At 60.4% G+C, this 113,882-nt stretch carries 106 protein-coding genes, 3 tRNA genes and 1 pseudogene (1 of these 110 running past the window's edge); 39 read left to right on the top strand and 71 right to left on the bottom strand.

Translation table 11 applies throughout. From position 1 onward, the window contains the following. Window position 1: 1 nt before the first annotated feature. From BBI10_RS15225 to BBI10_RS15305, 17 genes are all read right to left on the bottom strand, one after another. Window positions 2–77 (bottom strand) — tRNA-Lys (locus BBI10_RS15225). A gap of 63 nt (window positions 78–140) precedes the next feature. Further along, on the bottom strand, window positions 141–815 hold the full coding sequence (gene queC / locus BBI10_RS15230) for a 7-cyano-7-deazaguanine synthase QueC (RefSeq protein WP_167355802.1): 675 nt from the start codon (window positions 813–815) through the stop codon (window positions 141–143). A gap of 15 nt (window positions 816–830) precedes the next feature. Continuing rightward, a complete protein-coding gene (gene queE, locus BBI10_RS15235) occupies window positions 831–1,478 on the bottom strand; it encodes a 7-carboxy-7-deazaguanine synthase QueE (protein ID WP_065989715.1) in 648 nt (215 codons plus the stop codon). Between the two features lie 179 nt (window positions 1,479–1,657). Next, on the bottom strand, window positions 1,658–2,476 hold the full coding sequence (gene ybgF / locus BBI10_RS15240; RefSeq protein WP_065989717.1) for a tol-pal system protein YbgF: 819 nt from the start codon (window positions 2,474–2,476) through the stop codon (window positions 1,658–1,660). Between the two features lie 6 nt (window positions 2,477–2,482). After that, window positions 2,483–2,986: a peptidoglycan-associated lipoprotein Pal gene (gene pal, locus BBI10_RS15245; RefSeq protein WP_065989719.1), complete on the bottom strand. Its 504-nt coding sequence runs from the start codon at window positions 2,984–2,986 to the stop codon at window positions 2,483–2,485. Between the two features lie 53 nt (window positions 2,987–3,039). Next, window positions 3,040–4,320: a Tol-Pal system beta propeller repeat protein TolB gene (gene tolB / locus BBI10_RS15250; RefSeq protein ID WP_175514218.1), complete on the bottom strand. Its 1,281-nt coding sequence runs from the start codon at window positions 4,318–4,320 to the stop codon at window positions 3,040–3,042. Between the two features lie 17 nt (window positions 4,321–4,337). After that, complete coding sequence (tolA, locus tag BBI10_RS15255; RefSeq protein ID WP_065989723.1) at window positions 4,338–5,429, bottom strand: cell envelope integrity protein TolA; 1,092 nt, start codon at window positions 5,427–5,429, stop codon at window positions 4,338–4,340. Then, a complete protein-coding gene (gene tolR, locus BBI10_RS15260; RefSeq protein WP_037014073.1) occupies window positions 5,429–5,893 on the bottom strand; it encodes a protein TolR in 465 nt (154 codons plus the stop codon). The genes tolA and tolR overlap by 1 nt, the downstream gene beginning before the upstream one ends. Before the next feature lie 14 nt (window positions 5,894–5,907). Further along, entirely contained in the window at window positions 5,908–6,603 is a 696-nt protein-coding gene (tolQ, locus tag BBI10_RS15265; protein WP_037014076.1) for a protein TolQ, read from the bottom strand. Then, window positions 6,593–7,063 carry a tol-pal system-associated acyl-CoA thioesterase gene (gene ybgC / locus BBI10_RS15270; protein ID WP_065989730.1) on the bottom strand — a complete coding sequence of 157 codons (471 nt, stop codon included), beginning with the start codon at window positions 7,061–7,063 and terminating at the stop codon, window positions 6,593–6,595. The genes tolQ and ybgC overlap by 11 nt, the downstream gene beginning before the upstream one ends. A gap of 137 nt (window positions 7,064–7,200) precedes the next feature. Further along, window positions 7,201–8,256 carry a Holliday junction branch migration DNA helicase RuvB gene (gene ruvB / locus BBI10_RS15275; protein ID WP_065989736.1) on the bottom strand — a complete coding sequence of 352 codons (1,056 nt, stop codon included), beginning with the start codon at window positions 8,254–8,256 and terminating at the stop codon, window positions 7,201–7,203. Further along, window positions 8,257–8,865: a Holliday junction branch migration protein RuvA gene (gene ruvA / locus BBI10_RS15280; RefSeq protein WP_065989737.1), complete on the bottom strand. Its 609-nt coding sequence runs from the start codon at window positions 8,863–8,865 to the stop codon at window positions 8,257–8,259. Window positions 8,866–8,926: 61 nt separating this feature from the next. After that, entirely contained in the window at window positions 8,927–9,451 is a 525-nt protein-coding gene (ruvC, locus tag BBI10_RS15285) for a crossover junction endodeoxyribonuclease RuvC (RefSeq protein WP_065989739.1), read from the bottom strand. A gap of 124 nt (window positions 9,452–9,575) precedes the next feature. Then, window positions 9,576–10,322: a YebC/PmpR family DNA-binding transcriptional regulator gene (locus tag BBI10_RS15290; RefSeq protein ID WP_065989740.1), complete on the bottom strand. Its 747-nt coding sequence runs from the start codon at window positions 10,320–10,322 to the stop codon at window positions 9,576–9,578. A gap of 138 nt (window positions 10,323–10,460) precedes the next feature. Continuing rightward, window positions 10,461–12,236 carry an aspartate--tRNA ligase gene (gene aspS / locus BBI10_RS15295; RefSeq protein WP_065989742.1) on the bottom strand — a complete coding sequence of 592 codons (1,776 nt, stop codon included), beginning with the start codon at window positions 12,234–12,236 and terminating at the stop codon, window positions 10,461–10,463. A gap of 262 nt (window positions 12,237–12,498) precedes the next feature. Continuing rightward, window positions 12,499–12,846 carry a ribbon-helix-helix domain-containing protein gene (locus BBI10_RS15300; RefSeq protein WP_065989744.1) on the bottom strand — a complete coding sequence of 116 codons (348 nt, stop codon included), beginning with the start codon at window positions 12,844–12,846 and terminating at the stop codon, window positions 12,499–12,501. A gap of 436 nt (window positions 12,847–13,282) precedes the next feature. Beyond that, entirely contained in the window at window positions 13,283–13,756 is a 474-nt protein-coding gene (locus BBI10_RS15305) for a Dps family protein (RefSeq protein WP_037014103.1), read from the bottom strand. A gap of 424 nt (window positions 13,757–14,180) precedes the next feature. On the opposite strand from BBI10_RS15305, the pseudogene BBI10_RS28630 reads away from it, so the two are divergent. Further along, window positions 14,181–14,456, top strand: a pseudogene (locus BBI10_RS28630) (cold shock domain-containing protein membrane protein); the annotation flags it as partial. Between the two features lie 108 nt (window positions 14,457–14,564). Further along, complete coding sequence (locus tag BBI10_RS28635) at window positions 14,565–14,786, top strand: cold shock domain-containing protein (protein WP_004667445.1); 222 nt, start codon at window positions 14,565–14,567, stop codon at window positions 14,784–14,786. Window positions 14,787–14,862: 76 nt separating this feature from the next. On the opposite strand, the gene BBI10_RS15315 is transcribed toward BBI10_RS28635, so the two are convergent. Both BBI10_RS15315 and BBI10_RS15320 read right to left on the bottom strand, forming a co-directional pair. Then, a complete protein-coding gene (locus BBI10_RS15315; RefSeq protein WP_065989748.1) occupies window positions 14,863–15,069 on the bottom strand; it encodes a SlyX family protein in 207 nt (68 codons plus the stop codon). Between the two features lie 2 nt (window positions 15,070–15,071). Continuing rightward, window positions 15,072–15,497: an HIT domain-containing protein gene (locus tag BBI10_RS15320; RefSeq protein ID WP_065989749.1), complete on the bottom strand. Its 426-nt coding sequence runs from the start codon at window positions 15,495–15,497 to the stop codon at window positions 15,072–15,074. A gap of 982 nt (window positions 15,498–16,479) precedes the next feature. On the opposite strand from BBI10_RS15320, the gene BBI10_RS15330 reads away from it, so the two are divergent. The 3 genes from BBI10_RS15330 (at window position 16,480) to BBI10_RS15340 (ending at window position 20,755) form a co-directional block, all read left to right on the top strand. Then, window positions 16,480–17,826, top strand: a complete 1,347-nt coding sequence (locus BBI10_RS15330; RefSeq protein WP_065989754.1) for an OprD family porin — start codon at window positions 16,480–16,482, stop codon at window positions 17,824–17,826. Window positions 17,827–17,999: 173 nt separating this feature from the next. Continuing rightward, complete coding sequence (locus BBI10_RS15335; protein WP_065989756.1) at window positions 18,000–19,715, top strand: proline--tRNA ligase; 1,716 nt, start codon at window positions 18,000–18,002, stop codon at window positions 19,713–19,715. An 83-nt stretch (window positions 19,716–19,798) separates the two neighbouring features. Then, window positions 19,799–20,755 (top strand): hypothetical protein, encoded by a 957-nt coding sequence (locus BBI10_RS15340; RefSeq protein ID WP_065989758.1) that lies wholly within the window; start codon window positions 19,799–19,801, stop codon window positions 20,753–20,755. 17 nt (window positions 20,756–20,772) lie between these two features. Here the strand turns inward: BBI10_RS15340 and dinB are convergent, their stop codons facing one another. After that, window positions 20,773–21,831 carry a DNA polymerase IV gene (dinB, locus tag BBI10_RS15345; protein WP_065989760.1) on the bottom strand — a complete coding sequence of 353 codons (1,059 nt, stop codon included), beginning with the start codon at window positions 21,829–21,831 and terminating at the stop codon, window positions 20,773–20,775. A 237-nt stretch (window positions 21,832–22,068) separates the two neighbouring features. On the opposite strand from dinB, the gene BBI10_RS15350 reads away from it, so the two are divergent. The 4 genes from BBI10_RS15350 (at window position 22,069) to BBI10_RS15365 (ending at window position 26,752) form a co-directional block, all read left to right on the top strand. After that, window positions 22,069–22,145, top strand: a tRNA-Met gene (locus BBI10_RS15350). Window positions 22,146–22,414: 269 nt separating this feature from the next. Next, window positions 22,415–22,491, top strand: a tRNA-Met gene (locus BBI10_RS15355). Window positions 22,492–22,820: 329 nt separating this feature from the next. Further along, a complete protein-coding gene (gene mprF / locus BBI10_RS15360; RefSeq protein WP_065989761.1) occupies window positions 22,821–25,463 on the top strand; it encodes a bifunctional lysylphosphatidylglycerol flippase/synthetase MprF in 2,643 nt (880 codons plus the stop codon). Further along, window positions 25,463–26,752 carry a virulence factor family protein gene (locus tag BBI10_RS15365; RefSeq protein ID WP_065989762.1) on the top strand — a complete coding sequence of 430 codons (1,290 nt, stop codon included), beginning with the start codon at window positions 25,463–25,465 and terminating at the stop codon, window positions 26,750–26,752. The genes mprF and BBI10_RS15365 overlap by 1 nt, the downstream gene beginning before the upstream one ends. Before the next feature lie 209 nt (window positions 26,753–26,961). Here the strand turns inward: BBI10_RS15365 and BBI10_RS15370 are convergent, their stop codons facing one another. Continuing rightward, window positions 26,962–28,860, bottom strand: coding sequence for a potassium transporter Kup (locus BBI10_RS15370; RefSeq protein ID WP_065989764.1), 1,899 nt, complete (start codon window positions 28,858–28,860; stop codon window positions 26,962–26,964). A gap of 270 nt (window positions 28,861–29,130) precedes the next feature. On the opposite strand from BBI10_RS15370, the gene rimO reads away from it, so the two are divergent. Both rimO and BBI10_RS15380 read left to right on the top strand, forming a co-directional pair. After that, window positions 29,131–30,468 (top strand): 30S ribosomal protein S12 methylthiotransferase RimO, encoded by a 1,338-nt coding sequence (rimO, locus tag BBI10_RS15375; protein ID WP_065989766.1) that lies wholly within the window; start codon window positions 29,131–29,133, stop codon window positions 30,466–30,468. 121 nt (window positions 30,469–30,589) lie between these two features. After that, window positions 30,590–31,042 carry a GNAT family N-acetyltransferase gene (locus BBI10_RS15380; RefSeq protein WP_065989768.1) on the top strand — a complete coding sequence of 151 codons (453 nt, stop codon included), beginning with the start codon at window positions 30,590–30,592 and terminating at the stop codon, window positions 31,040–31,042. Between the two features lie 12 nt (window positions 31,043–31,054). Here the strand turns inward: BBI10_RS15380 and BBI10_RS15385 are convergent, their stop codons facing one another. Then, entirely contained in the window at window positions 31,055–32,050 is a 996-nt protein-coding gene (locus BBI10_RS15385; RefSeq protein ID WP_065989770.1) for an alpha/beta fold hydrolase, read from the bottom strand. Window positions 32,051–32,212: 162 nt separating this feature from the next. On the opposite strand from BBI10_RS15385, the gene BBI10_RS15390 reads away from it, so the two are divergent. The 3 genes from BBI10_RS15390 (at window position 32,213) to tsaA (ending at window position 34,177) form a co-directional block, all read left to right on the top strand. Beyond that, window positions 32,213–32,923, top strand: a complete 711-nt coding sequence (locus BBI10_RS15390; RefSeq protein WP_065989772.1) for an rRNA pseudouridine synthase — start codon at window positions 32,213–32,215, stop codon at window positions 32,921–32,923. Between the two features lie 70 nt (window positions 32,924–32,993). After that, the gene (locus BBI10_RS15395; RefSeq protein ID WP_065989774.1) at window positions 32,994–33,455 is read left to right on the top strand and encodes a DUF1456 family protein; all 462 of its coding nucleotides are present in this window, start codon (window positions 32,994–32,996) and stop codon (window positions 33,453–33,455) included. Between the two features lie 17 nt (window positions 33,456–33,472). Next, window positions 33,473–34,177 (top strand): tRNA (N6-threonylcarbamoyladenosine(37)-N6)-methyltransferase TrmO, encoded by a 705-nt coding sequence (gene tsaA, locus BBI10_RS15400; protein WP_065989776.1) that lies wholly within the window; start codon window positions 33,473–33,475, stop codon window positions 34,175–34,177. 167 nt (window positions 34,178–34,344) lie between these two features. On the opposite strand, the gene fpr is transcribed toward tsaA, so the two are convergent. Beyond that, window positions 34,345–35,124, bottom strand: a complete 780-nt coding sequence (gene fpr, locus BBI10_RS15405; protein ID WP_065989778.1) for a ferredoxin-NADP reductase — start codon at window positions 35,122–35,124, stop codon at window positions 34,345–34,347. A 122-nt stretch (window positions 35,125–35,246) separates the two neighbouring features. On the opposite strand from fpr, the gene BBI10_RS15410 reads away from it, so the two are divergent. Then, window positions 35,247–36,173, top strand: a complete 927-nt coding sequence (locus BBI10_RS15410; RefSeq protein ID WP_065989779.1) for a LysR family transcriptional regulator — start codon at window positions 35,247–35,249, stop codon at window positions 36,171–36,173. Window positions 36,174–36,200: 27 nt separating this feature from the next. Here BBI10_RS15410 and BBI10_RS15415 read toward each other — a convergent pair whose 3' ends face one another. Together BBI10_RS15415 and erdR are read right to left on the bottom strand one after the other, a co-directional pair. Next, complete coding sequence (locus tag BBI10_RS15415) at window positions 36,201–36,569, bottom strand: diacylglycerol kinase (protein WP_065989780.1); 369 nt, start codon at window positions 36,567–36,569, stop codon at window positions 36,201–36,203. Window positions 36,570–36,674: 105 nt separating this feature from the next. Beyond that, on the bottom strand, window positions 36,675–37,322 hold the full coding sequence (gene erdR, locus BBI10_RS15420; protein WP_065989781.1) for a response regulator transcription factor ErdR: 648 nt from the start codon (window positions 37,320–37,322) through the stop codon (window positions 36,675–36,677). 175 nt (window positions 37,323–37,497) lie between these two features. On the opposite strand from erdR, the gene BBI10_RS15425 reads away from it, so the two are divergent. Further along, window positions 37,498–38,382: a DMT family transporter gene (locus BBI10_RS15425; protein WP_065990259.1), complete on the top strand. Its 885-nt coding sequence runs from the start codon at window positions 37,498–37,500 to the stop codon at window positions 38,380–38,382. 60 nt (window positions 38,383–38,442) lie between these two features. On the opposite strand, the gene BBI10_RS15430 is transcribed toward BBI10_RS15425, so the two are convergent. Then, a complete protein-coding gene (locus BBI10_RS15430) occupies window positions 38,443–39,174 on the bottom strand; it encodes a tRNA-uridine aminocarboxypropyltransferase (RefSeq protein ID WP_065989782.1) in 732 nt (243 codons plus the stop codon). A gap of 222 nt (window positions 39,175–39,396) precedes the next feature. On the opposite strand from BBI10_RS15430, the gene BBI10_RS15435 reads away from it, so the two are divergent. Both BBI10_RS15435 and BBI10_RS15440 read left to right on the top strand, forming a co-directional pair. Then, window positions 39,397–39,822 carry a quorum-sensing-regulated virulence factor family protein gene (locus BBI10_RS15435; RefSeq protein WP_065989783.1) on the top strand — a complete coding sequence of 142 codons (426 nt, stop codon included), beginning with the start codon at window positions 39,397–39,399 and terminating at the stop codon, window positions 39,820–39,822. A 378-nt stretch (window positions 39,823–40,200) separates the two neighbouring features. Continuing rightward, the gene (locus BBI10_RS15440; protein ID WP_065989785.1) at window positions 40,201–41,316 is read left to right on the top strand and encodes an LOG family protein; all 1,116 of its coding nucleotides are present in this window, start codon (window positions 40,201–40,203) and stop codon (window positions 41,314–41,316) included. A gap of 48 nt (window positions 41,317–41,364) precedes the next feature. Here the strand turns inward: BBI10_RS15440 and recX are convergent, their stop codons facing one another. The 4 genes from recX to BBI10_RS28240 all read right to left on the bottom strand — a co-directional run bounded on the left by recX (window position 41,365) and on the right by BBI10_RS28240 (window position 43,727). Beyond that, the gene (gene recX / locus BBI10_RS15445) at window positions 41,365–41,832 is read right to left on the bottom strand and encodes a recombination regulator RecX (RefSeq protein ID WP_065989787.1); all 468 of its coding nucleotides are present in this window, start codon (window positions 41,830–41,832) and stop codon (window positions 41,365–41,367) included. Window positions 41,833–41,840: 8 nt separating this feature from the next. Continuing rightward, window positions 41,841–42,905: a recombinase RecA gene (recA, locus tag BBI10_RS15450; RefSeq protein ID WP_065989790.1), complete on the bottom strand. Its 1,065-nt coding sequence runs from the start codon at window positions 42,903–42,905 to the stop codon at window positions 41,841–41,843. Between the two features lie 85 nt (window positions 42,906–42,990). Continuing rightward, window positions 42,991–43,491, bottom strand: coding sequence for a CinA family protein (locus BBI10_RS15455; protein WP_065989792.1), 501 nt, complete (start codon window positions 43,489–43,491; stop codon window positions 42,991–42,993). Window positions 43,492–43,595: 104 nt separating this feature from the next. Beyond that, window positions 43,596–43,727 (bottom strand): hypothetical protein, encoded by a 132-nt coding sequence (locus BBI10_RS28240; RefSeq protein WP_265386899.1) that lies wholly within the window; start codon window positions 43,725–43,727, stop codon window positions 43,596–43,598. A gap of 260 nt (window positions 43,728–43,987) precedes the next feature. Between BBI10_RS28240 and mutS the strand changes: the two genes are divergently transcribed. After that, a complete protein-coding gene (mutS, locus tag BBI10_RS15460) occupies window positions 43,988–46,555 on the top strand; it encodes a DNA mismatch repair protein MutS (RefSeq protein WP_167355803.1) in 2,568 nt (855 codons plus the stop codon). 239 nt (window positions 46,556–46,794) lie between these two features. Beyond that, the gene (fdxA, locus tag BBI10_RS15465; RefSeq protein ID WP_065989796.1) at window positions 46,795–47,118 is read left to right on the top strand and encodes a ferredoxin FdxA; all 324 of its coding nucleotides are present in this window, start codon (window positions 46,795–46,797) and stop codon (window positions 47,116–47,118) included. A gap of 578 nt (window positions 47,119–47,696) precedes the next feature. Here the strand turns inward: fdxA and rpoS are convergent. The 8 genes from rpoS to BBI10_RS15505 form a co-directional block, all read right to left on the bottom strand. Next, window positions 47,697–48,701: an RNA polymerase sigma factor RpoS gene (rpoS, locus tag BBI10_RS15470; protein ID WP_065989798.1), complete on the bottom strand. Its 1,005-nt coding sequence runs from the start codon at window positions 48,699–48,701 to the stop codon at window positions 47,697–47,699. 103 nt (window positions 48,702–48,804) lie between these two features. Next, window positions 48,805–49,698: a peptidoglycan DD-metalloendopeptidase family protein gene (locus BBI10_RS15475; RefSeq protein WP_065989802.1), complete on the bottom strand. Its 894-nt coding sequence runs from the start codon at window positions 49,696–49,698 to the stop codon at window positions 48,805–48,807. A gap of 178 nt (window positions 49,699–49,876) precedes the next feature. Next, window positions 49,877–50,512 (bottom strand): protein-L-isoaspartate(D-aspartate) O-methyltransferase, encoded by a 636-nt coding sequence (locus tag BBI10_RS15480; RefSeq protein WP_192132497.1) that lies wholly within the window; start codon window positions 50,510–50,512, stop codon window positions 49,877–49,879. 41 nt (window positions 50,513–50,553) lie between these two features. Beyond that, window positions 50,554–51,303, bottom strand: a complete 750-nt coding sequence (surE, locus tag BBI10_RS15485) for a 5'/3'-nucleotidase SurE (protein WP_065989806.1) — start codon at window positions 51,301–51,303, stop codon at window positions 50,554–50,556. After that, window positions 51,291–52,349, bottom strand: a complete 1,059-nt coding sequence (gene truD, locus BBI10_RS15490; protein WP_065989808.1) for a tRNA pseudouridine(13) synthase TruD — start codon at window positions 52,347–52,349, stop codon at window positions 51,291–51,293. The genes surE and truD overlap by 13 nt, the downstream gene beginning before the upstream one ends. Further along, window positions 52,346–52,819, bottom strand: a complete 474-nt coding sequence (ispF, locus tag BBI10_RS15495) for a 2-C-methyl-D-erythritol 2,4-cyclodiphosphate synthase (protein WP_065989810.1) — start codon at window positions 52,817–52,819, stop codon at window positions 52,346–52,348. Before ispF ends, truD begins: the two co-directional genes overlap by 4 nt. Window positions 52,820–52,925: 106 nt before the next feature. Continuing rightward, window positions 52,926–53,771 (bottom strand): S-formylglutathione hydrolase, encoded by an 846-nt coding sequence (gene fghA / locus BBI10_RS15500; RefSeq protein WP_065989812.1) that lies wholly within the window; start codon window positions 53,769–53,771, stop codon window positions 52,926–52,928. Between the two features lie 93 nt (window positions 53,772–53,864). Beyond that, window positions 53,865–54,977, bottom strand: a complete 1,113-nt coding sequence (locus BBI10_RS15505) for an S-(hydroxymethyl)glutathione dehydrogenase/class III alcohol dehydrogenase (protein ID WP_065989814.1) — start codon at window positions 54,975–54,977, stop codon at window positions 53,865–53,867. A 103-nt stretch (window positions 54,978–55,080) separates the two neighbouring features. Here BBI10_RS15505 and BBI10_RS15510 point away from each other — a divergent pair, with 103 nt between their 5' ends. Beyond that, window positions 55,081–55,977 carry a LysR substrate-binding domain-containing protein gene (locus BBI10_RS15510; protein ID WP_065989816.1) on the top strand — a complete coding sequence of 299 codons (897 nt, stop codon included), beginning with the start codon at window positions 55,081–55,083 and terminating at the stop codon, window positions 55,975–55,977. A 5-nt stretch (window positions 55,978–55,982) separates the two neighbouring features. Here the strand turns inward: BBI10_RS15510 and ispD are convergent, their stop codons facing one another. From ispD to rpsB, 23 genes are all read right to left on the bottom strand, one after another. Further along, entirely contained in the window at window positions 55,983–56,693 is a 711-nt protein-coding gene (gene ispD / locus BBI10_RS15515) for a 2-C-methyl-D-erythritol 4-phosphate cytidylyltransferase (protein WP_065989818.1), read from the bottom strand. A gap of 10 nt (window positions 56,694–56,703) precedes the next feature. Then, window positions 56,704–56,982, bottom strand: a complete 279-nt coding sequence (gene ftsB, locus BBI10_RS15520; protein ID WP_037014212.1) for a cell division protein FtsB — start codon at window positions 56,980–56,982, stop codon at window positions 56,704–56,706. 159 nt (window positions 56,983–57,141) lie between these two features. Next, on the bottom strand, window positions 57,142–58,428 hold the full coding sequence (eno, locus tag BBI10_RS15525) for a phosphopyruvate hydratase (protein WP_065989820.1): 1,287 nt from the start codon (window positions 58,426–58,428) through the stop codon (window positions 57,142–57,144). A gap of 170 nt (window positions 58,429–58,598) precedes the next feature. After that, window positions 58,599–59,444: a 3-deoxy-8-phosphooctulonate synthase gene (kdsA, locus tag BBI10_RS15530; RefSeq protein WP_065989822.1), complete on the bottom strand. Its 846-nt coding sequence runs from the start codon at window positions 59,442–59,444 to the stop codon at window positions 58,599–58,601. Window positions 59,445–59,458: 14 nt separating this feature from the next. Further along, a complete protein-coding gene (locus tag BBI10_RS15535; RefSeq protein WP_065989824.1) occupies window positions 59,459–61,090 on the bottom strand; it encodes a CTP synthase in 1,632 nt (543 codons plus the stop codon). A gap of 272 nt (window positions 61,091–61,362) precedes the next feature. After that, window positions 61,363–62,700 (bottom strand): tRNA lysidine(34) synthetase TilS, encoded by a 1,338-nt coding sequence (gene tilS / locus BBI10_RS15540; protein ID WP_065989825.1) that lies wholly within the window; start codon window positions 62,698–62,700, stop codon window positions 61,363–61,365. A 79-nt stretch (window positions 62,701–62,779) separates the two neighbouring features. Next, on the bottom strand, window positions 62,780–63,727 hold the full coding sequence (locus tag BBI10_RS15545) for an acetyl-CoA carboxylase carboxyltransferase subunit alpha (RefSeq protein ID WP_065989826.1): 948 nt from the start codon (window positions 63,725–63,727) through the stop codon (window positions 62,780–62,782). 127 nt (window positions 63,728–63,854) lie between these two features. Beyond that, window positions 63,855–67,376: a DNA polymerase III subunit alpha gene (gene dnaE / locus BBI10_RS15550; protein WP_065989827.1), complete on the bottom strand. Its 3,522-nt coding sequence runs from the start codon at window positions 67,374–67,376 to the stop codon at window positions 63,855–63,857. 71 nt (window positions 67,377–67,447) lie between these two features. After that, entirely contained in the window at window positions 67,448–68,089 is a 642-nt protein-coding gene (gene rnhB, locus BBI10_RS15555; protein WP_065989828.1) for a ribonuclease HII, read from the bottom strand. 11 nt (window positions 68,090–68,100) lie between these two features. Next, on the bottom strand, window positions 68,101–69,237 hold the full coding sequence (gene lpxB, locus BBI10_RS15560; RefSeq protein WP_065989830.1) for a lipid-A-disaccharide synthase: 1,137 nt from the start codon (window positions 69,235–69,237) through the stop codon (window positions 68,101–68,103). Between the two features lie 2 nt (window positions 69,238–69,239). Continuing rightward, a complete protein-coding gene (gene lpxA, locus BBI10_RS15565) occupies window positions 69,240–70,016 on the bottom strand; it encodes an acyl-ACP--UDP-N-acetylglucosamine O-acyltransferase (RefSeq protein ID WP_065989832.1) in 777 nt (258 codons plus the stop codon). Next, window positions 70,013–70,453, bottom strand: coding sequence for a 3-hydroxyacyl-ACP dehydratase FabZ (gene fabZ, locus BBI10_RS15570; RefSeq protein ID WP_037014232.1), 441 nt, complete (start codon window positions 70,451–70,453; stop codon window positions 70,013–70,015). The genes lpxA and fabZ overlap by 4 nt, the downstream gene beginning before the upstream one ends. 112 nt (window positions 70,454–70,565) lie before the next feature. Further along, the gene (gene lpxD / locus BBI10_RS15575; RefSeq protein ID WP_065989834.1) at window positions 70,566–71,621 is read right to left on the bottom strand and encodes a UDP-3-O-(3-hydroxymyristoyl)glucosamine N-acyltransferase; all 1,056 of its coding nucleotides are present in this window, start codon (window positions 71,619–71,621) and stop codon (window positions 70,566–70,568) included. Window positions 71,622–71,625: 4 nt separating this feature from the next. Next, on the bottom strand, window positions 71,626–72,129 hold the full coding sequence (locus tag BBI10_RS15580; protein WP_037014235.1) for an OmpH family outer membrane protein: 504 nt from the start codon (window positions 72,127–72,129) through the stop codon (window positions 71,626–71,628). Between the two features lie 46 nt (window positions 72,130–72,175). Next, a complete protein-coding gene (gene bamA / locus BBI10_RS15585; RefSeq protein WP_065989835.1) occupies window positions 72,176–74,548 on the bottom strand; it encodes an outer membrane protein assembly factor BamA in 2,373 nt (790 codons plus the stop codon). A 75-nt stretch (window positions 74,549–74,623) separates the two neighbouring features. Next, window positions 74,624–75,976, bottom strand: a complete 1,353-nt coding sequence (gene rseP, locus BBI10_RS15590) for an RIP metalloprotease RseP (RefSeq protein WP_065989836.1) — start codon at window positions 75,974–75,976, stop codon at window positions 74,624–74,626. 87 nt (window positions 75,977–76,063) lie between these two features. Then, window positions 76,064–77,254: a 1-deoxy-D-xylulose-5-phosphate reductoisomerase gene (gene ispC / locus BBI10_RS15595; RefSeq protein ID WP_065989838.1), complete on the bottom strand. Its 1,191-nt coding sequence runs from the start codon at window positions 77,252–77,254 to the stop codon at window positions 76,064–76,066. After that, window positions 77,251–78,069 carry a phosphatidate cytidylyltransferase gene (locus tag BBI10_RS15600; RefSeq protein ID WP_065989843.1) on the bottom strand — a complete coding sequence of 273 codons (819 nt, stop codon included), beginning with the start codon at window positions 78,067–78,069 and terminating at the stop codon, window positions 77,251–77,253. The genes ispC and BBI10_RS15600 overlap by 4 nt, the downstream gene beginning before the upstream one ends. After that, complete coding sequence (uppS, locus tag BBI10_RS15605; protein WP_065989844.1) at window positions 78,069–78,824, bottom strand: polyprenyl diphosphate synthase; 756 nt, start codon at window positions 78,822–78,824, stop codon at window positions 78,069–78,071. Before uppS ends, BBI10_RS15600 begins: the two co-directional genes overlap by 1 nt. A 16-nt stretch (window positions 78,825–78,840) precedes the next feature. After that, entirely contained in the window at window positions 78,841–79,398 is a 558-nt protein-coding gene (frr, locus tag BBI10_RS15610) for a ribosome recycling factor (RefSeq protein ID WP_065989845.1), read from the bottom strand. Then, the gene (pyrH, locus tag BBI10_RS15615) at window positions 79,395–80,138 is read right to left on the bottom strand and encodes a UMP kinase (protein ID WP_037014256.1); all 744 of its coding nucleotides are present in this window, start codon (window positions 80,136–80,138) and stop codon (window positions 79,395–79,397) included. Before pyrH ends, frr begins: the two co-directional genes overlap by 4 nt. Before the next feature lie 221 nt (window positions 80,139–80,359). Further along, a complete protein-coding gene (gene tsf / locus BBI10_RS15620; protein ID WP_065989847.1) occupies window positions 80,360–81,223 on the bottom strand; it encodes a translation elongation factor Ts in 864 nt (287 codons plus the stop codon). A gap of 187 nt (window positions 81,224–81,410) precedes the next feature. Beyond that, window positions 81,411–82,151, bottom strand: a complete 741-nt coding sequence (rpsB, locus tag BBI10_RS15625; RefSeq protein WP_065989848.1) for a 30S ribosomal protein S2 — start codon at window positions 82,149–82,151, stop codon at window positions 81,411–81,413. Window positions 82,152–82,489: 338 nt separating this feature from the next. On the opposite strand from rpsB, the gene map reads away from it, so the two are divergent. The 3 genes from map to dapC all read left to right on the top strand — a co-directional run bounded on the left by map (window position 82,490) and on the right by dapC (window position 87,349). After that, window positions 82,490–83,272 (top strand): type I methionyl aminopeptidase, encoded by a 783-nt coding sequence (map, locus tag BBI10_RS15630; RefSeq protein WP_065989849.1) that lies wholly within the window; start codon window positions 82,490–82,492, stop codon window positions 83,270–83,272. Between the two features lie 84 nt (window positions 83,273–83,356). After that, window positions 83,357–86,056 (top strand): [protein-PII] uridylyltransferase, encoded by a 2,700-nt coding sequence (locus tag BBI10_RS15635; protein WP_065989850.1) that lies wholly within the window; start codon window positions 83,357–83,359, stop codon window positions 86,054–86,056. 96 nt (window positions 86,057–86,152) lie between these two features. Further along, window positions 86,153–87,349, top strand: a complete 1,197-nt coding sequence (gene dapC, locus BBI10_RS15640; RefSeq protein WP_065989852.1) for a succinyldiaminopimelate transaminase — start codon at window positions 86,153–86,155, stop codon at window positions 87,347–87,349. 30 nt (window positions 87,350–87,379) lie between these two features. On the opposite strand, the gene BBI10_RS15645 is transcribed toward dapC, so the two are convergent. Further along, a complete protein-coding gene (locus BBI10_RS15645; protein WP_065989854.1) occupies window positions 87,380–89,026 on the bottom strand; it encodes a Na+/H+ antiporter in 1,647 nt (548 codons plus the stop codon). Between the two features lie 255 nt (window positions 89,027–89,281). Between BBI10_RS15645 and BBI10_RS15650 the strand changes: the two genes are divergently transcribed. The 4 genes from BBI10_RS15650 (at window position 89,282) to BBI10_RS15665 (ending at window position 92,381) form a co-directional block, all read left to right on the top strand. Next, window positions 89,282–89,644 carry an ArsC family reductase gene (locus BBI10_RS15650; protein WP_065989856.1) on the top strand — a complete coding sequence of 121 codons (363 nt, stop codon included), beginning with the start codon at window positions 89,282–89,284 and terminating at the stop codon, window positions 89,642–89,644. 31 nt (window positions 89,645–89,675) lie between these two features. Then, on the top strand, window positions 89,676–90,710 hold the full coding sequence (dapD, locus tag BBI10_RS15655; protein WP_065989858.1) for a 2,3,4,5-tetrahydropyridine-2,6-dicarboxylate N-succinyltransferase: 1,035 nt from the start codon (window positions 89,676–89,678) through the stop codon (window positions 90,708–90,710). Window positions 90,711–90,774: 64 nt separating this feature from the next. Continuing rightward, a complete protein-coding gene (locus BBI10_RS15660; protein ID WP_065989860.1) occupies window positions 90,775–91,980 on the top strand; it encodes an aminotransferase class V-fold PLP-dependent enzyme in 1,206 nt (401 codons plus the stop codon). Further along, the gene (locus BBI10_RS15665; RefSeq protein WP_065989862.1) at window positions 91,977–92,381 is read left to right on the top strand and encodes a SufE family protein; all 405 of its coding nucleotides are present in this window, start codon (window positions 91,977–91,979) and stop codon (window positions 92,379–92,381) included. Before BBI10_RS15660 ends, BBI10_RS15665 begins: the two co-directional genes overlap by 4 nt. A 17-nt stretch (window positions 92,382–92,398) precedes the next feature. Here the strand turns inward: BBI10_RS15665 and tcdA are convergent, their stop codons facing one another. Next, complete coding sequence (gene tcdA / locus BBI10_RS15670) at window positions 92,399–93,217, bottom strand: tRNA cyclic N6-threonylcarbamoyladenosine(37) synthase TcdA (protein WP_065989864.1); 819 nt, start codon at window positions 93,215–93,217, stop codon at window positions 92,399–92,401. Window positions 93,218–93,449: 232 nt separating this feature from the next. Between tcdA and BBI10_RS15675 the strand changes: the two genes are divergently transcribed. The 8 genes from BBI10_RS15675 to BBI10_RS15710 all read left to right on the top strand — a co-directional run bounded on the left by BBI10_RS15675 (window position 93,450) and on the right by BBI10_RS15710 (window position 102,937). Then, window positions 93,450–96,038, top strand: coding sequence for a glycosyltransferase family 2 protein (locus BBI10_RS15675; protein ID WP_065989866.1), 2,589 nt, complete (start codon window positions 93,450–93,452; stop codon window positions 96,036–96,038). Window positions 96,039–96,141: 103 nt separating this feature from the next. Continuing rightward, window positions 96,142–97,293 carry a succinyl-diaminopimelate desuccinylase gene (dapE, locus tag BBI10_RS15680; RefSeq protein ID WP_065989868.1) on the top strand — a complete coding sequence of 384 codons (1,152 nt, stop codon included), beginning with the start codon at window positions 96,142–96,144 and terminating at the stop codon, window positions 97,291–97,293. Further along, on the top strand, window positions 97,293–98,102 hold the full coding sequence (locus BBI10_RS15685; protein WP_065989870.1) for a putative RNA methyltransferase: 810 nt from the start codon (window positions 97,293–97,295) through the stop codon (window positions 98,100–98,102). The genes dapE and BBI10_RS15685 overlap by 1 nt, the downstream gene beginning before the upstream one ends. A 65-nt stretch (window positions 98,103–98,167) precedes the next feature. Next, window positions 98,168–98,545 carry a hypothetical protein gene (locus tag BBI10_RS15690; RefSeq protein ID WP_065989871.1) on the top strand — a complete coding sequence of 126 codons (378 nt, stop codon included), beginning with the start codon at window positions 98,168–98,170 and terminating at the stop codon, window positions 98,543–98,545. Window positions 98,546–98,642: 97 nt separating this feature from the next. After that, on the top strand, window positions 98,643–101,135 hold the full coding sequence (gene plsB, locus BBI10_RS15695) for a glycerol-3-phosphate 1-O-acyltransferase PlsB (RefSeq protein ID WP_065989874.1): 2,493 nt from the start codon (window positions 98,643–98,645) through the stop codon (window positions 101,133–101,135). Between the two features lie 48 nt (window positions 101,136–101,183). Further along, a complete protein-coding gene (locus BBI10_RS15700) occupies window positions 101,184–101,582 on the top strand; it encodes a YbaY family lipoprotein (RefSeq protein WP_065989876.1) in 399 nt (132 codons plus the stop codon). Between the two features lie 39 nt (window positions 101,583–101,621). Continuing rightward, window positions 101,622–102,311: a DUF4197 domain-containing protein gene (locus tag BBI10_RS15705; RefSeq protein WP_065989878.1), complete on the top strand. Its 690-nt coding sequence runs from the start codon at window positions 101,622–101,624 to the stop codon at window positions 102,309–102,311. Continuing rightward, window positions 102,308–102,937, top strand: a complete 630-nt coding sequence (locus BBI10_RS15710; protein WP_065989879.1) for a TetR/AcrR family transcriptional regulator — start codon at window positions 102,308–102,310, stop codon at window positions 102,935–102,937. The genes BBI10_RS15705 and BBI10_RS15710 overlap by 4 nt, the downstream gene beginning before the upstream one ends. A gap of 509 nt (window positions 102,938–103,446) precedes the next feature. Here BBI10_RS15710 and BBI10_RS15715 read toward each other — a convergent pair. Then, window positions 103,447–104,535 (bottom strand): catalase family protein, encoded by a 1,089-nt coding sequence (locus tag BBI10_RS15715; RefSeq protein ID WP_065989880.1) that lies wholly within the window; start codon window positions 104,533–104,535, stop codon window positions 103,447–103,449. A gap of 130 nt (window positions 104,536–104,665) precedes the next feature. Continuing rightward, the gene (locus BBI10_RS15720; RefSeq protein WP_065989883.1) at window positions 104,666–105,457 is read right to left on the bottom strand and encodes a class I SAM-dependent methyltransferase; all 792 of its coding nucleotides are present in this window, start codon (window positions 105,455–105,457) and stop codon (window positions 104,666–104,668) included. A gap of 98 nt (window positions 105,458–105,555) precedes the next feature. Here BBI10_RS15720 and BBI10_RS15725 point away from each other — a divergent pair, with 98 nt between their 5' ends. Next, entirely contained in the window at window positions 105,556–106,185 is a 630-nt protein-coding gene (locus BBI10_RS15725) for an energy transducer TonB (RefSeq protein ID WP_065989885.1), read from the top strand. Between the two features lie 45 nt (window positions 106,186–106,230). Here BBI10_RS15725 and BBI10_RS15730 read toward each other — a convergent pair whose 3' ends face one another. The 6 genes from BBI10_RS15730 to ppc all read right to left on the bottom strand — a co-directional run bounded on the left by BBI10_RS15730 (window position 106,231) and on the right by ppc (window position 112,687). Then, the gene (locus BBI10_RS15730) at window positions 106,231–106,929 is read right to left on the bottom strand and encodes an extensin family protein (protein ID WP_065989887.1); all 699 of its coding nucleotides are present in this window, start codon (window positions 106,927–106,929) and stop codon (window positions 106,231–106,233) included. Between the two features lie 49 nt (window positions 106,930–106,978). Beyond that, the gene (locus BBI10_RS15735) at window positions 106,979–107,851 is read right to left on the bottom strand and encodes a DUF72 domain-containing protein (RefSeq protein ID WP_065989889.1); all 873 of its coding nucleotides are present in this window, start codon (window positions 107,849–107,851) and stop codon (window positions 106,979–106,981) included. Then, window positions 107,848–108,138 carry a hypothetical protein gene (locus tag BBI10_RS15740; protein WP_065990261.1) on the bottom strand — a complete coding sequence of 97 codons (291 nt, stop codon included), beginning with the start codon at window positions 108,136–108,138 and terminating at the stop codon, window positions 107,848–107,850. Before BBI10_RS15740 ends, BBI10_RS15735 begins: the two co-directional genes overlap by 4 nt. Window positions 108,139–108,355: 217 nt before the next feature. Further along, window positions 108,356–109,030 carry a tRNA (adenosine(37)-N6)-threonylcarbamoyltransferase complex dimerization subunit type 1 TsaB gene (gene tsaB / locus BBI10_RS15745; protein WP_065989891.1) on the bottom strand — a complete coding sequence of 225 codons (675 nt, stop codon included), beginning with the start codon at window positions 109,028–109,030 and terminating at the stop codon, window positions 108,356–108,358. A gap of 89 nt (window positions 109,031–109,119) precedes the next feature. After that, window positions 109,120–109,767: an adenylate kinase gene (gene adk / locus BBI10_RS15750; protein ID WP_065989893.1), complete on the bottom strand. Its 648-nt coding sequence runs from the start codon at window positions 109,765–109,767 to the stop codon at window positions 109,120–109,122. 283 nt (window positions 109,768–110,050) lie between these two features. Then, on the bottom strand, window positions 110,051–112,687 hold the full coding sequence (gene ppc / locus BBI10_RS15755) for a phosphoenolpyruvate carboxylase (protein ID WP_065989898.1): 2,637 nt from the start codon (window positions 112,685–112,687) through the stop codon (window positions 110,051–110,053). A 241-nt stretch (window positions 112,688–112,928) separates the two neighbouring features. On the opposite strand from ppc, the gene BBI10_RS15760 reads away from it, so the two are divergent. Together BBI10_RS15760 and BBI10_RS15765 are read left to right on the top strand one after the other, a co-directional pair. After that, window positions 112,929–113,264 (top strand): pilin assembly protein, encoded by a 336-nt coding sequence (locus BBI10_RS15760; RefSeq protein ID WP_065989900.1) that lies wholly within the window; start codon window positions 112,929–112,931, stop codon window positions 113,262–113,264. A 288-nt stretch (window positions 113,265–113,552) separates the two neighbouring features. Next, on the top strand, window positions 113,553–113,882 hold the 5' portion of the coding sequence (locus BBI10_RS15765) for a DUF4398 domain-containing protein (protein WP_065989902.1). It continues 96 nt past the right edge of the window; only the first 330 of its 426 coding nucleotides appear in the window; it begins with the start codon at window positions 113,553–113,555; its stop codon lies off the right edge, out of view.

The following is a 113,882-nucleotide window of genomic DNA, read 5'->3' on the forward strand; positions in this document are numbered from 1 at the left end:
ATGGTGGGTCGTGTGGGATTCGAACCTACGACCAATTGGTTAAAAGCCAACTGCTCTACCAACTGAGCTAACGACCCGCTTCGTTGTGGCGCGTATATTACTGATATTTCACAGTAATTCAACACCCAAGCGAAAATAATTTAAAAATAACGCGTCGGGTCCGTCACACCCGCCGCCGCGAAGCCCTCAGCACGCAAGCGGCAGCTGTCGCATTTTCCGCACGCACGCCCCTGCTCGTCGGCTTGATAGCAGGAAACCGTCAACCCGTAATCCACACCCAGACGCGTACCGGTTTTGACGATATCGGCCTTGCTCAGCATCTGCAGCGGCGCCTGTATCCTGAAGCCCTGCCCTTCAACGCCAGCCTTGGTGGCGAGATTGGCCATGCGCTCGAACGACTCGACGAACTCCGGACGGCAATCTGGGTAGCCGGAGTAATCCACGGCGTTGACCCCGATGAAGATATCCCGTGCGCCGAGCACTTCGGCCCAGCCCAACGCGAGAGAGAGGAAAACGGTATTGCGCGCCGGCACGTATGTCACCGGTATGCCTTCGCCCGGCGTCTCCGGCACCGCGATGCTGCTGTCAGTGAGCGCAGACCCGCCGATGCCGTTGAGGTTAAGGCCGATGACCTTGTGCTCAACGACGCCCATATCCGCCGCCACACGCTCCGCCGCCTGCAACTCGGCGCGATGCCGCTGGCCGTAGTCGAAGCTCATGGTGTAGCAGCTGAAGCCATCGGCCTTGGCCATTGCCACCACGGTGGCCGAATCCAGGCCGCCGGACAGCAGGATTACCGCTCTTTTCTCAGTCATCGATTGCTCACTCATTCAGCGCCCCGGCTCGTCGTTCCAGAGGATTTTATGCAACTGCAATTGCAGACGCACCGGGAGGTTGTCGGCAACGATCCAGTCGGCCAGGTCTCTGACGTTCAAATCGCGGTGGACAGGGGAAAACAGCACTTCGCCGGCGCGACGGTCCAGACCGTACTGAATGATCTTCGAGACGGCCCAGTCGTAATCTTCCCGCGAACAAATCACGAATTTGATCTGGTCGTTGGGCGTGAGCAGGTCAATATTTTCGTATCGGTTGCGTGCCACTTCTTTTGAACCTGGGGTCTTCAAGTCGACGACGCGGCTCACGCGGGGATCGACTTTCGAGATGTCCAGCGCGCCACTGGTTTCCAGAGAAACCTCGTAGCCCGCGTCACACAGCCGCTGAAGCAAAGGAATGGCGTTCGGCTGAGCAAGGGGCTCGCCGCCTGTGACGCAGACGTAGCGCGGGCGGTAGCTGGCAACCTGCTCCATCAGTGAATCGAGGGTCTGGATCGTTCCGCCCGTGAAGGCGTATTCGCTGTCGCAATAACCGCAACGCAATGGGCAGCCGGTGAGTCGCACGAAAACGGTAGGCAAGCCTGCCGTGCGCGTTTCACCCTGCAGAGAGTAGAAAACTTCGGTGATGCGTAATGTGTCTTGCATAGGGGCCACGGGCGTAACGGCTAAACAGGCCATCCGCCTCCGTCAGGCACTTCTGTACACCCTGCGCACGCAGAATCCACAGAAGCGTAATCAATACCGGAATTTCGGGGGCGGAATTCTAACGAAGAAAGCCGCGCAATGCGCGGCTTTCTTGAATCAGCGGTTAGATTGGCTGGCAATCAGAGACGCTGCAGGTCTCGCTGAGCCAGCTGAGCGGCTGAGGTGCCCGGATATTGAGCAACCACCTGCTGAAGGATACCCTTCACTTTGTCAGTGTGACCCAGTCGACGTTCAACGTCCGCCAGCTTGTACAGGGAATCAGGCACTTTGGCGTGCTTTGGGTAAAGCTGGCTGACCTTTGCGAAGGCCTGACCGGCACCTTGAAGGTCGCCCTTGGCGAGGTTCACTTCGCCCAACCAGTATTGAGCATTGCCCGCGTACTGACTGTTCGGGTATTTGCGCAGGAACGCCGCGAAAGCCTGACTGGCCTTGTCGAAGTCTTTCGCCTTGATCAGGTCGAAAGCAGCGTCGTAATAAAGCTTTTCTTTCGCAGGGTCACCGGGTTCGCTGCTCGCCTGAGGCGCTTGGGCGGCTGATGACGCGGGTGCTCCGCCGGCATTGCTGCCACCGTCGGATGCGGAATTGTTGGTAGCTGATGGGGCAGATGCGCCTCCAGCTCCGATACGGGAATCGAGATCTTTGTAACGATCCAGCGCTTCTTGCTTCATCTGCTGGATATCGTTCTGCTGGACTTCCACTATTCCGCGCAAGCGCGAAATTTCGTCCTGCATTTGCTGCAATTGCATGAACAGCTGACCTTGCGCCGAAGGCGCGGCCGTAGCCGCACCCCCGGCGTAGGCGCCAGACGTGCCATAACCCGATGGCGGATAACTGCTACCAGCAGAGCCAGAGTTGTCATCGACCACAGGAACCGCACCCATCGCTGCAAGAGGAAGGGTGAGAGCCAAAACGGTTAAAGCACGTCGGCACGTTCGCATGTCAAATTACTTACGCAGTTCGACGCGACGGTTTTGAGCCCACGATTGCTCGTCGTTACCGGTAGCAACTGGACGCTCTTCACCGTAGGAAACGAGTTCCAGCTGAGCTGGCGAAACGCCTTGCAGAACCAGGTAGCGTTGAACGGCTTTCGCACGGCGCTCGCCCAGTGCCAAGTTGTATTCGCGAGTACCGCGTTCGTCGGTATTGCCTTCCAGAACTACGCGAGCGCCGTTGGCTTTCAGGTCTTTGGCGTGAACGTCCAGAGCGCGCATGGCTTCTGGCTTCAGGTCGGAACTGTCGTATTCGAAGTAGAAAGTGGTGATAGCGCGCAGAGCAGCTTCTTCGCTCAGGCTGCCATCAACAGCGCCAGAGTTAGCGCCGTAACCAGCGTTAGGATCAACAGCAGCGCCGCCAGCACCGGCATTGTCGCCGCCTTTGGACGAGCAACCTACAGCTACAGCCATGGCCAGAGCCAGCGCAGCAAATTTACCAAACTTCAGCATTTCCATCGTAAAACTCCTAATGAACCCCAAGTGTGTTAAGTACAACGTAAAGCGCCGCGTCAGTTCAGGTAAGGGGACCAGGAAGGTTCTCTGACTTCGCCTTGAGCGGTAGGAAGCGGGAGCCTTACGCGTCCATTAATGGACACGAGCATCAAGACTCCCCGGCCCTGCTGGCGGGTGGCGTAGATTACCATGGTGCCGTTAGGCGCAACAGTAGGCGACTCATCAAGGTTGCTGTCTGTGAGGATTTTTACGCTACCGCGCTGCAAATCCTGAGCTGCCACCTTGAAGTTAGTGAAGCCATCTTGACGATGGATCATCACCAGAGTCTTTTCATCCGCCGATAACTTAGGGTTGGCATTGTAGTTACCGATGAAAGTAACGCGCTCTGCCCCTCCGCCATTAATATTGGTTTTATAGATTTGTGGCTTGCCGCCGCGGTCAGACGTGAAATAAAGCGTGGAGCCGTCTTTACCGAAGAACGGTTCTGTATCAATGGAAGAATCGTTGGTCACTCGCGACAATTGACGCGACGCCAGATTCATCACATAGATTTCCGGGTTGCCATCTTTCGACAAGACCATGGCCAGCTTAGTGCCATCCGGGGACCACGCAGGGGCGCCGTTCAGGCCTTCGAAGTTGGTGATCTGCTCGCGACGACCGGTGTCGATGTGCTGAACGAAGATCCGTGGGCGCTTCTGTTCGAACGACACATAGGCAATACGCTTGCCGTCGGGCGCAAAGCGAGGCGACAGGATCGGCTCACGTGACTGCAACAGCGTGACAGCACGGGCGCCATCATAATCCGAACGCTGCAGGGTGTAGCGCGTGTTGTCAGTCGAAAAACGTTCCGCAGTCACGTACAGCATGCGGGTCGAAAACGCACCCTTGATGCCGGTCAGCTTCTCGAATGACTGGTCGGCAATGTAGTGCGACATGTCACGCAATTGGTCTGTGGTGCCCGAAACGTTGCCGGTCAGGACCTGCTGCTCGGTGGCCACATTGAACAGCGCGTACTGGACCTGCAAGCGACCGCCCGAAGGAACAATGCTGCCGACCATGACGTACTGGGCACCCAGCGCCTTCCAGTCACGGAAGATGACTTCGCTGGCCTGGCTTGGCTGGCTAATCATGTTTTCCTTTGGAATCGGCGAGTAATAGCCCGAGTTCTGAAGGTCGTTGCCAATGATCTTGGCCATGTCTTCCGGCAGCACACTGCCGCCCTGCAAGCCGAACGGCACCACCGCGATTGGCGTAGCGCGGTCACTGCCGCTTGTTACCAGAATGTTCTTTTCGTCGGCAGCGGCGAAACCCGCTGCGCAACACAGAACGACAAGCATTCCTCGAAGAAGGTTAATCACAAGGCTAGGTCCTCAGGTGTGAATGTCATCTTGAATGAACGGTAAGGTGCGAAGTCCGAAGGCTTCATTCCCTGCATCTCTGTCAAACGACCAATGTTCTTGACCGCCGCTACTGCTGAACTGTCGAAAGGACCATCGCCGCTGGACTTGCTCACGTTGACAGAAGTCACGGTGCCGTCCGGCAACATGTTGATCTGCAAGACGACTGTCATGCCCTTGCGCGCGGAAGGGGGCCGTGCCCAACCTTCAGCCGCCCGAGAGCGAATCAAATCATCGAAGCTGCCAGCCACTTCGTCGCCACGCTCATCGGCCAGCGCCTGTTGGCGTTCCGGCTTGTCGGAAAGCAGGTCGGCCAGTGCTTGCGCCTTCTTGTCTTCCGCTGATTTGCGAGCCGCGTCCTGGGCTTTCTTCTTCGCGTCTTCCGCAGCCTTCTTCTTGGCGTCCTCAGCCGCTTTTTTCTTCGCGTCTTCGGCAGCCTTTTTCTTGGCGTCGTCTGCAGCCTGCTTCTTCGCGTCCTCGGCAGCCTGTTTCTTGGCTTCCTCGGCGGCCGCGCGCTTGGCGTCTTCCTCGGCTTTCTTCTTCGCGTCGTCTTCGGCTTTCTTCTTGGCTATATCAGCCAATTGCTTCTCTTCAGCGGTTTTCTTCGCGTCATCCGCTTTTTTGGCTTCGGCCTTCTTGGCGTCGTCCGCAGCTTTCTTGGCGTCATCGGCTTTCTTGGCGTCGTCAGCTTTTTTCGCTTCTTCGGCCTTTTGTTCTTCGGCTTTTTGAGCGGCATCGGCTTTCTTTTGTTCCGCCGCCTTCACCGCCTCCTGCTCAACTTTTTTCTGCTCCATCTGCTCGACTTCGGTTTGTCGCGCAGCGGACTTCTTCGCCTCACCGGCAAGCTTCTGGTTGGTCTGGGTGGTTGCCTGACTTTTTGATTTCAACTGATAGAGCGTGGCCTGAACAATCGGCCTGGCTTCAGGAAGCTCGGGCGTCATTGCGAAGCTGACGAACAACAAACCAAAAATCAGGACGTGCAGTCCTACCGCCCAGACGGACGGCCAGAAGTAGCTTTCCGAGGCGGACGGCTCTCGAATCGGCTGCATCAGGGGGCCTCGGTAATCAAACCAACGTTCCCGACCCCGGCCTTCTGCAACCCGCCCATCGTGCCCATGACAGCGCCGTAGTCGACCGTCTTGTCGCCACGGATGAACACTTGGGTCTGCTTGCCCGCGTCACGACCGGCTGCAATGATTTTGGTCACGGCGCTGGTCAGTTGGGGCAAGGTCATTGCCTTGTCCATTTGCTTGTCGGTGTCGACTTCGCTGCCAAGGTTCCAGTAATAGGTCTTGTCAGCCTTGATCGAGATCGTCAGAACCTGATTGTTGTTGTCCTGCGGCAAAGCCTCGCTGGAGACCTTGGGCAGATCAACTTTCACGCCCTGATTGATCATCGGAGCCGTCACCATGAAGATAACCAGCAGCACCAGCATCACGTCGATGTACGGCACCACGTTCATTTCGGCGACCGGCTTGCGCTTGTTGCGTCGGCCGCGAGCGATTAAAGCCATTGGGAAATACCTGCTTATTCTTCGCTGGTGTGCACTTTACGGTGCAGGATCGCCTGGAACTCGTCGGCGAATGTGTAGTAACGACCGATCAGGTTCTCGCCACGAGCGGCGAAACGGTTGTAAGCGATGACCGCAGGAATCGCGGCGAACAGGCCGATGGCAGTGGCGATCAGCGCTTCGGCGATACCCGGTGCAACCGTGGCCAGAGTGGCTTGTTGCGCAGTGGCGAGGCCGCGGAAGGAGTTCATGATGCCCCAGACGGTACCGAACAGACCGATGTACGGGCTGGTGGAACCCACGGTTGCCAGGAAGGGCAGGCTCTGCTCGAGTTTCTCTTCTTCACGGGAGATCGCGACGCGCATGGCACGTGCAACACCTTCCATGACGGCATCCGGATCGACGCCAGCCTGCTGACGCAGACGGGAGAATTCCTTGAAGCCCGCGCGGAAGATCTGCTCTACGCCGGAGTCCGGGTCCGGATTGCTGCCGGCCTGACGGTAGAGCTTGGACAGATCGATACCTGACCAGAAGCGCTCCTCGAAGCTGTCCAATGCGCGACGACCGGCGCGCAGCATGGCGCTGCGCTGAAAAATCATGATCCACGAGGTGACCGAGGCGGCCACCAGGATCAGCATCACCAACTGCACAACCACGCTGGCATTGCTGACCAAACTCCACATGGAGGAATGGTCGACGACGTTAGCTTCCACGCTGTATCTCCTGCTCTGAATGTGTACCCGCGCCGCCCTGCCCGGCAAAGGCCGTGCGCAGAGCTTCGGGAATGGCCCGGGGTTTCAAACTGTCGGCGCGCACACACGCCACCAAAAACTGCCCTTCGCAGAGCAGTACATCATCCGCAGCCCGCCTGACCTGTTGCTGAAAGCGCAGGCTGGCGCGGTTCAATTCGATTACTTCGGCGCTGATCAGCAGTTCGTCGTCCAGCCGCGCGGGCTTGTGGTATCGAGCCTCGCTTGAATGCACGACGAACAACAGGTTCTCGACACCCGTCATTGCGGATTGGGCAAAGCCCAGTTCCCGCAGTCGCTCGGTTCGAGCCCGCTCCATGAATTTCAGGTAATTGACGTAGTAAACGATGCCGCCGGCATCGGTGTCCTCGTAATAAACGCGACAACGATGTGCGAACGACTGAGCCCCGTTTTGCGCGCGCATACTCTAGTGCTTACTCCTCAGGTTGCCAATCCGGCCAGGCAACTGTTTTTCATCGTTTTTACTGCCCGCGTCACATCACTTAAAGGTGACTGCCCTTCAGACCCTCAATCACCCGAATAAATCGGTTAATTGTGCATTTATTCGTCAGGGTCTTCGACGGGTTCATCCATCACTGCCCGGTCGCCCATCCGCGAGGGAATGTTCAGACCGAAGTGCAGGTACGCATGCCGCGTGACCATGCGGCCGCGAGGTGTGCGCATCATATAGCCTTGCTGAATCAAATAGGGCTCCAGCACGTCCTCAATTGTGTGTCGTTCTTCGCTGATCGCCGCCGCAAGGTTGTCCACCCCGACCGGCCCGCCATCGAACTTCTCGATCATCGTCAGCAGCAAGCGCCGGTCCTGATGGTCGAAACCGCGTTCGTCGACGTCCAGCAGGTTCAGCGCGAGGTCCGCAATCGCCTTGGTGATCTCGCCCTTGGCGCGCACCTCGGCGAAATCCCGCACCCGACGCAGCAGCCGGTTGGCGATCCGTGGCGTGCCCCGTGCACGGCGGGCAATCTCGAATGCGCCTTCGTCCTCAATGTACAGCCCGAGAATTTTCGCCGAGCGCGACACGATTGTGGCCAGATCCGCGGTGCTATAGAACTCAAGACGCTGCACGATACCGAAGCGGTCACGCAGCGGATTGGTCAGCATGCCCGCACGGGTGGTCGCCCCCACCAGCGTGAACGGCGGCAGGTCGAGCTTGATGGAGCGCGCCGCAGGGCCCTCACCGATCATAATGTCCAGCTGGAAATCTTCCATTGCCGGGTAAAGCACTTCCTCGACAATGGGAGACAGACGGTGGATTTCATCGATGAACAGCACGTCGTGCGGCTCAAGATTGGTGAGAATCGCCGCAAGATCACCCGGCCGCTCGAGCACGGGCCCCGAAGTGCTCTTGATAGAAACGCCCATTTCCTGAGCGATGATGTGTGCCAGCGTGGTTTTACCCAGGCCCGGCGGACCGAAGATCAGCGTGTGGTCCAACGCTTCACTGCGCCCGCGCGCCGCCTGGATGAACAGCTCCATCTGCTCACGCACGGTGGGCTGACCAATGTAGTCGGCCAGGCTCAGCGGCCGGATGGCACGGTCCAGTTGCTCGTCACGGTCACGCCCGGTGGCGGCGATCAGACGGTCGGCATCTATCACTTACAGCATCCCCTTCAATGCGCGGCGAATGAGGTCTTCGCTGCTGAGATTCTTGTCCTTGATCGCGGTCACTGCCTTGCTCGCTTCCTGGGGTTTGTAGCCCAGGGAAATCAAGGCGCTGACTGCATCTGACTCCGCCGTCGCCACTGCCATCGGCGCGCCTGGTCCGTCCGATACCAGGGCGAAGGTGCCCGGCAGCGAATCCCACGCCTTGAAGCGATCTTTCAGTTCAACCAACAGACGCTCGGCGGTCTTCTTGCCAACGCCCGGGACGCGGGTCAGCGCGGAGGTGTCCTGCGCCTGGACACAGCGCACCAACTCATCCACTTCCAGCGTCGACATGAGGGCCAGCGCCAGCTTTGGTCCGACCCCGTTCAGACGAATCAGCTCGCGGAACATCTCGCGGTCACGCTTCTCGTAGAACCCGAACAACAGGTGCGCGTCCTCGCGGACCACCAGATGGATGTGCAGCGTCACGGTTTCGCCCAGATGAGGCAGGCGATAAAGCGTGGTCATGGGCACTTCGACTTCATAACCCACGCCGTTGACATCCAGTACCAGGTGCGGCGGCTGCTTCTCGACCAACGTACCGCGTAGACGTCCAATCACGAATCAAATCCTTTCCAGATGCCCGTCGCTGCGACGGGCCGTGCTAACGCAAATAATGCCATCAGAGCCGCAGACGACCGCCACGACTGCGCGCGGTATTGAGGCCGTGAGGGATGAGGCTGGATCGGGTATGCGCGTGACACATGGCGATTGCCAATGCATCCGAAGCATCCACCTGAGGCTTGGTGGTCAGCTTGAGCAGATGCATCACCATCATCATCACCTGATCCTTGTTGGCGCCGCCTGTTCCGGCAACCGCCTGCTTGACCTGGGTCGCAGTGTACTCGGCGATCTCCAGCCCCTCTTCGGCGCCCGCAACAATAGCGGCACCGCGGGCCTGACCCAGCTTCAAGGCCGAGTCGGGGTTACGCGCCATAAACACCTTTTCGATGCCCATGGTCACCGGGCCGTACGTCTGAATGACCTCGCGCACGCCGCGGTACACAATCTGCAGCCGTTCATGAAGCAAGCCTGTGCCCGTACGAATGCAACCCGAGGCCACGTACTCGCAGCCACGCCCGGTATCACGCACCACGCCAAACCCGGTAATTCGTGAACCGGGGTCGATACCTAAAATAAGAGTCATAACGCCTGCAGCTTGAGAGGTAACGCGAACAATTGGACGCAGCATAAAGGCAGAAGCCGGAGGCCGATAGCGTTGATCATCAACGCTTCGTGCGCTCCGGCCTCAAGTCCGAGCGGGCGAAGGATCAGCCAAGCTGCTCCAGCACCTCGTCCGGGATTTCTGCATTGGAATAGACGTTCTGCACATCGTCCAGGTCTTCCAGCATATCGATCAGCTTGAGGACCTTTTCCGCCATGTCCAGATCGAGCACCGCACTGGTGGTCGGCTGCATCACGATTTCCGCATCGGCGGGCGTGAAACCAGCGGCTTCCAGCGCATTGCGCACAGCGTAGAAACTGGAGAACGAGGTGAACACGTCAATGGAGCCGTCTTCGTGGGTCACCACGTCGTCAGCGTCCGCTTCCATGGCAGCTTCAATCAGCGCGTCTTCATCAACGCCCGGTGCAAAGGATATCTGCCCCTTGCGCTCGAACAGATAGGACACTGAACCGTCAGTCCCCAGGTTGCCACCGCATTTGCTGAACGCATGGCGTACGGCAGCCGCAGTCCGGTTACGGTTATCGGTCATGGTTTCGACCATGACCGCGACGCCACCGGGGCCGTAACCTTCGTAGCCCAGTTCGACCATGTCATCGGCATCGGCCGCACCGGCGCCACGAGCGATGGCGCGGTCGATGATATCGCGGCTCATGTTCGCGCCGAGGGCCTTGTCCTGCGCCAGACGCAGACGCGGGTTCGACGCCGGATCACCACCGCCCTGACGGGCAGCGACGGTCAGCTCGCGGATCCACTTGGTGAAGATCTTGCCTTTCTTGGCATCCTGACGCTCTTTGCGGTGCTTGATGTTCGCCCACTTGGAATGACCAGCCATAACACGCTCCAAACCTTGAAACACGCACGCCCGCGCTTGATCGCTCAGACGCAGACGCTTCACTCGAATCTGTGCCCGGAATGGGCGGGGATCAGGGCGGACCGAATGGTCGGTCCGCCGAGCCCCTGTCTACACGGCTTACTCGGCCTTCGGCGTCTCGCGCAGGCGGATGTGCAGCTCACGCAGTGCCTTGGCATCAACCACGCCCGGCGCCTGGGTCATTACGTCCGCAGCACTCTGGGTTTTCGGGAAGGCAATGACTTCACGAATGGACTGAGCGCCGGTCATCAGCATGACCAGACGATCCAGACCGAACGCCAGACCACCGTGGGGCGGCGCGCCGTACTTCAGCGCATCGAGCAGGAAGCCGAACTTCTCTTGCTGTTCGTCTTCGGAAATACCCAACAGACGGAACACGGCCTGCTGCATTTCCTTGCGGTGGATACGGATCGAACCGCCGCCCAGCTCAGTGCCGTTCAACACCATGTCGTAGGCGCGGGACAGCGCCGTCGCAGGGTTGGCTTCGAGCTCTTCAGGGGAGCATTTCGGCGCGGTGAAAGGGTGGTGCAGCGCGGAGAAGCTGCCGTCGTCGTTCTCTTCGAACATCGGGAAGTCAACGACCCACATCGGTGCCCACTCACAGGTGAGCAGGTTCAGGTCGTGGCCCAGCTTGATGCGCAGGGCGCCCAGTGCTTCGCTGACGATTTTGAACTTGTCAGCGCCGAAGAACACGATGTCGCCGTCCACTGCACCCACGCGATCAAGGATCACGTTGAGGTTGGCTTCCGGGATGTTCTTGACGATCGGGGACTGCAGGCCTTCGACGCCCTTGGCGCGCTCGTTGACCTTGATGTAGGCCAGACCTTTGGCGCCATAGATGCCAACGAACTTGGTGTACTCATCGATCTTGCTGCGCGGCATGCTCGCGCCGCCGGGAACGCGCAGCGCCGTGACACGGCACTTCGGATCGTTCGCAGGGCCGCTGAACACCTTGAAGTCCACAGCCTGAAGCTGATCGGCAACGTCAACCAGCTCCAGCGGGTTGCGCAGGTCCGGCTTGTCGGAGCCGTAGCGGCGCATGGCTTCTTCGAAGGTCATGTGCGGGAAGTCGTCGAACTCCACATCCAGCACTTCCTTGAAGAGCTTGCGGATCATGGTCTCGGTGATGCCCATGATGTCCTCTTCGTTGAGGAAGCTGGTCTCGATGTCGATCTGAGTGAACTCAGGCTGACGATCGGCACGCAGGTCTTCGTCGCGGAAGCACTTGGCGATCTGGTAGTAACGGTCGAAACCGGCAACCATCAGCAGTTGTTTGAACAGCTGAGGCGATTGCGGCAGGGCGAAGAAGCTGCCCGCATGGGTGCGGCTTGGAACCAGATAGTCACGGGCGCCTTCGGGCGTGGCGCGGGTGAGGATCGGCGTCTCGACATCCAGGAAGCCGTTGCCGTCCAGGAAGCCACGGATGCTCGAGGTAATACGCGAGCGAAGACGCAGCTTTTCAGCCATCTCCGGACGACGCAGGTCGATGAAGCGATAACGCAGGCGGGTTTCTTCGCCGACGTCGGAGTATTCGTTGAGCGGGAACGGCGGGGTTTCCGACTCGTTGAGCACTTCGAGCTCGTAGCCCAGCACTTCGATCGCGCCCGACGCCATGTTCGGGTTGACGGCGCCGGCAGGACGCGCGCGCACCTTACCGGTCAGCTTGACCACGTATTCACTGCGAACACGGTCGGCGATGGCGAAGGTGTCAGCACGATCCGGATCGAAAACCACTTGGGCCAGACCTTCACGATCGCGAATGTCGAGGAAAATCACCCCCCCGTGGTCGCGACGGCGATGGACCCATCCGCAAAGGGTAATTTCCTGACCTTCCAGGCTCTCGTTCAGTTGGCCGCAATAATGGCTGCGCATCATGATCGTGTGTTCACTTCTCGTAATTCGGAATTCGATGGAGCTTTCGCCCGTCGCCGGTGCAAGGGTGCGCAAGCTTTGGCATGCAGTCCGACCTGACGGTCAGTTCCTGCCTTCCACAGTAAGGCGGGGGATTATATAGGGATAATCATCGCTGTGCAGCCGCGCAGCCCGATACCGGGCAAGAAGATGTCGGCGCGGCGCGTGGATGGCGCGGTGCCGCCAGCGAATGCAGGCCCGCCGCAACGGGCCCGCTGAAATCAGGTCATGTCGGGGACGGCGTCAACCGCAGGCCCTCGGCACTCAATACGTGCGCTACGCACACGACGCGGATCAGACCGCTGAAGTTCTTGACGCCGCCGTAACGCAGATGAACCTCGCGATCGACGTAGGACAGCACGGCATTGATGGAGCAATCGTTGAATCGGGCCATTTCGGACAGAATATTCCAGTACACCTCCTCAAGTCGCAGGCACGTGGCCAGCCCATTGAGCCTCACCGATCTAGCGTGCGGCTGGGCGAGGCTCATGTTGAAATTTTCGATAAAAGGGTCGCCCCGGGCGTTCAGACACTGGGTCGGCTCCCATCCCTCTCGGGCAGTATTCAGGTTCATGCAGGTCCCCCTTGTTGCGATTACGGATTTGGCATCGGCACCTTCGCAATCAGTTGAAAAGAGGTGTCTATCAAGCCGTATTCCAAAAGGCGCAACCAGCAGAAGGAGCACTCTGAACCTGTAGGAGATCGCCACGCTGCAGGGGTGATTTTCGAGAGGCGGCAAACGGCCCAGACCCTATCTCCCTCGGGGTGTTAGATATGTATTTTTTGCCGATTTATTTCGTCCCGTTCAGCCGACGACTGCAGTCAGCCCGACTCGACAAACTCGGCGAACGCGTTTTACAGATGAGCGCGATGAGCGGAGGGATTTGACACAGAGGATGAATCAGGAGGGGACAGCGGTGCGAGGCGGGTAGCGGCAGTGCGGAGCGGGCACTCGTTACGTTGCCCGCGCCTGTGTTTCGTTGATCAGTTGTCGCTTACTGCGTGTCTGATTACTGGGTTTCCAGCATCGAGCGCAGCATCCAGGCCGTTTTCTCATGCACTTGCATGCGCTGGGTCAGCAAGTCCGCCGTTGGCTCGTCGCTCACTTTGTCCAGCAACGGGAAGATGCCCCGTGCCGTACGGGTGACCGCTTCCTGCCCCTGAACCAGCGAACGAATCATGTCCTCGGCCGCAGGTACGCCCTCTTCTTCCTTGATCGACGACAAACGTGCATAGGTCGAATAGGTACCCGGGGCCGGGAATCCCAGTGCGCGGATACGTTCAGCGATCTGATCCACCGCCAGCGCCAGTTCGTTGTATTGCTCTTCAAACATCAGGTGCAGCGTACGGAAAGCCGGGCCAGTCACGTTCCAGTGAAAGTTATGGGTTTTCAGATACAACACGTAGGTGTCTGCCAGCAGGCGGGAAAGACCGTCCACGATGGACTTGCGGTCTTCTTCGCTGATGCCGATATCGATTGCCATGTTCAGCCCTCTTCTATGATGGTTTTTTTAAACGACTGCCGACCACTCTATCAAGACCATTGACCCTGCGCAGCCATCTGTCGGGATTAGTTCGGCCACGACGGCCGCGGTCAGACCCGCTTCATTTAATAGCAACGATCGGCGTGACGGTTTGTTTATGGCGGCCGCTCTGGAACGAGCTTTTGATCGCAATCAAAAAAAACCGGCATACGGCGGCAATCATCCGCCTGCACGGGCGCTAAGCGCTTGATTTGAGTAGCTCTCGGCTTTGCTGTTAAATACAGACGCGCTGCCACCAAAGTGCCGTCCGGCGGCAGTGCATAGGCAGGACCGACACTCGTGCATCACGCCTCCCTTTTTTCCCGAAGCGTACCGAAGGTCACCCGCTATTTCCTTGTGATCCATCTTAATGTGAGTCATCGAAATGTTGAAAATAGTCCACCTGCTAACGGGCGCAGCTGCCCTGCTGCTGTCTTTCATCCCCAGCCTGCGTAGTGAAGCGCTGTCTTCTTACCTGTCCCAACCGGATGCGCTGTACCTGGCGCTCTTCGGCCTCATCAACCTGGTGCTCGCGCCAGTGATTCCCTACTGGAATAAAGGTCCACGTCATCAATTGCAAAACCTGGTCAGCGGCTTGCTCGTCCTGGCCGTCGTGCTTCAAATCCTCACGCTGGTCGTTCCACTTGAAACCATCGCCGGCCAACCGGCCGTTCTGGTCAGTCTGCTCGCTGTCGTGGTTGCCGTGGCATTGCACCTGGCTGTCAGCTTTTATCGCTCCTCTCCCGCGCCCGCCGCGCAGTCCCAGGACTTGGGCAACCGCGATACCGGCACGGTAAAGTGGTTCAACACCTCCAAAGGCTTCGGATTCATTTCCCGTGATTCGGGCGATGATATCTTCGTGCACTTTCGCGCTATCCGCGGTGAAGGTCACCGCGTTCTGGTCGAAGGCCAGCGTGTCGAGTTTTCGGTGATGAACCGCGACAAAGGCCTGCAAGCGGAAGACGTCATCGCTGCGCTCCCGCGCCGTTAACGTCGCCGCATAAAAAAACCGCGCTCACAGGCGCGGTTTTTTTTGGCTGAAATTCCTGCCCTTAGCGCCCTTTCCCTTAATAGTGAGGGGGACGCGAGTCTTCAGCAAAGCCGTCGCCCTGCCCGCCCATTTCCTCCTGACGCTTGATCAGGGCGGCGATCTGTAATTCCAGACGATCAAGGCTGCGCTGCTGGGCAACCAATACGTCGTTGAGGGCCTGAATCGTATCGTCCTGAAAAGCCAGTCGACTTTCCAGCTCCATGACCCGAGATTCGAGCTCCATGGTCAGTCCTCCTTAAAGGTGAATGCTTCGGTCAATTCCGACTTCAGTAGCGTGGTAATCCGGGCCACCTCCTCCGCCGAGTAAGGCTTGGCGGGGTGCTTGCCCCACACCGGCGCAGGCCAGGCCGCGTCGCCGACCCGGCGAACGATGACGTGCATATGCAGCTGATTGACCACATTTCCCAAGGCTGCAACGTTCATTTTGTCGGCCTTGAAAGTACGATCAAGTACGGCCGAGAGGTAGGTGGTTTCCCTCCACAACTGGGCCTGCTCCGTCTCTGAAAGCTGAAACACTTCACTGATGTCCGGACGCTTTGGCACCAGGATGAACCATGGGTAATTGGAATCATTCGACAGCAGCAGCGTGCACAGCGGGAAATCGCCAATCGGCAGTGTGTCTTGCAGCAAGCGCGGATCCAGAACAAACACGTTGATACTCCTGATCGCCGATTAGATTTAATGAGCCAAGTCACTGGCCCCGATGGAGGCCTTGGGATAGGGAAGGATACTCGTGAATTCCGCGTGATTCATCTGGCACGGCGGTTCAAGGCATTTTGCGGATTTGGTGTTGATCGGCGAGCAGTACGCGCCCGCGTCGCACCAGAAGCGCGCATAAAAAACCGCAGCGCACGCTCATGAAGCAGATCAAGGCCCGCGTTGATCGCTGCAAATCAAGCACCGGATTTCGGACAAACCCTTTGAACTCGGGCCTCACGCTCAATTTTAGACACTGACCCTACCGGCATAACGCTTTGCATCAAGCCGACTCCGATCCGAGAGAACCAAACGCAGGCAACTTCGCCGGACGACGCACCAAAAAGACTCAGATGAGGCGCGAATATGTGACAGCTATCCGCGATTTACCCACTCCGGAGGGGTAACAGGTAACGCCAGTGACATTTGCCCGCGTTATCCTCAAGGCAACTGATGTTACAAAGCAGGCTATCTAAAATATTTTTATCGTTTTAATTCAGTGGGTTAAGGGCTACATCGAATGTTTCCTCACCGCTTTCGACATTTTTTTCATGTTCGTCGAAATTTTGTGCACGGTTGTTGCTTTGTCACACACAAGCTTGAAGACGAGCGCGTCGAAAGACAGGCCGGACCCGAACGGACTCAGCGTCGTTTGACAAGGTAGCTGGAGCGGCTGGATTCGATGAGTGATGAATGAATTCAGCGTCCACAGTGACCCGGTAGCGCACGGTTGAATAAACAGGGGCTGTTCAGTAGCGACATGGACAAAGCTGGCGGCGACAAGGCCGTAAAGAAACTGAAAGGATAGGTTTGTCACTATCGCCAATAATGTCAGCGTGTTGTAGATTTCGCCGACACCAAAAAGAAAGAAGCCGGCCATATAAAAAAACAGGTGGACGGCAGTACTCTTCTTAAAAACCAAAGGAGCAAAGTCACGATGAGAGTGATGAAGTGGAGCGCAATCGCACTGGCAGTTACTGCAGCCAGCACCCAATTGGCATCGGCTGCGGCATTCGTAAGCGATCAGTCCGAAGCAACTGGTTTTGTAGAGGGGAGCAAGCTCGACGTTAAGGCTCGTAACTACTACTTCAACCGCCACATCCTGCACGACGAAGGTCGCAAAGACCAACGTGACTGGACTCAGGGATTCTGGGGCAACTTCACTTCGGGTTACACCCAGGGTCTGATCGGCGTAGGTGTCGACGCCTTTGGTTACGCAGGCTTCAAACTCAGCGGCGACGACAAGCACTCGGGTTCTGGCAACCTGACGCTGGACACCACACCCAATTCCGACGGCTTCCGCGACAACCACGACAGCTTCGGCAAAGCCGGTGCCGCCGCCAAGTTCCGGATTTCCAAAACCGAACTCAAGATCGGGGACATGCAGCCTCAGAACCCAGTGTTCGCGGTGGGTGGCTCTCGCTTGTTGCCACAGACTGCCAGCGGCCTGAGCCTGCAGAGCAGCGAGATCAAAGGTCTCGATGTTGAAGCCGGGCATTTCTATTCGGGCACCAGCCAGAACGATACCAGCCATGATGGCGGCATTTTTGCAACTTACGCAGCGGTGGAAGCGAAAACTGCCGACTTCGGCGGTGGTAAATACTCCATCACCGACAATCTGGGCGTTGGTTTCTACTACGCCAAATTGGAAGACGTTTGGAACCAGTACTACGGCAACATCAACTACGCGCTGCCTTTAACTGACGACCAAGCCCTGGCGTTCGACTTCAACATCTACAACACAAAAGATACCGGCAGTGCCAAAGCTGGCACTATCAGCAACACCGCATGGTCGGGCTCGGCTGCTTACTCCTTCCTGGCTGCGCATACGTTGACACTGGCGTTCCAGAAAGTTAACGGTGATACGCCGTTCGACTACATCGGTATCGGCGACAATAATAAAGGCGGCGACTCGATCTTCCTTGCGAACTCGATTCAATACTCCGACTTCAACGCCCCGGGCGAGAGATCGTGGCAAGGTCGTTACGACCTGAACATGGCGCCCTACGGTGTGGCCGGCCTGAGCTTCATGGCCCGTTACGTCAGCGGTACCAACATTGATGGTACTCATACTCCATCCAACAGCTCTTACACCGGTCTTTATGGTGCTGACGGCAGCCACCACGAAACCAACGTCGAGGCCAAATACGTCGTTCAAGCTGGCCCGGCCAAAGACCTGTCGTTCCGTATTCGTCAAGCGTGGCACCGCGCCAATGCCGACGAAGGCGAAGGTGATATCAACGAGTTCCGTCTGATCGTCGACTACCCGATTTCGGTCCTGTAATCGCACTGTCTGACACTCGTTATCGAAAAGCCCGGCCTTCGCGCCGGGCTTTTTCATGGGCGCACGGTTGACAATCCCTCCCCTTGCGGCGCCCGTCCGGCCTGTACTCAGCGATACCACCACCGTACAATGCCGGGTCATTTCCCAGTCACCGCAACCGACAACGGCCGACCATGCGTACCAGTCAATATTTGCTCGCCACACAGAAAGAAACGCCATCCGATGCGGTCGTGATCAGCCATCAGCTGATGCTTCGTGCCGGCATGATTCGCAAACTTGCCTCCGGTCTCTACACCTGGCTCCCCATGGGCCTGCGGGTATTGCGCAAGGTCGAAGCGGTGGTTCGTGAAGAGATGAACGCAGCGGGCGCGCTGGAAGTATTGATGCCGGGCATTCAACCGGCAGAGCTTTGGCAGGAATCAGGCCGCTGGGAACAGTACGGCCCTGAGCTGTTGCGCCTGAAAGACCGTCATGATCGCGAATTCTGCGCGGGCCCGACCCACGAAGAAGTCATCACCGATCTGGCCCGCAACGAGCTCAACAGCTATAAACAGCTGCCGATTAACATGTACCAGATCCAGACCAAATTCCGTGACGAAATCCGCCCGCGCTTCGGTTTGATGCGCGGCCGCGAATTCATCATGAAGGACGCCTATTCCTTCCATGCGACCCAGGATTCCCTTCAGGAAACCTACGACCGTATGCATCAGGCGTACTGCAACGTGTTTACCCGCCTGGGCCTGAACTTCCGCCCTGTGGTGGCTGACAACGGCTCCATTGGTGGTGCGGGCTCCCATGAGTTCCACGTACTGGCGGAGTCCGGCGAAGACGACATCGTATTCAGCGACACCTCCGACTACGCCGCCAACATCGAAAAAGCCGAAGCCATTCCGCGCGAGGCCAGCCGCCCTGCCCCGACCGAAGAACTGCGCCTTGTCGACACCCCCGACGCCAAGACCATCGCGGCCTTAGTCGAGCAGTTCAATCTGCCGATCGAAAAGACCGTCAAGACCCTCGTTGTGCATGCTGCCGAGGAAGGCAAGCTGATTGCGCTGATCATCCGTGGCGATCACGAGCTCAACGAAATCAAGGCGTCCAATCTGGAGCAAGTCGCCAGCCCGCTGGTCATGGCCTCCGAAGCCGAACTGCGTGACGCCATCGGCGCCGGCGCGGGCTCCCTCGGCCCGCTGAATCTGCCGCTGCCGTGCATCATCGACCGCTCGGTGGAGCTGATGAGCGACTTCGGCATTGGCGCGAACATCGATGACAAGCACTACTTCGGCGTCAACTGGGAGCGGGACCTGCCGGTTCCGGCCGTGGCTGACCTGCGTAACGTCGTCGCCGGCGACCCAAGCCCTGACGGTCAGGGCAATGTGATCATCAAGCGCGGCATCGAAGTCGGGCACATCTTCCAGCTGGGCACCCAGTACAGCGACGCGATGAAGTGCCAGGTGCTGGGCGAGAACGGCAAGCCGGTCACCCTGACCATGGGTTGCTACGGCATTGGTGTGTCCCGCGTTGTGGCGGCTGCGATCGAGCAGAACAACGACGCAAACGGCATTATCTGGAGCGACGCGCTCGCGCCTTTCCAGATCGCCCTCGTGCCGCTGCGCTACGAAACCGATGCAGTCAAAGAGGCAACCGACAAGCTGTACGCCGAACTGACGGCGGCGGGCTTCGAAGTGCTGCTGGACGATCGCGACAAGAAGACCAGCCCTGGGATCAAGTTCGCCGACATGGAACTGATCGGCATTCCGCATCGCATCGTGGTCAGTGACCGTGGCCTTGCCGAGGGCAACCTCGAATACAAGAGCCGCATCGAAGCCGAAGCGCAGGCCCTGCCTGTTGCCGATGTGTTGTCTTTCATCAAGGACCGGATCAAGCGCTGACCGGATGGCGCGCCTGCGATTGTGCAGGCGCGCTTTCATCCGCCACGCCTCTGCGATGCGCCTTACCTGCACCTAGAGATCTCATGTTCAAGCGAAATACCTCACGTCTCGCGGGCACTGTGTTGTGCACCAGCCTGGTTCTCGGCGGCTGTGCCAATCATCTGTCCCAGCGCAGCGAGCATGAAGAACGTATCGAGCGCAAATTGCTCGACCACAGTTTTCAGGTCGACCTTGGCGAGCCCAAGACGCTGGAATTGCCCCAGCGCCGGATACGCATCCACGAGCTGAAAACCTTCGACATCACTGAATTCGAAGTCACCCGCCACTACGACCGGTACACGCCGTATCAGCCTTGGCGGGAAGTCTATGAAATCCCCTTGGGCGCCGTGGCCATCGTCGCGGGCGTCGGCGCCAACGTGGTCAACGTGCTGACGTTCGGCAGCCTGCCGGACAGTGTCACCAAGGACTGGCTCACTTACGGGGTCGCGGGCGTCAACCCGTTCATGAATGCGCCCTCCCATGGACGCGCTCAACAGAACCTGGCCGGTATCGACGAGGTGCAGCGCGATCATCGCGTCGAGCATTCGAGCCTGCCGTGGAGTGAAGCGCCGGTTGAAGTCACTGCGGGCAAAGAGGCCCACGAGCTGAATACGGACCGTAACGGCGTGCTGCGGGTGAATCTGCTGGACAGCCCGTTCGCCGAGCAGAACCTGAGTTATGTCACCCAGCTGAACATCAAGGTTCAGGATGACCAGAGCAACGTCCAGGCAACTGCCACACTGCCGCTGAGCAAATCACTGCGCGGCAAGCTGATTGAAGCCCATGACCTGATTTACGACGATCTGGAAGACGACGAAGTCAGCCAGTGGGTGCATCGCGTCAAGCGTCTGTCCGAGCTGGGCCTGGAAGAAGAAGCCAGTGAGCTGGAACAGTCATTGATCGAACTGACCCGCAACGATCCGCAGTTGCAGCACGAATTCCTTCGGTCACTGGCAAAAGACGCCGGTCGACTGGTCGCAATGCCGCCGGGCAGCGAATAACCTGGCCTGAACCAGCCTCAGCTGAACAACTCCAGCTGTTCATGGGCAGCACGAAGGTCATGCAGACGCACGCCGATTCCCAGCAATCGCACAGGCTTGCCACCGCGTGCGAACGCCTGGGTCAGCAGTTGCTCGTAACTGCTCAAGTCCCGCCCTGCCCCCGCCTGTTCCAGCGTCGTTTGGGTGAAGTCGTGAAACTTGACCTTCACGAACGGCTTGCCGGGGCGGTAGAGGCTGTCGATCCGACCGATGCGGTCGTTCAACGTTTCCAGCAACGCCGGCAGCATCAGCAAACAACTGGCGAGGTCCGGCAGATCGGTGTCGTAGGTGTTTTCGACGCTGACCGACTGCCGCCGATTGTCGTTCTGCACGGGACGCTCATCCACACCATGGGCCAGATTCCACAGCCGCTCGCCGAACGAGCCGAATTCCCGCACCAGCGACAACTTGCTCCAGCCGCGTAGATCGGTGCAGGTGATGATGCCGAGGCGGCCAAGCTTGTCGGCGGTGACTTTGCCGACACCGTGCAATTTGGACACTGGCAACTGGGCGACGAAGTCTTCGATCTGATCAGGCGTGATCACGAACAGCCCGTTGGGCTTTTTCCAGTCACTGGCGATCTTGGCCAGAAACTTGTTCGGGGCAACGCCGGCGGAAACCGTGATGTGCAGCTGATTGGAGACCCGCCGACGAATGTCCCGGGCGATGCGCGTCGCGCTGCCGGCAAAGTGCTCGCATTCCGTGACATCCAGATAAGCCTCATCCAGCGAAAGCGGCTCGATCAGGTCGGTGTAGTCGCGGAAGATCGTCTGGATCTCTTTCGATGCTTCTTTATAGGCGTCCATCCTCGGTTTGACGATGGTGAGGTCCGGGCACAGTGTCAGCGCATGACGGGATGACATCGCGGAGCGAATGCCGTAGGCCCGGGCCTCATAGTTGCAGGTGGCGATCACACCCCGCCGTTCTGCCGACCCACCCACTGCAAGGGGCTTGCCGGCCAGGCGCGGGTCATCGCGCATCTCAATCGCGGCGTAGAAGCAATCACAGTCGATATGGATGATTTTGCGCTGCGGCATCACATGGAGTCGTAGGAAAGCGGTCGCGCAGTATCTCATTCACGCGACTTTCTGACACTTAATAAGCCTCGCTCCCTACGGAATGTGCGCGCCACCCAACCAGCCAAAATACCCCTAAACCGAGGCGCGCCACCGATATCCGTCCCAACCGCCACGCTAACCGCTTGAAGAAAAAGCATTTTTTTCTGCCGATTGCTTGACACCCCGGCGATCCTCTGTAGAATGCCGCTACACAGACGCGGGATGGAGCAGTCTGGTAGCTCGTCGGGCTCATAACCCGAAGGTCGTCGGTTCAAATCCGGCTCCCGCAACCAAACATCAAAAAAGGCTACTCGAAAGAGTGGCCTTTTTTGTGGCCGCTGTTTGAGCAAGCCCACCCCCATCGTTACCCCCCCCTCACCTCTTCATATGAATTAAACCGGGTCCATGGATGACGGCGACCTGCCCTTCGGCGCGGATTGCGATAAAAGCCTTGTCCAACCGCCACTTAGGCGACCCAACGCTCCCGATACGGTTATTTTGTCGATCCTTGGCATTAAAGGTTGACACTTTGTCGTTCGACTGTAGAATGCCGCCACACAGACGCGGGATGGAGCAGTCTGGTAGCTCGTCGGGCTCATAACCCGAAGGTCGTCGGTTCAAATCCGGCTCCCGCAACCAACATCTAAAAAGGCTACTCGAAAGAGTGGCCTTTTTTTTGCCTCGCTGAAAGCTCACGAACAGCGGGTCGGAATCCTTGTCACATCCCATTACCGGGGTGCGTTCATCCGAGAGGTCTTGTTACTGTATGTTGCCGGGGCAATAGTTTTAATCGCCCCTGCCGATACGCTGGCCAGCGACTGAACCTAGACTGAACGGTCACTGATACGTACCCGTGGTATTCGCCCGTTAGACGTTGAAGCGCTAACATCCTGAATTATTTTTTGCGTAGGGATTGGTAACTTGGCTGTATACCTCCATCCTGTCGCGCACGATCCAAGGAGTGATTGATGCGCGCCAACCCGTCCGACACAAATGAAGCAGTGACGGAGCATCCTCCGGCTCCCCCGAAACGATTGCGCCCACGCGAACTGGTGAGCAAGTACCGTCAACCCATCGGGTTGGGCGTCACCATCCTTTTGTTCGCCGTCGCCCTGATCGCCTGCCGGCACATGCTGACCGAGCTGGACATCTACGCCCTGCAGGATTCGCTGCTCAGCGTGCCGCTGCCTTCTCTGGCGGGCGCGGTGCTGGCGACGGCGATCGGCTTTGTGATTCTGCTGGGCTACGAGTGGTCCGCGAGTCGCTACGCCAATGTCGATCTGCCACCGAAGTCGCTGATCATGGGCGGGTTTTGCGCGTTCGCCATCGGCAACGCCGTAGGCCTGTCAATGTTGTCCGGCGGCTCGGTTCGTTACCGTCTTTATTCGCGACTGGGAGTGGGTGCGGGCGAAGTTGCCCACATGACCCTATTCGCCAGCCTGTCACTGGGTTGCGCACTTCCCCCGCTGGCGGCCCTGGCGACCTTGAGCGACCTGCCCGCCGCTTCGCTGGCGCTGCATGTGTCGGTGCCGGTGCTGGCCACCGTGGCGGTGGCGGTGTTGGCCATCAGCGCAATCCTGGGTTATGCCATTTATCGCCGACGTCTGCCGGAACAGACGATCCCGCATAACTTGCTGGTGCGCGCCGGCCGCCGAACGCTGCGTTTGCCTGGCGTGCGCCTGACGCTGATGCAGCTGGTGATCACCGCGCTGGACGTTGCAGCCGCTGCGGCCGTCCTTTATCTGTTGCTGCCCTCCGCCCCACCCTTCGGCGCTTTCCTGCTGGTTTACCTGCTGGCCTTGGCCGCCGGTGTTCTCAGCCACGTGCCCGGTGGAGTCGGCGTCTTTGAAGCCATTCTGCTCGCCGCATTTGCCGACGAACTGGGCGCTGCACCGTTGGCTGCCGCGCTGCTGCTGTACCGCCTGATTTACGTGGTGATGCCACTGCTGATCGCGTGTCTGGTGCTGCTCTACAGTGAGGCCAAGCGACTGCTTTTCGCGCAACAGGCCATGCGTGTTGCATCAGGCCTTGGCGCCCCGATTCTGGCGTTGCTGGTGTTCCTCTCCGGCGTGGTACTGCTGTTTTCCGGCTCCACGCCCGAGATTGATACCCGTCTGGAGAGTCTCGGGTTCCTCATTCCCCATCGACTGATCGACGCTTCTCACTTCGGCGCCAGCCTGATTGGCGTGCTCTGCCTGCTGCTTGCCCAGGGCCTGCGTCGTCGCCTCTCCGCGGCATGGATGCTGACCACGATTCTGCTGTTTGTGGGCTCCATCCTGTCGATTCTCAAAGGTTTCGACTGGGAAGAAGCGAGCCTGCTGCTCCTGACCGCGTGCCTGTTGGCGATCTTCCGGCGCTCGTTCTACCGCCCGAGTCGTTTGCTGGAGCTGCCGTTTTCGCCGCTGTATCTGGTCGCCAGTGTTTGCGTGCTGGGCGCTTCGGTCTGGTTGCTGCTGTTCGCCTACCAGGACGTGCCCTACAGCCATCAGTTGTGGTGGCAATTCACCCTGGACGCCGACGCCCCTCGCGGGCTGCGTTCGGCACTGGGCAGCGCGGTGTTGCTGTTGATCGTCTCGCTGACCTGGTTGCTGCGCACCGCTCGCCCTGTGATCAACCTGCCTGACGAGGCGCAACTGGCCAAAGCGGCAGAGATCATCAAAGCGTCCAGCCAGCCCGATGGTGGTCTGGTCCTCACCGGCGACAAAGCGGTGCTGATGCACCCGGACGGCAACGCCTTTCTGATGTACGCCCATCGTGGCCGCAGCCTGGTTGCGTTGTACGACCCGATTGGCCCGACCCAGCAACGGGCCGAGCTGATCTGGCAGTTCCGCGATCTGTGCGACGTTCACCATGCCCGCCCTGTGTTCTATCAGGTGCGCGCCGAGAACCTGCCGTTCTACATGGACATCGGCCTGACTGCTATCAAGCTGGGCGAAGAAGCCCGGGTGGATCTGCACAAGTTCGATATCGAAGCCAAGGGCAAGGAAATGAAGGACCTGCGCTACACCTGGAACCGGGGTGGGCGCGACGGTCTGTCGCTGGAAATCTATGAAGTGGGTCAAGCGCCCATGGATGAGCTCAAAGTGATTTCCGATGCGTGGCTAATGGGCAAGAACGTGCGCGAGAAAGGCTTCTCGCTGGGCCGCTTCAGCCTGGAGTACCTCAAGCATTTCCGTATCGCCATCGTCCATTTCCAGGGCAAGCCGGTCGCGTTCTCCAATCTGCTGGAGACCTCGCGCAATGATCTGGCGAGCCTGGACCTGATGCGCTCGCACCCGGAAGCGCCAAAGCTGACCATGGAATTCATGATGGTCGGGCTGATCCTGCATTACAAAAAAGAAGGTTACGCCCGCTTCAGCCTCGGCATGGTGCCGTTGTCCGGGCTGCAACCGCGGCGTGGCGCACCTCTGACCCAGCGTCTGGGTTCGATGGTGTTCAGCCGTGGCGAACAGCTCTACAACTTCCAGGGGCTGCGCCGTTTCAAAGACAAATTCCAGCCTGACTGGGAACCTCGTTATATGGCCGTGCCCGCAGGACTTGATCCGCTGGTGGCACTGGCAGATACCGCCGCCCTGATCGCGGGCGGCCTGACTGGATTGGTGAAACGCTGATGATTCAACGCTACTGGCGCTTTTTGCTCGCAGCCCTGGTAATTCTGGTGGTGGCATTGGGTTTCTGGCTGTGGAACCGCCCCGCCGCGCAACCGACCCTTGAACACATCACCCTGGACGACGGCTCTGCGCTGATCCGTGTAGTGCCCTCGACCAAGGTGAAAACCCAAGTCGCCCTGGCCGTCACCGCCGAAGAATCACTGACCGAGAAGCAACTGCTCGCCCTGAGCTACGACGCTTCCGCTCGTGTGATCCAAGTGACACTGCCGAAGGATGACTGTCAGCTTCAGGCCAAGACCTTCAATGCTGCGCTGCAGAAGCTCGACGGTGCCCCTGATCTGGTCGCCGGTGTCGGGCCTGGTGCTTCGGTGGCCTGGCGCTGGCTGGCCGGTCAGAACAACGACAACGCCCGGGCCATCTCGGTCGGCTTCGTGCGCGATCAGCCGGGCTGCACCGATCCTGTGCCGAAAGCCGCCGCCCACGGCAAGTGGACGGTCGCCTGGAACGATGGGCCTGACGACGAAAGCGCCACGCTGGTCCGTGACGCACCCAACACCGAAACCAGCATCAGCGATTACGACATCAAATACCCGCAGGTGCTGAACAACGAAGTGCGCCGTCGCCTGATTGGTGGTGATGACAACGGCGGCCTGAACATTCCTGTGGTTGAGGTGCCGTCTTCACAGCCCTCCGACACGGTGACGCTGTTTCTGTCCGGCGACGGCGGCTGGCGCGACCTGGACAAGGACGTGGCAGGCGACATGGCGAAAATGGGCGGCTACCCGGTCGTCGGCATCGACACGCTGCGTTATTACTGGGAGCACAAATCGCCTGAACAGACCGCCGCTGATCTCAGCGAGCTGATGGCCCACTACCGGCAGAAATGGGGTGCCAAGCACTTCGTCCTTGCCGGCTACTCCTTCGGCGCCGATGTGCTGCCCGCGATCTACAACCGCTTGCCGGAAGAAGACAAGGCGCGGGTCGACGGGATCATCCTGCTCGCCTTCGCCCGCACCGGCAGCTTCGAGATCGCTGTTGAAGGGTGGTTGGGCGCTGCCGGTAAAGAAGCCGCGACAGGGCCTGAAACGGCCAAGCTGCCCGGCGACAAGGTGTTGTGCGTCTACGGCATCGAAGAGAAGGACGAAAGCGGCTGCACCGAAGCCACTGCGCCCGGCGAGAAGATGCAGCTGCCCGGTGGCCATCACTTTGATGAAGACTACCCTGCCCTGGCCAAGCGCTTGAGTGCGGTGATCGACAAGTGGAAGGGCAAAGAGCCCGCCGCCGAGTAATCCAGCACCCATAAAAAATCCCCGCGCTCTTGCGAGTGCGGGGATTTTTTTGTTTTCGGGGTCTGCTCAAGCCGGTTAGCATCTGGGATACGTTTCATCCCCGGGGGATCGACGTCAGCCGGGCAGAGGCCTGTATGTACGCCATCAATCTCGCGTCGTGACACCCGACACATTCCCGGTTAAACCCCATCGCACCGAAACGGAGCTGATTACATCTCCACCTGCGTACCCAGTTCGATCACCCGGTTAAATGGCAGCTTGAAGAACCTCAGATTGCCGTTGGCGTTCTTCAGCATGAACGCGAACAGACCCTCGCGCCAGCGGGCCATGCCCTCCAGTTTCGACGAGACCACGGTTTCGCGACTGAGGAAGTAGGTCGTGCGCATCGGACTGAAGTCCAGCTCCTTCAGGTGACACAGGCTGAGGGCCGCCGGCACGTCCGGCTCATCGATGAAGCCGAAGTGCAGAATCACGCGATAGAAGCCCTCGCCAAACGCCTCGACCTCGAAGCGTTGCGCTGCCGGCACGCGCGGGGCGTCTTCGTACACAACGGTCAGCAATACAACTTGTTCATGCAGCACCTGGTTGTGCAGCAAATTATGCAACAGCGCATGGGGCACGGCGTCCGCACGCGCCGTCAGAAACACTGCCGTACCCTGAACGCGATGGGGCGGCTGCACGCGAATACTGCTGATGAAGATCGGCAGCGGCAGACCCCCTTCGTCGATGCGGTCCACCAGCAGCTGCTTGCCGCGTTTCCAGGTGGTCATCAGGATGAACAGCGCAATGCCCGCCAGGAACGGGAACGCCCCGCCCTGCAAAACTTTTGGCACGTTCGCCGCGAAGAACATGCCGTCCACGAACAGGCATCCGGCCAAAATCGGCACCGCGATCAGCGGTGGCCACTTCCAGGCCAGCAGCATGACCGCCGCCACCAGAATCGTCGTGCAGAGCATCGTGCCGGTCACCGCCACGCCGTAGGCCGAGGCCAGCGCGCCGGAAGACTCAAAGCCCAGCACCAGCAGGATTACCCCGACCATCAGCGCCCAGTTCACCGCGCCGATGTAGATCTGCCCTTGGGCGTCGCTTGAGGTGTGCTGGATGTACATGCGCGGGATATAGCCGAGCTGAATCGCCTGCAGCGTCATCGAGAACGCCCCGGAGATCACCGCCTGCGAAGCAATAATGGTCGCCAGGGTCGAGAGCGCGATCAAAGGCAACAGCGCCCAACTCGGCGCCAAGAGGTAGAACGGGTTGCGCACCGCTTCCGGGTCCTGGATCACCAGGGCGCCCTGACCGAAGTAGTTCAGCACCAGCGCCGGCAATACCAGCGCGAACCACGCGCGCGAGATCGGCTTGCGACCGAAGTGGCCCATGTCCGCGTACAGCGCCTCGGCGCCGGTCAGTGCGAGTACTACGGCGCCCAGGACCGATACGCCAATGCCGGGATGATCGATAAAGAAGCGAACCGCCCACACCGGATTGACCGCGTGCAGCACTTCCGGCTGCTGGAGGATGCCGTGGACACCGAGCACGCCGAGGGTCACGAACCACAGCACCATGATCGGGCCAAACATCACGCCGATCCGCGCGGTGCCGTGACGCTGAATCAGAAACAGCGCCACCAGCACAACCAGAGAAATGGGCACCACCCAGTGCTCAAGCCCGTCAAATGCCAGCTCCATGCCCTCGACCGCCGACAACACGGAGATCGCCGGGGTGATCATGCTGTCGCCGTAAAACAGCGCTGCGCCGAACAGGCCAAAGACGATCATGCTCGCCTGCAGCTTCGGGTATTTGGCTGAAGCCCTTCTCGCCAGCGCCGTGAGCGCCATGATGCCGCCTTCGCCGTCATTGTCGGCACGCAGCACCAAGGCCATGTATTTGAAGGAGACCACCCAGATCAGTGACCAGAAGATCAGCGACAGAATGCCCAGTACGGCGTCGTGACCGGCTTGCACGCCGTAGCCGCCGACGAACACTTCTTTAATGGTGTACAGCGGGCTGGTACCGATGTCGCCATAGGCTACACCCACCGCGCCCACCAGCAGACTCAGCGGTTTTGCCGAAGAATGCCCGACCCCTGCCTGACTCGTTGCGTGACCCATTTACCACTCCTGGAACCATGACTCGATCACCGCGATCCGGCGTTGTCGGATTGACCTGCGCCGCACCGGTAAATTCCGATGCGCCCGGCCCACTTGGGGCGCCGGGCGTAACGCCGCGAAGCATAGCGCAGCACTCGTCGTAATTCTCTGTATAACACTGGTCAATCGTTCGACGCGCCGCTAGAATTGCGCACTTTTTGATCAGAGGCGCCCCAAGCGCCCAGTCAATGCTTCGGCTATTCGCCGGGCATCCTACGCCGAGGTTAGTCAATGTCCACCGTCACCACGTCCGCCGCCCCGAAGGTCGGCTTTGTCAGCCTCGGTTGCCCGAAGGCCCTGGTCGATTCCGAGCGCATCCTGACTCAGCTGCGCATGGAAGGCTATCAGGTCGTTCCGACCTACCAGGACGCTGACGTGGTCGTGGTCAACACCTGCGGTTTCATCGACAGCGCCAAGGCCGAATCCCTCGAGACCATCGGCGAAGCGCTGGCCGAGAACGGCAAAGTGATCGTCACCGGCTGCATGGGCGTGGACGAAAGCGTCATCCGCAATGTGCACCCGAGCGTACTGGCCGTGACCGGTCCGCAGCAGTATGAGCAAGTGGTCAACGCCGTCCATGACGCCGCGCCGCCCAAGCTCGATCACAACCCGCTGATCGATCTGGTACCGCCGCAAGGGGTCAAGCTGACTCCCCGTCATTACGCGTACCTGAAGATATCCGAAGGCTGCAACCACAGCTGCAGTTTCTGCATCATCCCGTCCATGCGCGGCAAGCTGGTCAGCCGCCCGATTGGCGACGTGCTCGACGAAGCCCAGCGGCTGGTCAAAGCCGGCGTGAAAGAGCTGCTGGTGATTTCCCAGGACACCAGCGCCTACGGCGTCGACATCAAGTACCGCACCGGTTTCTGGAACGGCCAGCCGGTGCGCACGCGCATGACCGAGCTGTGCCAGGCGCTGAGTTCGCTGGGTGTGTGGGTGCGCCTGCACTACGTTTACCCGTACCCGCACGTCGACGAGATCATTCCGTTGATGGCGGCCGGCAAGATCCTGCCGTACCTGGACATCCCGTTCCAGCACGCCAGCCCGAAGATCCTCAAGCTGATGAAACGCCCGGCCTTCGAAGACAAGACCCTGGCGCGCATCAAGAACTGGCGCGAGCAGTGCCCGGACCTGATCATCCGTTCGACCTTCATCGTCGGCTTCCCGGGCGAAACCGAAGAAGACTTCCAGTACCTGCTGGACTGGCTGACTGAAGCCCAGCTCGACCGCGTCGGTTGCTTCCAGTACTCCCCTGTCGAGGGTGCACCGGCGAATCTGCTGGATGCGCCGATCGTGCCGGACGACATCAAGCAGGATCGCTGGGACCGCTTCATGGCGCACCAGCAAGCCATCAGCGCCGCGCGCCTGCAGATGAAAATCGGCAAGGAAATCGAAGTGCTGATCGACGAAGTGGATGAACAGGGTTTCGTCGGTCGTTCGTTCTTCGACGCGCCGGAAATCGACGGCAATGTGTTTGTCGAAAGCGACCGTGACTTCAAGCCGGGCGACAAGGTCATGTGCCGCGTCGTGGATGCCGATGAGTACGACCTGTGGGCTGAGCCGATCTAACGCTCAATCCCCGGCTCGCACGCCGCTTCGCCTCCAACAGCCCTGCCCGTAAAACGGCGGGGTTTGTTTTTTCTGGCTATCGTCCCCACATCAGGATCACTACCCAGGGAGCAGCGGCAATATGGCCCGGCACTCGGTCATCTATCTGCCCAGGCAGCACGACTTCGCCGAACTCACCCGGGTGTGGGAAGCCTCCGTGCGCGCGACCCATGACTTTCTGCCGGAGAACTACATCACGCTGCTGCGGCATCTGCTGGAAACCCAATACCTGGGCGCCGTGAACCTGTTCTGCACCCGGGACTCGCACCTGCGCATCACTGGCTTTGCCGGCACCACGCCAGGCAAACTCGAAATGCTGTTTATCGCCCCTGAACACCGTGGCATGGGCCTGGGCAAGCAACTGCTGGACTACGCGATCGAGCATTTCCACATCACCGAGCTGGACGTGAACGAGCAGAACGCCCAGGCGCTGGGCTTTTATGAACGGCAGGGGTTTGAGGTGGTGGGCCGGGCGGAAGTCGATGGACTCGGTCGGCCGCATCCGATGCTGCGGATGCGGCTCAGGATCAGCTGAAGCTCAACCGAATCAACGCTTCAGGTTTTCCAACAGCACCTTGTTGAACTGCTGCGGATCCTGAATCTGCGGCGCATGGCCCAACCCGGCGAACTCCACCAGCGTCGCCTGGGGAATGCGCTTGGCGGCGGCCTTGCCCAGCTCCGGGTAATTGCCCAGCGTCTTGCGCAATGCCTCAGGCGCTGCGTCTTTGGCAATGGCGGTATTGTCCTTCTGGCCGATCAGCAACACGGTCGGCATCTTCAATTTCTCGAAGTCGTAGAACACCGGCTGATTGAAGATCATCCCGTAGGTCTGGGCAGAAGCTCGCGCCACCTCCTCTTTGCCTTTGCCGTTGAACATGCCGGCCTGCATATTGACCCAGTGATCGAACTCGGGCCGCCATTCGTTGGCGTAATAGGTCGACTGCTGATACTTGCGAATGCTGCCGGCGTTGGTCTTCAGCTCCCGGGTATACCAGTCATCGAAGCTGCGATCCGGTACGCCTTTGGCTTTCCAGTCTTCCAGACCGATAGGGTTGACCAGCAGCAACTGGTCCACTTGCTCGGGGTACATCAGCGCAAAGCGCGTCGCCAGCATGCCGCCCATGGAATGCCCGACCACCGTGACGTGATCGATGCCCAGTTGGGTCAGCAGCGCTTGGGTGTTCTGCGCCAGTTGCTGGAAGGTGTATTTATAGTCCGCCGGTTTGCTGGAGCGGCAGAAGCCGATCTGATCCGGCGCGACCACACGATAACCTGCGCCCGTCAGCGCCTTGATAGTGCCTTCCCACGTGGCGCCGCAAAAGTTCTTGCCGTGGAGCAGCACCACGCTGCGACCATTGGCGGTGCCAGTCGGCTTGATGTCCATGTAACCCATCTGCACCGGTGCGCCTTGGGAATCGAAGCTGAAGTTCTGCGCCGGGAACGGGTACTGGAAGCCTTCCAGCTGCGGGCCGTAGGCCGGGGTTTGCGCAGCGAGTAGCGGCAGGCTGACAGTCATCAGCAGTGCGGGTAGCCATTTGGTCATGAATTCGCTCCAGACAATGTAGGAATAGAGAGCAGACCTGCGTCGCTCCCGGAAAAATCCATCGAGTGGAGGCTTATTCACCCGCCAATTTCAATGTGGCCGCGATTAACGGTGCCTGGGCGGGTACAATAGGCGCCTTTCCATTTTGTTACGGCTTTTCTCATGACTGACCCCATTCGCCTTTCCAAACGCCTGATCGAGCTGGTCGGTTGCTCCCGGCGCGAAGCCGAGCTGTTCATTGAAGGCGGCTGGGTCACGGTGGACGGCGTTGTCGTCGACGAGCCCCAGTTCAAGGTCGAAAACCAGACCGTGGTGCTGAATGCGGAAGCAAAAGCCGATACCCCTGAATCCGTCACCCTGCTGTTCAACGCGCCGGCGGGCATGGCCCCTGAAAGCGCCCTGGCGCTGATCACGCCAGGTACGTTGTCCGCCGACCACAGCATCGGCCGGCGTCCGCTCAAAGGGCACTTCCTGCGCCTGGAATCTATTTCCACGCTGCAAGCCAACGCCAGCGGCCTGATGGTGTTCAGCCAGGACTGGAAAATCCTGCGCAAACTCACCGACGACCGCAGCAAGATCGAGCAGGAATACGTCGTCGAGATCTCGGGCGACATGGTTGCCCACGGCCTCAACCGCCTGAACCACGGCATGACCTACAAGGGCAAGGAACTGCCCAAGGTCAAAGCCAGCTGGCAGAACGAAAACCGCCTGCGCTTCGCCATGAAAAACCCGCAGCCCGGGGTCATTGCCCAGCTGTGCGAAGCGGTGGGTCTCAAGGTTGTTTCGGTGCGACGTATTCGTATCGGCGGCGTGTCCATCGGCAAGGTGCCTGAAGGCCAATGGCGCTACATGAACGACAAAGAAAAATTCTGAATCCCCTTTCTGAGCGGCCTATCGACTCTCGCGGGCGCTCATCTGCGAATCCCCAGGAAATACACGCACCATGATGAACAACGATGTACTGCGCAGCATCCGTTACATGCTTGATATCAACGACGCCAAAGTGGTCGATATCATCAAGCTCGGCGGGTTCGACGCGACCAAGGCCGATGTCGCGGCCTACATGAAGAAAGACGAAGACGAAGGCTTCGTGCCGTGCAGCGACGAGGTCATGGCGCATTTCCTCGACGGTCTGGTGTTCTTCAAGCGCGGCAAGGACGAGAGCCGCCCGCCGCTGCCTGTCGAGCTGCCGATCACCAACAACATCGTTCTGAAAAAGCTGCGTGTGGCCTTCGAGCTGAAGGAAGACGACATGCACGCGATCCTCAAGGCGTCCGAGTTCCCGGTGTCCAAGCCTGAACTCAGCGCCCTGTTCCGCAAGGCGGGTCATACCAACTACCGTGTCTGTGGCGACCAGTTGCTGCGCAACTTCCTGCGCGGCCTGACCCTGCGCGTACGCGGCTAAGCGCTGCAGCTCCGTTGATGACCCAGGCCTACAGCGTTTCGCCGATCGGTTTCATGCGCTCGTGCTTCAAAGAGAAGTTTGCGATTCCCCGGCAGCCGCAACTGGCGCCTGCCGCGCGGGGCGTGTTGGAGTTGATCGCGCCCTTTGATCAGGGTGACGCCGTGCAGGGCCTGGAACAAGTCAGCCATGTCTGGCTGCTTTTTCTGTTTCATCAAGCCCTGGAGGACAAGCCGCGACTCAAGGTGCGCCCTCCTCGCCTCGGCGGCAATCAGTCGATGGGCGTGTTCGCCACGCGCGCCACCCATCGGCCGAACGGCATCGGTCAGTCGGTGGTCAAGCTGGACAAGGTCGAGGCCGGGCGCCTGTGGTTGTCAGGCATCGATCTGCTGGACGGCACCCCGGTGCTGGACGTCAAACCCTACGTGCCTTACGCCGATGTGATCGCTGATGCACGCAACAGCATGGCCGCAGCCGCGCCGGAGATGATTCCGGTGCAGTGGTCCGACCCGGCGCTGACCCAGGCCCGCGAACAAGGGTTGCGCCTCGAAGAACCCCTGATCGAGCTGATCGAGCAGTGCCTGGCTCAAGACCCGCGACCGGCCTACCAGACGCCCACGCCAGAGCGCCGCTACGGCGCGCAGTTCTGGGATCTGGACGTTCGCTGGCACTATCCGCAGCCGGGTGTCATTTGCGTGCTGGAGGTGGTTCCCGCCGCCGGTTGATAAACGACTGACGCCTGCCCACAAAAAAACCGCCTGGTCCGTGACCTCCAGGCGGTTTTTTTCAGACCCCAAAAATGCGGGTGCCTGTACTGACCTATTCGCCGATGACGTCACCCTCGCAGGGCTGCGAGGGTGTTCATCGGCGATTGGGTCGTATCTGAACGGCGTTACTTCTCGACGAAGGCGCGCTCGATCAGGTAATCACCCGGCTCGCGCATCCGCGGCGAAACGGTCAGGCCGAAGCTGTTCAGCACTTCGCTGGTTTCGTCGAGCATGCTCGGGCTGCCGCACAGCATGGCGCGGTCGTCCTGCGGGTTGATCGGTGGCAGACCGATGTCGCTGAACAGCTTGCCGCTGCGCATCAGGTCGGTCAGGCGGCCTTCGTTCTCGAACGGCTCGCGGGTCACGGTCGGGTAGTAGATCAGCTTGTCACGCAGCATCTCGCCGAAGAATTCGTTCTGCGGCAGGTGCTCGGTGATGAACTCGCGGTAAGCGACTTCATTCACGTAACGCACGCCGTGGCAGAGGATGACCTTCTCGAAACGCTCGTAGGTTTCGGGGTCCTGAATCACGCTCATGAACGGCGCCAGACCGGTACCGGTGCTGAGCAGGTAAAGGTGCTTGCCCGGCTTGAGGTCGTCCAGCACCAGCGTGCCCGTAGGCTTCTTGCTGATGATGATCTCGTCGCCTTCCTTCAGATGCTGCAGCTGGGAGGTCAGCGGGCCGTCCGGCACCTTGATGCTGAAGAACTCCAGATGCTCTTCCCAGTTCGGGCTGGCAATGGAGTAGGCACGCATGAGCGGGCGCCCGTTTGGCTGCTGCAGACCGATCATGACGAACTGACCGTTCTCGAAGCGCAGGCCAGGATCACGGGTGCACTTGAAACTGAAGAGGGTGTCGTTCCAGTGATGAACGCTGAGGACACGCTCGTGATTCATGTTGCTCATGGTACGTGGGAGCTCCTGATAAATAACGTGCGCCAGTCGATGCGCCATTGCGCGACATTCTAGTGGCAGACACAATATCTGTTAACTGAATTATCAAGATATGGGTTATCGGTTATATAGATATGCGATTTACTCTCCGTCAGCTCCAGGTTTTCGTCGCCGTCGCTCAGCAGGAAAGCGTTTCCCGCGCAGCGGTCCTGCTGTCCTTGTCGCAATCGGCGGCGAGCACGTCCATCACTGAACTGGAACGCCAGTCCAGCTGCCAGCTGTTCGACCGCGCCGGTAAGCGGCTGAGCCTCAATGCCACCGGCCGGCAACTGTTGCCCCAGGCCGTTGCGCTGCTCGATCAGGCGAAGGAGATCGAAGACCTGCTAAACGGCAAGTCCGGCTTCGGCTCGCTGGCGGTCGGTGCAACGCTCACCATCGGCAACTACCTGGCAACCCTCTTGATCGGCAGCTTCATGCAGCGCCACCCCGAGAGCCAGGTGAAGCTGCACGTGCAAAACACGGCGAACATCGTTCAGCAGGTCGCCCATTACGAAATCGATCTGGGCTTGATCGAAGGCGACTGCAGCCACCCCGACATCGAAGTGCAAACCTGGGTCGAGGATGAGCTGGTGGTGTTTTGCGCCCCTCAGCATCCGCTGGCCAAAAAGGGCCGGGCGTCACTGGAGGAATTGACGCGGGAAGCGTGGATTTTGCGGGAGCAGGGTTCGGGGACGCGCCTGACCTTCGATCAGGCCATGCGTCACCACTTGAACAGCCTGAACGTGAGGCTGGAGCTGGAACACACCGAGGCGATCAAACGCGCCGTCGAGTCAGGGCTGGGGATCGGCTGCATTTCGCGTCTGGCCCTGCGTGACGCTTTCCGTCGCGGCAGCCTCGTTGCGGTTGAAACGCCGGAGCTGGATCTGGTGCGGCAGTTCTACTTCATCTGGCACAAGCAGAAATATCAGACATCGGCTATTCGCGAATTCCTCGACCTCTGTCGCTCATTCACCGCCGGTGTTAACCGCAGCGACGAGATTGTGCTGCCGAGCATTGCCTGACGCGCAGCCCGGCTATAAAGGCGATTGTCAGCCCAGCAGGATCAGGCCCCAGACCACGGCAATCATGCTCAGCGCCACGAACTGTGCGGCGCTGCCCATGTCTTTGGCGTTCTTCGACAGCGGGTGGCGGTCCAGGGAAATCCGGTCAATCGCGGCTTCGATGGCCGAGTTCAGCAGTTCCACGATCAGCGCCAACAGGCACACCGCGATCAGGATCGCGCGCTCGCCGCGGCTGACATGAAACACGAAGGACAGCGGGATCAACACGACGTTGAGCAGCACCAGCTGACGGAACGCCGCTTCGCCCTTGAATGCAGCGGTCAGGCCGTCAAAGGAATAGCCAGACGCGTTGAGAATACGTTTGAGGCCGGTCTGGCCTTTGAATGGGGACGTCATAGGAAAACTACTGATGAATGAAAGCGGTGGAGGCTAGTGCGGCGACGGTCAAAAAAGTGTGAAGGTCGGCCGCGTAAAGCCCGGGTTTGGCCTGATTCGCGGGAATCAGCTCTGGGGAATGGATTCCAATTGTTGCAGCAGTAAAGCGGCCTGGGTTCGGGTGCGCACGTTGAGCTTGCGAAAGATCGCCGTGACGTGGGCCTTGATCGTGGCTTCCGACACACTCAGCTCGTAGGCGATCTGCTTGTTCAGCAACCCCTCGCAGACCATCGTCAACACGCGAAACTGCTGGGGCGTCAGGCTGGCAAGGCCTTCGCTGGCGGCCTTGGCCTCCGGTGACACGCTGATGCTTTCGTTGACCTGCGGGGGCCACCAGACATCGCCATCCAGCACCGTTCGCACGGCCTTCTGAATGGTTTCCAGGGAACTGGATTTCGGGATGAAGCCGCTGGCGCCGAACTCGCGGGACTTGACCACCACCGCGGCCTCTTCCTGAGCGGAGACCATCACCACCGGGACTTGCGGGTACTGGCCGCGCAACAGCACCAACCCCGAAAAGCCATAGGCGCCGGGCATGTTCAGGTCCAGCAGAACCAGATCCCAGTCAGACTTCTCGGTCAGTCGCGCTTCCAGATCAGCGATGCTCTCGGCCTCGACCAATCTGGCGTCCGGCCCGAGCCCAAGGCTCAGCGCCTGATGCAAGGCGCTGCGAAACAGGGGATGGTCGTCGGCAATCAGGATTTCGTATGGCATTTCATGATCCTGTAAGTGACTGAGCGCCGACGAATTCAACACCCAATGAGTTCACCCGCGACATCTTGACACAGGGACCGTACGTGAGCGGCGCCAAGGATGCCCAGCGAAGTCGGGGTGGTCAAGCCTGATGCTTTGCGGCAAAGTCTGCGCCCCCGACCTGACGAGTGCCATCATGCCAAACCATGCCCTGCGAGCGGACCTGCTCATGCTCCTGACCGCATTGATCTGGGGCACCGGCTTCGTCGCCCAGACCGCCGGGATGGATCACATCGGTCCCTATCTGTTCTCGGGTCTGCGGTTCGCGCTGGGCTCCCTCTGCCTGATCCCGCTGATTCTGCGCAATGCCAAGACGGCCCGCGTGCCGGAGCCCTTGCTCAATCGCGGCATGTTACGCGCCGGCATCATCATGGGCCTGGCGCTGGCACTGGGCATCAACCTGCAACAGGTCGGCCTGCTGTTTACCAGCGTGACAAACTCCGGCTTCATCACCGGCCTTTACGTGATTGTAGTTCCGTTGCTGGGCTTGCTGCTCGGGCATAAAACCGGGCTGGGCACCTGGCTGGGTTGCCTGTTGGCAGTGGTCGGCATGTGCCTGCTCAGTATCGGCGATAACTTTCACGTCGCTTCGGGGGATTGGCTGCAGTTGATCGGCGCGTTCGTGTGGGGTGCACACGTGGTGTTGGTCAGTTTGTTCGCCAGCCGCCACGACCCGATCCGTCTGGCTTTTTTACAGTTCGCCACCTGTTCGGTAGTGAGCCTGCTCCTGGCAGTCCTCTTCGAACCGATCGCCCTCAATGCGATCATCGATGCGGGCCCTTCCCTGCTTTATGGCGGCATCGTCGCGGTGGGCGTGGGTTACACGCTGCAAGTGGTCGCGCAGAAGCACGCCATTGCCTCCCATGCCGCCATCATCCTCTCTCTGGAAGCCGTGTTCGCCGCCATCGCCGGCGCCTGGATTCTGGGAGAGGCCTTGCAACTGCGTGGTTATATCGGTTGTGGATTAATGCTGGCGGGGATGCTGCTGGCGCAGTTGTGGCCGAAGAAAACTCTCGCCTGAGGTCATACTCGTATTGCGAGCCGTTTTAAGGCGGCTCGCGGGCGGCGACACAACTGATGACTACTCGAGGTAACCCTTCAGCTCTTGATGGGCATCGCTTAGCAAGTCGAGGGGCAACTGATTTTTAGCCCCTAAATAGTGCTGACTGAACACATCGAAATAACAGCTCAACGCAGAGCCTGCCTCAGTATCGCCGGCCAGATCGAAACACAGTGCGGCCACTTCAGCGGTACAGAGATGTTCGCTGCGGGTGGAGCGTCTCAACTTGTATCGTGAAAGCTTCTCGGGAATCAGGCTTAAAATCGGGATCGAATCAAAGTAAGCGCTTTTACGGAAGATCTTCCTCGCTTCAGTCCATGTCGCGTCAATCAGCACAAACAGCGGTCTCTTGTTCGGATTAATCGTCACGGTGTTGGTGACGCGCTCCGCCGCTACGTATTCACCCGGGAACACCAGGTAGGGCTGCCATTGCGGATCATTGAGCAATGCAATCAGCTTTTCGTCGACCTCAGTGCGTGACCACACAAACGCATGGTTATCCTGAATCACGTCTGCTATCAGCCAACCGGTATTGCTGGGTTTGAATACCTCTTTTTTGGTCATGATGAGGCAAACCCCAGATCGTGCCTGGACCTTGGGACGCCACCTGCAAAGGCAGTGACTTTCGATCACTCGACAGCAATGGCACCTTGGCGCACGTGATCCGCGAGCCAGGAAAGGTTTCGTGCTCTCCTCCTCCCGCTCATCTCTCAGACGTGCGACCGAATTACCGTGAAAAACAGTCTGGGTCATTGAGGGGTAAGAAGGCAGTGACACGAGGGGCATCCGGCAGGTCGAAAAGTCGCGGCATTCTATCAGACGCAGGCCAAGGCGCCGTGCTCTCTGGTGTCCGCCAAGGCTCCTCACCTATACTGCCCGGCCTTGAGAGCACTCACGCCTACAGTGAACGCCTCGGGATGTCGCCGGTCCAACGGCCAGCCTCTGCAACACCCGTCCACGCACCAGGAGAATTCAATGCTGCGCCTCATCGCCCCCACTCTCACGCTTTTGCTCGTCGCTCCACTGTGCGCCAACGCGGCGTCCAAGCAGGATTACGAACTGAGCCAGATGCTTGATAAAGTCGCGAAGGAAAGCAGTGTCGGCACCCCACGCGCCATCAACGAAGACATCCTCGACGAAGGCTACACCGTTGAAGGCAAGATGCTGATCAACCACCTGAGCGTGCAGTCTGGCCAGGCGGCTCAGATGCGCGAAAACCCGGACGACGTCCGCGGTCAGCTGGGCGGCAGCGTGTGCCGCAACGCCGGTTACCGCCAACTAATGGCCAAGGGCGCGATCCTGCGGTACCAGTTCACCGAATACAAAACCAACAAGCTCATCACCACCCAGGAAATCAAAGCGGCGGACTGCGCTGCCAAGCCCCCTGCCCACAAGAAGTGATGTAACGAGCTTTACGGACTGCGCGTTTCGAGCCCCCTTCAACGCGCAGTCTTGCCCTCTCCGCCCCGCTACATACGCCATTCAAATTCCCGCCACTCAGCACGTCTTGCACGCTGCTTGATCGCTGATCCTGGTGCCTGCTTTTCGTTTCGCCGTGCCCATCCTGACTCATCACATTTTGCATGCAAGAAAGGGTTGCCTGCGGCACCGGTTGCCATCAATGTTTTCTCTTTTCAACCATGGATTAGTCCAGAATCGGGCGCCGCGCAGCTTTGATGCTCCCCTGTCTTCCGGATGCGCTGCGCACGCCGACGCATGAAGCGTCGCGATCCCGCCCCCTGGTGACGGTCAATGATTCTGCAGAAGGAGAAAGCGTGAATGCCGTACGTACCCAGTGACGCGTTGTCTCAGCACTTTCAGAGCAACGGAAATGACCTCACCCTCAAGGTCGAAGAGCTCCTCGGTTCGGTCGCCCCGGACAGCCCCAATCTTCCGCTGTACCGCGACATGACCCTGACCGTCCTGCGCATGGCCCAGGACGACCTCAATCGCTGGAATGCCAAAATCACCCTGCAAGCGTTACGCGAACTGGAAAATGCTTTCCGGGTGCTCGAACGATTCAAAGGCCGGCGCAAGGTCACCGTGTTCGGCTCCGCCCGCACACCCCTCGAACATCCTGTTTATGCGCTGGCCCGTGAACTGGGCAAGCAGCTGGCCGCTTCGGACCTGATGGTCATCACCGGCGCCGGTGGAGGGATCATGGCCGCGGCCCACGAAGGCGCCGGTCTGGATCACAGCCTGGGCTTCAATATCACCCTGCCCTTCGAGCAGCACGCCAATGCGACCGTGGATGGCACCGGCAATCTGCTGCCGTTCCACTTCTTCTTCACGCGTAAGCTGTTTTTCGTCAAAGAGGCCGATGCGCTGGTGCTCTGCCCAGGCGGGTTTGGCACCCTCGACGAAGCGCTGGAAGTGCTGACGCTGATCCAGACTGGCAAAAGTCCGCTGGTTCCGATCGTGCTGCTGGATGCCCCGGGCGGGACCTTCTGGGAAGGAGCGCTCAGCTTCATCAGAAATGAGCTGGAGACGAACAAGTACATTCTGCCTACGGACATGAACCTGATGAAGCTGGTGTACAGCGCCGATGAGGCCGTCGCCGAGATCAACCGCTTCTACAGCAACTTTCACTCCAGCCGCTGGCTGAAGAACACCTTCGTCATTCGCATGCACCACGCCCTGAGCGAACAGGCGCTGAACGCCCTGCAGGACAGGTTTGTCGATCTGCGGTTAAGCGGCGACTTCCAGCAATTCGGGCATCAGGACGAATATGACGAAGCGCAGTTCAGCCATCTCACCCGTCTGGCATTCGCTTTCAACGGCCGCAATCATGGCCGCTTGCGCGAACTGGTGGACTGCATAAACCTGGAGGAAAACTGGGCAAGACCTGCGCACTCTCAGCAGGCCCGAGGGAGCGAGCCTGTGAAATCGATGTGACGGTGCATGCTTGAGGGCGCGTCTGCGCGCCTTCAGGCAGATCACGCGTCAGTCGTCGTTGCCCTTGCCACTCAGCAAACGACCAATCAGCTCGGGCGGGTATCCGCGATAACTCAGAAAGCGCATCTGCTGGCCACGCTCGCGAGCATCCCTGGGCAGTTGACCGCTGAACTTGCGCTGCCACAGCGCTTCCAGTTTCTCCCACCAGTCCACGCCGCACTCGCGCAGCGCTTGTTCGACGTCTGCACGCGGCAAGCCGCGTTGCCCCAGCTCTTCGCGGATACGCAAAGGGCCGTGGCCAGAGCGGGCACGGTAGGAAACAAAGCTTTCGAGGTATCGGGATTCAGACAGCAGACCCTCTTCCGTCAGACGGTCGAGTGCTGCGTCAATCAATTCGGGGGGAGCGCCGCGCTGACGCAACTTGCGCGTCAGCTCGACACGACCGTGCTCGCGTCGTGCGAGCAGGTCCATTGCAGTACGCCTTACAGCGACGGGCGTATCAAGCACAGCTGGCATGGCGGTGATCAGATGTCCGCGTCAGCTTCGACTTCAGCCACATCGTCTGCCGCTACGCGGGACGACTGGGCCTTCACATCAGGCGCTGCCGTCAGCAGCTTCTCGCGAATCTGCCTTTCGAGGGTGGTACCGATTTCCGGGTTGTCCGCCAGGAACTTCGCGGAGTTGGCCTTACCCTGACCGATCTTGCTGCCCTGGTAGCTGTACCAGGCACCGGATTTCTCCAGCAGACCGTGCAGCACGCCGAGGTCGATGATCTCGCCGTTACGGTAGATGCCCTTGCCGTAGAGAATCTGGAACTCAGCCTGACGGAACGGCGGAGCCACCTTGTTCTTGACGACTTTGACGCGGGTTTCACTACCGACGACTTCGTCGCCTTCCTTGACCGCGCCCGTGCGACGGATGTCCAGACGGACCGATGCGTAGAACTTCAGCGCGTTACCACCGGTAGTGGTCTCCGGGCTGCCGAACATCACGCCGATCTTCATACGGATCTGGTTAATGAAGATAACCAGGCAGTTGGCAGTTTTGATGTTACCGGTGATCTTACGCAGCGCCTGGGACATCAGTCGGGCTTGCAGGCCGACGTGCATGTCGCCCATTTCGCCTTCGATTTCAGCCTTTGGCACCAGAGCGGCAACGGAGTCGACGACGATGACGTCGATCGCGTTCGAACGCACCAGCATGTCGGTGATTTCGAGGGCCTGTTCGCCGGTGTCTGGCTGAGAGACCAGCAGGTCATCGACGTTGACGCCCAGCTTGCCGGCGTACTCTGGATCGAGCGCGTGCTCGGCGTCGACGAATGCGCAGGTGGCGCCCATTTTCTGGGCTTCTGCGATGACGGACAGAGTGAGGGTAGTTTTACCCGAAGATTCCGGGCCGTAGATTTCAACGATCCGGCCTTTTGGCAGGCCACCGATACCGAGTGCGATATCGAGGCCCAGCGAGCCGGTGGAGATAGCAGGAATAGCCTGGCGGTCATGGTCACCCATGCGCATTACGGCACCTTTGCCGAACTGACGCTCGATCTGACCCAAGGCCGCAGCCAAGGCTTTCTTCTTGTTGTCGTCCATTGAATCCTCTCGTAATAGGTTAGGCCTTGACGGCCGATATAACTGTATAAGTAGCCAGTATTATTCCACAGGGTCCGACGCGCGCCTACCCCTGATTTGGTATTTCTCCGCGAGAGAGCCGGACAAGCCCCTCTAGCGCGGCGATCACCGTTTGTCGGCGGACCGCATCGCGGTCACCTGCAAATAGAAACCGCTCGGCGATCAATCGTTCCGCCACACCCCAGCAGACCCACACCGTGCCCACGGGTTTCTCCAGCGAGCCCCCGTCCGGCCCGGCCACGCCGCTGACCGCGACCGAAAACTGCGCGCCGCTGTTGGCCTGCGCGCCCCTTGCCATGGCCTCGACCACTTCGCGACTGACGGCACCGACTTGCGCAAACACCGCTTCCGGCACTGCCAGTTGTCGGGTCTTCTGCCGGTTGGAGTAAGTGACATACCCGGCCTCGAACCAGGCCGAGCTCCCCGGGATTCGGGTGATGGCTTCGGCGATACCGCCTCCGGTGCAGGATTCGGCAGTGCTGACCTGCGCGCCTGTTGCCAACAGTTGCTGGCCCAGGGTTGCTGCCAGATGGGTAATGTCATCCACGGGAGATTCTCCGTATCGGTCGAGGCGAAGCAGACACGCTACACCAGCCGGGTCGATCTGCAACACAGGACGCGACCTGAATCCGGATCACGCCTGCAAGACACTCATTTGCGCTCCGGTTTTTCGGGGCAGGGTTTCTTGACGGTTTCCACGATGGTTTCCCGTGGACGTCGCTTGGCCTCCTCCAGAGGGATGAAACGGCCGTTGGTTGAATCTCGTCCTCGCTTGCGTTGCATGGTGCAATCCTTGTCGATGATGCCGCCTCCAGTCGGGCGGTGCTCGACATCCTAGCCAGCTCGAAGCGCTTCGTGTCGGTTCGGAAACGCGCCGTGACGAATCAGCCGGACCTGCGGCCCGCGAACGTGCGTGGTAACCTTGCCGCCATCGCAAAAGCAATCGGACATGACGTCGAGCCACGTAGGTGGAATCCACGTCGTCGCCCGAAACTTGCCTCAATCTCCTACAGAATTTGCCTAAATAACTGATGAATAAAGCAATTTCCGACCTCTCCTCGCACACCCCCATGATGCAGCAGTACTGGCGGCTGAAAAATCAGCACCCCGACCAGTTGATGTTTTATCGCATGGGTGACTTCTACGAGATCTTCTACGAAGACGCCAAGAAGGCGGCCAAGCTGCTCGACATCACGTTGACCGCCCGGGGCCAGTCAGCAGGGCAAAGCATTCCCATGTGCGGCATCCCCTATCACGCAGCGGAAGGCTATCTGGCCAAGCTGGTGAAATTGGGCGAGTCCGTGGTCATCTGTGAACAGATCGGCGATCCGGCGACCAGCAAAGGCCCGGTTGATCGTCAGGTGGTGCGCATCATCACGCCGGGCACCGTCAGCGACGAAGCGTTGCTGGACGAGCGTCGGGACAACTTGATCGCCGCCGTACTGGGCGACGAGCGCCTGTTCGGCCTTGCCGTGCTCGACATCACCAGCGGCAATTTCACGGTGCTGGAAATCAAGGGCTGGGAAAACCTGCTGGCCGAGCTTGAGCGTATCAACCCGGTGGAACTGCTGATTCCCGATGATTGGCCCCAGGGCCTGCCAGCGGAAAAACGTCGCGGAGCCCGTCGTCGCGCGCCGTGGGATTTCGAACGCGATTCGGCGCATAAAAGCCTGTGCCAGCAATTCTCCACTCAGGACCTGAAAGGCTTCGGCTGCGAGAACCTGACCCTGGCAATCGGCGCGGCCGGCTGTCTGCTGAGTTACGCCAAGGAAACCCAGCGCACGGCATTGCCTCACTTGCGCAGCCTGCGCCATGAACGCCTCGACGATACGGTGATTCTGGACGGCGCCAGCCGTCGCAATCTGGAACTCGACACCAATCTGGTGGGCGGCCGGGACAACACGCTGCAATCGGTCATGGATCGCTGCCAGACCGCCATGGCCACGCGCCTGTTGACCCGCTGGCTGAACCGGCCATTGCGCGATCTGCGCATCCTTCAGGCCCGGCAGGAATCAATCGGTTGCTTCCTTGAACGCTATCGCTTCGAGAACCTGCAGCCGCAACTGAAAGAGATCGGCGACATCGAGCGCATTCTCGCGCGCATCGGCCTGCGTAACGCCCGTCCCCGTGACCTGGCGCGTCTGCGTGATGCCCTGAGCGCGTTGCCCGAACTGCAATTGGCGCTGGCGGAGCTTGAAGCGCCGCACATTCAGCAATTGGCGAAAACCGCGAGCACCTACCCGGAGCTCGCCGACCTGCTGCAACGCGCAATCATCGACAATCCGCCTGCCGTCATTCGCGACGGCGGCGTACTGAAGACCGGTTACGACGCCGAGCTCGACGAGTTGCTGTCCCTGAGCGAGAACGCCGGGCAGTTCCTGATCGATCTGGAAACACGGGAGAAGGCGCGCACCGGGCTGGCCAACCTCAAGGTCGGCTACAACCGGGTGCACGGCTACTTCATCGAGCTGCCGAGCAAGCAGGCGGAACAGGCGCCGGCCGATTACATCCGCCGTCAAACGCTCAAGGGCGCCGAGCGTTTCATCACCCCCGAGCTCAAGGAATTCGAAGACAAGGCGTTGTCGGCCAAGAGCCGCGCGCTGGCTCGGGAAAAAATGCTGTACGAGACGCTGCTGGAAGACCTGATCGGGCACCTTGCGCCGCTGCAGGACACCGCCGCGGCGCTGGCCGAGCTGGATGTGCTGAGCAACCTGGCCGAGCGGGCGTTGAATCTGGACCTGAACCGTCCGCGTTTCACCGATGAGCCGTGCATGCGCATCGAGCAGGGTCGTCATCCGGTGGTTGAGCAGGTTCTGTCGTCGCCTTTCGTGGCCAACGACCTGGACTTGAACGACAGCACGCGCATGCTGGTGATCACCGGTCCTAACATGGGCGGTAAATCCACCTACATGCGCCAGACCGCTCTGATCGTGCTGCTGGCGCATATCGGCAGCTTCGTGCCGGCGGCGAGCTGCGAGCTTTCGCTGGTCGACCGTATCTTCACGCGGATCGGTTCAAGCGATGACCTGGCCGGCGGACGCTCCACCTTCATGGTGGAAATGAGCGAGACGGCGAACATTCTGCACAACGCCACCGACAAAAGCCTGGTACTGATGGATGAAGTCGGACGTGGCACCAGCACCTTCGACGGGCTCTCGCTGGCGTGGGCGGCGGCGGAATGCCTTGCCCAGCTGCGTGCGTACACGCTGTTCGCCACGCACTACTTCGAGCTGACCGTGCTGCCGGAGAGCGAGCCGCTGGTGGCCAACGTGCATCTGAATGCCACCGAGCACAACGAGCGGATTGTCTTCCTGCACCGCGTGCTGCCGGGCCCGGCGAGCCAGAGCTATGGCCTTGCCGTGGCGCAACTGGCCGGCGTGCCGGGGCGAGTCATCACGCGGGCCAAAGAGCATCTGTTGCGCCTGGAGACCACCAGCCTGCCCCACGAACAGCCCAAGGCCAAGCCGGGCAAACCGCCGCTACCGATGCAGAGCGATATGTTCGCAAGTTTGCCGCACCCTGTTCTGGACGAGTTGTCGAACCTGAAGATCGACGACCTGACGCCGCGCCAGGCGCTTGAGTTGTTGTATTCGATGAAAACTCGCATCTAACGTGATTCGTAACAAGCTGTTAGAATCCCGCGCGGTTCGGGACGCTGTGAGCTTTTAGCCTGGCTTTACAGCGCACCTGGCCGCGTTTGAACGCAGCGAACCAAGGTCGGACATCGCCGCGCAGGACACCTTGCATGCCGCGTTGCTCGAGAAGCTGAGTTTTACGGCCGGGGGACGTCCCGTACCTGGCAAGCCGGACTGAACGGCCTTGCTGCCGCCGCCTGAGGAGAGAATTAGAAATGACCTTCGTCGTCACCGACAACTGCATCAAGTGCAAGTACACCGACTGCGTAGAAGTCTGTCCGGTGGACTGCTTTTACGAAGGCCCGAACTTCCTGGTGATTCACCCGGACGAGTGCATCGACTGTGCCCTTTGCGAACCTGAATGCCCTGCGAATGCGATCTTCTCGGAAGACGAGATTCCGGCCGGCATGGAGAATTTCATTCAGCTGAACGCAGAGCTGGCTGACGTCTGGCCCAACATCACGGAACGCAAGGATGCGCTGCCGGATGCTGCGCAGTGGGATGGCAAGACCGGCAAGATCGCCGATCTGGAGCGCTAAGCGTCTGGAGCGCTGCGCATTCTGCTGACACAAAAGGCCCCTCGGGGCCTTTTTGCAGGGTGGACCGGTTGCGGTCGCACTTTTCTGCAGACGAAAAAAGGGGCGGTATGACCCGCCCACATTTTTTCCATAATCCCTTTAATCCTTGTTCATCATCCTGATGAATCGCGTCCTGCGATGTCCTTGAGCAGTCGTCCTTGACCGCTTGTACCAATCCGTCGGTACAGGACTGATCTTAGTGATTTAAACGGTGAGGGCAAGCGCCGAGAGTTTGCAGAAAAATTCAGCCGCTGATCGACGCTCATTTTAAATTGATAATTAAATCAATGGGATAACCATCGGCTCTCAACTGACGGAGACCTGATCCTCCAAAGAAGAGACGATAACTCACATTACGCGTAAGAAACGGCTTACAGGAGGAGTAAGCATCACTTACCCGATTGTGAAAAAGACCATCGGCCTGTCCGGTCGGTGTCACGTGACATCCATCTAAAGCGCATTCAGCTGGCATAAAAAAAGCCCCGACGCGTCGGGGCTTTCGTGTTGCTGTTATCTGACTTCCGCCAACCATCGGCGGTTTATTGAAAGAGTGACTCGCTGGATAACCCATTCTTCTCGAGAATCTCGCGAAGGCGTTTCAACCCTTCCACTTGAATCTGCCGCACACGCTCTCGGGTCAGGCCGATTTCCAGCCCGACGTCTTCAAGGGTGCTGCTTTCATGCCCGCGCAGCCCGAATCGCCGGACAACGACTTCACGCTGTTTGTCGGTCAACTCGGACAGCCACTGGTCGATGCTCTGGGAGAGATCGTCGTCCTGAAGCAACTCGCACGGATCGGTCGGACGATCGTCCGTCAGCGTGTCGAGCAGCGTCTTGTCAGAATCGGGGCCCAGCGACACATCCACCGAAGACACGCGCTCATTGAGGCCCAGCATGCGCTTGACCTCACCGACCGGCTTCTCCAGCAGGTTGGCGATTTCTTCGGGAGAGGGTTCGTGATCCAGCTTTTGCGTCAGCTCCCGCGCGGCGCGCAGGTAGACGTTGAGCTCTTTGACGACATGGATCGGCAGACGAATCGTGCGCGTCTGATTCATGATCGCGCGCTCGATGGTCTGACGAATCCACCAGGTGGCGTAGGTCGAGAACCGGAATCCGCGCTCCGGATCGAATTTTTCGACTGCTCGAATCAGGCCCAGATTGCCCTCTTCGATCAGGTCCAGCAATGAAAGACCACGATTGACGTAGCGCCTGGCGATTTTCACGACCAGCCGCAGATTGCTCTCAATCATACGTTTGCGCCCAGCCGGATCGCCGCTTTGCGACAGTCGCGCAAAGTGGACTTCTTCTTCCGGGGAGAGCAGGGGGGAAAAGCCGATTTCATTGAGATACAGCTGCGTAGCATCCAGTGCCCGAGTGTAGTCAATGTACTTATGCTGTTTGAGCGCTGCAGAGTTTTTGGGTTTTGCACGAACAGAAGGTGTAGCTGGCTTCTCATCCGTTGCAGAATCCAGGACGATTACGGGCTCCATGAGGAGAACCTCGTCGTCTATGTCAAACTCCGGCACTTCTTTGCTGAGAGCCATTGTTATAGTCCTTTGGTGAGTTCGACCTCAAGCTCCAGTGACGCCTTCTTCCGTGGCAGCACTTGAGCCTGTCCCCTCTACGCAGGAACAGGCTGACAACCGATCAGCGACGTGGCAAAAATTCCAGTGGATCTACAGGTTTACCCTGGCGGCGAATCTCGAAATGCAGTTTCACCCGGTCCGTTCCCGTCGAGCCCATCTCGGCAATACTCTGCCCTGCCTTGACCTGTTGTCCCTCCCGAACCAAGAGCCGACGGTTATGACCGTAGGCACTGACGTAGGTATCGCTGTGTTTGATGATGACCAGCTCGCCGTAGCCCCTTAAACCACTCCCGGCGTATACCACTGCCCCATCAGACGCGGCCAAAACAGGCTGTCCCAAATCACCAGCGATATCAATTCCTTTATTCAAACTACCGTTTGAAGAGAACTTACTGATCAAAACGCCGCTTGTCGGCCATGTCCAGCCGCTTGGCGAGCGGGCACCAGTGACCACTGTTGTGTTGACCGGCGTGGTCGTCGAGTTGCTGGTTGGCGGAGGCGTCGTCGCGGCAACGGCGCCTACCGGCCTTGAAATCACAGTGGTCTTCAGCGACCCGGAAGGCGATGTAGAACTGCTGGTCCTGGTCTGCGGAACGCCGACCGGCGCAGCGGCCACTGCCGTGGATGGCGAGTTGGCGCGCCCGTCAAAGCGGATCGTCTGACCGACATGAATGGTGAACGGCTCTGGAATGCTGTTGCGTGCAGCCAGCGCTTTCCAGTCCCAGCCGTAACGGAATGCAATGGAAAAAAGCGTGTCGCCGCGCTTCACAACGTACTGGCCAGTGGTGACCGGCTGACGCGTCGGCACCGTCGATTTGCCGTTACGGTCAACAACGCGCACGCCGCCTGTTGGCGTGCTGGAGCAGCCGACCAGAAGGATACTCAGGGCAACTCCAATCACCAGACGCTGAAAACTTGTTGAAGAACTACGCTGCCGAATGACTGTGAGACTCACCCGCCACTCCCTTTACCGGTGACTGAAGAAGAAACTGCCCTGCATCGTGAAAAGACCAGGCAGCCATGAAAAAATGGTGTGAGACGGCGCTGCGGCAGTTGGCCGAAGCATCGTTGCAAAACGCCAGCCTGTAGACCGACTGCGTTCTGTGGAATTCATTGCCGCTGCAAAATAGCGCTCAGGCCAGCGGGCCGTTGAGCAGCGGGACGAAACGAACGGCGCCCAGCACATGCCGGGAGAAGCCGCTTTCCTCGCGGATGATCAGCATCAGTTGCTGCACTTCACCCGAGCCCACTGGAATCACCAAGCGACCGCCGGGGGCCAGTTGGTCCAGCAACGCCTGAGGTACGTCAGTGGCAACCGCGGTGACGATGATCCCGTTGTAGGGCGCGAGCGCCGGCCAGCCTTCCCAGCCGTCGCCCCAGCGAAACACCATGTTGCGCAGGTTCAGCTCGACGAGGCGTTCCTTGGCACGGTCCTGCAGCACCTTGATGCGCTCAACGGAGAAAACCCGCTCCACCAGCTGCGCCAGCACCGCGGTCTGATAACCCGAGCCGGTGCCGATCTCCAGCACCTTGTCCAGCGGACCCGCCGCCAGCAACAGCTCGCTCATGCGCGCCACCATGTAAGGCTGGGAAATCGTCTGGTTGTTGCCGATCGGCAGCGCGGTGTCTTCGTAGGCGCGGTGCGCCAGAGCTTCGTCGACAAACAGGTGACGGGGGGTCTTGCGAATGACGTCCAGCACCTGGGTATTGGCGATGCCTTCTTCGCACAACCGTTGAATCAGACGCTCGCGGGTGCGCTGGGAAGTCATCCCCACGCCACGTCGTAACAGATCATCTTGCTCACGCGACATCAGGCCATTCCCTCCAGCCATGCGTTCAGGCTGTTGAAACCGTCCTGATAGGTACGATCCAGCTGCAACGGGGTGATCGACACGTAACCCTGCATCACAGCGTGGAAATCGGTGCCCGGCCCGCCGTCTTCGGCATCTCCGGCGGCAGCAATCCAGTAACCGGCCTTTCCGCGCGGATCGACCACGCGCACAGGCGCCGCCGCACGGGTGCGGTGGCCAAGACGGGTCAGCTGGATACCGCGCACGTGCGCCAGCGGCAGATTAGGGATATTCACATTCAATACGGTACGGGGTGGAAGGTCGAGACGTTCGTGGGCTTCGACCAAAAGCCGGGCAAAATGCGCGGCGGTTGCCAGGTTATCGACCTGACGCGACAAAAATGAAAAGGCAAATGACGGACGTTGCAGAAAACGACCTTCCAGCGCTGCGGCGACGGTGCCTGAATAGAGCACATCGTCGCCCAGATTGGCGCCCAGATTGATGCCCGAAACGACCATGTCCGGCTGATCGGGCAGCAAGCCGTTGAGTCCGAGGTGGACGCAATCGGTGGGCGTGCCGTTGAGGCTGATGAAGCCGTTGTCCAGGGTATGCGGGTGCAACGGACGGTCCAGCGTGAGCGAACTGCTCGCGCCGCTTTTGTCTTGATCGGGCGCAATCACCACGCACTCGGCGTACCCGGCCAGTGCGCCATGCAGCGCAACGAGCCCGGGCGCCATGACCCCGTCATCATTTGAAATCAGAATACGCATGAGCTGTCCGTCTGCCCTGCCGGCGCGAGATCGACGAGTTCACGCACCAATGCGGTGGCGAAGCATCCGGCCGGCAGGACGAATTCCAGTTGCAGAATGTCAGGCTCGGGATAATGCCACGTCAACCGCCCGATGGGCAGTCGCAGGATGCGCCGTTCATGCTCCATTCCCGCTTTTATCAACCAGTTACAGAGCGACGCCTCGCGCACCGCCATGCTGTTTTCAAGCTCGGCGGTAGCGCCGGACGCCGGAGAATCGCCCTCGCCCCACTGCGGCCCGGTGGGGTGCAGATCGAGGATGGCCAGTCGCGGGTCGCTGCACTCGGCTTCGCCTGCGGGGAAAAAACTGCGGCTGTCAGTGAACGCCAGCAGATCGCCCACTTGCGCTCGCTGCCAGCTGCCGTCGGCAACCCGGGCGCCCAAGACCTGATTGAACAGGTAACTGCGGGCGGTGGAGAGCAGCCGAGAGCGCACATTGCGCTGCTCGGGCAAAGCTTGACGCTCGGCATAATGCCGGGCTTCACCCAGATTCCCACCCTCATGGCCGAAACGCTGGGCACCAAAATAATTGGGGATGCCGTGTTGCTTGATCAACTCAAGACGCGCATCGAGCCCGGCTTTGTCGGCCTGCAATTGCGTCAGACGCAGCGTGAAACCATTGGCCGCGTGGGCGCCCCGCTGCAGCTTGCGCTTGTGGCGTTTGCTGTCGAGGATCTTAAGAGAATCGTTCTGAGCTACCGACATGTCCGGATCGGCCTTGCCCGGCAGCTGAATGCTGAACCACTGGCGGGTCAACGCCTGACGATCCTTCAAACCGGCGTAGGCGACGGTTCGCAACGGCACACCGGCTGCCTTGGCCAGACGCCGGGCCGCTTCCTCGGTGTTCAGGCCGCGTTTTTCGACCCACAACCACAGGTGCTCGCCGTCCCCGGACAGCGGGATGTCGAGGACTTCATCAACCTGAAAGTCTTCGGCGGTGGCCTTCAGTACGGCAGTACCCAGCGTGTCGCCGTAAGCGCTCGGGCCCAGAAGTTCGAGCTCGGTCATGCGCTGATCAACAACGCGACGGCATGCACGGCGATGCCCTCTTCACGGCCGGTGAAGCCCAGCTTTTCAGTGGTGGTGGCCTTGACGTTGACCTGGTCGATGTGGACTTGCAGGTCTTCGGCAATCAAGGCGCGCATGCTTTCGATGTGCGGGGCCATCTTCGGCGCCTGGGCAACGATGGTGGCATCGACGTTGCCGACCTTCCAGCCCTTGCCCTGCACCTGCTTGAGCACGTGGCGAAGGAGGACCCGGCTGTCGGCGCCCTTGAATTGCGGATCGGTGTCCGGGAAATGCTTGCCGATGTCGCCCAGCGCGGCAGCACCCAACAGGGCATCGCTCAGCGCATGCAGCACCACATCGCCATCGGAATGCGCGAGCAGACCCGACGTGTGCGCAATGCGCACGCCGCCCAAGGTAATGAAATCGCCTTCAGCGAAACGGTGCACATCGTAGCCGTGGCCAATACGCATAAAAAAACGCCCTGAAAAAGTCAGGGCGTGATTCTACCTACTTTGACCGAGATTAGGGTCGGCCCGCGTTCAATTGCCCGTGACGCTGCAATTGAAGGCGAAGACTTCAGCCGGCCAGGGCTCGGGCGTGATGGCGAAGGTGGTCTTCGATGAAGCTGGCGATGAAGTAATAGCTGTGGTCGTACCCCGGCTGCATGCGCAATTCCAGAGGATGACCGGCCGCCTTCGCCGCCTGAACCAACGATTCCGGCCTGAGCTGATTGCCGAGGAAGTCGTCGCGATCGCCTTGGTCCACCAGCAGTGGCAAGCGTTCGGTGGCTTCGGCAATGAGCACGCTGGCGTCCCATTCACGCCAGCGCGAACGGTCTTCGCCCAGGTAGCGGGAAAACGCTTTTTGTCCCCACGGGCAATCCATCGGGTTGCAGATGGGCGAGAACGCCGACACCGATTGATAGCGGCCCGGATTGCGCAATGCGCCGACCAGCGCGCCGTGGCCACCCATGGAATGCCCGCTGATGCTGCGTTTATCCGAGGCCGGGAAGTGCGCCTCGATCAACGCAGGCAGCTCGCTGATCACGTAATCGTACATGCGATAGTGCCGCGCCCACGGTTGCTCGGTGGCGTTCAGGTAAAAGCCGGCGCCCAGGCCGAAGTCGTAGGCCTGGTCCGGGTCATCCGGCACGTCGGCACCGCGGGGGCTGGTGTCCGGCGCCACGATGATCAACCCCAGTTCCGCCGCCACGCGCAGCGCACCGGCCTTCTGCATGAAGTTTTCATCGGTGCAGGTCAGCCCTGACAACCAGTAGACCACCGGCAGCTTGCCGCCCTGCTCCGCTTGCGGAGGCAGATACACCGCGAACACCATGTCGCAGCCGAGCACATCAGAGTGATGTTTGTAACGCTTGTGCCAGCCGCCGAAGCTTTTCTGGCACGAGATGTTTTCCAGACTCATGGGCTTCTCCGGGCGGCAAGCTTCAAGCCTCGAGCGGCGGAGGTCATGACACGCCCCTCTTGCTGCTTACAGCTATAAGCTTGCCGCTGCTCCTCAGAAATGAATGACGGTACGGATGCTTTTGCCTTCGTGCATCAGGTCAAAGGCTTCGTTGATCCGGTCCAGGCCCATGGTGTGGGTGATGAAGGTGTCCAGCGGGATCTCGCCGGCCTGCGCTTTTTCGACGTAGCTTGGCAGTTCGGTGCGGCCTTTGACGCCGCCGAAAGCCGAGCCGCGCCAGACGCGACCGGTCACCAGTTGAAACGGACGTGTAGAGATTTCCTGACCTGCGCCAGCGACGCCGATAATCACCGATTCGCCCCAGCCCTTGTGGCACGATTCCAGCGCCGCACGCATCAGGTTCACATTGCCTACGCACTCGAAGCTGTAATCCACGCCGCCGTCGGTCATTTCAACGATGACTTCCTGAATCGGCTTGTCGTGGTCCTTTGGATTGACGAATTCTGTCGCACCCAGTTCACGGGCCACGTCGAATTTGGACGGGTTGATGTCGACCGCGATGATGCGCGAGGCCTTGGCCATTTTTGCGCCGATGATCGCCGCCAGGCCGATGCCGCCCAGACCGAAGACCGCCACAGTGGCGCCCTCCTCGACTTTGGCCGTGTTCAGCACCGCGCCGATACCGGTGGTGACGCCGCAACCCAGCAGGCAGACCTTCTCCAGCGGCGCTTCCTTGGGGATTTTTGCGAGTGAGATTTCCGGGACAACGGTGTATTCGGAGAACGTCGAGCAGCCCATGTAGTGGTAGATCGGCTGGCCGTTGTAGCTGAAACGAGTGGTGCCGTCGGGCATCAGGCCTTTGCCTTGGGTGGCGCGGACTTTCTGGCAGAGGTTGGTTTTGCCGGATTTGCAGAATTTGCACTCGCGGCATTCGGCGGTGTACAGCGGAATGACGTGGTCGCCCACGGCGAGCGAGGTCACGCCTTCGCCGATGGCTTCAACGACGCCGCCGCCTTCGTGCCCGAGGATGCACGGGAAGACGCCTTCAGAATCGGCGCCGGACAGGGTGTAGGCATCGGTGTGGCAAACGCCGGATGCCACGTTACGAATCAACACTTCGCCGGCTTTAGGGGCCTCAACGTCCACTTCGACGATCTGCAGTGGTTCATTGGGCGCAAAAGCAACGGCAGCACGTGACTTGATCATCATGATCTCCAGCTAAATAAAAACGAGCCATGAGTGTAATGCAGTGCTGACTGATTAATAATCGGCCTGAAAGCAAAACATTAATGCTGTCCAGGGACAATCTATGCAGGTCAATCGCTGGGAAGGTCTGGACGAGTTCGTCGCCGTCGCCGAGTGCGGGCAGTTCACCGCCGCGGCTGAGCGACTAGGGGTGTCTTCATCGCACATCAGTCGACAGATTGCGCGGCTGGAAGAGCGCTTGCAAACACGCTTGCTCTATCGCAGCACCCGCAAGGTGGCGCTGACCGAAGCCGGCCAGACGTTTCTGCATCACTGCCAACGCCTGCAGGACGGGCGAGAAGAAGCGCTGCGCGCGGTGACCGACCTGACCAGCGAGCCGAAGGGGTTGCTACGGATGACCTGCGCCGTGGCGTACGGCGAGCGGTTCATCGCCCCGCTGGTGACACGCTTCATGGAGGACTACCCGCAACTGCGCGTGGACATCGAGCTGACCAACAACACGCTGGATCTGGTGCATGAAGGTCTGGACCTGGCGATCAGGCTGGGTCGGTTGCAGGAATCGCGACTGGTGGGCGCCCGGCTAGCGCCGCGCAAGATGTACCTGTGCGCCTCCCCCGCCTATCTCGAACGGTACGGCCGGCCCCACAGCGTGTCCGAACTGGCCCGACACAATTGCCTGATCGGCAGCTCGGACAGTTGGTTGTTGCAGCAAAACGGGCGGGAATTTTCCCAGCGGGTACAGGGAAACTGGCGCTGCAACAGCGGGCAGGCAGTGCTGGATGCGGCGTTGCGTGGGGTCGGGCTGTGTCAGCTACCGGATTACTACGTGCTGGAGCATCTCAAGCGCGGTGCGCTGGTGTCGCTGCTGGATGCCCATCAGCCGCCGAACACCGCCGTCTGGGCGCTGTACCCGCAGCAGCGGCATCTGTCGCCCAAGGTGAGGAAGCTGGTGGACTACCTGAAGGCGGGACTGGCTTCCCGGGAGGAGTACAGCCTGTAGGCGGATTAACCGTTGAATTCCACACGCCGCTGGCGCAGCCATTCGAGGTCTTCCGGGCGGGTGACCTTGATGTTGTCCGCGCGCCCTTCAATCAGACGCGGGGATTGCCCGGCCCACTCAATGGCCGAGGCTTCATCGGTGATCGCCACGTTCGACACCAGACTGTCCGCCAGCGCGCGATGCAGCGCACCCAGACGAAACATCTGCGGCGTATAAGCCTGCCAGATAAGGCTGCGATCCACCGTTTCGGTCACGCGGCCATTGGCATCGGCGCGCTTGAGGGTGTCTTTGGCCGGCACCGCCAGCAAGCCGCCGACCGGATCATCCGCCAGTTCGCCGAGCAGACGATCGAGGTCCGACCGCGCCAGATTCGGGCGTGCTGCGTCATGCACCAGCACCCAGTCGTTGTCATCGGCGCCATTGGCGTGCAGGTGCAACAGTGCATTGAGCACCGAGTCCGCACGCTCTTTGCCCCCTGCGACCTGCTGAATCCGGGAATCCAGCGCGCAAGGCAATGCAGGCCAATACGGGTCATCCACAGCCAGACTGACCACCAGGCCCTTGAGCCGGGGGTGATCGAGAAAACAAAGCAGGCTGTGCTCAATAATCGTGAGGCCGCCCAATTGCAGGTATTGCTTGGGACGGTCCGCCGCCATGCGCGCGCCAACGCCCGCTGCGGGAATCACTGCCCAGAAGGCAGGAAGGGATTGAGTCATTACGCCAACGTCACTGTGCCAACTGATAAAGGGTTTCGCCGTCCTTGACCATGCCCAATTCATGACGGGCGCGCTCTTCAACGGTTTCGAGGCCTTTTTTCAGCTCCAGCACTTCCGCGTCCAGGACTCGGTTACGCTCCAGCAGAGCATCGTTTTCGGCGTGTTGATCGGCGATTTGCTGCGTCAGACTGGCCACCTGCGCGAGACTGCCGTTACCTACCCATAGGCGATACTGCAAGCCAGCGAGCATCAAAAGCAGAACGAGGAACAACCAGTTAGGACTGCGCATTGTGAATATCTGTTACCCGGCGAATAAAGACAGCAAAAACGACCATTTCAAATGCCCATAAGCCCGGTGGTCACCGGGCTCATGGATCAGGACGACAAGAGAAGTCACCTTTAAGAGACTTCTCCTACAACGCCTGCTGCCTTTTTACCACCTTTGCAATCAGCCGCGAAACTCGCCGCGACCACGGTACACCGCTTTGGCGCCCAGTTGCTCTTCGATACGCAGCAGCTGGTTGTACTTGGCGATACGGTCGGAACGGCTCAACGAACCGGTCTTGATCTGGCCGGCAGCGGTGCCCACGGCCAGGTCGGCAATGGTGGAGTCTTCGGTTTCGCCGGAACGGTGCGAGATCACGGCGGTGTAACCCGCAGCCTTGGCCATCTGGATGGCTTCCAGCGTTTCGGTCAGAGTGCCGATCTGGTTGAACTTGATCAGGATCGAGTTACCGATCTTCTTGTCGATGCCTTCTTTCAGGATCTTGGTGTTGGTCACGAACAGGTCGTCGCCCACCAACTGGATCTTGTCGCCGATTTTGTCGGTGAGGACTTTCCAGCCATCCCAGTCCGATTCGTCCAGACCGTCTTCGATGGAGATGATCGGGTGCTTGCTGACCAGATCAGCCAGGTAGTCGGCGAAACCGGCGGAGTCGTATTCGCCTTCTTCGCTCAGCACGTACTTGCCGTTCTTGTAGAACTCGCTTGCTGCGCAGTCCAGCGCCAGGGTCACGTCGGTGCCCAGCTTGTAGCCCGCGTTGGCAACGGCTTCAGCGATGGCGTCCAGTGCGTCACCGTTGGAGTTCAGGTTCGGTGCGAAGCCACCTTCGTCGCCCACGGCAGTGTTCAGGCCGCGCGCTTTCAACACCGCTTTGAGGTGGTGGAAAATCTCGGTGCCCCAGCGCAGGCCTTCGGAGAAGGTCTTGGCGCCCACTGCCTGAATCATGAATTCCTGGATGTCGATGTTGTTATCGGCATGCTCGCCACCGTTGATGATGTTCATCATCGGGACCGGCATCGAGTAAACACCCGGCGTGCCGTTCAGGTTGGCGATGTGCGCGTACAACGGCAGATCCTGGTCCTGAGCGGCCGCTTTGGCAGCAGCCAGGGACACAGCGAGGATCGCGTTGGCGCCCAGGCTGGCTTTGTTCTCGGTACCGTCCAGCTGGATCATCGCGTGATCCAGGGCTTTCTGGTCAACCGGGTCTTTGCCCAGCAGCAGGTCGCGGATCGGGCCATTGATGTTGGCCACAGCCTTCAGAACGCCCTTGCCCATGTAACGGCTCTTGTCGCCATCACGCAGCTCGAGCGCTTCACGCGAGCCGGTGGAAGCACCGGACGGCGCGCAGGCGCTGCCGATGATGCCGTTGTCGAGGAGCACGTCTGCTTCCACGGTGGGATTGCCACGGGAGTCGAGAACTTCACGACCTTTGATGTCGACGATTTTTGCCATTGTTGTTAACACTCCAAGATTGACGAAAACGACGCAGCTGGGAAAACGATTCGGCGTCTCAGGGCTCTAGGACAACGGGCAGGCCCTGAAACGACAATTTTCCCGACCCTTTGGTCGGGAAAACAACGAACGGCACTCTACCGGAGGGCTCGGCGCCGGAGAAGCGGGTTTTACGCCGTTTCGATCGTCGGGAAGCTTTTAACGAGTTCGTCGAGCGCCTTGAGCTGAGCCAGAAACGGCTCCAGCTTGTCCAGACGCAGGGCGCAGGGGCCGTCGCATTTGGCGTTGTCCGGATCCGGGTGGGCTTCCAGAAACAGACCGGCCAGGCCCTGACTCATCCCGGCCTTGGCCAGATCGGTCACCTGGGCGCGACGACCGCCAGCAGAGTCGGAGCGACCGCCCGGCATCTGCAAGGCGTGGGTCACGTCGAAAAACACCGGGTATTCGAACGATTTCATGATGCCGAAACCGAGCATATCGACGACCAGGTTGTTGTAACCGAAGCTCGAACCACGCTCGCACAGGATCAACTGATCGTTACCCGCTTCCACGCACTTGGCGAGGATGTGCTTCATCTCGTGAGGCGCGAGGAACTGGGCTTTCTTGATGTTGATCACGGCGCCGGTCTTGGCCATGGCCACGACCAGGTCAGTCTGGCGGGACAGGAAGGCCGGCAACTGAATGATGTCGCAGACTTCCGCCACGGTCGCGGCCTGATCAGGCTCGTGCACGTCGGTGATGATCGGCACGCCGAAGGCTTGCTTGATGTCCTGGAAAATCCGCATGCCTTCTTCAAGGCCCGGACCACGGTACGAAGTCACCGAAGAACGGTTGGCCTTGTCGAAGCTGGCCTTGAACACGTAGGGAATGCCGAGCTTCTCGGTCACTCGCACGTATTCTTCACAGACCTGCATCGCCATGTCGCGCGACTCCAGGACGTTCATGCCGCCGAACAGAACCATAGGCTTGTCGTTGGCGATGTCGATCGAGCCGACGCGGATGATTTTCTGTGCCATGTGATAAATCCCTGTCAGCCGTTCTTCTGGTGTTGAGCAAGCGCTGCCTTGACGAAACCACTGAACAACGGGTGGCCATCGCGGGGCGTAGAGGTGAACTCGGGGTGGAACTGGCACGCCACGAACCACGGATGGTCAGGAGACTCGACCACCTCAACCAGCGCGCCATCGCCGGAACGACCGGAGATTTTCAGACCGGCTTCGACCAGTTGCGGCAGCAGCTTGTTGTTCACTTCATAACGGTGACGATGGCGCTCAACGATCACGTCGTTAGCGTAGCAATCGTGCACCAGAGAGCCCGGCTCAAGCAGGCAGTCCTGCGCACCCAGACGCATAGTGCCGCCCAGGTCGGAGGTTTCGGTACGGGTTTCGACTGCACCGGTGGCGTCTTCCCACTCGGTGATCAGACCGACAACCGGGTGCTGGCTGGTGCGATCGAATTCGGTGGAGTTGGCGTCTTTCCAGCCCAGCACGTTACGTGCGAACTCGATGACCGCCACCTGCATGCCCAGGCAGATGCCCAGATACGGAACCTTGTTTTCGCGAGCGAACTGCACGGCCGTGATCTTGCCTTCGACGCCGCGCAGGCCGAAGCCGCCCGGGACGAGAATCGCGTCAACGCCTTCGAGCAGGCCGGTACCCTGGTTTTCGATGTCTTCGGAATCGATATAGCGCAGGTTGACCTTGGTGCGGTTGCTGATGCCGGCGTGACTCATCGCTTCGATCAGCGACTTGTACGCATCGAGCAGCTCCATGTACTTGCCGACCATTGCGATGGTGACTTCGTGTTCCGGATTGAGCTTGGCGTCGACGACCTTTTCCCACTCGGACAGGTCGGCGCTGCCGCATTGCAGGCCGAAGCGCTCGACGACGAAATCGTCAAGGCCCTGGGAATGCAGGATGCCCGGGATCTTGTAGATGGTGTCGGCGTCTTCGAGGGCGATGACCGCACGCTCTTCAACGTTGGTGAACTGCGCGATCTTGCGGCGCGACGAGATGTCGATCGGGTGGTCGGAACGGCAGACGAGCACGTCTGGCTGCAGGCCGATCGAACGGAGTTCTTTCACCGAATGCTGAGTCGGCTTGGTCTTGGTCTCGCCCGCAGTGGCGATGTACGGAACCAGCGTCAGGTGCATGAGCATGGCGCGCTTGGCGCCCACTTCGAAACGCAGCTGACGGATCGCTTCGAGGAACGGTTGCGACTCGATGTCGCCCACGGTGCCGCCGATTTCGACCATGGCGACGTCAGCATCGCCGGCGCCCTTGATGATGCGACGCTTGATTTCGTCGGTGATGTGCGGGATCACCTGAATGGTCGCGCCCAGATAATCACCACGGCGCTCTTTGCGCAGGACGTGTTCGTACACACGGCCGGTGGTGAAGTTGTTGTTCTGGGTCATGGTGGTGCGAATGAAACGCTCGTAGTGACCCAGGTCCAGGTCAGTTTCAGCGCCGTCGTGGGTGACGAACACCTCACCGTGCTGGAACGGACTCATGGTGCCGGGATCGACGTTGATGTAGGGGTCCAGCTTGAGCATGGTGACCTTAAGTCCCCTCGCCTCCAGGATGGCCGCCAATGAAGCCGAGGCGATGCCTTTCCCCAATGAAGAAACAACACCGCCCGTGACGAAGATGTAGCGCGTCATGAAAAACCCTAGAAGTCTGCGTTAAAGCGGTCAGAGCCGCCGGGGAAAGCGAAGGAAGGCCGAAGCCCCCGACAACCTGCGTGTATCACTGCGCATTTTCGAATCTGTCGCGCCCAAGTCAACGACCGACCTTGAAAAGGTCTGTCCGTGGCTCGCCACATTTTTGAGAATCGCCCAGTAAAGACTGGCTGGTAATCGGCAACTTGCATCGTTCCGAAAGGATCGACATAAGCTGTATCAAGAAGGGAGCGTAGTCTACCGGAAACGCCCATTCAGCTCAAACTTTGGTCATTCGTCGGTGGCAACCAGTGCAATCGCCAGTCGCCACGGGGGCTGGCGTCCAGTCCCGGCAGGTTTGCCACGGCCAATAACTGCTCGCCGCGGTACAACAGCGGCAATCGGCCGCGCAGAAACACCGGCACGCCCTTCTCGTTGAGCAGCCTTTTCAGGTCTCGACGTCCACGGTCCGGCACATCAAAGGTTTCGCCGCCCTGGCGGTAGTGCACGTGCAGACCGCCCGCCGGCGCAGCGCCGAGGATCTGCAGCATGCCGTTGCCCGGCAGCGTGAGGGGTTGCGACGCCAGGGACCAGTGTTGCGAGCCGGCGACGTTTTTCAGCCAGATCCCCGACAGCCACCAGATGCGCCCCTCGGCACGGTGCATCTGACCCTCGGCCAGTCGCCAGATCGGCCGACCGTCCGGACCGGCATCGCGCAACGAGTCCCAGCCCGCCCAGTGATCGGTATCGGGCAATCGAGTGAGCGGCGCCAGCCAGTGGCGCAGTGCGTTGCGTTGCCGGGCAGGAGACAGCGCTTCGAGCGGCGCGAGCTCAAGAGAAGGCATGTCCAGCCAGGGCCAGGGGCACGGGGTATCGGCCAAAGCCAGATCCTGCACCGCCAGTTCGTCCAGCAACTGCTGGGCTTCGGCCAGATGCCCGGCGCTGCGGGCCATGCTCGCAATCGCTTGCGGCCAGCGGCTCGTCACCAGCGGCAGCACATGGCTGCGCAGGTAGTTGCGCGAAAAACGGCTGTCTTTGTTGCTCGGGTCCTCGATCCAGCTCAAACCCTGTTCCCGGGCATAGGCCTCGAGGGTGGCGCGGGATTCGTCCAGCAGCGGCCGAAGCAACTGTCCTGCGCCCAACGGACGCTGCGCCGGCATGGCGGCCAGTCCGCGCACCCCGGCGCCACGTAGCAGTCGGAACAGCAAGGTTTCAGCCTGATCGTCACGGTGCTGGGCCGTGAGCAGCACCTCGCCGGGCTCCAGGGTTGAGTTGAATGCGGCGTAGCGAGCGTCGCGTGCCGCTTGCTCAAGGCTTGCACCGGGGCGCACCTGGACGTCGATGACCTGCATCGGCACGCCCAGAATCTGGCACATCTGCCGACAATGCACCGGCCACGAGGCGGCCACAGCCTGAAGGCCATGGTTGACGTGAACCGCAGTCAGAGGGGGAAGCGCGTGAACCCTGGCCAGTTCGGCCAGCAGATGAAGCAGGACGGTGGAATCGAGCCCACCAGAGAAAGCGACCCGCCAGCCGGCTGCATCACGCCAGGGTTCAAGGCGTGACAGCAGACGTCTGGAGAGTGCGAGTGTGATGCTGTCCGGTTTGCTCATGCTGGTTAACCCTGCTTAAAGCTCGCCGGACCGGGAGCGTCACCGGGTTCGGTAACGCTCTTCATGCAGAACGGTCCGGTTAAAGGCCATAGCTCATCAGGCGGTCGTAACGGCGGGCCAGCAGCGCGTCGTTATCGAATTTCTGGAGCATGCTCAGTTGGCTGCTCAATTCTTCGCGGATCAATGCAGCGGCAGCGGCCGGGTCACGGTGCGCGCCGCCCAGTGGCTCGTTGATCACCTTGTCGACGATGCCCAAGCCCTTCAAACGCTCGGCAGTGATGCCCATCGCTTCGGCGGCGTCCGGCGCCTTCTCGGCGGTTTTCCACAGAATGGACGCGCAGCCTTCCGGCGAGATCACCGCGTAGGTCGAGTACTGCAGCATGTTCAGTTGATCGCACACGCCAATGGCCAATGCGCCGCCCGAACCGCCTTCGCCAATCACGGTGGCAATGATCGGAGTCTTCAACCGCGCCATCACACGCAGGTTCCAGGCGATGGCTTCGCTCTGGTTACGCTCCTCGGCGTCGATGCCAGGATAAGCGCCCGGCGTGTCGATGAAGGTCAGAATCGGCATCTTGAAGCGCTCGGCCATTTCCATCAGGCGGCAGGCCTTGCGATAGCCTTCAGGACGCGGCATACCGAAGTTGCGGCGAACCTTTTCGCGTACTTCTCGCCCCTTCTGATGACCGATCACCATCACCGGCTGGTCGTTAAGACGGGCAATACCGCCGACGATAGCGGCGTCGTCGGAGAAGTGGCGATCGCCATGCAGCTCGTCGAACTCGGTAAAAATGTGTTGAATGTAGTCCAGGGTGTACGGACGACGCGGATGGCGCGCCATGCGCGCGATCTGCCAACTGGTCAGGTTGCCGAAAATGCTTTCGGTGAGCGTATTGCTCTTCTCTTGCAGTCGAGAGATTTCGTCGCCGATGTTCAGCGAGTTGTCATTGCCCACCAGACGCAGCTCTTCAATCTTGGCTTGCAGGTCAGCAATCGGCTGTTCGAAATCCAGAAAATTCGGGTTCATAGGCATCCGTCTTGGGTCGACGGCCAAGAGGCCGGCCGGTTGATCCGATAAGCGCCCTACCTTAATGGAGCAGGCGCCTTTCGGTCGAGTTTAAAGTGTCGAGTCATCAATATTGAGCTGATCGGTGTCAGCGATACTGCAGGAAGACGTTCTCTCGTCCGAACTGGTCACGCAGCGCCTGAATCAGGCTGTCTGCGGGATCGATCCGCCACGCTTCGCCGAACTGCAGCAGTGCTTTGGCTTCCTGCCCGGTGTAGTCAAGGGTGATCGGGCACGCGCCGCGGTGCTTCTTGCACAGTTCGCCCAGCCAGCGCAGCCGGTCGCCCTTGAGCGCTTCGGCACGCACGTTCAGGCGCAGACTCTCCGCCAGCCCGGTGCGCGCTTCTTCCAGGCTCATCACCCGTTTGGCGCGTAACCGCAAGCCCCCGGAGAAATCGTCGGTACTGACCTCCCCTTCCACCACCACCATGGCGTCGGTTTGCAGCAGCGACTGGGCGGCCTGGAACGAATCGGCAAAGAGCGACGCTTCGATACGCCCTGAACGGTCGTCCAGGGTGATGAAGCCCATCTTGTCGCCCTTTTTGTTTTTCATCACCCGCAGCGCGATGATCAGACCGGCAATGGTCTGGGTTTCCCGCGAGGGTTTCAGATCAACAATACGTTGGCGCGCGAAGCGGCGGATCTCACCTTCGTATTCGTCGATCGGGTGGCCGGTCAGGTACAGGCCCAGGGTTTCTTTCTCGCCACGCAGCCGTTCCTTGAGCGTGACCTCTTTGGCGCTGCGATGGTTCGCGTAAACGTCGGCGTCGGCTTCGACGAACAGGCCGCCGAAGAGATCGGCATGGCCGCTGTCGTGACTACGCGCGGTCTGCTCGGCGGCCTGAATGGCTTCTTCCAGCGCGGCCAGCAGCACGCCGCGATTGCGATCAATGTTGGCTTGGTACTGTTTCGGTTCGTCATAGAAGAACGGGCCGAGACGGTCCAGGGCACCACTGCGAATCAGGCCATCGAGGGTGCGCTTGTTCACGCGCTTGAGGTCGATGCGGGCGCAGAAATCGAACAGATCGGCAAACGGGCCTTCCTGACGCGCTTCGGTGATCGCTTCCACCGGGCCTTCGCCGACGCCCTTGATCGCACCGAGGCCATAGACGATACGGCCGTCGTCGTTCACGGTGAACTTGAATTCGGAGTTGTTCACGTCCGGCGCATCCAGGCGCAGTTTCATGATCCGCACTTCTTCGATCAAGGTCACGACCTTGTCGGTGTTGTGCATGTCCGCTGAAAGCACCGCCGCCATGAATGGCGCCGGGTAGTGACGCTTGAGCCAGGCAGTCTGGTACGACACCAGCCCGTAGGCCGCCGAGTGCGACTTGTTGAAACCGTAACCGGCGAATTTCTCTACCAGGTCGAAAATGTTACCGGCCAGGTCCGGGTCGATATTGTTGGTCTTGCAGCCCTCAATGAAACCGCCGCGCTGCTTGGCCATTTCCTCGGGCTTCTTTTTACCCATTGCACGACGCAACATGTCCGCGCCGCCGAGGGTGTAGCCGGCCATGACCTGCGCAATCTGCATCACCTGTTCCTGATACAGGATGATGCCGTAGGTCGGCGCAAGCACCGGCTTGAGGCCTTCGTACTGGTAATCGACGTGGGGGTACGACAGCTCCGCACGACCGTGCTTGCGGTTGATGAAGTCGTCAACCATGCCCGATTGCAAAGGACCGGGGCGGAACAGCGCCACCAGTGCGATCAAGTCTTCCAGGCAGTCAGGCTTGAGCTTTTTGATCAGCTCTTTCATGCCGCGGGATTCAAGCTGGAAGACGGCCGTGGTTTCGGCGCGCTGCAGCAGCTCGTAGGTCGGCATGTCGTCCAGCGGGATGAACGCGATGTCGAGGGGTTCTTCGTCGACCTTGGCGCGGTCGCGGTTGATCGTCTTCAGTGCCCAGTCGATGATGGTCAGGGTGCGCAGACCGAGGAAGTCGAACTTCACCAGACCGGCTGCCTCGACGTCATCCTTGTCGAACTGGGTGACCAGGCCGCCGCCCTCTTCATCGCAGTAGATCGCCGAGAAGTCAGTCAGTTTGGTCGGCGCGATGACCACGCCGCCGGCGTGCTTGCCGACGTTACGCACAACGCCTTCGAGCTTGCGCGCCATTTCCCAGATTTCCGCCGCTTCCTCATCTACCTTGAGGAAGTCGCGCAGAATCTCTTCCTGCCCGTAGGCCTTTTCAAGGGTCATGCCGACTTCGAAGGGGATCATCTTCGACAGACGATCGGCCAATCCGTAGGACTTGCCCTGCACCCGCGCCACGTCCCGGACCACCGCCTTCGCGGCCATGGAACCGAAGGTGATGATCTGGCTGACCGCGTTGCGACCGTATTTTTCGGCCACGTACTCAATGACCCGATCGCGACCGTCCATGCAGAAGTCGACGTCGAAGTCGGGCATGGAAACCCGCTCGGGGTTAAGAAAACGTTCGAACAGCAGGTCGTATTCCAGCGGGTCGAGGTCGGTGATCTTCTGCACATAGGCCACCAGCGAGCCGGCGCCCGACCCCCGGCCCGGACCCACCGGCACGCCGTTGCTCTTGGCCCACTGGATAAAGTCCATAACGATCAGGAAGTAACCGGGGAACCCCATCTGGATGATGATATCCAGCTCGAAATTCAGGCGGTCAACGTAAACCTGTCGCTTGGCCTCGTAGTCCGGCGTGGTCTCTTTCGGCCAGAGCACGGCAAGGCGCTCTTCCAGCCCCTCGAAGGACACCTTGCGGAAATACTCGTCGATGGTCATGCCATCGGGGATCGGGAAGTTGGGCAGAAAGTGCGTGCCCAGCTTGACGTCGATATTGCAACGCTTGGCGATCTCGACGGTGTTGGCGAGGGCGTCCGGCATATCGCTGAACAGCTCAGCCATCTCCTCCGCGCTCTTCAGGTACTGCTGGTCGCTGTAGTTGTGCGAGCGGCGCGGGTCGTCCAGCGCCCGGCCTTCGCCGATGCACACACGGGTCTCGTGGGCTTCGAAATCTTCCTGCTTGATGAAACGCACGTCGTTGCTGGCGACCAGCGGCACGCCGTGGCGCTCGGCCAGGGCGACGGCGGCGTGCAGGTGCTCTTCATCATTGATGCGGTTGGTGCGCTGGACTTCGATGTAGAAGCGGTCCTGGAAAACCGTCAGCCACTCTTTCAGCAACTCATCGGCTTCCGCCGGGTTGCCGCCGAGCAGGGCCATGCCGATCTCGCCTTCCTTGGCCGCTGACAGGGCAATCAGCCCTTCGCTGGCCTCGGCCACCCACTCGCGCTCGATCACTACCAGACCATTGCGCTGACCATGCATGAAGCCTCGGGAAATCAGCTCTGTGAGGTTGAGGTAGCCTTTGGGGTTCATCACCAGCAGGCTCAAACGGCTGAGCGGTGCATCGCGGTCGCGTCCGGCCAGCCAGACGTCGGCGCCGCAAATCGGCTTGATGCCCGCGCCCATGGCCGCTTTGTAGAACTTCACCAGCGAGCACATGTTGTGCTGGTCGGTCACCGCCACGGCCGGCATGTTCATGGCCGTGAGCGCCTTGACCAACGGTTTTACACGGACCAGACCATCAACGAGGGAGTATTCGGTGTGCAGGCGTAGATGAACGAAAGAAGCCGGCATGGGTGATCCTATGGTGCACAAAAAACGAAGGCCGGATTGTACCGGCCATTCAGAAAAACATCAGCCCGCGATCAACTGAGTGGCAGCGACATAAAACCGGTGGAGACCATCATGTCCCGCGCCGCCCAGGCTTGACGGACCGGACCGAACGAGCGCCGGTGAATCGGCGTTGGACCCAAACGCGCCAGGGCCTCAAGGTGCACGGCGGTGGGATAACCTTTATGGCCGCCGATGCCGTAGCCCGGATAAAGCAGCTCCATGCGCGCCATTTCCCGGTCGCGACTGACCTTGGCCAGAATCGAGGCGGCGGCAATGGCCGGCACGTGAGCATCGCCCTGAATGACCGGCGCGCTGGGCACCGACAGCTGCGGGCAGCGATTGCCGTCGATCAGCGCCAGCTTCGGCGTGATGATCAAGCCTTCTACCGCGCGCTTCATCGCCAGCATGGTGGCGTGAAGAATATTCAGCTCATCGATCTCTTCGACTTCAGCCCGCGCGATGTGCCAGCACAGCGCTTTCTCGCAGATCTCGTCGAACAGTCTTTCGCGCTTGGCTTCGGTGAGCTTCTTCGAATCGTTCAGGCCCAGAATCGGACGCTTGGGATCAAGAATGACGGCCGCAGTGACAACGGCGCCACACAGTGGGCCGCGGCCGACTTCGTCGACACCGGCGACCAGATGCTCGACAAGATTGAAGTCCAGACCCATTTGCATTGATTGCCTGCTCATTGTGAAGGCGTTGCGCCAATCAGGTTCAACACCGCTTCGGCGGCCTGATTGGACGCATCGCGACGCAAGGTTCGGTGAATCGCGTCGAAGCCAGCCGTCTGTGCGTCGCCGTTATCCAGCAACGGCAACAGCGTCTGCGCCAGGGCTTCGGCGGTCGCCGCGTCCTGCAGAAGCTCCGGGACCAGCAACCGCTGGGCCAGCAAGTTCGGCAGCGACACGTACGGGCTTTTCACCATCCGCTTGAGTATCCAGTAAGTCAGTGGCGCCATACGATAGGCAACCACCATCGGTCGTTTGTACAGCAACGCTTCCAGGGTCGCTGTGCCGGAAGCGATCAGCACGGCATTGCACGCGGCCAGAGCCACGTGGGACTGGCCGTCGAGCAGGGTGAGCGGAAGATCGCGGTCTTGCAGAAGTTGCTCAATCTGTTCACGGCGCTGAGGGCTGGCGCAGGGCAGCACGAAACGGATGTCGGGGCGCGCGGCCAGCAGGCGCTCGGCTGCGTCAAAAAACAGCGCACCGAGGCGTCCGACTTCGCCACCGCGACTGCCCGGCATCAACGCAACCACCGGACCTTCGCCCAGGCCAAGTTCCGCACGCGCGGCCCGTTGATCCGCCTGCAGCGGAATGGCGTCGGCCAGCGGATGCCCGACAAAGCGCACCGGCACGCCCTTCTCTTCGTAAAAACGAGCTTCGAACGGCAGGAGGGTCAGCATCAGGTTGCAGCCTTCGCGGATTTTCAGGACACGCTTCTGCCGCCACGCCCACACCGAGGGGCTGACGTAATGTACGGTCTTGATGCCGGCCTGACGAAGCTTGAGCTCGATATTGAGGGTGAAATCCGGCGCGTCGATACCGATGAACACATCCGGCTTTGCGTCGATGAGGGTCTGAATCAGCAACTTGCGCCGGGCGAGCAGCTCTTTGAGGCGACCCAGCACTTCCACGAGGCCCATGACCGACAGGCGCTCCATCGGAAAATACGACGTCATGCCCTGGGCTTCCATGAGCGGCCCGCCGACACCGATGAATTCGGCGTCCGGATGCCGCGCCTTGATCGCACGCATCAAGCCGGAGCCGAGGATGTCGCCGGAGGCCTCTCCGGCCACCAGCGCAATACGCAAGCGAGCCATGGTCAGCGGGTGATGCCGCGAGTCGAAGACTGGATGGACGTGAGGAACAGCTCGACTTCGGGGAACTGCGCAGCGGGTTCGCTCAGCTCGACGATCGCCTGTTCCACGGTCAGGCCCTGACGGTAGACGGTCTTGTAGGCGCGGCGCAGCGCATGAATCGCTTCCTCGGAGAACCCCCGACGACGCATGCCTTCGAAGTTCATGCTGCGGGCTTCGGCCGGGTTGCCAAACACGGTGACAAACGCCGGAACGTCCTTGCCGATGGCAGTGCCCATGCCGGAAAAGCTGTGCGCGCCGATGTGGCAGTACTGATGCACCAGGGTAAACCCGGACAGAATCGCCCAGTCATCCACGTGCACATGGCCGGCCAACGCCGTGTTATTGACCAGAATGCAGTGATTGCCTATGACGCTGTCATGGCCGATGTGCGCGTAGGCCATGATCAGGTTGTGGTCACCCAGGGTGGTTTCCGCACGGTCCTGAATGGTGCCACGGTGGATCGTCACGCCTTCGCGGATGACGTTGTGGTCACCGATTACCAGACGCGTCGCTTCACCTTTGTATTTCAGATCAGGCGTGTCCTCACCTACCGAAGAAAACTGGTAGATGTGGTTGTGTTTACCGATCTTGGTCGGGCCGCGCAGGATCACATGCGGACCGATCACTGTACCCTCGCCGATTTCCACACCAGGTCCGACGATCGACCACGGGCCGACCTCCACATTGTCGGCCAGCACGGCCGTCGGATCGATGATTGCGCGAGAGTCAATCAAACTCATAGTTTGCGTTCCGCACAGATGATTTCAGCCGAGCACACCGGCTTGCCATCAACCGATGCCTGGCACTCGAACTTCCAGATCTGCCGCTTGCAGCTCAGGAACTTCGCTTCGAGGATCAGCTGATCACCCGGCAGCACGGGCTGGCGGAAGCGCAGCTTGTCGGAGCCGACGAAGTAATACAGGGTGCCATCGGCAGGCTTCACATCGAGCATCTTGAAACCCAGGATGCCGGCAGCTTGAGCCATGGCCTCAATGATCAGCACGCCAGGCATGATCGGGTGCTGCGGAAAGTGACCGTTGAAGAAAGGCTCGTTGATGCTGACGTTCTTGTAGGCACGAATGCTCTTGGTCTCGACATCCAGCTCCACCACACGGTCCACAAGCAGGAACGGGTAACGGTGCGGCAGATATTCGCGGATTTCGTTGATGTCCATCATTTCGAAAGGAAGCCTGTAGTAAAGAGTGGGAGGGCGCGACTAACGCGCGTCACTCCTCTAGCAAATCAAGGAGGCAGTTTATCGGCTGTGCACGCTTGATAAGAAAAAGGTATCAGCCATCAGATGAAACTTTACCGCCTGAGGTCACTGCCTCGACAATCTTTTCCAGGTGCTGCAGGCGTCGCGCCATGTCGTCGAGATGACGCATGCGTGCCGCGCTCTTGCGCCACTCCGCAGCCGGCTGCATCGCCGTCCCCGAAGAATACGAGCCGGGCTCGGTGATCGACCGGGTGACCATGGTCATGCCGGTGACGAAAACCCCGTCGCAAATCTCGATATGTCCCACCAGCCCTACACCGCCGGCGAGCATGCAATGCTTGCCGATCTTCGCGCTGCCCGAAATGCCGACACACGCGGCCATGGCCGTGTGATCGCCGATCTGGACGTTGTGGGCGATCTGAATCTGGTTATCCAGCTTCACGCCATTGCCGATACGGGTGTCATCCATGGCGCCGCGGTCGATGGCGGTGTTGACGCCAATCTCGACATCGTCACCGATGGTCACACCGCCGATCTGCGCGATCTTCTGCCAGACGCCTTTCTCGTTGGCGAAACCAAAACCTTCACCGCCCAACACCGCACCGGACTGGATCACCACACGCTGCCCGATACGGACGTCGTGATACAGCGTGACACGGGGGGCAAGCCAGCCGCCCTCGCCGATCACGCTGCGCGCACCGATGAAGCACTGCGCACCAATGGTCACGCCCGCCGCAATCCGTGCGCCGCTCTCGATGACCGCATAAGCGCCGACGCTGGCCGCCGGGTCGACGAACGCGTCTGCGGCCACTACGGCAGTCGGGTGTACGCCGACGGCAGCTTTGGGCTTGGGATCGAACAGATGGGAAATACGGGCGTATGCAAGGTAAGGATCAGGCACCAGCAATGCGTCGGCGGCGTATCCTTCCGCATCCGCCGGCTTGAGCAGCACGGCAGCGGCCTGGGTGGTCGCGAGGAATTTTCGGTACTGAGGATTGGCCAGAAAACTGACCTGATCAGGACCGGCTTCCTGCAAGGTCGCCAGTCCTGTGATTTGCTTGTCCGCCGGGCCACGCAGGGTGGCGCCGAGGAACTCGGCCAATTGGCCGAGTGTGATGGTCGCGGTCATTAACTTACTTCAGCTGATTCATGCGCTCGATAACCTGGCGAGTGACGTCATATTGCGGCTTGACGTCAATCACGGCACCGCGCTCGAACACCAGGTCAAAGCCGCCTTTCTTGATGACTTCTTCTACCGCCTGGTCCAGCTTCGGCTTGAGTTGCTTGAGCATGTCGCGGTCAGCAACAGCCTTGGCTTCGTTCAGCTCTTTGGACTGGAACTGGAAATCACGGGCTTTTTGCTTGAAGTCCAGCTCCAGACGCTCGCGCTCAGGCTGGGCCATTTTGTCGCCACCGGCGACCAGACGATCCTGAATGCCTTTGGCGCTGCTTTCCAGAGCCTTGAGTTTGGTCAGCTGAGGTCCGAATTTTTTCTCTGCATCCACGGCGTACCGTTTGGCTGCGTCGGATTCGAGCAGGGCCATTTGGTAGTTCAGTACTGCGATTTTCATGTCAGCAAATGCCGGGCCTGCGATCAGAACCGTTGCCAGCAATGCCAATTGGGTCAACTTACGCACGATGTAACTCCTACAGAATCCGTTGTCGTTAGCAGTGATCAGACCCTTAGAAGGTCTGACCGAGAGAGAATTGGAAGACCTGGGTTTCGGTGCTGTCGTCCGGTTTCTTGACCGGCATCGCCAGGGCAAAACTCAACGGACCCAGTGCAGTCACCCACGTCACGCCGACACCGACGGAGCTTGCAAGACCGGAGAGGTCGGGGCCGTTGCATTCGACTTTTTGGTTGTCGAGTGTGGTCTTCTGCGAGCCGCAGTTGGTATTGAACGTATTACCCACATCCCAAAAAATCGAGGTGCGCAGCGAGCGCTGGTCCTTGATGAAGGGCAGCGGGAACAGGATCTCGGCGCCACCGGTGATCAGCACGTTGCCGCCGAATGGCAGTGGATCCTGATCCGGGTCGATAGTAGTGCCACGCTTGCCATTACTAGGCGTACTGCGCGGACCAAGCGTGCTGTCCTTGAAGCCACGCACTGAGTTGAAGCCACCGGCGTAGTAGTTCTCGTAGAACGGCAGGCCGGAGGTCGAACCATAACCGTCCCCATAACCCAGCTCCGAGTGCAGACGCAGGGTGTAGTTGTTGGTGATCGGGTGGAACAACTGACCGCGGTAATCAAGTTTATAGAATGCCAGGTCGCTGCCCGGAATGGTGGTTTCCAGGGTCAGGCTCTGGGAGCTACCACGGGTCGGCAACGTGCCTTTGTTGAGTGTCGACTCGGACCAGCCCACCGACGCCTTGAAGTTGGTGAAGCTGTCGCCTTCCTTCTCGATGAAGTCGAAGATCTCATCGACGGTGTACTTACCGGTGCTCAGCTCATCCTTCTGTACCGACAGGCCGAAGTTCAAACGAGAAGTCTCGCTGATCGGGTAGCCCATGTTGATGCCGGCACCCAGGCTGTCAACCGAATAGCTCGCTACGTCGACGTCAAGGTCGTCGTAGTCGGTCTTGCGGTAGAAAGCGCTGTAGCCAAGGCTCACACCGTCCGGCGTGAAGTACGGATCGACGTAGCTGAAGTTGTAACGGGTCTGGTATTCGCTTTTGGTCAGGCCGATGCTGACCTTGTTACCCGTACCCAGGAAGTTGTTCTGGCTGATGGAGCCACCGAGGATCAGACCCGCGCTCTGCGCAAAGCCGACACTGGCGGTGATCGAACCGGACGCCTGCTCTTCAACGGCGTAGTTCACGTCTACCTGATCGTCGGTTCCAGGCACCGCCGGGGTTTCAACGTTCACTTCCTTGAAGAAGCCCAGACGGTCAAGACGGGTCTTGGACTGGTCGATCAGGTAAGTGGAGGCCCAGCCGCCTTCCATCTGACGCATTTCGCGACGCAGCACTTCGTCCGCTGTCTTGGTGTTGCCACGGAAGTTGATGCGGTTGACGTAAGCACGCTTGCCCGGATCGACGACGAAAGTGATATCGACCGTGTGGTCTTCATCGTTCGGGGTCGGCACACCGTTGACGTTGGCGAAGGTGTAACCCTCGTTACCCAGACGGCGGGTGATCAGCTCGGAGGTGGTGGTCATCACCTTACGGGAGAACACCTGGCCCGGCTTGACCAGCAGCAGCGATTTGACCTGATCTTCAGGGACCTTGAGGTCACCGCTCAGCTTGACCGACTTGACGCTGTACTTCTCGCCTTCATGAATGTTGACGGTGATGTACACGCTCTTCTTGTCGGGCGTGATGGATACCTGAGTCGAGGCGATATCCATGTTGATATAGCCGCGGTCGAGGTAGTACGAACGCAGACGTTCCAGGTCACCGGAGAGCTTCTCACGGGCGTACTTGTCGTCGTTCTTGAAGAACGAAAGCCAGTTGGTGGTCTTCAGTTCGAACAGATCCACCAGATCGTCTTCAGGGAAGACCGAGTTGCCCACCACGTTGATGTGCTGGATGGCGGCAACTGCGCCCTCGTTGATGTTGATCTTCAGACCCACACGGTTACGCGGCTGCGGCACGACTTCGGTGGCAACTTCTGCAGAGTAGCGACCCTGTGCAACGTACTGACGTTGCAGCTCGTTGCGCACGCCTTCCAGCGTTGCACGCTGGAAAATCTCGCCTTCGGCCAGACCCGACTGCTTCAGACCCTTCATCAGGTCCTCAGTGGTGATCGCTTTGTTGCCTTCGATCTCGATACTCGAAACCGACGGACGCTCGACAACTGTGATGACCAGGACGTTGCCGTCGCGGCCCAGCTGGATGTCCTGGAAAAATCCGGTTTTGAACAGCGCGCGAGTTGCGTCGACAAGACGCCCATCATCGGCCTGTTCACCCACGTTCAACGGCAGCGCGCCAAACACGCTGCCGGCGGAAACCCGCTGCAGACCGTTGACACGGATATCGGAGATAGTGAAGGACTCGGCGTGAACTTCGGCGATCATCAGTACGGCGAGAACCGCAGTTAGCAGCAGACGTTTCATGAAGTCCTTTCTTATTCCAACTGGCAATAAACAAACTGCCGCAAAATGCGGCAGATTCACAATTCGGCGTAGCTTTTACAGTCGTCCCAGATCGTTGACCAGTGCGAGCAACATCACTCCAACCACCAGACTGATACCGATCTGAACCCCCCAGCCCTGCACCTTCTCTGACAGTGGTCGACCACGCGCCCACTCGATCAGATAAAACAGCAAGTGCCCCCCATCCAGCACGGGTATGGGCAGCAAATTGAGAACACCCAGGCTTATGCTCAGATAAGCGAGGAAATTCAGGAAGTCACCTACGCCTGACTGGGCCGAAGCGCCCGCCACTTTAGCAATGGTTATCGGTCCGCTCAAGTTTTTTACCGAGAGCTCGCCGAACAACATTTTCTTCAGCGAATCGAGCGTGAGCACGCTCATGGTCCAGGTAAGCCGCGCGCCTTCTGCCACGGCGGCTACAGGGCCATAGCTCACCTCGCGCAACATCTCCGGCGGCCAATCCACACCTTTCACGCCCGCACCCAGATACCCGGTCGCCGCAGCGCCTTCGCCCCGTGTAACCAGATCGACAGGCACATTCAGCTGAGCGCCGTCACGCTCGACGCGCACGGAAATCCGCGTGTCGGGATGGACACGAACCCAGTCCACGACCTTCTGCCATTCGTCGACAGGCTCGTCATTAAGCGCCAGCAGACGGTCACCGGTTTTAAGACCTGCGGTTTGTGCAGGGCCTTTCGGATCGAGCTCTGCCAGAACCGGCGGCAGGGCTGGACGCCATGGACGAATACCCAGCGAACGAATAGGGTCCGGCTCGGCTGCGCCCTTGAGCCAGTCGTTGAGCACCAGCGAACGTGGGGTTTCCACGTCAGAACCCTGCTCGCGAACCTTCAACGCGATGCTGCCGCTCTCACCCAGGCGACGCACCAGTTGCAGGTTCACGCCGGCCCACCCGGTGACGGCTTCGCCATCCACCGAGACAATTTCCTGACCGGAACTCAGCCCGGCCTTTTCCGCAATACTGCCTGGCTCGACGCCGCCCACCACAGGCCGCACCTGCTGGCTGCCCAGCATGGCGAGTACCCAGAAAAATACAATCGCCAGCAGAAAGTTGGCGACCGGGCCGGCAATCACGATAGCGATACGCTGGTAGACCGACTTGCGGTTAAAAGACTGATCAGCCAGCTCGGGGGGGACGTCGCCCTCCCGTTCGTCGAGCATTTTCACGTAGCCGCCGAGCGGAATCGCCGCCACGACGTATTCGGTGCCCTTTCGATCACTCCAGCGCAACAACGGCATGCCAAAGCCCACCGAAAAACGCAGGACTTTGACGCCACAGCGGCGGGCCACCCAGAAGTGGCCGAACTCGTGAAACGTCACCAGCACGCCCAGCGCAACCAGGGTGCCGACAATCATGTATAGCGCGCTCATCGCTGCTCTCCGGGTACCGATCTAGCGGTGCGTTGAAGCCCACATTGCCTGCGAATCATAAGAAACATTACTGCCTGAACCGACTGCCTAGCGACCATTGCGCCCTAGCCATTGCTCAGCCAGCGCACGCGCTCGCGCATCGATCTCGAAAACCGTCTCCAGCTCGGACACGGCGACGACGGGCTCGAGGTTCAGAACCTCGTCGATCATACTCGCGATTTCCGGGTAGCGAATGCGCTTGTCCAGAAACGCCGCGACCGCGACTTCATTGGCAGCATTCAGTACCGCAGGTGCACTGTCGCCCGCCTCAGCAGCTTGCCGTGCCAGACGCAGGCATGGGAAGCGCACTTCGTCCGGTGCCTCGAAGTCCAGCCGCGCGATGCTGAACAGATCCAGCGGCGAGACACCTGAGTCGATGCGCTCGGGCCAGGCCAGCGCGTGAGCAATCGGCGTACGCATGTCGGGATTACCCAACTGCGCGAGCACCGAACCGTCGACGTAATCGACCATCGAATGGATCACGCTCTGAGGGTGAATGACCACCTCGATCCGCGCGTGCGTCGTGTCGAACAGCCAGCAGGCTTCGATCAGCTCAAGGCCCTTGTTCATCATGCTGGCGGAATCGACGGAAATCTTGCGGCCCATGGACCAGTTGGGATGGGCGCAGGCCTGATCCGGGGAAACGTGCTCCAGCTCGGCGAGCGGTGTCTGCCGGAACGGGCCACCGGATGCGGTCAGCAGAATGCGCCTGACGCCAACCTTCTCGAGACCGCTTTCGTAATCACGCGGCAAGCACTGGAAGATCGCGTTGTGTTCGCTGTCAAGCGGCAGCAGCACCGTCCCACTGCGACGAACAGCCTGCATGAACAAGGCGCCGGACATGACCAGCGCTTCTTTGTTGGCCAGCAGGACCTTCTTGCCCGCCTCGACAGCGGCCAGGGTCGGACGCAAACCGGCGGCACCGACGATCGCGGCCAGCACGGTATCCACCAGAGGGTGTGCAGACACCTCACAGAGCCCGCCCTCCCCCACCAGCACGCGGGTATCGAGACCCGCGGCGCGCAGGTCGTCCTGCAACTGCCGCGCGGCGGCTGTCGTCGGAACCACGGCGAATTGCGGGGTATGGCGAACGCACAACGCCAGCAGCTCGGCCAGACGCGTGTAGCCCGTCAGGGCAAACACCTGGTACCGCGACGGGTGCCGTGCAATGACGTCCAGCGTACTTAACCCGACCGAGCCCGTCGCGCCAAGCACGGTAATGAGCTGAGGCGTACTCACATCACGCCCCAGTCCTGGGCGGCCCAGAGCAGCAATGCGAACACCGGAATGGCAGCGGTCAGGCTGTCGATGCGATCCAGCACACCACCGTGGCCCGGAAGCAGGTTGCTGCTGTCCTTGAGCCCGGATTTGCGCTTGAACATGCTCTCAGTGAGGTCACCGACGACCGAGATCAGCACGACGATCGCCGCACACACCAGCGCGAAGATGATTTCGCCCAGCGACCAGCCGCGATAGACACCCACCGCCGCAGTGATCAGCAGGCACGCCGCCAGACCACCATAAAGGCCTTCCCAGCTTTTACCCGGGCTGACCTTCGGCGCCAGCTTGCGCTTGCCGAATGCCTTGCCGGAGAAATAGGCGCCAATGTCGGCACCCCACACCAGAATCATCACCGACAGGATCAGCCAGTTGCCCAGCGGCATTTGCTTGATCAGCACCAGACCCTGCCACGCCGGCAGCAGTATCAGCAAACCGATCAGCAGCTTGCAGATGGCACTGGACCAGTGCTCGCTGGACTCGGGATAGGTCAGCACCAGCCAGGTTGCCACCAGCCACCAGATCAGCGCCGCCACCAGCAACCAAGGCGCGAGGTCGGGCAACAGGTACAACAGAAACAGCAGCGCAGCGACCACCACGGCGTACAGAACGCGGGAAGATTGCGCCTCGAAGCCGGAGAGACGCGCCCACTCCCATGCGCCGAGCACGACGACTGCACCAATGAACAATGCAAAGCTGCCGCCTTCGAGCAGGAAGAAACCGCACAGGGCCAGCGGCGCAAGGATCAGCGCAGTGATGATTCGTTGTTTAAGCATTAAGCGCGGGCTCCAGCTTCTACCTGCTCGCTGGTTTTCCCGAAGCGGCGTTGGCGAGAAGCGAAATCGGCCAGCGCAGTGCGCATGGCATCGTGTTTGAAGTCCGGCCAGAACAGGTCGGAGAAATACAGCTCGGCATAGGCCAGCTGCCAGAGCAGGAAGTTGCTGATGCGGTGCTCGCCGCCCGTGCGGATGCAGAGGTCGGGCAACGGCAGATCGCCAGTGGCCAGGCACGTCTGCAGAAGCTCCGGAGTGATGTCGTCCGGCCGCAAGTGGCCTGCCTGAACTTCACGGGCCAGCCGCTGGGCTGCCTGAGCGATATCCCACTGACCGCCGTAGTTGGCGGCAATCTGCAAAACAAAGCGGCTGTTTTCAGCCGTGCGCTGCTCGGCTTCGCGGATGGCGGCCTGAAGCTCGGGATGAAACCGCGAACGGTCGCCGATGATGCGCAGACTGATGCCGTTCTCGTTCAGGCGCTTGGTTTCGCGACGCAGCGCCGTGAAAAACAACTCCATCAGTGCGCCGACCTCTTCCGCCGGGCGCTGCCAGTTCTCGCTGGAGAACGCGAACAAGGTCAGCACTTCGACCTTGGCCTCTGCACAGACTTCAATCACGGCACGAACAGCATCGACCCCGGCCTTGTGGCCCGCTACACCGGGTAGCAGGCGCTTTTTGGCCCAACGGTTGTTCCCATCCATGATGATCGCGACATGACGCGGCACCGATGCCGGCGCAGCCAGCTTTGTCTTATCCATGAAAGCTTCCCGGCCCTTATACGGCCATCAGGTCCGCTTCTTTGGACTTGGTCGCGGCGTCGATGTCAGCCTCAGCCTTGTCCGTCAGCTTCTGGATGTCAGCAGCAGCGCGGCGCTCTTCGTCTTCGCTGATTTCCTTGTCCTTGACCAGCTTCTTCAGCTCACCCAAAGCGTCACGACGGATGTTACGCACGGCAACGCGAGCGTCTTCTGCGGCACTGCGCGCCTGCTTGGTGAAACCCTTGCGGGTCTCTTCCGTCAGAGCAGGCATGGAGATCAACAGCATCTCGCCCAGGTTGGTCGGGTTGAGGTTCAGACCAGCACTCTGAATGGCCTTGTCGACCGCAGAAAGCATGTTGCGCTCGAACGCCACGACCTGCAGCGTACGGGAGTCCTTCACGGTCACGTTGGCCACGCCGCTCAACGGGGTGTCGGAACCGTAGTACGGCACCATCACACTGCCGAGAATGCTCGGGTGGGCCTTGCCGGTACGGATCTGGCCGAATGCATGGGCCAGGGACTCAAGGGATTTCTTCATCCGCTCTTGAGCGTCTTTCTTGATTTCGTTGATCATTGTTCGCCTTCCTCGATCAAAGTACCTTCCGCGCCGCCATGCACGATGTTCAGCAGGGCGCCGGGCTTGTTCATATTGAAGACACGCAGTGGCATCTTGTGGTCACGACACAGACAGATGGCTGTCAGATCCATTACACCCAGCTTGCGATCCAGCACTTCGTCATAGGTCAGACGATCGAACTTCTCGGCATGCGGGTCCTTGAATGGATCGGCAGTGTACACACCATCGACCTTGGTTGCTTTCAGCACGACATCAGCGTCGATCTCGATCGCGCGCAGGCACGCTGCTGAATCCGTGGTGAAGAACGGATTGCCGGTACCGGCCGCGAAAATCACGACTTCCTTGGCATTCAGGTGACGCATGGCTTTGCGACGGTCGTAGTGATCGGTCACGCCCACCATGGAAATGGCCGACATCACGATGGCCGAGATGTTGGCGCGCTCCAGCGCGTCACGCATGGCCAGCGCATTCATTACGGTGGCCAGCATGCCCATGTGGTCGCCAGTGACCCGATCCATGCCGGCCGCGCTCAGCGCTGCGCCGCGGAACAGGTTACCGCCACCGATGACCAGGCCGACCTGAACGCCGATGCCGACCAACTGACCAACTTCAAGGGCCATGCGATCCAGCACCTTGGGGTCGATGCCGAACTCTTCCGACCCCATCAGGGCCTCGCCGCTGAGCTTGAGTAGAATGCGTTTATAGCGAGCTTGATAGCCACTGCCCTGCTGAGCCATTGCGAATCTCTCCTGCGGCGTTTGAAAAAAATCGTTCGAGTTGCGGGCCGTTTTCGACCTGCGCTAACTCTAGGTCACTGCTTCAGGGAATTGCAGCCTCGTAGGCCCAACTTCCTGCAAAAACAAATTCCGTGCAGCAATAACAATTCCGCGTACCGCTTTGACAAAGAGGCTGCGCGCGTGAGCGGGCAGCCTCTTCGGGGCGACAGTTGGAAACCGTCTTATTGCTTGCTTGCAGCTACTTGAGCAGCGACTTCTTCAGCGAAGTTGTCGACTGGCTTCTCGATGCCTTCGCCTACTTTGAAGTAGGTGAAGGAAACGATTTCAGCGCCGGCTTTCTTGGCCAGTTCACCGACCTTGATTTCCGGGTTCTTGACGAACGCTTGCTCAACCAGGCTGGCTTCAGCCAGGAACTTGCTGATACGACCGCCAACCATCTTCTCGGCGATTTCAGCAGGTTTGCCTTTCAGCTTGTCTTCGTTCAGTTGCATGAAGACATTCTTCTCGCGCTCGATCGCTTCCGGGGAAACGTCCGAAGGCAGCAGGAACTCAGGGTTGGTCGCTGCTACGTGCATCGCGATGTCTTTGGCCAGCTCTGCATCGCCGCCCTTGAGGACGACAACCACACCGATCTTGTTGCCGTGCAGGTACGAACCCAGAACGTCGCCTTCGATGCGCGCCAGACGACGGATGTTGACGTTCTCGCCAACCTTGCCGACCAGAACCAGACGATCAGCTTCCATCGCTTCAACCAGAGGCTCAACGGTGGTCAGCTTGTCAGCGAAGGCTTTCTCGACGCTTTTAGCGACGAATGCCTTGAAGTCATCCTGCAGAGCCAGGAAGTCGGTCTGGGAGTTGACTTCGATCAGGACTGCGGCTTTGCCGTCGTCCTTGATGGCGATGGCGCCTTCAGCAGCAACGTTGCCTGCTTTCTTGGCTGCCTTGATTGCGCCCGAAGCACGCATATCGTCGATGGCTTTCTCGATGTCGCCGCCAGCCTTGGTCAAGGCCTTTTTGCAATCCATCATGCCTTCGCCGGTACGCTCGCGCAGTTCTTTGACCAACGCTGCAGTAATCTCTGCCATTTCAAAATCCTCTTGGATAGGTCTTCAACCATTCCACCCGCAATGCGGGCGTTCAAATTCTTGAAAATCCATGGTGACTGCTGCACATGACAATAAGATCGATGGCAACGTCAGATGGTTTTCGAGGTGGCAAAAAGGGGGCCAAGCCCCCTTTTTGCGTACTGAGTCAACGCCAGGCGTTTGTTACTCAGCCTTCAACAGTTGCCGCTGGAGCTTCTTCAGCGTAAACGTCGGTGCCGCCAGCATTGTTGTTGCGACCACGGATTACAGCGTCAGCCATCGAACCCATGTACAACTGAATGGCGCGGATTGCGTCATCGTTGCCCGGGATGATGTAGTCAACGCCTTCAGGGCTGCTGTTGGTGTCGACAACGCCGATGACCGGGATACCCAGCTTGTTGGCTTCGGTGATCGCGATGCGCTCGTGATCAACGTCGATAACGAACAGGGCGTCTGGCAGACCGCCCATGTCCTTGATACCACCCAGGCTACGATCCAGCTTTTCCAGATCGCGAGTGCGCATCAGCGCCTCTTTCTTGGTCAGCTTGGTGAACGTGCCGTCTTCTGCCTGGACTTCGAGATCACGCAGACGCTTGATGGAAGCGCGGATGGTCTTGAAGTTGGTCAGCATGCCGCCCAACCAGCGGTGATCGACGTACGGCGAACCGCAACGTGCTGCTTCTTCAGCAACGATCTTGCCAGCGGAACGCTTGGTGCCGACGAACAGAATCTTGTTTTTGCCCTGGGCCAGGCGCTCAACGAAAGTCAAAGCTTCGTTGAACATAGGCAGGGTTTTTTCAAGGTTGATGATGTGAATCTTGTTGCGCGCGCCGAAAATGTATTTACCCATTTTCGGGTTCCAGTAACGGGTCTGGTGACCGAAGTGCACACCGGCCTTCAGCATATCGCGCATGTTGACTTGGGACATGATAGTTCCTTGATAAGTCGGGTTAGGCCTCCACGTATCCCAATGACCAACCAGCGGCTTGAGCCGAAGGCACCCAGGTCATCGTGTCGACACGTGTGTGGGTTAGAGCTTTCGGGGCAGACCCCGTAAAGCGGCGCATTTTATATCACAAAAAACCGGATAACGGAACTCGAAATAAGAGCCTGTTTTCCCGACGCTTTTGCCTCCCTCGTGCGAGCCGTCAGGCACCCTGCCTGCTCGAAGGGAGACGGGATGATAACCCGCCTGACGACGGTCTGGTAGAATCGCGTTTTTTCCGTATCAAGCCGTGGCTGCGCCGCGCCGAGAGAGCCTGTTTAATGACCGTGACACTGAAAACCCCCGAAGACATCGAAAAGATGCGAATTGCCGGCCGCCTGGCTGCCGACGTGCTGGAAATGATCGGCGCCCATGTAAAGCCTGGCGTAACCACCGACGAGCTGGACCGCCTCTGCCACGATTACATCGTCAACGAGCAGAAAGCCATTCCGGCGCCGCTGAATTACAAGGGTTTCCCGAAATCCATCTGTACCTCGATCAACCATGTCGTCTGCCACGGCATTCCGAACGAGAAGCCGCTCAAGAATGGTGACGTGCTGAACATCGACGTGACCGTCATCAAGGACGGCTACCACGGTGATACCAGCAAGATGTTCCACGTGGGCAAGGTGCCTGAGTGGGCCGAGCGTTTGTCCCGCGTCACCCAAGAGTGCCTTTATAAAGGCATCGAAGTGGTCAAGCCCGGTGCGCGCCTGGGCGATATCGGCGAAGTGATCCAGAAACATGCCGAAAAGAACGGCTTCTCCGTCGTCCGCGAATACTGCGGCCACGGCATCGGCAGGGTCTTCCATGAAGAGCCGCAAATTCTGCACTACGGCGAGGCCGGTAAGGGAATGGAGCTCAAGGAAGGCATGACCTTCACCATCGAACCGATGATCAATCAGGGCAAGGCTGACACCCGCTTGCTGGGCGACGGCTGGACAGCCATCACCAAGGACCGCAAGCTGTCGGCGCAGTGGGAGCACACCATTCTGGTGACCGCGACCGGCTACGAAATCTTCACCCTGCGCAGCGATGACACCATCGCCCGCACCTCGGCCTGATCGCGACGCCACTCGCCATTGTGGTCGTTACAGCCAGCACGGTCGGTTTAGCACGGTCGGTATAGATAGAAGGAAAGCAGTTCGATGCCGCAGGTGGACCCAGATTTGTTCGATCGCGGCCAGTTTCAGGCCGAGCTGGCACTGAAGGCCAGCCCCATACCCGCCTTCAAGAAAGCTATCCGTCAGGCGCGTGAAGTGCTGGACGGACGCTTCAAGTCAGGCCGTGAAATTCGCCGCCTGATCGAAGACCGCGCCTGGTTCGTCGATAACATCCTGCAGCAGGCCTGGGATCAGTTCGACTGGAGCGAAGACGCCGACATCGCCCTGCTGGCGGTCGGCGGCTACGGTCGCGGCGAACTGCACCCCTACTCCGACATTGATCTGCTGATCCTGCTGGACAGCGCCGACCATGAGGTTTTCCGCGATTCCATCGAGCGTTTTCTGACGCTGCTGTGGGACATCGGCCTGGAGGTCGGTCAGAGCGTGCGCTCAGTGGACGAATGCGTCACCGAGGCACGGGCCGATCTCACCGTCATTACGAATTTGATGGAGAGCCGCACGATTGCCGGCCCCGAGCGACTGCGTCAACGCATGCTCGCCGTCACCAGCACCCGCGAAATGTGGCCGAGCAAGGAGTTCTTCCTGGCCAAACGCGCCGAGCAGAAGAACCGTCATCACAAATATTTCGACACTGAGTACAACCTTGAGCCCAACGTCAAAGGCTCGCCCGGCGGGCTGCGGGATATTCAGACCATTCTCTGGGTTGCCCGTCGCCAGTACGGCACGCTGAATCTGCACGCACTGGCCGACGAGGGTTTTCTGCTGGAGAGCGAAAACGCGCTGCTGGCGTCCTCCCAGGAATTTCTCTGGAAGGTCCGTTATGCGCTGCACATGCTGGCCGGTCGTTCCGAAGACCGACTGCTGTTCGATTACCAGACCAGCATCGCGCGCCTGCTGGGTTACGAAGACAGTGACGCCAAGCTGGCCATAGAGCGCTTCATGCAGAAGTACTACCGGGAGGTCATGAGCATTGCGCAGCTCAGCGACCTGATCATCCAGCACTTCGAAGAAGTGATTCTCGCGGACGATGAAGGCACGGTCACCGAGACGATCAACTCGCGCTTCCAGCTGCATGACGGCTACATCGAAGCGACTCATCCAAACGTTTTCAAGCGCACGCCGTTCGCGATGCTCGAGATCTTCGTGCTGATGGCGCAGCGCCCGGAAATAAAAGGCGTGCGCGCCGACACCATCCGGCTGCTGCGGGAACACCGCTACCTGATCAACGACGATTTCCGCAACGATATCCGCAACACCAGCCTGTTCATCGAGTTGTTCAAATGCGAGATCGGCATCCACCGCAACCTGCGGCGGATGAACCGTTACGGCATTCTCGGGCTGTACCTGCCAGAGTTCGGCCACATCGTCGGGCAAATGCAGCACGACCTGTTCCACATCTACACGGTCGACGCCCATACGCTGAACCTGATCAAGCACCTGCGTAAGCTGCAATACACCCAGGTGTCAGAGAAATTCCCGCTGGCCAGCAAGCTCATGGCCAGACTGCCCAAGCCCGAGCTTATTTATCTGGCCGGGCTGTACCACGACATCGGCAAGGGCCGCGGCGGCGATCATTCGGAACTGGGCGCGGTGGATGCCGAAGCGTTCGGCATTCGTCATCACCTGCCCCACTGGGACACCCAGCTGATTGTCTGGCTGGTGCAGAACCATCTGGTGATGTCGACCACCGCCCAGCGCAAGGACTTGTCCGACCCGCAGGTGATTCACGACTTCGCCCAGTTCGTCGGCGATGAAGTGCATCTGGACTACCTCTACGTGCTGACCATCGCCGACATCAACGCGACCAATCCGACGCTGTGGAACTCGTGGCGGGCCAGCCTGTTGCGCCAGCTGTACACCGAGACCAAGCGCGCGCTCAAGCGTGGGCTGGAGAATCCGGTCGACCGCGAGGAGCAGATCCGTCGCACCCAAAGCGCCGCCCTGGATATTCTGGTGCGCAGCGGCACTGATCCCGACGATGTCGAGCAATTGTGGTCCCAGCTGGGTGATGACTATTTCCTGCGTCACACCGCAGGTGACGTGGCCTGGCACAGCGACGCGATTTTGCAGCAGCCGGCCGATGGCGGCCCGTTGGTGCTGATCAAGGAAACCACCCAGCGCGAGTTCGAAGGCGGCACGCAGATATTCATTTATGCGCCCGACCAGCATGACTTCTTCGCCGTGACCGTGGCGGCGATGGACCAGCTGAACCTGAACATTCACGACGCCCGGGTCATCACCTCCACCAGCCAGTTCACCCTCGATACCTATATCGTGCTCGACAGTGAAGGCGGTTCGATCGGTGAAAACCCGGAGCGCATCAAGGCCATTCGTGAAGGGCTGACCGAGGCGCTGCGCAACCCCGACGATTACCCGACCATCATCAAGCGCCGGGTGCCGCGCCAGCTCAAGCATTTCGCGTTTGCGCCCGTGGTGACGATTTCCAACGACGCACAACGGCCAGTCACGGTGCTGGAACTCAGCGCGCCGGATCGCCCCGGGCTGCTGGCGCGACTGGGCAAGATCTTCCTGGAGTTCGATCTGTCACTGCAGAACGCCAAGATCGCCACGTTGGGCGAGCGCGTGGAAGACGTGTTCTTCCTGACCGATGAAAACCACCAGCCGCTGTCCGATCCGCAGCTGTGCCGACGCCTGCAGGATGAAATCGTCGAACAGCTCAGCGTCAATCCCGAGCCCGGCAGCGAGTTGCGCATCAGCATTTGAACCGGCCAGGACGGCCAGCCATACCGACTTGATTCAACGGCGCCCTGCGACATCGTGAACACGAGTGCGGGCGCCCAGCCTTGAGAACGATTCGACATGAATAACGCCCTGCAGCAGCTTCAGCCCTACCCTTTCGAGAAACTCCGCGCCTTGCTCGGTGCTGTCACGCCGAATCCGGACAAACGTCCGATCGCCCTGTCGATCGGCGAACCCAAGCACAAGTCGCCAGAGTTCGTGGCCAAGGCGCTGGCCGACAACCTCGATCAGATGGCGGTCTACCCGACCACGGCAGGGATTCCTGCGCTGCGTGAAGCCATCGCTCACTGGTGCGAGCGCCGTTTCAGCGTGCCGGCCGGCTGGCTGGATGCAGCGAAACATGTGCTGCCGGTCAACGGCACCCGCGAGGCGCTGTTTGCCTTTACCCAGACGGTCGTCAATCGCGCTGACAACGGTTTGGTGATCAGCCCCAACCCGTTTTACCAAATCTATGAGGGCGCGGCGTTTCTGGCCGGCGCCACTCCGCACTATCTGCCTTGCCTGGCCGAACATGGGTTCAACCCGGATTTCGACGCGGTCAGTGCTGATGTCTGGGACCGCTGCCAGATTCTGTTTCTGTGCTCGCCGGGCAACCCGACCGGTGCGCTGATCCCGCTGGAAACCCTGAAGAAGCTTATTGCGCTGGCCGACAAGCACGATTTTGTGATCGCGGCCGACGAGTGCTACAGCGAGCTTTATTTTGACGAAGCGACCCCGCCGGCCGGGCTGCTCAGCGCCTGCGCGGAACTGGGTCGCCAGGATTTCAAGCGCTGCGTGGTGTTCCATAGCCTGTCCAAACGCTCGAACCTGCCGGGCCTGCGGTCGGGTTTTGTCGCCGGCGATGCCGACATTCTCAAGGCGTTTCTGCTCTATCGCACCTACCACGGCTGCGCAATGCCGGTGCAAACGCAACTGGCAAGCATCGCGGCCTGGAGCGACGAAGAACACGTGCGCGCCAACCGCACGCTGTACCGGGAGAAGTTTGACGCTGTGCTGGAAATCCTCAGCCCGGTCATGGACGTGCAGCGCCCCGACGGCGGCTTCTATCTGTGGCCCAACGTCGGGACTGATGACGCGAAGTTCTGCCGTGATCTGTTCGTCACTGAACACGTGACCGTGGTACCGGGATCATACCTGTCCCGGGACGTCGACGGCTTCAACCCCGGCGCCGGCCGCGTGCGCATGGCACTGGTTGCACCGCTGGCCGAGTGCATCGAAGCCGCCGAGCGCATCCGGGATTTCGTCACGAGCCGCTGATACCTGTCTTGCTGAGGCGTTATTCGTGCCTCAGTGCGCCAGACCCAGATTGGCTTCGTTGAGATCGAGTTCGGCCAGCACCAGGCGCAGCACGTCATCGCCGATCTGGTGATGACGGTGCAGGTTGTAAAGCTCCAGACGCTGGGCACGCAGGGCGTTGAGGCGCATGCGTTTCTCCAGTTGGTCCATCTGAAAGGCCAGCGCCTGGGCCTCGGCGGTGTCGTTGAATATATCCAGTCGCTGGCGATATTCAGACATGATCCGCGCCTTTACTTCTATCGCGAGCACCGCCTGCGCAGCCTCGGGTGAATCCGTGGTTGCGGGGATCGCTTCGTTCTCCAGTGTCTTGATTGCCGCCTGAGCCGTACGTTTCCAGGCATCCCGCACTTCGCGCTTCATGCGCGTGTCCGGCTCATTGACCTGCCCACGCAGCAGCAGCGGCAAGCCAATGCTCGCCGACACCAGCGACAGCAGGATCACCCCTGCCGCGATGAAAATCAGCAAATCACGCTCGGGAAAGTCGACGCCGGCGCTGATCAGCAGCGGCACCGACAATGTACCCGCGAGCGTGACTGCACCGCGCACCCCGCCCACCGTCAGCAGCAATGAAGAACGGGTCGACAGATCCAGCGTGCCGTCACCCCTGCCGCGCCAGCGCCGAATCTGGATCATCAGCCGCCAGACGCTCTGCACCCAGATGTAACGCAACACCGCCAGCACGACGAAAATCGCCAGCACATCCAGGCAACGCCACAACAGGGTCGGCCACAGTGTCGCTTCGTGGTGGGTAACGGCGGTAATGATGTCCGGCAGTTGCAAGCCCAGCAGCAGGAAGATCAAGCCGTTGAACGCAAACTCCAGGAGGGTCCACACGCTGCGATTGAGCAGTCGAGTGGTGGTCTGGCGGGGCAGCAGATCGACCCAGCTTTGCATCATCCCCGCCGCCACCGCCGAGAGAATGCCGGACAGTTCAAGGCGCTCGGCCAGGACGTAAGCGGCAAACGGCAGCAGCAACATGAAGACAACGTGGGTCGCCGGATCATCCCAGCCCCGGGTGATCATCCGGCTGCGCAGACGCCCCACCACCCAACTGAGCGCAACGCCCACGGCCAGACCGCCACAGGCGACCAGCACAAAATTCAGGCTGGCATCGGTCAGGGAGAACACGCCTGTGATGGCAGCTGCGAGGGCAAACTTAAAAGTGACCAGGCCGGTGGCGTCGTTCATCAATGCCTCGCCCTGGAGCATGCGCATGATCGGCGCGGGCAGCCGGTCCTGGGCGATGGCCGAGACCGCCACGGCGTCGGTCGGGGACAGCACCGCGGCCAAGGCAAAGGCGACAGGCAAGGGAATGGAAGGCAGCAGCCAGTGGATGAAGTAACCGGCGCCGATCACGGTAAAAATCACCAGCCCGACCGCGAGGGTCAGGATTGCGCCGCGATAGCGCCAGAGATCGCGCTTGGGCATGCGCCAGCCATCGGAAAACAGCAGCGGCGGCAGGAACAGAAACAGGAACAGCTCAGGGTCGAGCGCCACGTGCAGGCCCAGCGTCGGCCAGGCGAGTAAAGCGCCCGCGGCGATCTGCACCAGCGGCAACGGCAGCGGAATCACCCGGGCCAGCAATCGCGAGACACCTACCAGCGTCAACAAGATAAGGACGGTATAGGCTGATTGCATTGCGTGTTTCCCCAAGCGTGTGACACATGACTGACATCGGCAACAGACCCGATGCGTCCGGCAAAGTGCCCCTCATAGCGGCTGCAAGGGGTCATGGGTTTCTGATACATCCCTGGTAGCCGGCCATTGTCGCCCCAGGTCACGCCGCGCAAACCCACTTCGAACGGACAAAGCGTCGGCCCGCCGCGCTTACCCGGCGTGTACGTGGCATAATCCTCCACCGTTTTTTTCAACCGTCCCGAAAGGAGCAGGCCGATGGCCAAGGAAATCCACACGTTGCACCTGTTTGGGATCAAAGCCTGCGACACAATGAAGAAGGCGCGCACCTGGCTCGATGAAAAATCGGTGAATTACGATTTCCACGACTACAAGACCCAGGGCATTGATCGGGACCACCTGGCCCGTTGGTGCAACGAGCATGGCTGGCAGACGGTCCTCAACCGCGCCGGCACGACCTTTCGCAAACTGGACGAGGCGCAGAAAGCCGACCTCGACCAGGAAAAGGCCATTGAGCTGATGCTCGCCCAGCCCTCGATGATCAAACGCCCGGTGCTGGATCTTGGCGAAAAAACCCTGATTGGCTTTAAACCCGAACTGTACGCTGCGGCTATCGCCTGATTGAGATAGCCCTAAATAACGAGGTATCTGCATGTCCACTTCTCTGTTCAGCCTGGCCTTTGGCGTTGGCACACAAAACCGTCAAGGCACCTGGCTGGAGGTTTTCTACGCCCTGCCGCTGCTCAACCCGTCGGCTGAAATCGTCGCCGCCATCGCGCCGATCCTGGGCTACACCGGTGGCAATCAGGCCATCGCATTCAACACCGATCTGTCCTCGCGTCTGGCCAATGCCCTCAAGGGTATCGACGACACCCAGGCCGCACTGCTGACCCGACTCGCCGAAAGCCACAACCCGCTGGTTGCCACGCTGCTGGCTGAAGACGCCGCGCTGACCTCCACCCCTGAGGCTTACCTAAAGCTGCATCTGCTGTCCCATCGTCTGGTCAAGCCCCACGGTTTGAGCCTCGCCGGCGTGTTCCCCCTGCTGCCGAACGTCGCGTGGACCAGCCAGGGCGCCATCGACCTGGGCGAACTGGCCGAGCGTCAGTTGGAAGCCCGCCTGAAAGGCCACTTTCTGGAGGTCTTCTCCGTGGACAAATTCCCGAAAATGACCGACTACGTTGTGCCGGCCGGTGTGCGCATCGCTGACACGGCGCGCGTGCGTCTGGGCGCCTACATCGGCGAAGGCACCACCGTGATGCACGAAGGTTTCGTCAACTTCAACGGCGGCACCGAAGGCCCGGGCATGATCGAAGGTCGCGTGTCGGCTGGCGTATTCGTCGGCAAGGGTTCGGACCTGGGCGGCGGCTGCTCGACCATGGGCACGCTGTCGGGCGGCGGCAACATGGTGATCAAGGTCGGCGAAGGCTGCCTGATCGGCGCGAACGCCGGCATCGGCATTCCGTTGGGCGATCGCAACACCGTTGAAGCCGGTCTGTACGTCACCGCCGGCACCAAGGTGGCGCTGCTGGACGACAAAAACGAGCTGGTCAAAGTCGTGAAGGCCCGTGAGCTGGCCGGCCAACCAGACCTGCTGTTCCGTCGCAACTCGCAGACCGGCGCAGTGGAGTGCAAATCCCACAAGTCGGCCATCGAGCTGAACGAAGCGCTGCACGCTCACAACTGATCGATGCTGCGTGCGGGTTCGGTTTCCTTCAGGGGCCGAGCCCGCCTCAACGAGCGTGACTGATATGCCCCTCATTTCTCCCTGGCGCGCTGACTTTCCGGCCATCGACGCCCTGCAACGGCAAGGCCAGACCTACCTGGACAGCGCCGCCACCGCCCAAAAGCCCCAAGCCCTGATAGATGCCACGGTGCATTACTACGCCAATGGCGCGGCAAACGTGCATCGCGCCCAGCACCTGCCGGGCGCGATGGCAACACAGGCCTTCGAGGACACGCGGCGCAAGGCCGGCGAATGGCTGAATGCCGGCGCATCGGGGCAAATCGTTTTTACCCACGGCGCCACCTCCGCGTTCAACCTGCTCGCCTATGGCCTGGAGCACGTGTTTCAGGCCGGCGACGAGATTGTCATCAGCGCGCTGGAGCACCACGCCAATCTGTTGCCCTGGCAGCAACTGGCCCTGCGTCGCGACCTGAAGCTGGTGGTCCTGCCCGTCACCGAGGCGGGTGTGATTGATGTTGAGGCCGCCGCCGAACTCATCACTCCAGGCACCCGATTGCTGGCAGTCAGCCAGTTGTCCAACGTGCTCGGCACCTGGCAGCCGGTCCGGCAGCTCGTCGCGCTGGCCCAGGCACAGGGCGCGCTGACGGTGATTGACGGCGCCCAAGGCGTCGTCCATGGCCGACACGATGTGCAAGACATCGGCTGCGACTTCTATGTGTTTTCCAGCCACAAGCTCTATGGCCCGGACGGCGTGGGCGTGCTGTTCGGCCGACATCAGGCGCTGGCACAGTTGCAGCATTGGCAGTTCGGCGGCGAAATGGTCCTGCAGACCGGTTACCAGACGGCTACGTTTCGTCCTGCACCGCTGGGCTTCGAGGCGGGCACGCCGCCCATCAGCGCGGTGATCGGCCTCGGCGCGACGCTGGATTATCTCAACGCACTCAATCAATCCGCTGTCGCCGAATACGAAGCCCGCCTGCATGAGCGGCTGCGCGCCGGGCTGATGCTGCGCGACGGCGTAAGAGTGCTGGGCGATCCCCACGTGGCGCTGGTGAGTTTCATCGTCGAGGGCGTGCACAACGCCGATCTTGCGCACCTGCTGACCGAGCAAGGGGTTGCCGTTCGCGCCGGTCACCACTGCGCCATCCCGTTGATCAGTGGTTTAGGCCTCTCTGGCGCAATCCGCGTGTCGCTGGGGCTGTACAACGATTCCGATGATCTGGAGCGGTTTTTCATCGCACTGGATCAAGCGTTGGAGCTGTTGCGATGAGCCTGCCGTCCGATGCGCATGCGGCGCTGGAGACCTTCAACGGGTCATTGAGCTGGGAGCAGCGCGCACGGTTGCTGATGCAATGGGGTGATCGGCTGCCGCCCATGAGCGACGAAGAAAAAACCGACGAGCATCGGGTGGACGGCTGCGAGAGCAAGGTCTGGCTGATGGGCGACGTGATCGACGGGCACTGGCAGTTCCGCGCTGCCAGCGATGCGCGGTTGATTCGGGGGCTGGTGGCATTGCTGCTGGCTAGGGTCAACGGCCTGTCGTTGCAAGAACTGCAGCAGGTGGATCTGGTTGAGTGGTTCACGCAGTTGGGATTGACCCGTCAGCTGTCCCCCTCCCGCAGCAACGGGCTGAATGCCGTGTTGCAGAAGATGCGACAGCTGGCCGGCTGAGACCGCTTACCCAGCCGTCAGGCCGCAGGCTGCTCCTTGGTCCGCTCCGACGGGCGTCGCACGCCGGCGACGATTTTGTCCACGGCCTTGGTCGCGGCGACCATCCCGAACGTGGCGGTGACCATCATGACCGCGCCAAAACCACCCGCGCAGTCCAGCTTCACGCCGTCGCCGACGAAGCTTTTCTGGAGGCAAATGCTGCCGTCCGGTTTCGGGTAGCGCAGTTGCTCGGTGGAGAACACACACGGCACGCTGTAATGGCGGGTGACCGTGCGAGAAAAGCCGTAGTCCCGGCGCAGGGTCGAACGCACTTTGGACGCCAGCGGATCGTTGAATGTCCGGTTGAGGTCGCAGACCTGAATCAGGGTCGGGTCGATCTGCCCACCCGCGCCGCCGGTGGTAATGATCTGGATCTTGCGGCGCTTGCACCAGGCGATGAGTGCCGCTTTGGCGTTGACGCTGTCGATGCAATCGAGCACGCAATCGATGTCCGGCGTGATGTATTCGGCCATGGTCTCTCGGGTGACGAAGTCGGCGACGGCGTGGACCACGCAATCGGGATTGATCTCCCGCAGACGGTCGGCCATGACTTCGACCTTGGCGCGGCCAACGGTGCTGCTCAGGGCGTGCAACTGGCGGTTGCTGTTGCTGACGCACACGTCGTCCAGATCAAACAGGGAAATCTCGCCCACGCCACAGCGCGCCATGGCTTCCGCCGCCCAGGAACCCACGCCGCCGATGCCGACCACCGCCACGTGGGCCGCGCGCAGGCGTTCCAGGCCCTCGATGCCGTACAGGCGGGCGACGCCAGCGAAACGCGGATCTTCTGTGCTCATGACCAATACCCCAAAAAACCGGCGCGCATTATAGGCCCTGACAGCGATTCGCAAAGCGCTGAGTTGCAGGCGTTTGGTCTGAAAGTCAGCGCTTTCCCGGCAGGCCCGCAGAGAGCTGGCAACGTCGCACATGCGAGGCCGAACAGAACTTGAACACGTGTCGGTTGCCAAAGTTTCGGCCCGCTGTACCCTGTCACTCCTCCCCGTTCCCCTTTTGGAACCTGAAGCACCTATGTCATCGCGTAAATTTGGACTCAACCTCGTTGTCGTCGTGGCGATCGCTGCGCTGTTTACCGGCTTCTGGGCGCTGATCAACCGCCCCGTCACCGCCCCCAACTGGCCTGAACAGATCTCCGGCTTTTCCTATTCGCCTTTCCGGCTGGGACAGAATCCGCAGAGGGATCTCTACCCGTCCGACGAAGAAATGCGTCAGGACCTGGAGCTGATGAGCAAGCAGACGGACAACATCCGTATCTACTCGGTGGACGGCACGCTCAAGGACATCCCCAAGCTGGCCGAGGAGTTCGGCCTGCGGGTGACCCTCGGCATCTGGATCAGTCCGGACCTGGAGCGAAACGAGCGCGAAATCACCACGGCGATCGAACTGGCGAACACCTCGCGCAGCGTCGTTCGCGTGGTGGTCGGCAACGAAGCGCTGTACCGCGAAGAGATCAAACCCAAGGACCTGATGGCCGCCCTCGACCGCGTGCGCGCCGCCGTCAAAGTCCCGGTGACCACGTCCGAGCAGTGGCATATCTGGGAGAAGTACCCGGAACTGGCCAAGCACGTTGACCTGGTCGCCGCGCACATCCTGCCGTACTGGGAATACATCCCGATGGATAAGGCCGGGCAGTACGTGCTCGACCGCGCCCGCGAATTGAAACGCATGTTCCCGAAAAAACCGCTGCTGCTCTCTGAAGTCGGCTGGCCAAGCAACGGCCACATGCGTGGCGGTGCGGACGCCACCCAGGCGGATCAAGCGGTTTACCTGCGCACGCTGGTCAACAAGCTCAACCGTCAGGGCTTCAACTACTTCGTGATCGAGGCCTTCGACCAGCCGTGGAAAGCCAGCGACGAAGGCTCTGTCGGAGCGTATTGGGGCGTTTACAACGCTGCCCGCCAGCAGAAATTCAATTTCGAAGGCCCGGTCGTGGCGATCCCGCAGTGGCGCGTGCTCGCGATCGGCTCGGCGGTATTGGCGATGCTGGCCCTCGCCTTGCTGCTGATTGATGGCTCGGCGCTGCGTCAGCGTGGCCGGACATTCCTGACCTTCATCGCCTTCCTGTGCGGCTCGGTTCTGGTGTGGATCGGCTACGACTACAGTCAGCAATACAGCACCTGGTTCAGCCTGCTCGTAGGATTTTTACTGGCACTGGGCGCGTTCGGTGTTTTCATCGTGCTGCTGACCGAGGCGCACGAACTGGCCGAAGCGGTGTGGACGCACAAGCGCCGCCGCGAATTCCTGCCCGTTGAAGGGGATTCGGCCTACAGACCGAAAGTCTCTATCCACGTGCCCTGCTACAACGAGCCGCCGGAGATGGTCAAACAGACCCTCAACGCACTGGCCGCACTGGATTACCCGGATTTCGAGGTGTTGCTGATCGACAACAACACCAAGGACCCCGCCGTGTGGGAGCCGGTCAAGGCCCACTGCGAAATGCTCGGCCCGCGCTTCAAGTTTTTCCACGTCGCACCGCTGGCCGGGTTCAAGGGCGGCGCCCTCAACTACCTGATCCCGCACACCGCGCCGGACGCCGAAGTGATTGCCGTGATCGACTCGGACTACTGCGTTGATCGCAACTGGCTCAAGCACATGGTCCCGCACTTCGCCGATCCGAAAATCGCTGTAGTGCAGTCGCCCCAGGACTATCGCGACCAGCACGAAAGCGCGTTCAAGAAGCTCTGCTACTCCGAATACAAAGGCTTCTTCTACATCGGCATGGTGACCCGCAACGACCGCGACGCGATCATTCAGCACGGCACCATGACCATGACCCGTCGCTCGGTTCTGGAAGAACTGGGCTGGGCGGACTGGTGCATCTGCGAAGACGCCGAGCTGGGCCTGCGCGTGTTCGAAAAAGGCTATTCGGCGGCGTACGCCCACAACAGCTTCGGCAAGGGCCTGATGCCCGACACCTTCATCGACTTCAAAAAGCAGCGTTTCCGCTGGGCGTATGGCGCGATTCAGATCATCAAGCGTCACGCCGCCAGCCTGCTGCGCGGCAAAGACACCGAACTGACCCGTGGCCAGCGTTATCACTTCCTCGCGGGGTGGCTGCCGTGGGTGGCCGATGGCATGAACATCTTCTTCACGGTTGGCGCATTGCTCTGGTCGTCGGCGATGATCATCGTGCCCAACCGGGTTGACCCGCCGCTGCTGATTTTCGCGATCCCGCCGCTGGCGCTGTTCTTCTTCAAGGTTGGCAAGATCATCTTCCTTTACCGTCGCGCCGTGGGCGTGAACCTCACGGACGCGTTCTATGCGGCCCTCGCGGGGCTGGCGCTGTCTCACACCATCGCCAAAGCCGTGCTGTACGGGTTCTTCACCACCAGCATCCCGTTCTTCCGCACCCCGAAAAACGCCGAAAGCCATGGCTTGCTGGTGGCGATTTCCGAGGCCCGCGAAGAGCTGTTCATCATGCTGATGCTGTGGGGCGCCGCGCTGGGCATCTGTCTGGTGCAGGGCCTGCCAAGCAACGACATGCGCTTCTGGGTCATCATGCTGCTGGTGCAGTCGCTGCCGTACCTCGCGGCGCTGATCATGGCGTTTCTGTCTTCACTGCCAAAACCAAAACCGGCAGACGAACCCGCTACCGCCTGAAACAATGGGGCGCTGTACTAAACGGCGGCCTTCGGGTCGCCGTTTTGCTTTAAGCTATTCGCCGGTTTATCGCCTTGCCTTCACTCAATATCTCGGACTTTTCATGACAGCCCCAGCCGACCTCTCGCCCACGCTGCAACTCGCCTGCGACCTGATCCGTCGCCCATCCGTCACGCCACTGGACGCCGACTGCCAGGCCGTGATGATGAAACGCCTGAGCGATGCCGATTTTGCCCTGGAGCCTATGCGTATTCAGGATGTGGATAACTTCTGGGCCACCCACGGCAGCCAGGACGGTCCGGTGCTGTGTTTTGCCGGCCACACCGACGTCGTGCCGACCGGCCCGGTTCAGGCCTGGCAGAATGACCCGTTCAGCGCGCTGATCGACGAAGACGGCATGCTCTGCGGCCGTGGCGCGGCGGACATGAAAGGCAGCCTGGCGTCGATGATTGTCGCCACCGAGCGTTTCGTTGCCGACCACCCGAACCATAAGGGCAAGATTGCCTACCTGATCACCAGCGACGAAGAAGGCCCGGCCCACCACGGCACCAAAGCGGTGGTCGAGCGTCTGGCGGCGCGCAAGGAGCGTCTCGACTGGTGCATCGTCGGCGAACCGTCGAGCACGACGCTGGTGGGCGATGTGGTCAAGAACGGCCGTCGCGGCTCACTGGGCGCAACCCTCACCGTCAAAGGCATTCAGGGCCACGTCGCCTACCCGCATCTGGCGAAGAACCCTATTCATCTGGCAGCACCTGCGCTGGCCGAGCTGGCCGCCGAGCACTGGGACAACGGAAATGATTTCTTCCCGCCCACCAGCTTCCAGATCTCCAACCTGAATTCCGGCACCGGCGCGACCAACGTGATCCCGGGGGATCTGGTGGCGGTGTTCAATTTCCGCTTCTCCACCGAATCCACCGTCGAAGGCCTCAAGCAGCGCGTGGCCGCTATTCTCGACAAGCATGACCTGGACTGGCACGTGGAATGGGCGCTGTCCGGCCTGCCGTTCCTCACCGAACCGGGCGCGCTGCTGGACGCAGTGTCGGCGAGCATCAAACACGTCACCGGCCGCGACACCCGTGCGTCGACCAGCGGCGGCACGTCGGACGGTCGCTTCATCGCCACCCTCGGCACCCAAGTGGTTGAACTGGGGCCGGTCAATGCGACGATCCATCAGGTCAACGAACGCATCCTCGCCAGCGATCTCGACGTGCTGACCGAGATCTACTACCAGACTCTGGTCAAGTTGCTCGCCTGATGCTGACTTGCCCGATCTGCTCCGCCCCGCTCGATTCAGCGGATAACGGCGTCGTGTGCCCGGCCGGGCACCGCTTCGACCGCGCCCGTCAGGGGTACCTGAACCTGCTGCCCGTGCAGCACAAGAACAGCCGCGACCCTGGCGACAATCAGGCGATGGTCGAGGCGCGCCGCGACTTTCTCAACGCGGGGCATTACGCACCGGTGGCCAAACGGCTGGCAGAACTGGCTGCCGAGCGCGCCCCCGCGCATTGGCTCGACATCGGTTGCGGCGAGGGTTATTACACCGCGCAGATCGCCCAAGGCCTGCCCGACGCTGACGGCTATGCGCTGGACATCTCTCGCGAAGCGGTGAAGCGCGCCTGCAAACGCGACCCTAACATCACTTGGTTGATTGCCAGCATGGCGCGCGTGCCGTTGCCGGATGCGAGCATGCAGTTCATCGCCAGCGTGTTCAGCCCGCTCGACTGGGCCGAGGCCAAGCGTCTGCTGTCCCCGGGCGGCGGCCTGATGCGTGTAGGACCGACCAATGATCACCTGATGGAATTGCGCCAGCGCCTGTACGACGAAGTCCGCGATTACAGCGATGACAAGCACCTGGCGCTGGTGCCGGAAGGCATGAGCCTGCAGCACAGCGAAACCCTGCGCTTCACCCTGACACTGGTGGACGGCCAGGCCCGCGCCAATCTGCTCGCCATGACGCCCCACGGCTGGCGCGCCAGTGCCGAACGCCGCGCGAACGTTGTCGATCAGGCCGAGCCGTTCGAGGTTACGGTGTCCATGCGCTACGATTATTTCGTCCTGAATTGACGGCTTGAAGCACCCGAACAGACTGAATCCGCGAGTGGATTTTCCAGCACAACCAAGAGGCATCCATGCGCCAACCCGATATCGAGATTTACCTGAAAGACGCTGACGTCGACCACAAGGCAATCACCGCCTGGCTCACCGCAGACATCGGCCCTTGCACCGACTGGACACAGAAAGGCCAGACCTGGAAATGCCAAGCGGGCGACGTGCCCGTGACCTGGATTCCCAAGGCCGTCGGCAAGTGGAACAGCCTGTGCCTGGACAGCGACAAAACCCCGTGGGACGACGATATCGCCTGCGCCCGCGCCGCCTTCGCCACGTTGAAAGTCGAAGTGCGTTGCGCGCCGGGGACCTGGGTCGAGGAAGAGAGTGACGCCGAAGCCGATCAATGGATTCGCATCAGCGTTGATGGTGAAGAAGAAATCACCTGGCATACGTCCTGATACGTCATCCCGCCGGGCACCCGCGCCGCTTTGCCCATCCCCACCAGATACGGCAAACTGGCGGCCTCGCGGGCGTCGCCCCTCTCAGCAGAACTCTATGACCCGTTCCCCGTTTCGCCGTCTTGTATTCGGCACCGTGCGCCGCCTGCTTTACCTCTGGGTGCGCTCGGAGACGATCAACCAGTCGTCTTTCACCCTCAATCTCGACCGCAGCCGCCCGGTTTTCTACGCGCTGCAAAACCCTTCGATGAGCGACCTTGCCGTCCTCGACACCGAATGCCGCAAGGCCGGTCTGCCGCGCCCGGTGCTGTCCGTGGCGGTTGGCAATCTGACCGAGCCGGCTGCGTTTTTCTACCTGACGCCCGAGCCCGACTGGCTGGGCCGCCACGACAAACGCGGCGCGCCACCGACCCTTGAACGTCTGGTCGGCGCAGTCACGCAAAATGCCACGGAAGATGCGCAAATCATTCCGGTCAGCGTGTTCTGGGGCCAGTCCCCGGACAAGGAAGACAGCCCGTGGAAACTGCTGTTTGCCGATAGCTGGAAGGTGACCGGGCGTCTGCGTCGCTTCGTGACCATTCTGATCCTGGGCCGCAAAACCCGCGTGCAGTTCTCGGCGCCGGTTCATCTGCGTGAGCTGGTCGATCAGAACAAGGGTTACGAGCGGACGGTGCGCATGGCTCAACGCTTGCTGCGTGTGCATTTCCGCAACCTGAAGACCTCCGTCATCGGACCGGACCTTTCGCACCGTCGCCATCTGGTCAAAGGGCTGGTGGCGGATCCGCTGGTCAGGCAGGCCATTCTCGACGAGGCCGCCCGGGAGAAAATCACCGAAGCCAAGGCCCGGGAAAAAGCCCTGCACTACGGCAACGAAATCGCCTCGGACTACACCTACACCGCCATCCGTTTTCTGGAAGTGGTGCTGAGCTGGTTCTGGAACAAGATTTACGACGGCATCAAGGTCAGTCATCTGGAGGGCGTGCAGAACGTCGCCCAGGGCAACGAGATCATTTATGTGCCGTGCCACCGCAGCCACATCGACTACCTGCTGCTGTCCTACCTGCTGTTTCGGAATGGTCTGACCCCGCCGCACATTGCCGCCGGGATCAACCTCAACATGCCGGTGATCGGCGGCCTGTTGCGTCGCGGCGGCGCGTTTTTCATGCGCCGCACGTTCAAGGGCAACCCGCTGTACACCGCGGTGTTCAACGAGTACCTGCACACTCTGTTCACCAAAGGTTTCCCGGTGGAGTACTTCGTCGAAGGCGGACGTTCGCGCACCGGGCGCATGTTGCAGCCGAAGACCGGAATGCTGGCCATCACCTTGCGCAGCTTCCTGCGCAACTCGCGCATGCCCATCGTGTTCGTGCCGGTGTACATCGGTTACGAACGCGTGCTGGAAGGCCGGACCTACCTGGGCGAACTGCGCGGTGCGGCGAAGAAGAAAGAGTCCATCTTCGACATCTTCAAAGTCATCGGCGCGCTGAAGCAGCGCTTCGGCCAGGTCTCGGTCAACTTCGGTGAACCGATCAAGCTGACCGAGTTTCTCGACCATGAGCAGCCGGACTGGCGCACCCAGGAACTGGGCCCGGTGTTCAAACCGGCCTGGCTCAACGAGACCACCCACCGTCTGGGCGAGCGTGTCGCCCGCCACCTGAACGAAGCGGCGGCGATCAATCCGGTGAATCTGGTGGCGCTGGCGTTGCTGTCGACAGCCAAACACGCGCTGGACGATCAAGCCCTGGCGCGGGTGCTGGATCTGTACCTGACGCTGTTACGCACCGTGCCCTACTCGCCCCATACCACGCTGCCGGACGGCGATGGACGGGCGCTCATCGCGCACGTCAAAGGCATGAACCTGCTCTCGGAACTCAGCGATGCGCTGGGCAAGATTCTGTATCTGGACGAGCAGAACGCCGTCCTGATGACGTACTACCGCAACAACGTGCTGCACATCTTTGCGCTGCCCTCGTTGCTGGCCTGCTTCTTCCAGAGCTCGTCACGCATGAGCCGCGAACAGATTCTGCGGTATACGCGGGCGCTGTACCCGTACCTGCAATCGGAGCTGTTCATCCGCTGGTCGCTGGACGATCTGGACGAGGTCATTGATCAGTGGCTGGCGGCATTTGTCGAACAGGGCCTGCTGCGATTCGAGAACGGCGTGTACCTGCGCCCGGCGCCGAGCTCCCGCGCTTTTGTGATGCTGACGGTGCTGTCGCGGGCGATTGCCCAGACTTTGCAGCGTTTCTACATGGCCATCTCGCTGCTGCTCAACAGCGGCCAGCACACGCTCACCGCCCAAGGGCTCGAGGAGTTGTGCACGACGATGGCCCAGCGGCTGTCGATCCTGCACGGCCTGAATGCGCCGGAGTTTTTCGACAAGAGCCTGTTCCGGCATTTCATTCAGACGCTGCTGGATCAGGGCGTTCTGCGCACCGACGCGGCAGGCAAGTTGAGCTATCACGATATGTTGGGAGATCTGGCCGAAGGCGCCGCCAAGCGCGTATTGCCAGCGGAAATCAGGCTGTCTATCCGCCAGGTGGCGTTGCATCGCAGTGATGAAGTCATTGGGGACGCGCCGATCGCCTGAGCGACGACGCACGCCCTCTCACCTGTTTGACCTGACAAGGAGCATCACATGAAACATATCCTGCTCACCCTCATGACCACCGTGCTGGCCGCTTGCGCCCATACGCCGGACAACCTGCCGGGCTCGGTGGACGGCGAAGTGTTTTACCTGCAGCGCATGGCGCTTCCGCCAACCGCTACGCTGAAGGTCTCGCTGCAGGACGTGACGCTGGCAGACGCGCCCGCGCAGATCCTCGCCAGCCAGAACGGCCCGATCAAAGGCCAGGTGCCGCTGCCGTTTCACCTGACCTACGATCAGAAGCAGGTCCAGCCGGGTCACACTTACTCGGTCAGCGCACGCATCGAAGTGGACGGCAAGTTGCTGATGATCAGCACTGAATGCTACACGGTGGACCTGACGCTGGACGAAAAACCGCCCGTCAAAATTCGTTTGAGCCCGGCCCGTTGATCGGGCGTGGATCACAGACCGTTGAAAAGGACATTACTCATGTTGCGTCGCTCTCTCTCGTTCACTGGCGTGTGCGCCGGTCTGCTGTTGTCGGCCAGTGCCTTCGCGCTGTCGCTCAATGATCTGTCGCAATCGGACGCCACCGGCGGGTTGAAGGACGCCCTCACCCAGAGCACCCAGGTCGCCGTCAAGCAACTGGGCGTGCCCGGCGGATTTTCCAATAACAAGGATGTGCGCATCGAGCTGCCGGGCAGCCTGGGCAAGGTCGCCAAGAAGATGAAGCAGTTCGGCATGGGCGCGCAGGTCGACCAGCTGGAAACCAGCATGAACCAGGCGGCGGAAGCGGCGATGCCCCAGGCGCAGACGTTGCTGGTCGATGCCGTGAAGAAAATGAGTGTGTCCGACGCCAAGGCCATCCTCAGCGGCGGCAAGGACTCGGCCACCCAGTACCTGAGCACGTCCAGCCGCGAGCAGATCCGCGCCAAATTTCTGCCCATCGTCAAGCAGGCCACTGACAAAGTCGGGCTGGCGCAGAAATACAACGCCTTCGCCGGTCAGGCCGCGACGCTGGGCGTGCTGGACGCGAAGAGCTCGAACATCGAAGGCTACGTCACCGAGAAGGCGTTGAACGGCCTGTTCGAAATGATCGCCAAACAGGAAGAAAGCATCCGCGCCAACCCGGCAGCGGCGGCGACCGGTCTGGCGAAGAAAGTGTTCGGCGCGTTGTGAAGGCAAGCGCCCCCGCCGGACCCGGCCGCCCCAAGGATCTGGCCAAGCGCCAGGCCATTCTCGAAGCCGCCAAAAACCTGTTCATCCGCAACGGTTACGCCAACACCAGCATGGACGCCGTCGCCGCTGAGGCCGGGGTCTCCAAGCTCACCGTCTACAGCCACTTCACCGACAAGGAGACTTTGTTCTCCTGCGCAGTGGTTGCTCGCTGCGAGGAACAGGTGCCGGGGTTGTTCGTGGATGTGCCGGTTGATGAGCCCGTTGAAACAGTATTGCTGGGTATTGCCAGAGGGTTTCAAACGCTGATCAACAGCCCGGAGTCCATCGACCTGAACCGTTTGATCATCGCGTTGGGGCCTCAGGCATCATCGCTGACACAGGTGTTCTTCGAAGCAGGACCGCAGCGAGTCCTGCGCGAGCTGGAGCGGTTCCTTCGCAAGCTGAGCGGTAAAAACGGCCTGCATTTCGAATCGCCGCTTGATGCGGCGGGGCATTTTTTGAGTTTGATCAAAGGCGTGCATCATTTCAGGCTTCTCATCGGCACCGGGGAAATACCGGACGAGCGAGCTGCCGACCACCACGCCAGGGACGTGGTGGCGCTGTTCTTGAAAGCGTATCGGGTTTAAGGCTGTAGATTCGATGGCGCGCGCACCGGCCTATTCCCGGCTGAAGCCGGTCCCACTGAACGCAGAGCGTGCATCCGCGGATACTGGCGCCCGGCCAATATTGTGGGACCGGCTTTAGCCGGGAATGCGTCAGGCGTCACACCACAAATCTGATGGTGATCACACCGGCCTCTTCCCGGCTGAAGCCGGTCCTACTGAACGCAGAGCGTGCATCCGCGGATACTGGCGCCCGGCCAATATTGTGGGACCAGCTTTAGCCGGGAATGCGTCAGGCGTCACACCACAAATCTGATGGTGATCACACCGGCCTCTTCCCGGCTGAAGCCGGTCCTACTGAACGCAGAGCGTGCATCCGCGGATACTGGCGCCCGGCCAATATTGTGGGACCAGCTTTAGCCGGGAATGCGTCAGGCGTCACACCACAAATCTGATGGTGATCACACCGGCCTCTTCCCGGCTGAAGCCGGTCCTACAACACCTCGCGCGCAGTGGGACCGACTTCGGATCTATCAGCGAGGCTCGTGCATCGGGCAGCCGTTGTGGCTGGCGCGGAAGCCTGAGGAAAGCTCGTAGGACGGCTTGCGCACCCGCATGACGCCGCCCAGTGGACGGTGTTCAACCACGCCGTGCCAAGGGCTGAAGGCCATACCCTCGTCGATTTCCTGCTGGCGTTCGTCTGACCAGCTGTCCTGAAGCGGCACCTCGATACGGGCAACGGTCACGAAGGGGCTCAGCTCCTCGGACCATTCCACCGAAGCATCTTCAATCGGCATTTTTTCAAGGTCGGTGGCGAGTTGGATACGCACGTCCCAGACCCCTCCCTTGCTCGCAAAGTGACTGCGCACCGCTTCCCGCAAGCCGTCCGGATGGCCATTCAGGTCCACCTTCTGGTCGGTCAACGCGGTGAGTTCAGGGGACACAGGCACCACGCTCAGCTTGGCGTAGTAGCGGCCATAGAGAAACGGCACGATGCTGTTATAGGTCTCCCCGAGCAGGTGGGTCATCGGGTGCCCGCCCAGTGACCTGAGCGTGCCACTCTCCCCGCCCACGGCTTCAACCACCGACTCCAGACCGCGGAAGAAGGCCGACAGCGCTTTCTTCATGTTGGGCACTTTGTCAGTGGTCTTGGCCAACAGCTTCAGCGTCTTGAGAAAATCCTTGGGCGTGGCGGCCGTGAACGCCTTGGCGTTCTGCATCACGAAGTCCTGGGTGACCTGGCCTTCACTCCCCGGCAAGCGTGCGCCCTGCACACCGACCAGCTTGATGGCCAGACCGCGTGGCGTCGACACCTTGTCGTCGAGCAGATCACCTGGATTGGTGGAAAAGCGCATCTTCACGTCCAGCGTGCCGGGATGCGCAAAGACACCCTGGGCCAGCTCGGGCGGCAGATTATCCAGAATGCGGATTTGCCCATGCAGCAAGCCGTGGGCTTTGGCATGCACGCTGCGTATGGCATGGCCGCCATCTTCGTAGGTGGTTTCCAGAATACTGTGCATGGCCTCAGCCAGCTCTTTGCTCGTCTGAGCCTCGTCATCGGGTATCTGCTCGAACTGCGGCTCGAACGGCAAGGGGGTCACGGACAACGTGGAAGCGCTCATCGGTTATCTCCGGCTACGGATCAGGTCAGGTTTGGCTCCGATGAGCGCACACTCATAGGGTGGCTTTTCTGGCATCGGCACAGCAGATGACTGCGCCGATGATTGCCGGGTTCATCGAATCGCATGAATTTCACGGCCGCGCGCTTTTCAGCGCCTTGATCGGGTAAATGTCGTAGCGGCTGGATTTGCCGTCCAGCGCGTAAGACGGCTTGGCCCCTTCGATGCACGGCGCCTTGCGCGGGCGTTTGACGACAACGCGATGGCTGGCCAGCGCCAGCGCCGCGGCCAACAGTGCCGGGGCGTCCATGTCGTCGCCCACCAGCGGCCGGAACAGGCGCATTTCCTTCTTCACCAATGCGGTCTTTTCCCGGTGGGGAAACATCGGATCAAGGTAGATGACCTGGGGCGGCTCGCCTTCCCATTGCCGAATCAGCTCGATGGAGTTGCCGGTCAACAGGCGCATCTGCGCGATGATCCCACCCACGTCCAGATCCCTCGCACCGCGCGCCAGGCCGTCTTCGAGCAGCGCGGCGATAATCGGCTGCCGCTCGATCAGGCTCACTTCACAGCCCAGACTCGCCAGCACGAACGCATCCTTGCCCAGCCCTGCCGTGGCATCCAGCACCCGAGGCCGTACGCCCGGCTGAATACCCACGGCCTTGGCGATCATCTGCCCGCTGCCGCCGCCAAACAGACGCCGATGGGCCGCCTTGCCTTCGAGGAAATCCACTCGGACCGGGCCCGGTGCGTCGTCACCCAGTTGCTGCAATTGCAGGCCATCTTCGGCCACTTGCAGGGCGAAATCCGCGTCGGCGTCGTCCAGCGGCAAACCCAGTCGCTGCGCCCACTGCGCTGCGGTGTCCTGCCCGTCGGGGGTCAGGCTGTCGACCCGAATGCGGCTGCCCGCGTGCTGCTCAGTCATTGTCTCTACGCGCTCAAATATTCTTAATGATTGGCAACATCTGCCGATAACAAAAGTATCCGGCATTTTGCCAGACCCACGGGCTGTACTGAGCGCTTATGTCAGACATTCAGCAAACCTCCTCGATAGGCTATTTGACGTACGCAGGCGACTACAGCGTACGCAATACCCAAACACTGAGCGGCGTTACGCAGCTCTGGCAGGATGCGTTTGCCCGTGCGATGGCTCAACAGGTCGATGAAAACGCCGGCACAGCGCCCGAATACAACGCCGTTGCCACGAATGACAGTCTGACCGGCGAACCGGTGGCCGGCGCCACCGCACTGGACAAGATCGTCGAGCAGCGTGAATGCCCGGTTCAGGACAAGGAAATCGCGCCGCCGGAGCCTTTGTTCCTGCCGATCGCCGAGTTCGAATGGGATCTGGCCGACAAGCCGGCCAAGCCGTTCACCGCGATGGAAATGATCGAGCAGCAGCGCAACCTCGAATTCGATGACACCTGGGTCCGCCCAACCGTGCTCAACCCCTACGATGACAGCGTTGAACCCGGCCCGGGCCCTCAGCCTCGCCCACTGTTCCTGCCGATTGCCGAGTTTGAATGGGACTTGGCCGACAAGCCCGCCACACCCTTCAGCGCTGAAGAGATGACCGAGCAGCAGCGTCATCTGGCCTTCGATAACGGCTGGGCGCGGCCGATTGTGCTTCAAAACCTTCGTATCGCTGCCTGACGCCAGGCCGCAACCCAGCGCAGCACACAACCTCGCTCGCCTCCCCTAGCGACACACCCGCCAGCGTCCCATGTCCAGGTGAAAGTGGTTTCGGTGCGCAGCGTTGTACTCCGGGCTCAGGACCGTATTGAACTGCTGGCAGGCGCCATCCCTCACCAATCGCAGAAAACGCCCCTCCTCGCCCTCGTCTTTCCAGTCCTTGAGCACCGAAATCCTGCGCCCGTCTGCCAGTCGAAACCCGGCGATGTCCAGCGCGTTGGCGGTAGCGTGCTGGCTCAGTCGGCCTTCACTGCGGTTGTAGATGTTGCGGCAGGCGAAGCTGCCAAGGTGATCGATCCTGGCGACCTTTTGCCCGAATACCGCCTGGGCCGCTGGCTGCAATTGATGAATATCGAACAGCGCATACGCCACTGCCAGACGACAACTGGACAGAAAGCTGCTGCTCAGCGCGATGTCGCCGCCCTGGATACGCAGGGTGTTGGTGAGCGGGCATTTGGCGTCGGCGGCGCTGTCGGCCTGGTGCGTGTAGCGCAGGGTCGACGTTTGCAGCGCGGCGTCGCACAACGCCGGATCCTCCTGCAATCGCCAGAGTTTGAAAGGTGTAAGGAGGTTGGGCTCGTCCCGCACATTCAGCGGGGCCCACGGGTTCCAGCGGTCGGCAACAGGCAACCAGCCACGCCAGATCGACACCGCAACCGCTGCGCTCATCAAAATCAGTAGAAGAAAGAGGGTCGAGCCGCGCATGCCGGAAGGTTCTCGTCTGACGAAGGGATGAGTCCACCCTATCTCGACCTCAGAGCAGCCCGAGTTGCTCCACTTGTCGACCGCGATCCAGCTCCGGCAGATCGGGCAGCCCCGGCAGCAGGGTCATGAGCTGATGGTGAAAACGACGGGCCAGTTGGGGCGAGGCGATGTTGTCAGGCGTGTGCAGGAACACAGAAGGCGTGCGCCCCTCCTCGATCCAGCCGGCCACCTTTTCCGCCCACTGCACAATGAAGCCTTCGTTGATCGCCTCATCCGGCCCGCCAATGAAGCGCACCTGGGGGAAGGACGTCAGCGCCGCCGGACGCGGCGGGACCTTGGGCTTTTTCGACTGTGCATGAAGAACGGCAGGCTCACTGGAAACGCAGCTGAACAGCGGCCGGGAATCCAGGCAGATACGCTCGACGCCGCGGTCGAGCAACAGGCGGTTGAGCTGACGTTCGTCCTCGCCTTTGGTGAAAAACGCCATGTTGCGCACTTCCACCGCCAATGGCCGGCCTTCCAGTGCATCAATTAAAGCGCCCAGCTCATTCAGCCGATGGGGACCGAAACTGGCCGACAGCTGCAGCCACAGCGGTTCAAGCCTCGATCCCAGCGGCGCAAGCAGTTGCAGGAAATCCTCTACCGCGACCAGGTGCTCACGCAGGTCACCAGCATGGCTGATGTCGCGGGGGATTTTTGCAGAGAAGCGGAAATGCTCAGGCAAAGCGTCCGCCCAGCGCTGAACGATTTCAGGCTTGGGGCGTGCGTAGAACGTGGTGTTGCCCTCGACGGCGTTGAAGACCTGCGCATACAACCCGAGTAGTTCCAGGTCAGGGGCGTCCGGCGGATACAGCGATTCACGCCAGGCTTTTTCGCTCCAGGACGGACAACCAATGTAGTAAGGCGGATGAGCGAGGTTCAAACGTGAAGATCGAGCCCGGCAACTTCGAGGTCCCAGTCGACGAAGGTCGAGGTCATCAGGTAGCTGCTCAGCGCGTGGGCGACGCGGGTGCTCATGGCACGGGGGAAGATAATGTCTTGCTGACGCGCGGGCACGTTGGCTGTGGTCCCGGTCTGGCGACGGGCCACTTGCGGGTTCACCTCGATCTCCTCGTTCACTTCCTCGAACGAGCCTTCCAGCGCCGCAGAATCCTTGCGAAGCTTGCGCTTGATCGGGTAGGTACGTGGTGAAGGACCGGTGATTCGCATCATGCTTACTCGGCGTTTGATAGTGGCAATTTAATCTCGCAGCTGGCTATTAAGCAAACATGCGAACGATAACTAGACCACACTTATTGCGAATTGTTTAAAGCAGCCTGAATTTTATGCGGTTTTATCGCTGAACGGTCATGAACAGTGTGACCTGGGTCGCAGATCGGGCGTGGTGCGACTTATTCACGACTGCCTGTGAGACAGGGTATCGCCCTCACCGCGCCTTGGGTGTGGCGACTTTATCCCGAAGGTAAACCGGCTGGGCGTCGTCGGCAACAATGGCTTCGCCCCGGTGCCAGGCGAAGGTGCCGAGGGTGAGCAGGTCCTGCGCGTGGGGCAACAGCGTGGCGTCATGGGCACTGACACCGGCGGCAATGCGCTCGGCATAACCCCAGCCGGTGCCCGCCCCGAACCAGTCGCCCGTCGCACCGCTCGGCAAAGTGGCCATTTCGGGTGGCATGACGGCCTCTTCACCGGTCAGCCTCATCTCCCCTGCCACTTCGCGGTAGCAGCCCCAATAGACTTCGTCCATCCGCGCGTCGATGGCGGCCGCGACCTGAGTGGCGCCCCGCTCGCGAAAGGCCCGCTGCGCTAACGCCGCGAGGTTGGAGACCGGCAGCACTGGACGATCCAGACCAAAGGCCAGCCCCTGAACCACACCGATGGCAATGCGCACGCCGGTGAACGCACCCGGCCCACGCCCAAAAGCGATGGCGTCCAGCGCCGACAAGCCGATGCCCGCCTCGGCCAGCAGGTCCTTGATCATCGGCAGGAGCTTTTGCGCGTGCAGGCGCGGGATCACCTCGTAGTGAGTCAGCACTTTGCCGTCATGCAGCAAAGCGACTGAGCAGGCTTCAGTGGCGGTGTCCAGGGCCAGCAAGGTGGTCATCGGGGTTTCCATCGTTGTGCGAAAAAAGTGCCGCATTATAAACAACAACGGCCCGCAAGCGGGCCGTTGTTCAATGCCTTGAGTTCGAATCAGCTCAGGGCTTCAAGCACCTTGGCGGTGATCTGTTCGACCGAGCCCACGCCTTCGATGTGACTGCACTTCGGCGTCCCGTCCTGAGCCTGCAGCTTGGTGTAGAACTCCACCAGCGGCTTGGTCTGCGAATGGTAGACCGACAGGCGATGGCGAACGGTGGCTTCGACGTCGTCCTTGCGCTGAACCAGTGGCTCGCCAGTGACGTCATCCACGCCTTCAACCTTAGGCGGGTTGTACAAAGTGTGGTAAACGCGACCGGAGCCTTCGTGAACGCGGCGACCGGAGATGCGCTTGACGATCTCTTCGTCGTCGACCTTGATCTCGATGACGTGATCGATGGCCAGGCCGGCTTTCTTCAGGGCTTCAGCCTGAGGAATGGTGCGCGGGAAGCCGTCGAACAGGCAACCGCCAGCGCAATCAGGCTCGGACAGGCGATCCTTGATCAGGCCGATGATCAGGTCATCGGAGACCAGGCCGCCGCTGTCCATGACGCTTTTGGCTTGCAGGCCCAGTTCAGTACCCGCCTTGACCGCAGCGCGCAGCATGTCGCCGGTGGAAATCTGCGGAATGTTGAATTTCTCAGTGATGAACTTTGCCTGAGTACCTTTGCCGGCCCCGGGAGCTCCCAGCAGAATCACGCGCATTGTTGTGCTCCTCAAATTTTTATAGAGATATCGTCGGATTCGCCTAAATGGGGCCAATCGCAAAATTTTACTGACCCAACGGCCAAAGGCTGATCAAGATACACAGCCGATTCATGGCGCACAAGACGCCGAAAGTCGCAGTAACCCGCGAAAAACCAGTAGCTTGGCATCGATCTGCGCAAGGGTGAGACCTCGTGCAACGGGGTGACGCCGCAGCGGCCACGACGCCACAGGTCCGGCCGAATGAAAGGGGTCGTGTTCATTCGGCCGGCCTGCCTGCCCGTCAGCCGGTGTTGCGCAACCCGGCGGCGATGCCTGCGACAGACACCAGCAGCGCCTGCACCAGCGGACTGTCCAGACTCGCCTCCTGCTGACGCGAACGCGCCAGCAACTCTGCCTGCAATAAATGAAGAGGATCGAGGTAGGTATTGCGCAGGCTGATGAACTTCAGCGTTTCGGGGCTGTGGGCCAATAGTCGGGACTGACCTGTCAGGCCCAGCACCACGTCACACGCCTGCGACAATAGGCCGCGCAAATGCGTCCCCAAATGCAGCAGTTTCGGCTCAACCAGGCGCTCGTCGTAGAGCTGGGCGATGTCGCTGTCGGCCTTGGCCAGCACCATTTCCAGCATGTCGATGCGGGTGCGGAAGAACGGCCATTGCTCACGCATCTCGGCGAGCAGATCACCCTGACCGCGTTCCAGCGCCTTGCTCAACGCGTTTTCCCAGCCCAGCCAGGCGGGCAGCATGAGGCGCGTCTGGGTCCAGGCGAAAATCCACGGAATGGCGCGCAGGCTTTCCACCCCGCCTTCGCGGCGCTTGGCCGGACGGCTGCCCAGTGGCAAGCGGCCCAGCTCCTGTTCCGGCGTGGCCTGACGGAAGTACTCGACGAACTCCGGGTCTTCCCGAACCACGGCGCGGTAGGCTTTCACGCCATCTGCCGCCAGTTCGTCCATCACCTGACGCCACGCCGGTTGCGGCATCGGTGGCGGTTGCAACGTGGCTTCCAGCACTGCAGCGAGATAAAGGTTGAGGTTCTGCTCGGCGATGTCCGGCAGGCCGAACTTGAAGCGGATCATCTCACCCTGCTCGGTGGTGCGGAAACGCCCCGCCACCGAGCCCGGTGGCTGCGACAGAATCGCCGCATGTGCGGGGCCGCCGCCACGACCAACCGTACCGCCGCGACCGTGGAACAGCAGCAGCTCGACCTCTTGGGCGCGGCAGATCTCAACCAGTTTTTCCTGCGCCCGGTACTGCGCCCAGGCCGCAGCCGTGGTGCCGGCGTCCTTGGCCGAATCCGAGTAACCGATCATGACCTCCTGCGGACCTTCCAGGCTTCGGCGGTAGGCAGGAATGCTCAACAGCTGCTCGATCACCGGTCCGGCGTTATCCAGATCGGCAAGGGTTTCAAACAGCGGCACCACACGCATGGATCGCTGCAGCCCGGCTTCTTTCAATAACAGTTGAACGGTGAGCACATCGGAGGCCGCGCCGGCCATGGAGATCACGTAGGAACCCAGCGAAGCCGCCGGCGCAGCCGCGACCTCACGGCAGGTCGCCAGCACTTCGGCGGTGTCCGCTTCAGGGCTGAAATGCGCAGGCAGCAGCGGCCGTTTGTTGTCCAGTTCTCGCAGCAGGAAGTCGACGCGCGTCGGCTCATCCCACTCGTAGTAGCGGCCGAGCCCCAGGTATTCGGTGATCTCGCTCATGGCCGAGCTGTGCCGCGTGGAATCCTGGCGCACGTCAAGCTTCACCAGGAACAGCCCGAAGGTCACCGCGCGACGCAAACAATCGAGCAACGGGCCATCGGCGATGACGCCCATGCCGCATTGGTGCAGCGAGTCGAAACACAGCTTCAGCGGCTCAACGAGCTCGCGGTTTTCGTGCAGCACGTCTACCGGTGCGACCTGGGTGACACTCAGTGAGGCGTGAGCCCAATTGCGCGTGGCCCGAAGCCGCTCACGCAGTTGCTTGAGGACACTGCGGTAAGGCTCGGCGCTGTCACCCGCTGCTTCCATCAGCGCCGGGCTGGCCTGCTGCATCGACAGTTCGGCGGCCAGTTGATCGACGTCGCGCAGGTACAAATCAGCGGCCATCCAGCGCGCCAGCAACAGCACCTCGCGGGTGACGGCAGCTGTCACGTTGGGGTTGCCGTCGCGGTCACCGCCCATCCAGGAAGCGAAGCGAATCGGCGCCGACTCCAGCGGCAGGTGCAGACCGGTCGCGGCGTGCAGCGCCTGATCGGCCTTGCGCAGGTAGTTGGGGATTGCTTGCCACAGGGAATTTTCGATGACCGCAAACCCCCACTTCGCCTCGTCGACAGGCGTGGGACGGACGCGGCGGATTTCTTCGGTGTGCCACGCTTCGGCAATCAGTCGCTGCAGACGCTCGGTGATCTGCTCCCGCTCGTGGCGATTCAAGTCGCGATGATCGAGCGCGGCCAGTTGCGCAGCGATAGCGTCGTACTTCTGGATCAGCGTGCGCCGCGCGACTTCGGTCGGGTGGGCGGTCAGCACCAGTTCGATTTCCAGCGTGGTCAATTGCTGCGCCAGCGCTTCGGGTGTCTGCCCGGCCTGCTTCAGGCGTTCCAGCAGCTCGGGCAACACGCGGGACTCAAACGGCTGCGGCTTGCCGTCATCGCGACGATGGATCAGCTGATATTGCTCGGCGATGTTCGCCAGGTTGAGAAACTGGTTGAACGCACGTGCCACCGGCAGCAATTCATCCTCACCCAGGCCTTCAAGACTGGAGCTAAGCTGCTCGGTGCCTTGGGTCGACGCATGGCGATCAGCCTTTGCGCTTTTGCGGATGCGCTCGATCTTCTCGAGAAAATCAGCGCCGTGCTGATCACGAATGGTGTTGCCCAACAGCTCACCCAGCAGGTGAACATTCTCGCGCAATCGTGCATCGATATCAGCCATCCAGCCCTCTCCTTAAGCCTTGTTGTTTTTACCGGCGAGTCCTTGCGGGGGGTCCATTCGCTGCTGCCGAACGGAACGCCCTGCGGGGTTTCGTTTCTATTGGTGTGTATAGAGCGACAAATTGATGTCCCTACGCAACCCTCGACGCACTTTCACCGCCGGGGAAGCCCGTCTCAGTCACGCTTCACCGTGGCTCTCCACGTCCAATGCCCGCCCTCGCGCGGGAACCGATGAGGTATGTATGAAAATCCGAGAACTCGCCGAACAGTGGGAACAGAACGCCAAAGGCCGTCTGACCGAGACCGCCTACGCTATTCATTTGGACGTGGAGGCTGCCGCGCGGCTTGCGGCGATCGCCGAGATGTACCCCAAGCGCACGCCTGAGGAGTTGCTGGGCGAGCTGATCGGAGCCGCGCTGGAAGAACTGGAGGCGAGTTTTCCGTACGTGCGCGGTCAGCAGGTCGTCGCCACCGACGAGGAAGGCAATCCGCTTTACGAAGACGTTGGCCCGACGCCCAGGTTTCTCGAGCTTTCTCGACACCATCTCCAGGAAATCTCCGATCGTGAAGACCTGTGACGGTTGCAACTACGACGTCGTTTTTGGCCCGGCAAAATGCTCCACAGGCCGCACCGGGCCAGTAATCTGGCGGGCAAAACCCCGCCATTTTTCGAGCGTCAATTTTACAACACGTAACAAAAGCTGACCGGAAGTTAAGAAAAATGTCTGAACTATTCAAAAAAGGCAGCGGTCCGAGCAGTTAGCCATTCCAGTAAAAGCCGTCAGATGACAGCGGAAGTGACGTAACACCATCCATCCGCGTGGGCTGCTGCTGAAATGGAACAACCAGTTTTCAGGAGTTAAGAAATGGAGTTGACCACCATGAACACCAGCACTGCCAAACCAACGTTCAATCGCCTGCGCGGGCTGAAGATGGCTGCACTGGCGCTGGGCACCAGCGTTCTTCTGGCTGGTTGCGCGGGCAATCCTCCAAGCGAGCAGTACGCCGTGACCCAGTCGGCCGTCAACGCCGCTGTCACCGCTGGCGCGACCGAGTACGCTGCCGTTGAAATGAAGTCCGCTCAGGACAAGTTCAAGCAAGCCGAACTGGCCATGCAGGACAAGAAATACGACGAAGCTCGTAAATACGCCGAGCAGGCCGAGTGGGATGCCCGTGTAGCCGAGCGTAAAGCTCAG

It is taken from the genome of Pseudomonas graminis (assembly GCF_001705435.1).
In the GTDB taxonomy this organism is placed as follows: domain Bacteria; phylum Pseudomonadota; class Gammaproteobacteria; order Pseudomonadales; family Pseudomonadaceae; genus Aquipseudomonas; species Aquipseudomonas graminis_B.

What these genes read in the sequence shown, in the direction of transcription:
- BBI10_RS15435 (WP_065989783.1), top strand. Translation starts at nt 39,397, where the DNA reads ATGCTGCGCCTCATCGCCCCCACTCTCACGCTTTTGCTCGTCGCTCCA.
- BBI10_RS15645 (WP_065989854.1), bottom strand. Translation starts at nt 89,026, where the DNA reads ATGCAATCAGCCTATACCGTCCTTATCTTGTTGACGCTGGTAGGTGTC.
- pyrH (WP_037014256.1), bottom strand. Translation starts at nt 80,138, where the DNA reads ATGGCTCAGCAGGGCAGTGGCTATCAAGCTCGCTATAAACGCATTCTA.
- BBI10_RS15340 (WP_065989758.1), top strand. Translation starts at nt 19,799, where the DNA reads ATGTTCAAGCGAAATACCTCACGTCTCGCGGGCACTGTGTTGTGCACC.
- eno (WP_065989820.1), bottom strand. Translation starts at nt 58,428, where the DNA reads ATGGCAAAAATCGTCGACATCAAAGGTCGTGAAGTTCTCGACTCCCGT.
- recX (WP_065989787.1), bottom strand. Translation starts at nt 41,832, where the DNA reads ATGCCAGCTGTGCTTGATACGCCCGTCGCTGTAAGGCGTACTGCAATG.
- BBI10_RS15730 (WP_065989887.1), bottom strand. Translation starts at nt 106,929, where the DNA reads ATGCGCGGCTCGACCCTCTTTCTTCTACTGATTTTGATGAGCGCAGCG.
- BBI10_RS15440 (WP_065989785.1), top strand. Translation starts at nt 40,201, where the DNA reads ATGCCGTACGTACCCAGTGACGCGTTGTCTCAGCACTTTCAGAGCAAC.
- dapD (WP_065989858.1), top strand. Translation starts at nt 89,676, where the DNA reads ATGTCCACTTCTCTGTTCAGCCTGGCCTTTGGCGTTGGCACACAAAAC.
- BBI10_RS15330 (WP_065989754.1), top strand. Translation starts at nt 16,480, where the DNA reads ATGAGAGTGATGAAGTGGAGCGCAATCGCACTGGCAGTTACTGCAGCC.
- BBI10_RS15390 (WP_065989772.1), top strand. Translation starts at nt 32,213, where the DNA reads ATGACTGACCCCATTCGCCTTTCCAAACGCCTGATCGAGCTGGTCGGT.
- BBI10_RS15675 (WP_065989866.1), top strand. Translation starts at nt 93,450, where the DNA reads ATGTCATCGCGTAAATTTGGACTCAACCTCGTTGTCGTCGTGGCGATC.
- fpr (WP_065989778.1), bottom strand. Translation starts at nt 35,124, where the DNA reads ATGAGCAACATGAATCACGAGCGTGTCCTCAGCGTTCATCACTGGAAC.
- tsaA (WP_065989776.1), top strand. Translation starts at nt 33,473, where the DNA reads ATGACCCAGGCCTACAGCGTTTCGCCGATCGGTTTCATGCGCTCGTGC.
- ispD (WP_065989818.1), bottom strand. Translation starts at nt 56,693, where the DNA reads ATGACTCAATCCCTTCCTGCCTTCTGGGCAGTGATTCCCGCAGCGGGC.
- fdxA (WP_065989796.1), top strand. Translation starts at nt 46,795, where the DNA reads ATGACCTTCGTCGTCACCGACAACTGCATCAAGTGCAAGTACACCGAC.
- BBI10_RS15665 (WP_065989862.1), top strand. Translation starts at nt 91,977, where the DNA reads ATGAGCCTGCCGTCCGATGCGCATGCGGCGCTGGAGACCTTCAACGGG.
- BBI10_RS15505 (WP_065989814.1), bottom strand. Translation starts at nt 54,977, where the DNA reads ATGATCAAGTCACGTGCTGCCGTTGCTTTTGCGCCCAATGAACCACTG.
- BBI10_RS15700 (WP_065989876.1), top strand. Translation starts at nt 101,184, where the DNA reads ATGAAACATATCCTGCTCACCCTCATGACCACCGTGCTGGCCGCTTGC.
- BBI10_RS15690 (WP_065989871.1), top strand. Translation starts at nt 98,168, where the DNA reads ATGCGCCAACCCGATATCGAGATTTACCTGAAAGACGCTGACGTCGAC.
- BBI10_RS15660 (WP_065989860.1), top strand. Translation starts at nt 90,775, where the DNA reads ATGCCCCTCATTTCTCCCTGGCGCGCTGACTTTCCGGCCATCGACGCC.
- BBI10_RS15385 (WP_065989770.1), bottom strand. Translation starts at nt 32,050, where the DNA reads ATGACCAAATGGCTACCCGCACTGCTGATGACTGTCAGCCTGCCGCTA.
- ruvC (WP_065989739.1), bottom strand. Translation starts at nt 9,451, where the DNA reads ATGACTCTTATTTTAGGTATCGACCCCGGTTCACGAATTACCGGGTTT.
- adk (WP_065989893.1), bottom strand. Translation starts at nt 109,767, where the DNA reads ATGCGCGTGATTCTGCTGGGAGCTCCCGGGGCCGGCAAAGGTACTCAG.
- rnhB (WP_065989828.1), bottom strand. Translation starts at nt 68,089, where the DNA reads ATGCAAATGGGTCTGGACTTCAATCTTGTCGAGCATCTGGTCGCCGGT.
- tcdA (WP_065989864.1), bottom strand. Translation starts at nt 93,217, where the DNA reads ATGAGCACAGAAGATCCGCGTTTCGCTGGCGTCGCCCGCCTGTACGGC.
- map (WP_065989849.1), top strand. Translation starts at nt 82,490, where the DNA reads ATGACCGTGACACTGAAAACCCCCGAAGACATCGAAAAGATGCGAATT.
- BBI10_RS15715 (WP_065989880.1), bottom strand. Translation starts at nt 104,535, where the DNA reads ATGAGCGCTTCCACGTTGTCCGTGACCCCCTTGCCGTTCGAGCCGCAG.
- BBI10_RS28240 (WP_265386899.1), bottom strand. Translation starts at nt 43,727, where the DNA reads ATGCAACGCAAGCGAGGACGAGATTCAACCAACGGCCGTTTCATCCCT.
- tolB (WP_175514218.1), bottom strand. Translation starts at nt 4,320, where the DNA reads ATGCTTGTCGTTCTGTGTTGCGCAGCGGGTTTCGCCGCTGCCGACGAA.
- BBI10_RS15410 (WP_065989779.1), top strand. Translation starts at nt 35,247, where the DNA reads ATGCGATTTACTCTCCGTCAGCTCCAGGTTTTCGTCGCCGTCGCTCAG.
- fghA (WP_065989812.1), bottom strand. Translation starts at nt 53,771, where the DNA reads ATGAGTCTGGAAAACATCTCGTGCCAGAAAAGCTTCGGCGGCTGGCAC.
- BBI10_RS15425 (WP_065990259.1), top strand. Translation starts at nt 37,498, where the DNA reads ATGCCAAACCATGCCCTGCGAGCGGACCTGCTCATGCTCCTGACCGCA.
- kdsA (WP_065989822.1), bottom strand. Translation starts at nt 59,444, where the DNA reads ATGGCACAGAAAATCATCCGCGTCGGCTCGATCGACATCGCCAACGAC.
- truD (WP_065989808.1), bottom strand. Translation starts at nt 52,349, where the DNA reads ATGACCGAGCTCGAACTTCTGGGCCCGAGCGCTTACGGCGACACGCTG.
- BBI10_RS15335 (WP_065989756.1), top strand. Translation starts at nt 18,000, where the DNA reads ATGCGTACCAGTCAATATTTGCTCGCCACACAGAAAGAAACGCCATCC.
- recA (WP_065989790.1), bottom strand. Translation starts at nt 42,905, where the DNA reads ATGGACGACAACAAGAAGAAAGCCTTGGCTGCGGCCTTGGGTCAGATC.
- BBI10_RS15685 (WP_065989870.1), top strand. Translation starts at nt 97,293, where the DNA reads ATGCTGACTTGCCCGATCTGCTCCGCCCCGCTCGATTCAGCGGATAAC.
- lpxD (WP_065989834.1), bottom strand. Translation starts at nt 71,621, where the DNA reads ATGACCGCGACCATCACACTCGGCCAATTGGCCGAGTTCCTCGGCGCC.
- BBI10_RS15480 (WP_192132497.1), bottom strand. Translation starts at nt 50,512, where the DNA reads ATGACTTCCCAGCGCACCCGCGAGCGTCTGATTCAACGGTTGTGCGAA.
- erdR (WP_065989781.1), bottom strand. Translation starts at nt 37,322, where the DNA reads ATGCCATACGAAATCCTGATTGCCGACGACCATCCCCTGTTTCGCAGC.
- BBI10_RS15315 (WP_065989748.1), bottom strand. Translation starts at nt 15,069, where the DNA reads ATGGAGCTCGAATCTCGGGTCATGGAGCTGGAAAGTCGACTGGCTTTT.
- BBI10_RS15535 (WP_065989824.1), bottom strand. Translation starts at nt 61,090, where the DNA reads ATGACGCGCTACATCTTCGTCACGGGCGGTGTTGTTTCTTCATTGGGG.
- plsB (WP_065989874.1), top strand. Translation starts at nt 98,643, where the DNA reads ATGACCCGTTCCCCGTTTCGCCGTCTTGTATTCGGCACCGTGCGCCGC.
- ybgC (WP_065989730.1), bottom strand. Translation starts at nt 7,063, where the DNA reads ATGCGCGCGCAAAACGGGGCTCAGTCGTTCGCACATCGTTGTCGCGTT.
- BBI10_RS15365 (WP_065989762.1), top strand. Translation starts at nt 25,463, where the DNA reads ATGATTCAACGCTACTGGCGCTTTTTGCTCGCAGCCCTGGTAATTCTG.
- frr (WP_065989845.1), bottom strand. Translation starts at nt 79,398, where the DNA reads ATGATCAACGAAATCAAGAAAGACGCTCAAGAGCGGATGAAGAAATCC.
- BBI10_RS15290 (WP_065989740.1), bottom strand. Translation starts at nt 10,322, where the DNA reads ATGGCTGGTCATTCCAAGTGGGCGAACATCAAGCACCGCAAAGAGCGT.
- BBI10_RS15740 (WP_065990261.1), bottom strand. Translation starts at nt 108,138, where the DNA reads ATGCGAATCACCGGTCCTTCACCACGTACCTACCCGATCAAGCGCAAG.
- BBI10_RS15720 (WP_065989883.1), bottom strand. Translation starts at nt 105,457, where the DNA reads ATGACTGAGCAGCACGCGGGCAGCCGCATTCGGGTCGACAGCCTGACC.
- dnaE (WP_065989827.1), bottom strand. Translation starts at nt 67,376, where the DNA reads ATGCCGGCTTCTTTCGTTCATCTACGCCTGCACACCGAATACTCCCTC.
- pal (WP_065989719.1), bottom strand. Translation starts at nt 2,986, where the DNA reads ATGGAAATGCTGAAGTTTGGTAAATTTGCTGCGCTGGCTCTGGCCATG.
- BBI10_RS15430 (WP_065989782.1), bottom strand. Translation starts at nt 39,174, where the DNA reads ATGACCCAGACTGTTTTTCACGGTAATTCGGTCGCACGTCTGAGAGAT.
- BBI10_RS15635 (WP_065989850.1), top strand. Translation starts at nt 83,357, where the DNA reads ATGCCGCAGGTGGACCCAGATTTGTTCGATCGCGGCCAGTTTCAGGCC.
- lpxA (WP_065989832.1), bottom strand. Translation starts at nt 70,016, where the DNA reads ATGAGTTTGATTGACTCTCGCGCAATCATCGATCCGACGGCCGTGCTG.
- rpoS (WP_065989798.1), bottom strand. Translation starts at nt 48,701, where the DNA reads ATGGCTCTCAGCAAAGAAGTGCCGGAGTTTGACATAGACGACGAGGTT.
- BBI10_RS15415 (WP_065989780.1), bottom strand. Translation starts at nt 36,569, where the DNA reads ATGACGTCCCCATTCAAAGGCCAGACCGGCCTCAAACGTATTCTCAAC.
- tsaB (WP_065989891.1), bottom strand. Translation starts at nt 109,030, where the DNA reads ATGACCACCTTGCTGGCCCTGGACACCGCCACTGAAGCCTGCTCAGTC.
- rseP (WP_065989836.1), bottom strand. Translation starts at nt 75,976, where the DNA reads ATGAGCGCGCTATACATGATTGTCGGCACCCTGGTTGCGCTGGGCGTG.
- BBI10_RS15305 (WP_037014103.1), bottom strand. Translation starts at nt 13,756, where the DNA reads ATGGCAATCGATATCGGCATCAGCGAAGAAGACCGCAAGTCCATCGTG.
- dapC (WP_065989852.1), top strand. Translation starts at nt 86,153, where the DNA reads ATGAATAACGCCCTGCAGCAGCTTCAGCCCTACCCTTTCGAGAAACTC.
- ftsB (WP_037014212.1), bottom strand. Translation starts at nt 56,982, where the DNA reads ATGCGCAGTCCTAACTGGTTGTTCCTCGTTCTGCTTTTGATGCTCGCT.
- BBI10_RS15650 (WP_065989856.1), top strand. Translation starts at nt 89,282, where the DNA reads ATGGCCAAGGAAATCCACACGTTGCACCTGTTTGGGATCAAAGCCTGC.
- surE (WP_065989806.1), bottom strand. Translation starts at nt 51,303, where the DNA reads ATGCGTATTCTGATTTCAAATGATGACGGGGTCATGGCGCCCGGGCTC.
- lpxB (WP_065989830.1), bottom strand. Translation starts at nt 69,237, where the DNA reads ATGGCTCGCTTGCGTATTGCGCTGGTGGCCGGAGAGGCCTCCGGCGAC.
- BBI10_RS15395 (WP_065989774.1), top strand. Translation starts at nt 32,994, where the DNA reads ATGATGAACAACGATGTACTGCGCAGCATCCGTTACATGCTTGATATC.
- bamA (WP_065989835.1), bottom strand. Translation starts at nt 74,548, where the DNA reads ATGAAACGTCTGCTGCTAACTGCGGTTCTCGCCGTACTGATGATCGCC.
- BBI10_RS15705 (WP_065989878.1), top strand. Translation starts at nt 101,622, where the DNA reads ATGTTGCGTCGCTCTCTCTCGTTCACTGGCGTGTGCGCCGGTCTGCTG.
- tolA (WP_065989723.1), bottom strand. Translation starts at nt 5,429, where the DNA reads ATGCAGCCGATTCGAGAGCCGTCCGCCTCGGAAAGCTACTTCTGGCCG.
- BBI10_RS15510 (WP_065989816.1), top strand. Translation starts at nt 55,081, where the DNA reads ATGCAGGTCAATCGCTGGGAAGGTCTGGACGAGTTCGTCGCCGTCGCC.
- dinB (WP_065989760.1), bottom strand. Translation starts at nt 21,831, where the DNA reads ATGCCGCAGCGCAAAATCATCCATATCGACTGTGATTGCTTCTACGCC.
- BBI10_RS15300 (WP_065989744.1), bottom strand. Translation starts at nt 12,846, where the DNA reads ATGAACCTGAATACTGCCCGAGAGGGATGGGAGCCGACCCAGTGTCTG.
- tolR (WP_037014073.1), bottom strand. Translation starts at nt 5,893, where the DNA reads ATGGCTTTAATCGCTCGCGGCCGACGCAACAAGCGCAAGCCGGTCGCC.
- uppS (WP_065989844.1), bottom strand. Translation starts at nt 78,824, where the DNA reads ATGGATAAGACAAAGCTGGCTGCGCCGGCATCGGTGCCGCGTCATGTC.
- mprF (WP_065989761.1), top strand. Translation starts at nt 22,821, where the DNA reads ATGCGCGCCAACCCGTCCGACACAAATGAAGCAGTGACGGAGCATCCT.
- dapE (WP_065989868.1), top strand. Translation starts at nt 96,142, where the DNA reads ATGACAGCCCCAGCCGACCTCTCGCCCACGCTGCAACTCGCCTGCGAC.
- queE (WP_065989715.1), bottom strand. Translation starts at nt 1,478, where the DNA reads ATGCAAGACACATTACGCATCACCGAAGTTTTCTACTCTCTGCAGGGT.
- BBI10_RS15600 (WP_065989843.1), bottom strand. Translation starts at nt 78,069, where the DNA reads ATGCTTAAACAACGAATCATCACTGCGCTGATCCTTGCGCCGCTGGCC.
- ybgF (WP_065989717.1), bottom strand. Translation starts at nt 2,476, where the DNA reads ATGCGAACGTGCCGACGTGCTTTAACCGTTTTGGCTCTCACCCTTCCT.
- BBI10_RS15370 (WP_065989764.1), bottom strand. Translation starts at nt 28,860, where the DNA reads ATGGGTCACGCAACGAGTCAGGCAGGGGTCGGGCATTCTTCGGCAAAA.
- queC (WP_167355802.1), bottom strand. Translation starts at nt 815, where the DNA reads ATGACTGAGAAAAGAGCGGTAATCCTGCTGTCCGGCGGCCTGGATTCG.
- BBI10_RS15545 (WP_065989826.1), bottom strand. Translation starts at nt 63,727, where the DNA reads ATGAACCCGAATTTTCTGGATTTCGAACAGCCGATTGCTGACCTGCAA.
- BBI10_RS15725 (WP_065989885.1), top strand. Translation starts at nt 105,556, where the DNA reads ATGTCAGACATTCAGCAAACCTCCTCGATAGGCTATTTGACGTACGCA.
- rpsB (WP_065989848.1), bottom strand. Translation starts at nt 82,151, where the DNA reads ATGTCCCAAGTCAACATGCGCGATATGCTGAAGGCCGGTGTGCACTTC.
- aspS (WP_065989742.1), bottom strand. Translation starts at nt 12,236, where the DNA reads ATGATGCGCAGCCATTATTGCGGCCAACTGAACGAGAGCCTGGAAGGT.
- tsf (WP_065989847.1), bottom strand. Translation starts at nt 81,223, where the DNA reads ATGGCAGAGATTACTGCAGCGTTGGTCAAAGAACTGCGCGAGCGTACC.
- BBI10_RS15760 (WP_065989900.1), top strand. Translation starts at nt 112,929, where the DNA reads ATGAAAATCCGAGAACTCGCCGAACAGTGGGAACAGAACGCCAAAGGC.
- ispF (WP_065989810.1), bottom strand. Translation starts at nt 52,819, where the DNA reads ATGCGTATTGGCCACGGCTACGATGTGCACCGTTTCGCTGAAGGCGAT.
- rimO (WP_065989766.1), top strand. Translation starts at nt 29,131, where the DNA reads ATGTCCACCGTCACCACGTCCGCCGCCCCGAAGGTCGGCTTTGTCAGC.
- BBI10_RS15380 (WP_065989768.1), top strand. Translation starts at nt 30,590, where the DNA reads ATGGCCCGGCACTCGGTCATCTATCTGCCCAGGCAGCACGACTTCGCC.
- ppc (WP_065989898.1), bottom strand. Translation starts at nt 112,687, where the DNA reads ATGGCTGATATCGATGCACGATTGCGCGAGAATGTTCACCTGCTGGGT.
- fabZ (WP_037014232.1), bottom strand. Translation starts at nt 70,453, where the DNA reads ATGATGGACATCAACGAAATCCGCGAATATCTGCCGCACCGTTACCCG.
- tilS (WP_065989825.1), bottom strand. Translation starts at nt 62,700, where the DNA reads ATGAGCAAACCGGACAGCATCACACTCGCACTCTCCAGACGTCTGCTG.